Source organism: Paraburkholderia sp. J10-1, assembly GCF_905220165.1.
GTDB lineage: Bacteria > Pseudomonadota > Gammaproteobacteria > Burkholderiales > Burkholderiaceae > Paraburkholderia.
In genome coordinates this window covers 1-112,991 of record NZ_CAJMYW010000016.1, presented here as the reverse complement: position 1 = coordinate 112,991, position 112,991 = coordinate 1, and the positions used below count along the sequence as shown (strand labels likewise).

The window sequence follows — 112,991 nt, the reverse complement described above, 5'->3', positions numbered from 1 at the left end:
GTGCGGCCGGGCTGCTCGAAATGCGTCAGGCCGGGGCGTACACGCTCGCGCAGGACGAGGCGAGCTGCATCGTGTTCGGCATGCCGCGCGAAGCCATTGCAATGGGCGGCGCCGACGAAATCGCCTCGCTTGCAGATATGAGCCGGCGCGTGATGACCCGCCTCGCCTCGATGGGCGACCGGGTCCAGCGCGTCTGATGAACAACCAATATCGAGAGATCGTGTTGGCCGCAAACGCTTGCACGATCGCTCGCGATTAATTTATCTGGATAGGCAGTGCGCTTCTCTGGATAATTGCCCGGGTTTTCGCCTGGAGGAATGGAACGTGATGGATAAGGGAATGAAGATTCTGGTGGTGGACGACTTTCCGACGATGCGCCGGATTGTCCGCAACCTGCTGAAGGAACTGGGCTACTCGAACGTCGACGAAGCCGAAGATGGCGCAGCGGGCCTCGCACGCCTGCGCGGCGGCAACTACGAGTTCGTGATCTCCGACTGGAACATGCCGAACCTCGACGGTCTCGCCATGCTCAAGGAGATCCGCGCCGACGCGAACCTGACGCATCTGCCGGTGCTGATGGTGACGGCGGAGTCGAAGAAGGAAAACATCATCGCAGCGGCGCAAGCAGGCGCGAGCGGCTACGTGGTGAAGCCGTTCACGGCCGCCACGCTCGACGAGAAGCTCAACAAGATTCTCGAGAAGCTGGCCAAGACGGGGAGCTGACGTGAACGAGCCCATCAGTGCGCAACCCGATGAGTGGCCGGAAGGCGAGGGCGCCGAGCCGCTCCCGCAGCCTCCCGAGTTCGACTTCGCGCCGCCCGCCGCGGGCGAGGCGAGCGAGCTGGCGACGGACCGCATCCTCGCGCGCATCGGCCACCTGACTCGCAGCCTGCGCGACTCGATGCGCGAACTCGGCCTCGACAAGCACGTGGAGCGCGCCGCCGAGGCGGTGCCCGACGCGCGCGACCGGCTGCGTTATGTCGCGAACATGACCGAGCAGGCCGCCGAGCGCGTGCTGACCGCAATCGATATCGCCAAGCCGCTGCAGGAAACGCTCGAGCACGACGCGAAGGAGCTGACGAGCCGCTGGGCGACGTGGTACGACGCGCCGATCGGCCGCGAGGAAGTGCGCCAGCTGATGGACGACACGCGCGCCTTTGTGGACGGCGTGCCGCAAGCCACCGCGGCGACCAACCAGCAGCTGCTCGAGATCATGCTCGCTCAGGACTTCCAGGACCTGACGGGTCAGGTGATCAAGAAGATCATGGACGTGGTCTATCTGATCGAGCAGCAGTTGCTCACCGTGCTGGTCGAGAACATCGCGCCGGAGCGGCGCGAGCAGTTCGCGGCGACGGCGGCGGCGCTTGCCGAGACCCAGAGCAGCACGGGCAGCCCCGAAGGCCTGCTCAACGGCCCGCAGATCAATCCGGAAGGCAAGACCGACGTGGTGCAGGACCAGGCGCAGGTCGACGATCTGCTCGCTAGCCTCGGCTTCTGACCTGGCGCGGTTGGCCGACCGGCAGCTAGCCGTTCGGTTAGCTGCCGCACGGCGTCCAAGGCGGGCATACTAGTGCTCATGCCTTCGTGCCCGGCCGCGACGAGCGTCGCGGTGGTGGAACGAAGCTGAGCCAGCCGTTGCCCGTCCTGCTGCCCCTCGCCGCGACGTTCCCGCGCGGCCCGACAGCGCATGGTGCAACGCGCCATCGCCGGAGGGAGGGGACGCCTTGTATCCATACACATCGTTCTGTGGCAAGGCGGCGCGTCGGTTCGCGCGCCGCGCCGCAACCCGCTGCGCGCCAGGTGTGGCGCTTCCCGCTTCACTGCTTTGCGCACTGCTCGCGGCGCCCCCGGCGCAAGCCGCGCTCGGCGGCGCACCCATGCCCACACCGGCGGGCGCGAGCGTGAGCACCCTGAGCGCCGCCTCGGCGGCCGCCGCGACCGGCAACGCGTCCGCCGTTGCGCGCGCAGCGGTGCAAGCGGCGACTTCCGGCGCCTCCGCGACCTCCACCTACACCGTCCAGCAGACCACGCTCGCCAACGGCACCGTCGTGCGCGAGTATCTCACGCCGGCCGGCACGGTATTCGGCGTTGCCTGGGACGGTCCGCAGATGCCCAATCTCGCCACGCTGCTAGGCAGCTACTTTCCCCAATACACGGCCGGGGTGAAGGCGAGCCACGCCGCCGGTCTCGTGCGCGGGCCGGGCGTGGTCGAAAACTCGAACGTCATCGTGCATTCGGGCGGCCACATGGGCGCCTTCTCCGGGCAGGCATGGCTGCCGCAGGCACTGCCTGCAGGCGTCAGCGGCTCCGATATCCAGTGACGAGCGGAGGCCGAACGTGCTGACTTCAGTGCTGACTTCACGCGATTCGCGCAGCGTGTGGCTGCGCCCTTTCCAGTTCCTTTCGACCGTCGCGCTCGTGGCTTTCGTTTCGCTTGTCGCCGCCTGCGGAGGCGGGGGCGGCAGCAATAGCAGCAGTTCGAGCGGCAGTAGTGGCGGCAGCGGCAGTGGCGGCTCCGCGGTGCCCAGTCCCACGCAGCAGCCCACTGCGTCCACCGCCGCGAACACGGTGGCCGTCACCGTGAACAGCGGACTGACCGGCACGCTGCCCAACATCCCCACCGTTAGCGTGACGATTTGCAAGGCCGGCACGAGCACCTGCGAGACCGTCGACAACGTTCAGGTGGATACGGCGTCGTTCGGCCTGCGTCTGCTCGCGTCGGCGCTGCCGAACGTGCTGAACTCGCTGCCCACCACCACGGTCAGCGGCGGCACGCTCGCCGAGTGCACGGCCTTTGCGGACGGCTTTACGTGGGGCACCGTGCGTTCCGCCGACGTCAAGCTCGCCCAGGAGACGGCGTCCAACATTCCGATCCAGGTGATCGGCGACCTGGCCTCGAACACGGTGCCGCAGGCCTGCGCGGGCATCGGCAACGCGCAGAACACGGTGCAGGAACTGGGCGCGAACGGCATTCTCGGTATCGGCGTGGCGCCTTATGACACCTTCGGCAACTACTACGCTTGTCCAAACAACACGAACTGCGTCGCGGCCACGGTCGCGCAAACGCAGCTCGTGGCCAATCCCGTGCCCAAGTTCGGCACGGACGGCAACGGCGTGATTCTGGAGATGGCGCCCGTGTCTGACAGCGGAGCGCCCAGCGCGACGGGCACGCTCGTGTTCGGCATCGGCACGCAGTCGAACAACGCGATGACCGCCTCGCAAAGCTTCGTCACGGACTCATCGGGCAGGCTCAGCTCGACCTTCAACGGGCGCACGCTTCAGACCTTCCTCGACTCGGGTTCGAACGCGATCTTCTTCGCCGACAGCAGCCTGCCGCAGTGCGGCGGCAATCTCGGCACGTTCTACTGCCCCTCGTCCACGCAGTCCTTCAGCGCGGCGCTCGTTTCCAATAACGGCGCGACGTCCGGCACCGCGGCCTTCAATGTCGCGAATGCCAACAGCCTGCTCGGCAGCGGCGCGAACTATGCGGCCAATAACCTGGCCGGGCAGTTCGGGTCGTCGGCAGCCCTCGACCTCGGGTTGTCGTTTTTCTACGGCCGCTATGTCTACTACGGCATGGACATGACCGCTTCCGGCGGCAAGGCGCCGTTTGTGGCGTACTGAAGCGGTGCACTGAAGCGGTGCACTGAAGCGGCGCACTGAGCGCGCCTGGCGGCGCGCGAGCGCGTTGCGCGTCGCGCGCTGCCGTTCGCCGATGATGGCGCCCCGTTTCCATCGGCCGAAATACCCTGATTTACCCGGCTTACTCCGTCAATCGCCGCTTGCCTTGCGCGGCAATAATCGCTGTCACTGAAAAAGGGCGCGCGCGAGCCGCGCAGCCGCGACGAGCGGCGCGCGCCCACGACCGGAGCATGCGTGGCTGAGGACAGCGACCTCGATAAAACCGAATCCGCCACTCCCAAGCGCCTCGAAAAGGCGCGGGAGGAGGGGCAGGTTCCGCGTTCCCGGGAGCTATCCACGTTCGCGTTGCTCTCGGCGGGCTTCTTTGGCGCGTGGATGCTTTCGGGAACGATCGGCTCCCATCTGCAAGCCATGTTGCGCTCGGCGTTCACGTTCAACCATGCCGACGCGTTCGAAACGCGGCGCATGCTCATTGGCGCGGGGCTTTCCGCGCGCGAGGGGTTCCTCGCGGTCATCCCGGTGCTCGCGCTCACGGGCGTGGCGGCGCTCGTCGCGCCCATGGCGCTCGGCGGCTGGCTGATCTCGACGAAGCTGCTCGAACCGAAATTCGAGCGTCTGAACCCGATCACAGGCATTAGCCGCCTCTTTTCCGTCAACGGGCTGATCCAGCTTGGCATGTCGACCGTGAAGACGGCCGTGGTCGGGGTGATCGGCGGCTCTGCGCTGTGGAACCATCGCGACGAAATCCTCGGCCTCGCGATGCAGCCTGCGCCGCGCGCTTTCGTCGACGGCATGCATCTGATCGCGGTGTGCTGCGGCATGACGGTCGCGGGCATGTTCTTTGTCGCGGCAATCGATGCGCCCTACCAGGTCTGGTCGTACTACCGCCGGCTGCGTATGACCAAGGAAGAGGTCAAGCGCGAGCACCGCGAGAACGAAGGCGATCCGCACGTGAAGGGTCGCATTCGCCAGCAGCAGCGCGCCGCCGCTCGCCGCCGCATGATGACCCAGGTGCCCAAGGCCGACGTGGTCGTGACCAACCCGACGCACTTCGCCGTCGCGCTCAAGTACGCCGATGGCGAGATGCGCGCGCCAAAGGTCGTCGCGAAGGGCGTGAACCTCGTGGCCGCGCGCATCCGCGAGATCGCCACCGAGAACAACGTGCCGCTGCTCGAAGCGCCGCCGCTTGCCCGCGCGCTCTACTACAACGTCGACCTCAATCGCGAAATCCCGGGGCCGCTCTATGGCGCGGTTGCGCAGGTGCTCGCGTGGGTCTATCAGCTCAAGCGCTTTCGCGAACATGGCGGCGACGTGCCGATGGAGCCGACCGACCTCGACGTGCCGCCCGATATGGACAAGGGCGCAGTGAGCGACGCCGACGAAGCGAGCGAAGCCGACGAAGCCCTCACGCCAGATGAGCGCACGGCCGCCGAGGCCGCGAATCGCACCAACGCAAATACCGCATCGAACAACGCCGGACGCGCCGACACGAACCCGGCGCGCGACGGCACTGAAGGAGCAACAGAATGAACGCCCGCACCGGTTTTCTCGCGCGGCGCCCGGAGATGCTGCAAGGCACGAATCTGCGCGCGCTGGCGGGACCGATCCTGATCTGCATGATCCTCGGCATGATGATCCTGCCGTTGCCGCCGTTCCTGCTGGATCTGCTGTTCACCTTCAACATCGCGCTCTCGGTGATGGTGCTGCTCGTCAGCATGTACACCATGAAGCCGCTCGACTTCGCGGCCTTCCCGAGCGTGCTGCTGTTCTCCACGCTGCTGCGGCTTTCGCTGAACGTGGCCTCCACGCGTATCGTGCTGCTCGAAGGCCACACCGGCCCGGGGGCAGCTGGCCAGGTGATCGAATCGTTCGGCCACTTCCTCGTGGGCGGCAACTTCGCCGTGGGTATCGTGGTGTTCGTGATCCTCATGGTCATCAACTTCATGGTGATCACGAAGGGCGCGGGCCGTATCGCCGAAGTCTCTGCGCGCTTCACGCTCGACGCGATGCCCGGCAAGCAGATGGCGATCGACGCCGACCTGAATGCGGGTCTCATCAACGAAGATGCGGCGAGAAAGCGCCGTACCGAGATCGCCCAGGAGGCGGAGTTCTACGGGTCGATGGACGGCGCGAGCAAATTCGTGCGCGGCGACGCCATTGCCGGCCTGCTCATCATGGTCATCAACATCGCCGGCGGCCTGATCGTAGGCGTGGTGCAGCACGGCATGCCGTTCAGCTCGGCGGCCGAGACCTACACGCTGCTCACCATCGGTGACGGCCTTGTCGCGCAGATCCCGTCGCTCATCATTTCGACGGCGGCCGGTGTGATCGTTTCCCGCGTGGGCACCAACGAGGACATTGGCACGCAGCTGACCGGCCAGCTCTTTACGAATCCGCGCGTGCTTTTGATCACGGGCTCGATCATCTGCATGATGGGTCTGATTCCGGGCATGCCGCACTTTGCGTTTCTGCTGCTCGGCGGCGGCGCGATCCAGCTTGGCCGCACGATGAAGAAGAACGCCGAGGCGAAGAAGGCGAGCGCCGTGGTCGCGGATACCGCGCCCGCTGCGCTCGCGCCGGCCGAGAACACCGAGGCGACCTGGGACGACGTGGCGCTTATCGACACGCTCGGCCTCGAAGTGGGCTACCGCATCATTCCGCTCGTCGACAAGAACACCGACGGCGAGCTGCTCAAGCGCATCAAGAGCATTCGGAAGAAGTTCGCGCAGGAAATCGGCTTTTTGCCGCCTGTCATCCATATTCGCGACAACCTGGAACTGCGCCCGAACGCCTACCGCATTGCGTTGAAGGGCGTGGAAGTCGGCACGGGCGAGGCCTATCCGGGCCAGTGGCTCGCGATCAACCCGGGCCAGGTGAGCGCGGTGCTGCCGGGCACGCCGACCACGGACCCGGCGTTCGGCCTGCCCGCCGTGTGGATCGATTCGAACGTGCGCGAGCAGGCGCAGGTGTTCGGTTACACGGTGGTCGATTCGAGCACGGTGGTGGCGACGCACCTGAATCACCTCGTCGTCATGCACGCGGCCGAGCTGCTCGGCCGCCGCGAGGTCCAGGCGCTGCTCGAGCGCGTGCAGAAGGACACGCCTTCGCTCGTGGACGATCTCGTGCCGAAGGTGCTGCCGGTCACGACGCTGCAGAAGGTGCTGCAGAACCTGCTGGAAGAAGGCGTGCCGATTCGCGACATGCGCACGATCATGGAATCGCTCGCGGAGCACACGCCTCGCATTACCGACGCGCACGATCTGACAGCGGCGGTGCGCATTTCGCTTGGCCGCGCGATCACGCAGCAATGGTTCCCCGGCAACGCCGACATGCAGGTCATGGGTCTCGATGCGAACCTCGAGCGCGTGCTTTCGCAAACGCTCACCTCGGGCCCGAACCCCGGCCTCGAACCGGGTCTCGCGCATACGCTGCTCACGCAGACGGAGCAGGCGATGGCGCGTCAGCAAGCGCTGGGCCTCTCGCCCGTGATGCTCGTGCAGCACGCGTTGCGCCCCATGCTCTCGCGCTTCCTGCGCCGCAGCTTGCCGCAACTGAAGGTGCTGTCGTATGCCGAAGTGCCGGATACGCGCAACGTGAAGGTGGTGAATGTGATCGGGGCGCATTGATCGCGCCGGGCGCGTTGCCCACCGGATCGAGGAAAAGCCCGCTTTGGCGGGCTTTTTCGTTAGTCGAGCCGCGTGCGGGCGTGGCGTAAAGCCAGCCTGGAGGCCTCCACACGCCACTTCTCCCACTCGCGCACCTCTCGCGCCGATTCCGCGAATTACCCGCATTTCTCCGCCCTGATCCATCGATCATGGGGGCCCCACCTTCGAAATAATTCCAACATCGGAAAAGGCTTTGCGAGCGACGCACGGCCGGCAGCAATCCAGCGCCATTCCAGCAACAGACGACCGGCGGCGGCATCAGCCGCTTACCTCATCAGGGGCTCAGCTTGAACATTCGCAAATTCATCGGTGGCACCAGCCGCGACGCGTTACGGCTCGTACGCGAAGCGTTGGGTGCGGACGCCGTCGTTCTGTCGAACCGCACGCTCGACGACGGCAGCGTTGAAATCGTCGCGCTCGCGGACCGCGATCTCGCGGCGATCGCGCCGGCCGATGCTGCCGCGGCCCAAGCGCTGGTTGGCTTGAGCGGCCAGGGTGGTCAAGGCGGCGCGTTCGCGCAGCCCTCCGCCATGACGCAAATGCCGCGCTCACCGCGCGCTGCGCCCGGCGCACCGGCTGCGCTCGCCGCCCCGATCGGCGCGGCGAACCCCTACGCGAGCGGCATGCCGGACGTGTTCTCATCGGTGTTCGGCGCGAGCCCGGAAGTGGGCGCCGAAAACGGCGGCGCGAATGCCGACGCCGATACGCCGGATGGCGATCACGCCGCCGACACCGCTGTCTCGCTCGGCCAGGCAACGGGCCAGGCACCGGCGGCAGCGTCCGCCGCAGGTGGGTCGCTTTCGCCTTCGTCGCGCGCCGCGGCAGGCCAGCAGGCCGCGCAATCGGCGATGCCGCCGACGCTGCATGCCGCGCTGCAGGCAACGCAATCGCAGCAAACGGTGCCGCACGCGCACTCGCCGCTGCAAATGGCGCTGCAGGCCGCGACCGAGTCGCTTGCCACATCCGCCTTTGCGCCATCGTTTGCGTCCATGACGCCGGCCGCGAACGCCAACGCCCCGGCCGCCGCCCGCGAAGCCGCGGCGCGCCTCGAGCAGGCCGCCGCCGCGAGCGCGAGCGATGCGCCGCGCACGATGGCCGAGTCGAACCCCTGGCTCATCGATCACGCTCGCCGTATCGCAAACCAGCAGAACGCTCCGCGCGTGCCGGGCATGACGCCCGCGGCCGCAGCCGCACGCGGTCTTGGCAATGTCGCCGATCCGGTGCTGCCGCCCGATGTGGACGCCAGCACGCCCGACTGGGCGCTCGAGGCCGCGCACGTCGCCGCGCGCCGCGCAGCACAGCGCCTCGGCCACGGCCCGGAAGCCGCGGGTCCCGCGCCCGGCAGCCGCAACGCGCAGGGCGCCGACGCGGCACAGACCGTGAGCGAAGCGATCCGCGCGCGCATCGAGCAAGTCGTCAACGAAACCGTGATGAACGAACTCGCCTCCATGCGCGGCATGATGGAAGAGCAGTTCGCGGGCCTCCTGTGGGGCGAACGCCAGCGCCGCAGCCCGGTGCAAGGCGCGCTCACCAAGCAGCTGTTCGCCGCGGGCTTTTCGGCGCAGCTCGTGAAGATGATGATCGACCGCCTGCCCGAAGTCGAAACCGAAGAAGCCGGCATGGAATGGCTCCAGTCGGTGCTCGAATCGAACCTGCCGGTGCTCGAAGACGAAGAGGCGCTCATGGAGCGCGGCGGCGTGTTCGCGCTGATGGGCCCGACCGGCGTAGGCAAGACCACGACCACGGCGAAGCTCGCCGCGCGCTGCGTGATGCGCTTCGGCGCGAGCAAGGTCGCGCTCCTCACCACCGACAGCTACCGTATCGGCGGCCACGAGCAACTGCGCATCTTCGGCAAGATCCTCGGCGTTTCGGTGCACGCGGTGCGCGACGGCGCGGACCTCCAGCTCGCCCTCACCGAGCTCAAGAACAAGCACATCGTGCTGATCGACACGATCGGCATGAGCCAGCGCGACCGCGCCGTGGCCGACCAGATCGCCATGCTGTGCGGCGCCGGCCGCCCGGTGCAGCGCCTGCTGCTGCTCTCGGCGACCAACCACGGCGACACGCTCAACGAAGTCGTGCAGGCCTACCAGAGCGGCCCGGAAAACGCGCCGCTCACGGGCTGCATCCTCACCAAGCTCGACGAGGCGACCAACCTCGGCAGCGCGCTCGACACGGTGCTGCGCTACAAGCTGCCGGTGCATTACGTCTCGACGGGCCAGAAGGTCCCCGAGAACCTTTACGTGGCGACGCGCCGCTTCCTGATCCGCAGCGCGTTCTGCATACCGCGAGAGAGCTCGCCGTTCGTGCCGCACGAAGACGATATCCCGGCGCTGCTGTCGGCACTCTCGACGCGTTCGAATTCGCAGGCTCCCGAGGTCAGGTTTGGATAAGTTCGTAATCGATCAGGCTGAAGGGCTGCGGCGGCTCCTCGCGCGCGAAGGCTCGCGCGTGGTCGCGGTCACAGGCGGCGCGGGTTCGCCCGGCCGCACGACCGCCGTGGTCAATCTCGCGGCGGCGCTCACCGCGCAGGGTAAGGACGTGCTCGTGATCGACGAGTGCCTCGGACCCCGCTCGGTCTGCTCGCTGGTGGGCAATGTGCGCGGCGCAGGCAACTTCGCCGCCGTGATGCGCGGCGAGCGCACGCTCGACGAAGCCGTGGGGCGTCACGCACTCGGCTTCGGCGTGCTGGCCGCCTCGCGCGACAACCGCGCGCAGTACACGTCCGCGCAACTGCAAAAAGTCATTTCGGGCCCCGCGGACATCGTGTTGATCGACGCGCAGCTCGATGCCGAAGGCGCGCTCTCGCCGCTCGCCATGCACGCGCATGACGTGCTGATCGTCATGCGCATCGGTGCGCAGTCGATCACGGATGCGTATGCGTGCATGAAGCGGCTGCACTTCGCGCATGCGATCGCACAGTTCCGCGTGCTTGCGAATCATGTCGCGAATGCGAGCGACGCGCACACCGCAATCGAAAACCTCGCCGGGGTGGCGAGCCGCTACCTGAGCGTGTCGCTCGAAAGCGCCGGATGCGTCGCCGCCGATCAGCACATGGCGCAGGCGCTCAAGCTCGCGCGCTGCATCGTCGATGCGTTTCCTTCGACGAACGCCGCGCGCGACTTCCGGCACGTGGCCGCCGAACTGCCGCACTGGCCCATGCGACCCGCGGTTTCGGCGTGCTCGCCGGCCACGGCGCGCGCCAGCGCCGCATTCGTCCCCGCGGACGAAGCACACGAAGCGGCGGGCGACGCACCCGCCGACGACCTGGACGGCGTGCCGCGAGACGGCGTCCAGCTACACGCTACGCATGCAACAAACGCCGCACACAGCGCGCTCGCCGCGAACGCCGATTCGTTCGTAGCCAGCGTGACGGGTGTGCATCCCGCACCCAACGCAACATCCGCGTCCGCACCGGCCCATGTGGGCTGGCGGACCGATACGCCCGCGCAGCGCACGTCGCCGCAGCACGTCTGACGTGCTCACGACGACGCCAATCAGGGACATGAGAAGTGGAGAGCACGATGTATAACGCTCAAGGAAAAATTTCGCAGGCCGACGTGCTTGCGAAGTACGCGCCGCTCGTCAGACGGCTCGGCTTGCAGCTCGTGGCCAAGATGCCGGCGAGCGTGGACCTCGACGACCTGATCCAGGCCGGCATGATCGGCCTGCTCGACGCGGCCAACCGCTACAAGGAAGATCAGGGCGCGCAGTTCGAGACCTACGCGAGCCAGCGCATTCGCGGCGCGATGCTCGACGAGCTGCGCAGCAACGACTGGCTGCCGCGCAGCCTGCGCCGCACCTCGCGCGAAGTCGAAAGCGCGGTGCACCAGGTGGAGCAGCGGCTCGGGCGCTCGGCGAGCGAAACGGAGATCGCCGAGCATCTGAGCATGCCGCTCGACGAATACCAGAGCATGCTGCAGGACCTGCATGGCAGCCAGCTCATCTATTACGAAGACTTCGACCGCTCCGCCGAGGACGAACCGTTCCTCGACCGCTATTGCGTCGATCACTCGGACCCGCTTTCGGCGCTGCTCGACGACAGCCTGCGCGGCGCGCTCGTCGAAGCGATCGAGCGGCTGCCCGAGCGCGAGAAGCTGCTCATGTCGCTCTACTACGAGCGCGGCATGAACCTGCGCGAAATCGGCGCGGTGATGGAGGTGAGCGAGTCGCGCGTGTGCCAGCTGCACAGCCAGGCGGTGGCGCGCCTGCGCACTCGGCTGCGCGAGATGGCGTGGGCCGGCCAGGAGAATTGAGGCGGTAGACGCCGCGCCTTCGCTGGCGTGGGCTGGGTTGCGGTGAAAGAGCCGGGGTGCGGGAGCGCTCCGGCTTTTTTGTTTGGCGGGCAGTTCGAATTGCGTGGTGCCAATTTGTCACCACGCGTGATATAGTGGCTCCACTCCGTCAATGGAGAGCGACGCGAACGTGAACCGCGGGCCGCGCATCCGCCAAACGATGTAGGCGTGTGCCAGGCCCGAAAAAAGGATGAACAATGGCTATCAACAACGGTATGGAAAACTCCAGCCGCGGGCGAATCACTGCCCGGTTGAGCGCGGAGAAACAGGAAATCCTGCAGCTTGCTGCAGACCTTTCGGGCAGCACCCTCAACCAGTTTATTGTGCAGGCCGCGCTTCGGGCCGCGGAGCAGGTTATCGAGCAGGAAGAGGTCATTCGTTCCATTCGCCTGACGATGGACGAATCGAAGCGCTTCTTCGCTTTGCTGGACGAGCCGCCGAAGCCCAATGAAGCGCTGCAGCGCGCGATGGCTCGTTTCAGGAAGAACAAGAGTGCAAACGCAGATTCGTCAGCTGAGGGAGAGCGATGACCGCAGCAGCTTCGACTGTGGCGTCGACTCGATGAGCGAATGGATTCGCCACGTAGCGAGTCAGCACCAAAAGAAGAATCTATCTCGCACTTACGTTGCAGCGGTGTCGTCCGCGCCGCGCACGATTGCGGGCTACTACGCCCTTGCGGCGACAGCGGTAGAAACGCAGGGAATGCCGGCCGCACGGCTGCCGAGGAGCGTGTCCGCAGTCCTGCTCGCCCGGCTGGCGGTAGACAGGCGGCACCAGGGCCTGGGCCTTGGCGAATATCTGCTGATGCACGCACTGGATGTTGTTCTGACGACGGCGGAGTCGGTGGGCGTGCAGTGTGTTCTCGTCGATGCGCTCGATGAGAACGCAGCGGGCTTCTATCGGAAATACGGATTTGAGCCGTTCACCGATGCGCCGCGCAGACTCTTCCTGCCGGTCGCGACGATCAAGCAGGCATGAAAATCTGAAGGCGATCCGTTGCCCCAAACAAAAAAGCCGAAGCGGCAACGCTTCGGCTTTTGTCTTTGGCGAATCCCTGGTGAGCGCCGCTTACAGCCCGAACGCCGGCAGCCGCCCATCGGGGCCGTACAGCATCGCGCCGTTGCCCGTTTCGCCGCGCAGGATCGCGAGCGCGCGGCGGTTATGTTCCATGCGCGTGCGGATCATCATGCCGATCGTGAGATTCTTGCGGCGCGCGCGTTCGGTCGAACCCTTGAGCAACTCCCACTGGCTCGCGAGACGCGTGTCGCCGTCGCAGGCCATTTCGATGCCTTTGCGGCCGCCGGGGAGGCCGAGGCCTGCCAGCTGCGCGTCGCGCGCCTTTTCGAGGCCTGCGAGACGCTGCGTGAGCGTCGTCTTCTGCTCGACGATTTGCGGGAGCGCCTCCATGCCGTCGGCCGACACGAGCGCCTTTTCTTCATAGGCGAGCAGCGACGCGAACGCCTCAACCGTGGCGTGTTCGTCGATCAGTGTGGCCAACAGGGCATCTTTCATTGCAAGGCACCAAAAAAGCGAAGTGTGCGCGGCGCTCGTGCGTCGAACGTCAGTTAGCCGACGTCGGCTTAACGAGGTCGCGGGCGGTCTGAATCACGCCGTCGGCAATCTTGCCGGAATCGATCTGCAGCGTGCCGTTGCGGATCGCGTCCTTGATCGACTGCACGTGTGCCGTGTCGATGTCGGCGGAGCCGCTCGCGGCGAGCGAGCGCATCGTCGACGACAGCGACGAGAGGTTCACGTTCGCGCCCGCAGCGCTCGTGCTGCTTGCCGCGCCGGAGGTGGCCGCGCTGTCGGTGCTGGCGGCGCTTACGCCGCTCGAATCGGCTTGCGAGCGCGCAAGGCCATCCTGCAGCGGGCGCGGATCATTGCGGGTGGAGGAGTCAACTTTCACGATGGGCTTTCCTGATCGATTTGACCTTGATAACGGCATAGGTCGGGCCGAACTTTAGCCGAAAATCCCACCGTTACATGCTGTTACGTGTGCTGGCGCACAAAGCCGGAAACCGCCGGATCGGGCCGCCGGTTGGGGCTGAAACCGCCTCGATCCGGCCCTTACCAGATCTTGCTGAGCCTAGATTTGCACCTGCACGGTGCCGGCGTCCTTGACCACGCCCGAGATGATCTGGCCGCCGCTCGTGCGCACGCGCACCTGCTGGCCGGGTTCGGCGTTGTTCAGCGCGCTGCCTTCGGCGGAGATCGTGAAGTTGCTGCCCACGGCGATCACCTTGACGGTTTGTCCGATCACGACCGAAGCCGCGCTGCGCAGCATGTCGGTGCGCAGCGGCAGGCCCGCGGCAATACGCGCGAGCGCGACGGCGCCCGTTGCCTGGTTGGGATCGGTGATGATGGTTTGCGGCAGGTTCGCGAGGTCGCCCGCGCGCGGCATGAAGTCCGCGGCCGAGAGGGCCTCGCCCGCGCCGATCTGGCGCGAGGCCACGTAGTAAGTCACGTCCACGGCAATGCGCGCGCTCAAATAGAGCGTCCACGGCTTCGCGCCGATGCAGCGCACGCCCACGGTCGTGTGGCCATACGTGCGCGCGCCCGGCGGCATGAACGGTTCGAGCGAGGTGCAGGCCGCGAGGCCGCGCGGGAACACCGGCGCGACCGTAATGTTCACGTGGCCCGGCAGGCCCGCCGACTGCTGCTGCAGGAAGGTGAGCGCGACGGCGCGAATCGATTCGCCGTCCTGCTGACCGGGCGGTACGGTCTGCACGCTCGTGGCGACGGCGCTGGTATTCGGATTGGGCGGCGCGCTGGCGCTTGCATTGGCAACCGGCTTCGCGCCAGCATCGACGACTACGGCGGCGACACGGTTAGCGGTGCCTGGCAAGCTCACGCGCTGGAGCGTGCCTGCGTTGTTCGGGTTGGCCGGCGGCACGCGCACGGGCTGAGCGCTCGCACCCGGCGAGGGTATCGTGACGATGCGCGGCGCGTTGCCTTGGGGCGCGCGTTCGCCGGGACCCGGAATCGTGATCATGCCGTTCGAGTCGACGCCCGCGCGCGCGTCCTCGGGTACGCCGCGCGAATTCAGATCGGCGTAACTGGCCGCGCGCAGCGGCGCGGCGTCACTGGCGGGTGCATTGGTGGCGGCATTCGTGGCGGCATTCGTGGCGGTATTGCCGGCCGTAGCCGCCGCAGGCTTCTTCGCGTTGCTGGCGAGCAGCGCGTTCATCTGCGCGGCGTCGGCGCCCGCGCGGTCGCCGTTGCCCGCAATAAAGATCTGGCCGCCCGCGCCCTCGGGCTGCGGTGCGGTTTGCGCCGCCGTTTGCGCCGCAGTTTGCGCATGAGCGAGCGCGCCACCCAGGGCGCAGCCAAGCACGCACGTCCAGGACACGCTCCACGACAGCGCGCGCGCACGCCGCTTCAGGCCCGCGTCGGGCCTGCGCAAAGAGGCAGTTTGCGGCATCGTCGTTCTCCATCGAATGCATTGACACGCTTCGCATTCTAGGCGGCCGCCCCCGCGCGCTTGCGTCGAATAGAGGGGCGCTTTACCGGCTATTCGTCCGATTGGTTCTTGCCACCCCCGCCTAATATTCCACTCCATGCGCAAAGGCCTTCGGGTCACGCGCCTAACGTTTGCGCCGGTTTCTTCGCCGATGGCGAGCCTGCCGCGCTCACGCCGAATCCTTTTTCGCTTCACGGAGAACGCCCGATGCTGGACAAACTCGATGCCGAATTCGCCTTTGGGCGCGAAGCGCTCGATGTGCGCGCCACGCGGCAGGCATTGATCTCTTCGAACATCGCGAACGCCGACACGCCGGGCTACCAGGCGCGCGACGTGGACTTCTCGGCTTCGCTTGCGGGCGCGCTGCGCCAGCAAGGCGCCGGCGGCACGGCGGGCATGGCGGCCACCTCGGGCGGCAACGTCCAGCCGCTCGCCATGGCGCAGCCCGCGGGCGTGACGAGCGGCATGCAGATGGCGTCCACGGAGTCGGGCCACATGGCCGGCGACGCGAAGCTGATCCCGACCGGCGGCCCGGCCGACACCTACAAGAGCCAGCTCATGTTCCGCACGCCGGTGCAGCCCGCGCTCGACGGCAACACGGTCGATCTCGACACCGAACGCGTGCAGTTCGCCGACAACGCGCTGCACTTCGAGTCGGGCATGACGGTGGTCTCGCAGCAGATCAAGACGATGTTGTCCGCGATCACCTCGGGCTCGAGCTGATCGGCGCGCGAGCGAAGCGGCAATACGTACGCAACAACGAAGCCATGAACGACCAACGCGCGCGCGACGCGCACCTGATGTGAGGTCAACGAAACCATGCCATCCCTGATGAACATTTTCAGCGTTGCGGGCTCCGCCATGACGGCGGAATCGCAGCGTCTGAACGTGACGGCGTCCAATCTCGCCAACGCCGACAGCACGACCGGCCCCGACGGCCAGCCGTACAAGGCGAAGCAGGTCGTGTTCGCGGTCAACCCGCTCGGCGGCGCGCGCACGGCCTCGGGCCAGCAGGTGGGCGGCGTCAGGGTGACCGGCGTGGTGGACGACCCCACGCCCATGAAGCAGACCTACGACCCCGACAGCCCTTCCGCCAACGCGGACGGCTACGTGACGATGCCCAACGTCGATCCGGTGCAGGAGATGGTGAACATGATCTCGGCGTCGCGCTCGTACCAGGCCAACGTCGAAACGCTGAACACCGCCAAGCAGTTGATGCTCAAGACGCTCACCATCGGTACGTAAAGCGGGTACTTGAAGCGGCGAACTGAAGCACAGCACGCACGACACAGTAATACAGAGACCAGCGGGCGCGAAACGAAGCCGCGCCCGCCACCACCACACGCCAAGCACGAAGCGCAATCGAGGGAGAACGCGTTGAGTTCCAGCAACACAACCATCGGCGGCAGCACCGCCACCGTGTCGCAGCAACTGCTCGACACCATGAACGGCACGAGCTCGTCGAGTTCGGCGTCGTCGAGCGGCACGAGCGCGAGCGACCTGCAGACCACCTTCCTGCAACTGCTCGTCGCGCAGCTGCAGAACCAGGATCCGACCGATCCGATGGACAGCTCGCAGATGACCTCGCAGCTCGCCCAGATCAACACGGTGTCGGGCATCCAGCAGCTCAACACGTCGCTGTCGTCGCTTTCCACGCAGCTTTCGGCGGGCCAGAACGCGCAGGCTGCGCTGCTCATTGGCTCGACCGTGCTCGCAGCGGGCAGCAGCGCCACGGTGTCGAGCGGCACGGCGCCGCAGCTTGGCGTGACGCTGCCTTCGGCGGTGTCGGACGTGAAGCTCACGATCACGAACTCGGCAGGCCAGGTCGTCAACACGCTCGACCTCGGCGCGCAGTCGGCCGGCACCGTGCCGGTCACCTGGAACGGCAAGGACACCTCGGGCAACACGGTCGCCGACGGCACCTACACGATCAGCGCCACGGCGACGACCAACGGCCAGTCCGCCACGGCCACCGCGCTCGTCGCGAGCCAGGTGCAGGGCGTGGTCCAGCAGTCGGACGGCACGGCGAGCCTCTCGCTCGCCAACGGCAAGACGGTCCCGCTTTCGAGCGTGGGCGCCATTCTCTGAACTCGATAATCAACGCGATAAGCGCGGAGTAGACAAACATGGGCTACCAGCAAGGATTGAGCGGCCTCGCCGCGTCGTCGAACGACCTCGACGTGATTGGCAACAACATCGCCAACGCGAACACGACCGGGTTCAAGGAAAGCACGGCGCAGTTCGCCGATGTCTACGCGAACACCATCGCCACTTCGGTCGGCAACCAGATCGGTCTGGGCGCCGCGCTCTCGACGGTGCAGCAGGACTTCTCGCAGGGCACGATCAACACGACGGGCCAGGCGCTCGACGTCGCGATCAATGGCAACGGCTTCTTCCAGATGTCGAACAACGGCACGATCACGTACTCGCGTAACGGCGTGTTCCAGCTCGACAAGAACGGCTATATCACCGACGCGCAGGGCAACGACCTGATGGGCTATGCCGCCAGTTCGACCGGCGTCATCAACACGGCGCAGACCGTGCCGCTCCAGGTGCCGACGACCAATATCGCGCCGGTCGCGACACAGAACGTCACGGCGCAACTGAACCTGAACGCGCAGGCGACTGCCCCGACGGACGCGACGTTCTCCCCGACCGACTCGAACAGCTACAACTACTCGACCTCGATCACGGGCTATGACTCGCTCGGCGGCGCGCAGACGATCAACCTGTACTTCGTGCAGAGCGCCACCGGCTCGGCCGAGGTGTACGCGGTCAACAACGGCACGACGACCGATCTCGGCCAGATGAGCTTCAACGCCTCGGGCGCGCTCTCGGGCACGACCGATCCGGCAGGGGTGGCGACGGCCGCGACCGGCCAGTTCCAGCTCACCATTAACCCGACCGACGGCGCCTCGTCCCAGACCGTCAATATCAACTTCACGGGCACGACCCAGTACGGCAGCGCCTCGGGTGTGAACAATCTCGCCCAGGACGGCTACGCGAGCGGCACGCTCTCGAACTTTTCGATCGGCGCGGACGGCACGATTACCGGCAACTACTCGAACGGCCAGACCATGTCGCTCGGCCAGATCGTGCTCGCCAACTTCAACAACCCGAACGGCCTCCTGAACCTGGGCGGCAACCAGTTCCAGGTGACGGCCGCCTCGGGCGTGGCGCAGGTCTCGACGCCGGGCAGCACGAACCACGGCACGCTCACGGGCGGCGCGCTCGAAGGGTCGAACGTCGACCTGACGAACCAGCTCGTCGACCTGATCACGGCACAGCGCAACTACCAGGCGAACGCGCAGACCATCAAGACGCAGCAGACCGTCGACCAGACGCTGCTGCAGATGTAACGCGCCTAACCACGTACCGGGCACATCATGGACCGACTGATCTATACCGCGATGACGGGCGCGAGCCAGGCGCTCGAGCAGCAGGCCGTCGTCGCGAACAACCTCGCGAACGTCTCGACCACGGGCTTTCGCGCGCAGCTCGCCAACTTTCGCGCCGTGCCGATGTCGTTCGGCGACGGCTCGACGGTGAACGACCAGACCACGCGCACCTTCGTGCTGTCGGCGACGCCTGGCTCGGACATGACGCCCGGTGCGATCTCGCACACCGGCAACCCGCTCGACATCGCCATCCAGGGCCAGGGTTTCATGGCCGTGCAAACCGCGGACGGCAACGAGGCCTACACGCGTGCGGGCAACCTGCACGTCGATGAGAACGGCCAGCTCGTCACCGCCGCCAACCAGCAGGTGATCGGCGGCGGCGGCCCGATCGCGGTGCCGCCGGGCTCGGCGATCACGATCGGCAAGGACGGCACGGTTTCGGCCATCGCGCCGGGCAGCCCCGCCAACGCGATCGCGATGATCGACCAGATCAAGTTCGTCAACCCGCCGGCCGGTGCGCTCACGCGCGGCGACGACGGCCTGTTCCACACGGCGGACGGCAATCCCGCCGACGCGGACCAGACCGTCCAGGTCGCGACCGAGTCGGTCGAGGGCAGCAACGTGAACCCGGTGGCGGCGATGGTCTCGATGATCACCAACGCGCGCCAGTTCCAGATGCAGACCAAGCTGCTCCAGAACGCCGACCAGAACGAGCAGAGCGCGAACCAGCTGCTCAACTTCAGCTAAGCCATTTCAAGTTAAATGAAGGCCGCTTCGCGCCGCACGACGCGCGCGAGGCCGGACCGGGAGAAAGACACCGTGAACCGATCGCTTTACATCGCCGCCACCGGCATGCAGGCCCAGCAGTCGCAGATGGACGTGATCTCGAACAACCTCGCGAACGTGAGCACCAATGGTTTCAAGGGCTCGCGCGCGGTGTTCGAGGACCTCATGTACCAGACGCTGCGCCAGCCGGGTGCGAACTCCACCCAGCAAACCGAACTGCCTTCCGGCAGCCAGGTGGGCACGGGCGTGCAGCAGGTGGCGACCGAGCGTCTCTACACGCAGGGCAACCTGCAGCAGACCGGCAACTCGAAGGACGTGGCGGTCAACGGCGCGGGCTTTTTCCAGGTGCAGATGCCCGACGGCACGACGGCCTATACGCGCGACGGCTCGTTCCAGACCAACTCGCAAGGCCAGCTCGTGACGGCGAGCGGCTACCAGGTGATCCCGGCGATCACGGTGCCAGCCAACGCCACCTCGCTCACCATCGGCAGCGACGGCGTGGTGACGGTCACGACGCCGGGCACGGCCAACAACACGACCATCGGCACGCTTCAGCTCGCCATGTTCATCAACCCGGCCGGTCTCCAGTCGAACGGGCAGAACCTGATGTCGGAAACGGCGTCGTCGGGCGCGCCCACGGTTTCCACGCCGGGCCAGAACGGTTCGGGCACGCTCAACCAGGGCTACGTGGAATCGTCGAACGTGAACGTGGTGCAAGAGCTCGTGAACATGATCGAGACGCAGCGCGCCTACGAAATCAACAGCAAGGCGGTCACCACTTCTGACCAGATGCTGCAAACCCTCAGCCAGATGCAGGTCTGAGGCTGAGTCCCTGGTCAATCAAGTCGGTGAAGAATATGTCGCAGTCCGTTCGAAACCATCCTCGCATCCGCGCACGGCGGCCGGGCCATGCCCGAGCGCTCGTGGCGGGTGTGGCGCTCGCGATGCTGGCGGGCTGCGCCTACATTCCCAACCGGCAGCCTATCGTGCAGCAGCCGATGACGGCCGTGCCGCCCCCGCCGCCCACGAACAATTCGCCGGGCGCCATCTACAACCCGGGCTACGCGGGTCGGCCGCTTTTCGAGGACCAGCGTCCGCGCAATACCGGCGACATCCTCACGATCGTCATTTCCGAAAACATCAACGCGACCAAGTCATCGGGCGCGAACACCAAGCGCGGCACCAGCACGAGCGTAGCGGGCACCGCGAACTTCCTGCCGGGCTTCTTCAACCGCGCGAACCTGAATACGACGGGCGCGAACCAGTTCGACGCCACGGGCGGCGCGAACGCCTCGAACACGTTCACGGGCGTCATCACCGTGACCGTCACGAACGTGCTGCCCAACGGCAATCTCGTCGTGTCCGGCGAGAAGCAGATGCTCATCAACCAGGGCAATGAATACGTGCGCTTTTCCGGCGTCGTCAATCCGAACACCGTTGCCGGAGACAACTCCGTGCTCTCGACCGACGTCGCCGACGCGAAGATCGAATACTCCGCGAAAGGCGTGATCGACGAAGCAGAGACGATGGGCTGGCTGCAACGCTTCTTCCTGAACATCGCGCCATGGTAAAGATCCGCTTCCATCGTTCGCGCCGTTCGCGCATGAAGGACGTGCTCGCCGCCCTGGGCGTGGCGTTCGGTTTCGTCGTTGCGTGCGGCGCGCTCGTCGCCTATGCGACGCCCGCGCGCGCCGAGCGCGTGAAAGACCTCGCGACCTTCCAGGGCGTGCGCGACAACCCGCTCATCGGCTACGGCCTCGTGGTGGGTCTCGACGGCACCGGCGACCAGACGACCCAGGCGCCGTTCACCACGCAAACGCTCGCGAACATGCTCGCGAACCTCGGCATCTCGATCAACAACACGTCGAGCTCGTCGGGTTCCTCCTCGACGCTCAACAACATGCAGCTGAAGAACGTCGCCGCGGTGATGGTGACGGCCGTGCTGCCGCCGTTCGCGCGGCCGGGCGAACAAATCGACATCACGGTGTCCTCGCTCGCCAACGCGAAGAGCATTCGCGGCGGCACGCTGCTGCTCACGCCGCTCAAAGGCGCCGACGGGCAGGTCTATGCGCTCGCGCAGGGCAACGTGGCCGTGGGCGGCGCGGGTGCCTCGGCCAACGGCAGCAAGGTGCAGGTGAACCAGCTCGCCGCGGGCCGCATCTCGGGCGGCGCGATCATCGAGCGCTCGGTGATTTCGCCGGTCTCGCAGCAGGGCGGCCTCCTCACGCTGACCGTCAATGACATGGACTACGACACGACGCAGCGCATCGTTTCGGCCGTCAACAACATGTTCGGCCCGGGCACGGCCTCGCCGCTCGACGGCCGCACGATCCAGGTGCACGGCCCGGCCGATCCGGCCTCGCAGGTGGGTTTCATCGCGCAGATCCAGGACCTCAACGTGAACCCGGCCACGCCGGCTGCGAAGGTGATCCTGAACGCGCGCACCGGCTCGATCGTCATGAACCAGATGGTCACGCTCGAGAGCTGCGCGGTCGCGCACGGCAATCTCTCGGTCGTCGTGAACACGCAAACGGCGGTGAGCCAGCCCGGCGCGTTCTCCAATGGCCAGACGGTGGCGACACGCCAGTCGCAGATCCAGTTGAAGCAGGACAACGGATCGCTCAAGCTCGTCACGGCGGGCGCAAATCTCGCCGAGGTCGTGAAGGCGCTCAACGCGCTCGGCGCGACGCCGGCGGACCTGATGTCGATCCTGCAGGCGATGAAGGCAGCAGGCGCACTGCGCGCCGACCTCGAGATCATCTAAGGGGTGTAACTTGGATAATACGAACAACATCGGCGGCGGCAGCCTCGACCTCACCAACCGCTTTGCACTCGACGTGCAGGGCTTCGACTCGATGCGCGCCGCGGCGAACGCTTCGCCCCAGCAGGGCGCGAAGATGGCCGCGAAGCAGTTCGACGCGGTCTTCACGCAGATGATGCTCAAGAGCATGCGCGACGCGACGCCCGACGACAGCCCGCTCGAATCAAACGACAGCAAGCAGTTCACCTCGATGCTCGACCAGCAGCTCGCGCAGCAGATGTCGAACAAGGGCATTGGCGTGGCGAATGCGATGCTCAAGCAACTCATGCGCAGCATGGGCGGCGCAGGCGGCGCCGATGGCGCAGGCGGGGCAGGCGGCGCGGGCGGCATGGCGGGCGCGATCTCCGGGCTTTCGGGCAAGGACGCGAACGAGGGCAACCTCGCGATGCTCAATGCGCTCGGCCGCGCCTACGGCAACGCGGCGGCCAACGGCGCGCTCGCCAACGGTTCGGGCTACAGCGGCAACAGTGCGCTCACGCCGCCCGTCAAGGGCAACGGCGACGCCTCGGTGGACGCGTTCGTCGACAAGCTCGCCAACGCCGCGCAGCAGGCCAGCTCGACCACGGGCATCCCTGCGCGCTTCATTCTCGGCCAGGCCGCGCTCGAATCGGGCTGGGGCAAGCGCGAGATCAAGAACGCCGACGGCTCGACGAGCCACAACGTCTTCGGCATCAAGGCGAGCAAGGACTGGACCGGCAAGACCGTCTCGACGGTCACGACCGAGTACGTGAACGGCCAGCCGCATCGCGTGGTGGAGAAGTTCCGCGCCTACGACTCGTACGAAGAGGCGATGACCGACTACGCGTCGCTGCTCAAGAGCAATCCGCGCTACGCGTCGGTGATCAACGGCTCGAAGAGCGCCGAGGGCTTCGCGCACGGCATGCAGCGCGCGGGTTACGCCACCGACCCGCACTACGCGAAAAAGCTGCTGACCATCATGCAGCGGATGGCCTGACGGCCGGCTAGACGGCGGGCAACGCCGCTGGCGTCGCGGTTCGCGTCACATGGGCCGCCGCAAACGTTGCCTCGGCGCAGTTGCCGGAAGAAGCTGCACACGCGTGTTTCATGCAGGGATAAAGCCCACTTTTTTTAGGCCGAATCCCTAAATTTTTCGTAATGCCTGCCGCTAATGCAGGCGAGATGGAAAAGCAATCGGGCAGTCAGACCGCCCGAACGGCGCGCGCGGAAAGGGTCCGCAGGCGCGCTGGCACGTTCACGAATTTCCGGCAGGCCCATGAATACCGTTCAGTCGAATCCACAGGAAGCAGGCGGGGACGCGGAAGGCGCTCACGATTTTGGGCGCCGCAACCCGCTCGAGATCGGCGTCCAGCTACGCAATCTCGTCAATCGCGGCGACTTCCTGACGCTCCAGTATCGCGGCGGACAGCTCGTCACGCGCATTCTGGCCGTCAACGGACGCGAGCGCACTTTCGTGTTCGACTGGGGCGCGCTGCCCGAGCAGAACACGGGCGTGCTCGCCGCGCCCGAGTCCCACTTCCACGCTTCGCCCGACGGCGTGCGCGTGGAGTTCAAGACGGCCACGCCGCGGCGCACCGAGTTCGAAGGGCGCCCCGCGTTCGAAGCCGACTTCCCCGAAGTGCTGTTCTACGTGCAGCGGCGCGAGTATTTCCGCGTCGACACGCCCGTGCTCGAGCCGTGCATCTGCCGCGGCGAACTGCCGAGCGGCGGCCCGCGCTTCGCCTACGAGGTGCATGACCTCTCGCTTGGCGGCCTCGGGCTGCGCACGACCGACGCGCGTGTGGCGGATCTCTCCATGGGCCTCGTGCTGCCCGACGTCGAGCTCGACTTGCGCGCGCACGGCAAGCTGCGCGTAGATCTCGGGCTCGTCGTGCTGCGCTTCATCGACCTGCCCAACGGCGATCGCCGCTATCACATGGGCTTTCGCTTCGACGCGCTGCCCGGCTCCGCCGAGAACACGCTGCAGCGCTATATCACGCAGCTCGAGATGAAGCGCCGCGCGCTCGCTCGCGCCTGATCCGTACCGCCTCACCCGCACGATCCGCATCATCCGGCCGGCGCAATGCAGATTGCGCCGGTTCGCTGCGCCACGGGACAGGCGCGCATGTGCACACGCACGCGCGCTAACGTTTTCGGGCTCATCAGGCGCTCAATTTTTGAAGGGCGCTGCCGTTATACCGTGAGTACATCACGCGGTTTGCCAGGGGGGCGGGCCGTTTTCGAGGATCACGCATGTCCAACATTTTCTCGATCGGTCTGAGCGGCCTGCAGGCAGCGCAGATTGGCATCTCGACCACCGGCGAGAACATCAGCAACTCGACGACCGCGGGCTACACCGTCGAGACGCCGGTGTACCAGGAATCGGCGGGTCAGTACACGTCGAGCGGCTATATCGGCAGCGGCGTCACGACCGCGACCGTGCAGCGCGCCTACAGCCAGTACCTCACGACGGCGCTCAACAACGCGCAGTCGACCAGCAGCGCGTACTCGGCGTCGTACACCCTCGCCACGCAGCTCTCGAATCTCGTGGGCAGCCCGACCTCGGGTATCGCGACCGCGATCACGAACTTCTTCACGGGCCTGCAGAACGTTTCGAATTCGCCTTCTGACACCGCGGCGCGCCAGACCGTGCTTTCCGACGCGCAAACGCTCGCTACCCAGATCAACGCCGCGAGCTCGCAGTACGACTCCATGCGCCAGAGCGTGAACACGCAGCTCACGAGCGCTGTATCGCAAATCAACACCTACACGCAGCAGATCGCGAACCTCAACGCGCAGATCACGTCCGCGAGCGCAGGCGGCCAGCAGCCGAACCAGCTGCTCGATCAGCGCGATCAAGCCGTCGCGAATCTTTCGCAGCTGGTCGGCGTGCAGGTCGTTCAGAGCAACGGCAGCTACAGCGTGTTCCTTGGCAACGGCCAGCCGCTCGTGGTGAGCAGCAATAGCTACAACCTCACGACGCAGCCTTCGAGCACGAATCCGCAGGAACTCACGGTGGCGTGGCAGGGCCTGAACGGCGCGAGCGCCGCCTCGCAAGGCACGCCGCAGGTGCTCACCTCGGCCGCGCTGCAAGGCGGCACCGTGGGCGGCCTGGTGTCGTTCGTCTCGACCACACTCGATCCGGCGGAGTCGCAGCTCGGCGCGATCGTCACGAGCTTCGCCGCGCAGGTGAACTCGCAGAACGCACTCGGCCTCACGCTCTCGGGCGGCGCGGGCGGCAATCTGTTCACGGTGGGCAACCCGCTCGTCACGGCCAGCTCGACGAACCCCGACACGCAGACCACGGTCAGCGCGACGCTCACGAACAGCACGTCGCCGCTCACCGACAACTACCAGCTGAGCTACGACGGCACGAACTGGAACCTCACCGACACGGCGACGAACACGCTGGTCGATAGCCAGCCGAACGGCACGGCGCCGATCACGATCGGCGGCTTCTCGATCACGCCTTCGGGCACGGTGAGCGCAGGCGACTCGTTCATGATCCAGCCGACGGCCGGCGCGCTCGCGAGTTTCTCCGTCGCCACCAGCGACCCCGCGTCGATCGCGGCGGCGACGCCGGTGGTCGTTTCGGCGGCCACGACGAATGCAGGCACGGCCAACGTCACGCAAGGCGCGGTGGGCACGGGCTATTCGACGACGAATCTGCCGGTCACGCTCTCGTACGATTCGACCACGGGCACGCTGACGGGCCTTCCAGACGGCACGACCGTGTCGATCACGGCAGGCGGCACGACGAGTTCCGTGACGATCAACAGCACCGCGACGCCGCCCGTGACCGGCGTGCCGTACGACCCGACCACGGGTGCGACGTACACCATCACGAATCTCACCGATTCGACCGGCGCCAACGGCACCGCCACCAACATCAGCTTCACGATGACGGGCACGCCCTCGAACAGCGATTCGTTCACGGTGGCGGGCAACGCGAGCGGCACGCAGGACGGCCGCAACGCGCTCGCGATCGCGAACCTCACGTCGAGCACGGCGTTCAGCGGATCGACCACGCTGACCACGGCGTACGCGAACTACGTCAACACGATCGGCAACGCCGCTAGCCAGCTGCAGGCGTCGAACACGTCGCAGCAGTCGCTCGTGACGCAGCTCACGTCGCAGCAGCAGTCGGTGCAGGGCGTGAACCTCGACGAGGAAGCCGCAAACCTGCTGCAGTACCAACAGCTCTATCAGGCCAACAGCAAGGTGATCCAGACGGCGGCGTCGCTGTTCCAGACCCTGATCGGCATTTTCCAGTGAGGCGCTAATCCATGCGTATCGCGACTTCCCAGATTTTCGCCTCCAGCGTGTCGACGATGGAGAACCAGCAGTCCCAGCTCCTCCAGGTGCAGCAGCAGATTTCGACTGGCGTGGCCATTTCGAACCCGGCCGACAATCCGCTCGGCGCGGCGCAGGCCGTGACGCTTTCCGCCACGAGCGCGACGCTCACGCAGTACTCGGCGAACCAGACGACGGCGCTGACCGCGCTGCAGCTCGAGGACACGACGCTCACGAGCGTGACGAACACGATGCAGAGCATCCATTCGCTCATCATCGAGGCCCAGAACGGCTCGCTCACCGACCAGGCGCGCCAGGCGATCGCCCAGCAGATGCAGGGCGACCGCGACCAGCTGCTCACGCTCGCCAACACCACGGACGGCGCGGGCAACTACATCTTCTCCGGCTTCCAGAGCACCTCGCAGGTGTTCTCGAACAAGTCGGGCGGCGGCGTGACCTACAACGGCGACGCGGGCCAGCGTGTGATGCAGGTGGCCGGCACGCGCAACATCGCCGTGGGCGACACGGGCACGACGGTGTTCCAGAGCGTGCAAGCCGTGGGTTCGGCCAATATTGCCTCGGGCAGTTCGTCGAACACGGGTACGGGCGTGATCAGCGGCGTGACGGTGACGGATCCGACGCAGGCGACCAACAACGACAACTACTCCATCGCGTTCGCCACCGACCCGACGACCGGCGCGCTCACCTACACGGTGACCGACAACAGCGCGAGCCCGGCGACGACGACGGCGGCGGCCAACTACACGGAAGGCAGCGCCGTTTCGCTCGGCTCGGGCATGAGCGTGACGTTCTCGGGTACGCCCGCCGCAGGCGACTCGTTCTCGGTCACGCCCGCCACGTCGTCGCAGAACACGGACGTGTTCGCGAGCATCGACAGCATCATCGCCGCGCTGAACACGCCCACGAGCGGCTCCCAGGCTGCGGTCGCGAACCTCAACAACGCGCTGAACACCGGGCTCTCGCAGATCGGCAACTCGCTCTCGAACGTGATCACGGTGCAGGCTTCGGTGGGCGGCCGCGAGCAGGAAGTGAAGGCACTGCAAACGGTCACCTCGACCAACTCGCTGCAGATCACCTCGAACCTCTCCGACCTCACGAGCACCGACACGGTGGCCGCGATCAGCCAGTTCGAGCAGCTCTCGAACGCGCTCACGGCTTCGCAGAAGAGCTTTGCCGCCACGCAGAATCTCTCACTGTTCCAGTACATCAATCCTTGAACGCGCGGCATTGAGCGGTCGAAAAAAAAGCGGACTTCGGTCCGCTTTTTTATTGCCTTGCCCGCGTTAGCGAATCGGCTTCAACCAGGCGGCTTCAACCCGGCAGCCACGCGGCCCATCTGGTCGATGCCGCTGTCGAACAGGCGCGCGAAGTAGGGAATCAGGTTGGGCATCATGAGCTGAACGAGCAGCATGCCCACGAGCATCGTGAGCGCGAAGCCGATCTGGAAGATCCCGATCTGCGGCGCCGCGCGGTTGAGAATGCCGAGCGAAAGATTGGTGATGAGCAGCGCGACCACCACCGGCAGCGACAGCAGCAGGCCCGAAGTCAGTATCGTCGCGCCATAGTTGGCCATGAGGTTCCAGCCCGAGGCGCCCAGCACGCTCGCCGTGACCGGCAGCGTCTGGAACGTGGCGACGAGCGCCGCGAGCATCTGCAGATGGCCGTCGAACACGAGGAAAGTGAGCATCGCCATCATGTTCAGCCACGAGGAGAGCGCCGGCGTGCTGGTGTTGGCCTGCGGGTCGAAGAAGCTCGCGAAGCCCAGGCCCATGCCGAGGCTCATCATGTCGCCCGCCGCGGTCACGACCGCGAACACGAGCTGCATCGTGAAACCAAGCGCGATGCCGATCAGGAACTGGTTGACGAGGATCCACACGCCCTCGGCGGAAAACACCGTGACCTGCGGCATGGCGCCGAGCGTGGGCGCGACGATCAGCGTGACGAACCCCGCGAGGCCGATCTTCACGCGCGTGGGTACCGAGCGGTTGCCCAACACGGGCGCGACCGCCACGAGCGCCAGAATGCGCGTGAACGGCCAGAGAAATGCCGTGAGCCAGGCGTTGAGCTGCGCGTAGGTGACGGTGAACATGGAGCGTGCCGGAAAGCCGCGTGGCGGCGGCGCTAGCCCGCCGCGACCGAGACGATGCTCGTGAACATGCGATGCATGTAATCGATCATCGTCGAGAGCATCCACGGGCCTGCGATCACGAGCGTGACGCCAATGGCAATCAGCTTGGGGATGAACGAGAGCGTGGTTTCGTTGATCTGCGTGGCGGCCTGGAAGAGGCTCACCACGAGACCCACGGCGAGCGACACGAGCAGCAGCGGGGCGGCTAGCAGGAGCGTGACGTACATTGCCTCGTGGGCAATCGTCATGACCATTTCGGGTGTCATCGTGGGCTCCTTAGCTGAAGCTCTGCGCGAGCGAGCCGATCAGCAGTTGCCAGCCATCCACCAGCACGAACAGCATGAGCTTGAAGGGCAGTGAAATCGTCGCGGGCGAGACCATCATCATACCCATCGACATCAGCACGCTCGCCACCACCAGGTCGATGATGAGAAACGGAATATAGATGGTGAAGCCGATCTGGAAGCCGGTTTTCAGCTCGCTCGTGATGAACGAGGGCACGAGCAGGGTGAGCGGTACATCTTCGGGGCCCTGCATGGGCGCCGCGTGCGAGATGCGCGCAAAGAGCGCGAGGTCGGACTCGCGGGTCTGCCGCAGCATGAACGTCTTGAACGGCGCCACACCGCGCGCCACGGCGTCGTCCATCGAGATCGTGCCGGCCGAGAACGGCTTGTAGCCGTCGTTGTAGGCCTTGTCGAGCACGGGCGACATCACGAACAGCGTGAGAAAGAGTGCGAGGCCCACGAGCACCTGGTTGGGCGGCGTGGTCGTCGTGCCGAGCGCCTGGCGCAGCAGCGAAAACACGATGATGATGCGCGTGAAGCTCGTCATCATCAGCACCATCGCCGGCAGGAACGACAGCATCGTGAGCAGCAGCATCGTCTGCACGCTCAGCGAGTAGGTCGTGCCGCCGTTCGGGCCCGGGCTCGTGTTGAAGGCGGGCAGACCTTGCGGACCGGCCACGCTTTGGGCGTGCGCGAGGTGCGGCAGCGCGAGGGCGACGGCGCCCGCGCCGAGCATCAGCGCAAACGGGAGCGCCGTTCTGGCGATCTTGGCGAGGGTAACCGCGCGTGCGTGGGCTTCGCCGCCCGCGTTCGGCGCATGAAGGGAACTGCCGTGCATTTACTGCGCTCCGCCGTCGTGACGCATGAAACGCGCGCTGATGCGTTTATTCGCTTCGCTCTTCAGCGCGTCACGAAAGCGCTGTGCGAAAGTGCCCGAGAGGGCGGGGGCGTTGGGAGCCGCCGCCGCGACGCCTGCGGGAAGCTCGCCCGCGGGCAGCGTGTGAAGCAGGCGCACGTTGCCGGGCGCAGCGCCCAGCACGAGCCAGGTGTCGCCGATCTCGACCACGGCCACGCGCTCCTTGCCGCCGAGCGATGCGCCGCCCACGGTCTTCACGAGCGCGTTCTTCGGGCCGCCTTGCAGGCCGAGACGCCGTGCGAGCCAGGCGCAGCCGAACACCACGCCGATCACGAGCGCGAGACCCAGCACCGTCTGCACGACCGCGCCGAAACCGAGCGCGGGAACCGCGCTGCCAGCGATCACGGCGGAGGCGCCCGACGTACCCGCGGCACCGGCGGCCGCGCGCGTGGCTTCGTTGACCGCCTGAAGGTCGGCGGCCCGCGCGCTCATGACCGCGAAAACGGCGACGCCGGCGAGCGAGAGGTGCACGGCGAGGCGCCACGAGAAGCGCAGCGCCTGCGCGCCGCGGGACTTGCCCGCGCGTCGTGCGTTGGCGCGAGAGACAACGCCCGTCGCGACGCCGGGAACAGCCTCGCGTTTCATCGGTTCAGCTTCCGGATCCGCTCGGACGGCGTGATGATGTCGGTGAGACGAATACCGAACTTGTCGTTCACGACCACCACTTCGCCCTGGGCGATGAGGCAGCCGTTCACGAGCACGTCCATCGGCTCGCCGGCCATGCCGTCCAGTTCCACGACCGAGCCCTGCGCGAGTTGCAGCAGGTTGCGGATGGCGATCTTGGTGCGGCCGAGTTCCACGGTCATCTGGACGGGAATGTCCAGAATCATGTCGATGTCGTTGGCCGTCTTGGTCGAATCGACCTTCGAGAGCGGCTGGAACACGGCCGCGGGCTGCGCGGCCGGTGCGTCGTTGCTGTTCTGCTCGGCAAGCGCGCTCGCCCAGTCGTCCAGCGACGACTCGCCGCCTGCATCCTGCGCCGCGGCCTCCGCAAAGCCCGGGTCGAGCACCGGCTCGTCTGCGCTCGTGGCGTTTACGTCACTCATATCCACCTTCCTTCATCGTGTCGGCTGCGCTGATCATCTTCTGGACCCGCAACGCGTATTGACCATTGAAAATTCCGTAGCCGCACTCCATCACGGGCACACCGTCCACCTTGGCGGTGATGTGTTCCGCGACGTTCATGGGCAGCACGTCGCCCTTCTTCATGTTCAGGATCTGCTCGAACGTCACGGGCACCTGCGCGAGGTCGGCCGTGAGCTCGACTTCGGCGGCCTGCACCTGCTGCGAGAGCACGCGCACCCAGCGGCGGTCCACGTCGAGCACTTCGCCTTGCAGCGGCGAGGCGAGCACGTCGCGGATCGGCTCGATCATCGAGTAGGGCATGCAGATGTGCAGCGTGCCGCCCGTCGGACCGAACTCGATCGAGAACTGCGTGACGATCACGATCTCGTTGGGCGTGGCAACGTTTGCGAACTGCGTATGCATTTCGGAGCGCACGTATTCGAACTGCAGCGGCCGCACGCTCTTCCACGCGGTCGTGTAATGCTCGAACACGAGATTGAGCAGCTTGCCGATGATGCGTTGTTCGGTTTGCGTGAAGTCGCGGCCTTCCACGCGCGTGTGAAAGCGCCCGTCGCCGCCGAACAGGTTGTCCACGACGAAAAACACGAGGTTCGGGTCGAACACGAACAGCGACGTGCCGCGCAGCGGCTTTACGTGCACGAGGTTCAGGTTCGTCGGGATCGGCAGGTTGCGGGTGAACTCGCTGTACTTCTGCACGCGCACCGGACCCACCGAGATTTCGGCGGTGCGGCGCATGAAATTGAAAATGCCGACGCGCAACAGGCGCGCAAAGCGCTCGTTGATGATTTCGAGGCCGGGCATCCGGCCGCGGACGATACGTTCCTGCGTCGCGATGTTGTAGGGACGTACGCCCTGCTTCTCGGAGCCGTTCGAATCGGAATCGACTTCGCCGGTGACGCCTTTGAGGAGGGCATCGACCTCCTCCTGGGACATGAACTCGTCGTGACCCATCGTCATGATGACTGGCCCTCCATCGCGGGAATCATTTCAGTCACGCTCACTGGACGACGAATTCGGTGAACAGCACGTCGTCGACGTGCATCGGCTTTTCGTTCGCGCCCGAAGGCTGCGAGATCAGCACGGCGAGCTCGGTGGCGAGCGCGCGCTTGCCGTCGAGCGGCGCGAGGTCGGACGGATGCTTGTTCGAGAGCGCGAGCAACAGGCGGCTGCGGATCTCGGGCATGCGCGCGACGAGCGCGTCCTGGGTGGCCTGGCTGTCGAGCTTGAGCGTGAGGCCGATGCGCAGGTAGTGCGATTCGCCGTCGTCGGTCTGCAGGTTCACGGTCATCGGCTCGAGCGCGTAGTAGACGGGCACGGCCGGGGGCGCTGCCGCCGGTGCGGCCGGCGCGCTCGCCGCGTGGCGCGACATGAAGAACCACGTCGCGCCGCCCGCCACTGCGGCGGCGAGGATCGCAATGAGCGCGATGAGGAGAATGCGCTTCATCGGTCCGGGTTTCGCGCCTTGGGGCGCGGCTTGCTGGGATGCGGTCGTGGTCGCCATGTCGAAGAGTCAGCCTGGGATGCTTGCAAGGGTCCGGGGCGCCGACCTGATGGTCAGTCCGGGCATGCTGCATTGTTCCGGCTTTTGCCTTTCAGCGATGGGAGGAATAGACGGGGGAATTCCGGCTATCTCGTGGTTTTGTTGCGCGCCGCGGCAAGCCGGGCGCGTCATGCGAGCGTGGGGCAGACGTAAAGCAGCCGCGTACGCGGCTGCATTGTCCGAAGGTGCCGGGCAGGTCCGGCCGGGCAGGTCCGGCCGGGGAGGTCGGGAGGTGGGGATGGCGCTTGAGGCGCGTCAGGCGAATGTGTCGATCAGGCCGACGGAGCGCTGCGTGACGCTCGCGGCGGTGCTGAGCGCGTCGTCCACGGTGTCCGCCGCGCTCAGCGTGCTGCCGGAACCCGAGCCCGAACCGGAACCGCTGGAGCGGCCCGAACCGCTGCCGTCCTGCTGCGCCTGCTGGTTCATCTGCCGCGAGAAGCCGTCGCTCACGCTCGCGCTGCCAAGGCCGATGCCGTTCTGCTCCATGGCCTCGCGCAGCTTCGGCAGAGCCGCCTCGACGGCCTCGCGCACCTGCTGGTGCTGCGAGACGAAAAGCGCGTGCGCGTGGCTTTCCGTGACCTGCAGAACAACCTGGAGCGGTCCGAGATCCTTTGGATTGAGCGTGAGTTCCGCCGACTGCTGGTGCGCGTTCGAGAGGAACACCACCTTCTGGCTGAGCGCGTCTTCCCAGTCGTTCGTGCCGACCTGCGGCGCGATCGAAGCGGAGGCGGCGGCCGCGGCCGCCGGATTCGCGCTGGCGCTGGCGGCCTGAGCCGCCTGGGCCTGGGCGGCCGACGCGGCGGCGACCGCTGCGGCCTGGGTGGCGGCGAGCGCATCGGTCGTGGCCGTGCTCGCCGTGACGTCGGTCTGCGTGGCGGCGCCTGCCTGCTGCTGCGCCGCTGCCGTGAGCGCGTCGGTTGCGGCCTTCGCGGCGTCGGTGGCGGTCGTCGTGACGCCCTTGGCCGCGTCGGCACTTGCGCCGCTGCTCGTTGCCGTGCCGAATGCCTTGCTTTGGGCGTTCGCGCTCAAATGCGAGGCGAAGCTGCTGGCGATGCCCGAGCCGGAGCCCGTGCTGGCCGTGGCTGCGCTGTTTGCCGCCGTGCCTGCCGTGTTCACCGCCCGCGTGGCGAGCGCGCCCGCGCCGCCGCGCAACTGCGCGAGCGCGGCTTGCAGCGCGTCGTGCACCGACGTAACGCCGGCACTAGTCGTGTTGCCCGTGTCCGTGCCGTCGCCCGCCGCGCCGGCGGCGGCTGTGGCGGCTGTGGCGGCTGCCGCAGCGGCCGCGGACGCGACGCCTGCGAGCGTGCTGTCGCTGCTCGCCTGGCTGCCTGACTGGCTGCTGTCGTCGTTCGCGTCGGTGCTCGTGCCGTTCTGGGCCTGCTGCGCCTGCAAGGCTTGCTGAGCCTGCGCCGCGGCGGCTTGGGCGCCTGCGTCCGCGGCCTGCTTTTGCTGGGAGCGCGCGGCGGCGCGGCGATCAGCGCTCGAGGTGGACTGCGAGCCCTGGCTCGAGTTCGAGTTCGACGTCTGCGAGGTGCTGCTGCTACTGCTGCTTTGCGACGAGGCATTGCTGCTCGACGCATTCGAGTTCGACTGCGCGGCGGCATTCGACTGCGCGCTTTGCGCCGCCTGGGCGTTCTGGCTGGCCTGCGCGCTTTGTGCGTTCATCTGCTGTTGCAGCGTCTGCGCGAAGCCCTGGCTGGCGGCGTCGGCCTGGCTGATGGCGTTCGACGCCGTATTCGACGCCGCGTTCGATGCGGAATTGCCCGTCACTGCGTCGGCGGCGGCGCCGAACATCGAGGAGAGGGAAGAGAGGAGCGACATGCTGGCGGCCTCGAAAACGTATTACGGGTGTTGCGACGTTCGCGTGCGCAGCACGCGTGCGGCGTGCTCGTCGGCGTCGCGCTGTTCGCGGCGGGCGTCCTTGCGGGCCTGCACATCGTCGTGGCGGGTTTGCAGGACCTCGTAGGAGCCGAGCTTCTGCTTGCTGCGCTGCCATTCGGGCTTGGCGGCCTCCACGCGCGCGGTGGCCTGCTCGAGCATGCGCCGCTGCTGTTCGATCGCCGCGTCGAGCGTGTCGATGAAGGCCTGGAAGTTGCGCACGTTGCCCGCGGCCATGCCGCTGCGCGCCGATTCGGTGAAGCGCGCGTGATACTCGTCGCGGTAGGTGATGAGCGCTTCGAGCTGCTTTTCGACCTCGCCGCGCTCGCGCTGGACGCGGCCGAGCTTTTGCGTGGCGGCGTCGACGTCGTCCTGGGCGAGGCCGATCAAGGTTTGCAGCGCGGTCTGTTTCGTCATGTCCTGGCTCCGATCAGCTGGCCGAGCATCTCGACGCTCTGATCATAGTTCGCGGTTTCGCGAAAACCCTGCTGAAGAAAGGCCTCGATGCGCGGATACAGTGCGATTGCGCGGTCGAGCACGGCGTCGCGCCCGCTCACGTACGCACCCACGTTGATGAGGTCGCGGTTGCGCTGATAGCGCGAAAGCATCTGCTTGAGCGCGCGCGTCTGGTTCAGATGCTGGTCGTCGATCAGCGCGGTCATTGCGCGGCTGATCGAGGCCTCGATGTCGATGGCCGGATAGTGCCCCGCTTCGGCGAGCGCACGCGAGAGCACGATATGGCCGTCGAGAATCGCGCGCGCCGAGTCGGCGATCGGGTCCTGCTGATCGTCGCCTTCGGTGAGCACGGTGTAGAACGCCGTGATCGAGCCGCCGCCCTCAGGGCCGTTGCCAGTGCGCTCGACGAGCGCCGGCAGCTTCGCGAACACCGAAGGCGGATAGCCCTTGGTCGCGGGCGGCTCGCCGATGGCGAGCGCAATCTCGCGCTGCGCCATCGCATAGCGCGTGAGCGAGTCCATGAGCAGCAGCACGTGCTTGCCCTGGTCGCGGAAATATTCGGCGAGCGACGTGGTGTACGCGGCAGCCTGCATACGCAGCAGCGGCGACACATCGGCGGGCGCCGCCACGACGACCGAGCGTGCGAGGCCGTCCTCGCCGAGAATCTGCTCGATGAATTCCTTCACTTCGCGGCCCCGCTCGCCGATCAGGCCGATCACGATGACTTCCGCACTGGTCGCGCGCGCCATCGTGCCGAGCAGCACCGATTTACCCACGCCCGAGCCCGCGAACAGGCCCATGCGCTGGCCGCGCCCGACCGTGAGCAGCGAGTTGATCGCGCGCACGCCCACGTCGAGCACCTTGTGGATCGGCTCGCGGTTCAGCGGATTGATGACGGGCGCGGTGAGCGGCGCGTCGGCTTCGGTGTTCAGGGGACCCAGGCCGTCGAGCGGGCGGCCCGAGGCGTCGACCACGCGGCCGAGCATGCCCCAGCCCACCGGCAGGCGCTTGGCGCCCGCCTTCGGGTCGGCGATCGGCGCGGTTTCGAGCGGCCAGACGCGCGCGCCGGGCAACAGGCCCGCGACTTCGGTCGTCGGCATCAGAAAAAGTTTGTCGCCGCCGAAGCCGACCACTTCCGCCTCGGCCATCGGCAGCGAGCTGCCCGGCGGCAGTTCGATCATCACCTCGGCGCCCACGGCGAGGCGCAGCCCCACCGCTTCGAGCACGAGGCCCGCCGCGCGCGTGAGACGCCCGCAGCCGCGCAGCGGCAGGGCAAGCGCGTTGCGCTCGCGAAAGCTGCGCAGTTGCGCGTTCCACGTCGTGAGGAACGGGTTGGCCGGGTCGTAGTTCGCCGGCGGCACGTAGGGCGCGGGCGGCGCCTTCGCCTCAACCGGCGTGCCGGTCGCGCCGTCATCCATCAGGCCTGGCGGCGCTTCGAGGCTGTCCGCGGCCAGCGCGGCGTCGATCGCGTCGATGGCGCCCAGCTCCCGCGCCTTGCGCGTGCCCGGAATGTCGAGGTCGCCGACCAGCAACGCGCCAAGCTGCGCGGGGTCGCTCGCGAGCGGGCCGAACGACGCGAGCGCGAGTTCCTGCTCGAGCGGCGTGAGGCCGCCCGTGTGGATGGCCTGATGGCTCGGCGGTTGCGGGTGGTTCACCATGGCCGCGCCTTGCCGAGCGCGGCCGTCACGCGCTCCCAGCGCGTGCGGATGCTGGCGTCGGTTTCGCCCGTCGCGGCCTGTGCGCGGCAGCCGCCGCGCTCGATCGTGGGGTCGGTGCGCACGCTCCAGCCGCGCGTTTGAAGGTCGTCCAGCAGGTAGGCCTCGACGATCGGCAGATCGGCGGGGCTCACCACGAGTTGCGGGGAGCCGGAAAGCTGTGGCTCGGCCACGAGCACTTCGCGCGCGACCGCGACAAGCGCCGTCGGGTCGTGCTGAACGTGCTGGCGCACGACCTGCTGCGCAATGTCGAGCGCGAGTTCGACGAGCGTCTCGGCCACACCGGCCTGTGCCGTTTCGAGCGCGTCGCTAAAGCGCCGCGCCAGCAGCGCGAGCTGCATGGCCTGCGCACGCGCTTCGGCCTGGCCTTGCTCGAAACCCTGCTGGCGGCCTTGCTCGTGCCCGGCCTGATAGCCGAGCGCCTGACCCGCCACGTGGCCCGATTTGAGCCCTTCCTGGTGCGCCGCGTCGCGCAGCGCGTGCAGCTGCGCTTCGAACGCGGCCGTTTCGTCGGGCGTGGGCGGCGGCGGCGGGGGAGGCGGCGGGTCGAACGAGGCCATCTCCCAGCGCTGGTACGCTGAGCGATGCCTGTTCGCGGAGCTGCTGTCAGACATAAGCGTCTTCTGCCTTGCCGCCTAGAACGATCTGGCCGCTCTCGGCGAGGTTGCGCACGATCTGCAGGATGCGGCGCTGCTGCGCCTCGACTTCCGACACGCGCACCGGACCGCGCGCGTCGAGGTCTTCGGCGAGCAGTTCGGCCGCGCGCTGCGACATGTTCGCGAGGAACTTCTGGCGCAGCGCGGGCGGCGCGCCCTTGAGCGAAATGATGAGCGACTCCGACTCGACTTCCTTGAGCAGCAGCTGGATCGCGCGGTCTTCGAGGTCGAGCAGGTTCTCGAACACGAACATCTGATCGATGATCTTCTGAGCGAGTTCCGCGTCGTACTGGCGGACGTTCTCGATCACCCCTTCTTCGTGCTGGCTCGTCATGAAGTTGAGGATTTCGGCCGCCGTGCGGATGCCGCCCATCGGGCTGCGCTTGAGGTTGTCGCTGCCCGAGAGCAGGTTCGTGAGCACGTCGTCGAGTTCGCGCAGCGCCTGCGGCTGGATGCCGTCGAGCGTCGCGATACGCAGCAGCACGTCGTTGCGCAGACGCTCAGTGAAGCACGAAGCGATTTCCGAGGCCTGGTCGCGGTCGAGGTGCACGAGGATCGTCGCGATGATCTGCGGGTGCTCGTTCTTGATGAGTTCGGCCACCGACCCCGAATCCATCCACTTGAGGCCTTCAATGCCGCTCGTGTCGCCGCCTTGCAGAATGCGGTCGATGATCGCGCCGGCCTTGTCCTCGCCCAGTGCCTTGTTGAGCACGTTGCGGATGTAGTCGTTCGAGTCGAGCGAGAAGCCGGTGTGCTGCTCGGCTTCCTTGACGAAGTCCTGCAGCACGACCTCGATCTCTTCGCGCTTGACGTTCTTGAGCGCCGCCATCGCGGCGCCGATTTTCTGCACTTCGCGCGGACCGAGGAACTTGAAGACCTCGGAGGCCTCCTGTTCGCCGATCGACATGAGCAGCAGCGCGCTCTTGGTTGCGCCTTCAGCGTTCATCGTTCACCCAGCTCTTCACGACGGTTGCGACGATCTTCGGATCCTGGCGCGCGATGTTGCGCGCGTATTCCAGGTTGCGTTCAAACTTGTTCTTCTCGTTTTCGAAGGCGAGCAGGGCGGCTTCGTTTTCCGCGTTGTCTTCGCCTTCCGCGCCGGCGCCGCCGATGCGCACGGCTTCGGGGAGCCCGTCGAGCAGCAGCGGCTCGCCGTCGGCCATGCCGGGCAGCGCGGGCGCAACCGGCTCGGGCGGCGGGAACGCGCGGCGCAGCGCCGGCTTCACCATCACGAAGTAGAGGAACAGAGCCACCGCGCCAATGCCGAGCCACGTCGCGATCTGCTTGGCGAGTGCGAGGATGTCCGGCTGACGCCACCACGGCAGGTTCGCGTTCGGGTCGACGTCGGTCTGGAACGCGGCGTTCACCACGTTCACCGAGTCGCCGCGCTTGGCGTCGTAGCCCATGGCGTCCTTCACGAGCTGCTCGACCTGCGCGAGCTTCTGCGCGTCGAGCGGCTGCATGGTGGCGTGGCCCTTGGCGTCCACCTTCTGCTGATAGTTCACGATCACGGCGACCGACAGGCGCTTCACGTCGCCAGCCGCCTGCTGATAGTGGCGCACGGTCTTGTCGAGCTCGTAGTTCGTCGTGGTGTCGCGATGATCGGAAACCGGCACCGCGGCCGACGCGCCGTTCGCACCCGCCGGCGCGTTGACCGGCGCGGAGGCCGGCTGCGGCGGCTGGTTCGTGAGCGCGCCGGGCACGCCGCCCGCGCCGCTTTGCTGCATTTCCGTCGAAATGTTCTGCTGCTGGCTGCGGATGGCGGCGGCTTGCGGGTTGGCGTTCGGACCGTAGGCTTCGGAGGTCTGCTCGAGCTTCGAGAAGTCGAGGTCGGCGCTCACCTGCGAGCGCGCGTTGCCGGCGCCGAAGAGGGGCGCGAGGATCGCGTCGATACGCGACTGGGTGTCGTGTTCGACCTGGCGCACGTACTTGAGCTGCGAGGCGTCGAGGCCCACGCCCGTGGCGCTCTGGGTGAGGAGGTTGCCGTCCTGGTCGACCACCGTCACGTTGCGCACCGGCAGGTCCGGCACGGCCGAAGCGACCATGTGCGTGATCGCGGCGACCTGGCCGTCGTCGAGAATGCGGCCCGGATACAGGTTCACGAGCACCGAGGCCGAGGGCGCTTCGCGCTCGCGCACGAACACCGAAGGCTTCGGAATGGCCAGATGCACGCGGGCCGTCTTCACGCTCGCGATCGACTGAATCGTTTGCTCGAGCTCGCCTTCGAGCGCGCGCTGGTAGTTGATCTGCTCGGCGAACTGGCTGATGCCGAACTTCTGGTTGTCCATCAGCTCGAAGCCGACCGAGCCGTTCTTGGGCAGGCCCTGGGAGGCGAGGCGCAGGCGCATTTCGTTGACCTGCTCGGAAGGCACGAGAATCGCGCCGCCGACGTCCGAGAGCTTGTAGGGAACGTTTGCGGCCTGGAGCGCCGTAATGATGGCGCCGCCGTCACGGTCCGACAGGTTGCTGTACAGCACCTTGTAGTCGGGCGCGCGCGACCACAGCACGAGGCCGGCGACCACGGCAACGAGCACCGCCACGGCGAAAATGAGCGGCGCGCGCGGGTTGCCGCGCACGTTGCGCAGCGACGAGAGCGAACCGAGGCGTTGCGCGAAACCGCCGCCGAGGTCTTCCGCGCCGCCCAGGCCTGCGCCTGCGCCAGCGCCGGCCGCGGCGCCCGCGCCAGAGGTGGCGAGGCCCATGCGGGCGTCGGGGTTGATCAAAGAATTGGCAGTCGAATCCATGCGACGGGTATCTCCGGAGGCTTCCAGGTCTCGCCTTGCATGGCGGAGACTTTCACGAGACGCATTATCCGGGGCCGCTGGCAAGCCGATTGCGCGAATAGAGCCGGGTTTTCCCCCTAGTTTCGGGGCTGCCGAATCGCACCCGCTGCTATGCTCTCCTCCAGATTCGGCGTCCTGTCAGGTCGCCGTGCTGGCCGGGCCCGCTGAATTGCCGCGGGAATGCCGAAATTCCGGCCTTGGGGCTCGTCCCCGGAACACCCCGCATGTCCCCCGCATGTCCCCTTTTCGTGGAGCAAACATGACCGTGCCAGTATCCCCGCTCACGTCCGCCCTGGCCCAGATGCAGTCGATGGCGACCCAGGCGGCCGGCGGCCCCACCGCAGCCGACGAAAAGTCCGCCGCGGCCACGGCCGGCGGGTTCGCGGCGGCGCTCAAGTCGTCGCTCGACCAGATCAGCGACGCCCAGCAGAAGGCCGTTGGCGAGTCGCAGGCGTTCGAACTCGGCGCGAACAACGTGTCGCTCAACGATGTGATGGTCGACATGCAGAAAGCCAACATCGGCTTCCAGTTCGGATTGCAGGTGCGCAACAAGCTCGTGGCCGCCTACACCGACATCATGCAGATCCAGGTGTGAAGGCCTTCGCCTCGTCAATGCGCTAAAGCTTCCTCCCCTACGTTCCGATAACCCGGCTAGAAGAGTCCGTCGCTCGTGCTTCGCGCAAGCGCCGGACGACCGCACTCAAGCCAAACGTATCAAGGAGAAGCGCCGATGTTTTCCCCTGCCCAATCTGGAGCTAACGCCTATGCACGCGTGGGCGTCGAAACGGGGGTCATGGGTGCGAGCCCGCACAAGCTGATCGTGCTCCTGTATCAGGGAGCGCGGCAAGCCATCGCGCAGGCACGTATGCATTTGCAGGCCGGCAACGTCGGCCCGCGTTGCGAGGCGATCGCCAAGGCGATCCGGATTGTCGAGAGCGGACTTCAGCTCGCGTTGAACGTCGAGGCGGGCGGCGAGATCGCTCAACGCCTGAATTCGCTGTACAGCTACATGACGCGGCGCCTGCTGGAAGCCAATATTAAACAGAGCGAGACCATGCTGGTCGAGGTCGACGGACTGCTGGCTACGCTCGAAGAAGCCTGGTTGGGGATAGCGCCGGAAGTGGCGAGGATGGCCGAACAGTCATCTGCGTCATCGCCCGGCTCATTGATGAGATGACTTCAAAAGCAGACTACTTCGCCCGCTACGAAGCGATAGCGGCCGTGTCGGAGCAGATGCTCCACGCGGCGCGCGATGCGCACTGGAACGATTTGATCGGCTTGCAGGAGGAGTACCGGGTCCTCGTCGATGCCTTGAAGGACGCCGAAGCCGCGGTACGGCTCACGGTTTCCGAGCGGGCGCGCAAGTACGAGCTGATCCGCCAGATCCTCGCCGACGACGCCGCCATTCGCGATCTCGCCAGCCCTTGCATGGCGCGGCTTTCGGCGCTCTTTTACGGCACCGCGCAGCCCGCGCGGGTCTTGCAGGAAATCTACGGCGCCCGTTAGCGCGGCGCGTGGCGCCTCGGGAGGCCACGGCGCGCAACGCCCCATGAACCGGCAGGTCAGCGCTGTGCGCAGATCCGGAACACCATGAACGGAATCGACACCGGAGCCGCCGCGCTCCTCGCGAGCCGCATCGCGGCGCTCACGCCGGTCGGCCCGCAGGGCGCCTCCGGCGCGGCGCAAACGGGCGTCTCCGCGCTCGCAACGGGCACTGCCGCGCTCGCCGACACCGCAACCAGCACAAACAGTACGCAGGACTCCACGCAGACCGTGCTTTCGGCGGTTGCGCTGGCGCTCGACGCCATCATCCGCTCGGGCGGCGAAGCGACGCCCGCCGTGGTGGGCAGCGCCCCCCTCTGGGCCAACCCCGAAGCCGATGCGGCGCCCGGCGGCGCCGGCGCTTTGCCGCTGCCAGGACTCGCCGGCCAGGAGGCACAGGCGGCGCAGGCCGTGGAAGCCGCGCTGCTCGCGGAGGTGGCGCTCGCGGCCCAGGGGCTGGCCGGCGGCGCACTGACCGGGGCGGCCGACGCCGGGACGGCGGCCTTCACGCAGGCGGCGTCCTCGCAAGATCCGCAAGCCGGGCAAACCACCCAGACCGCACAAACTGCGCAAACCGCAGCCGCCGCACAAGCCGGCCCGGTCGCCGCGCTCGCCGCGTCGCTCGCGCAAACGGTGAGCTCGAGCGGACTCTTCTACGAAGCCCACCTCGCGCAATGGCTGCGCGGCCAGCTCTCGCCCGCCGAACTCGCCGACGAGCCGCAGAACCGTCTGCTCGGCGCCCACGCGCAACTGCCGCTCGACTGGAGCCACGACGCAGACGACATCGACGACGTGCAATGGACCGAAACGTTCGCGGACGCGCCGGGAGGCGCACGCGGGGACGCGGGCAATGCTGCGAACGCGGGAAGCCAGATCAATGCCGCACTGGCGCGGGCATTCCCCGGGCTGGCGGAGCCGCACGGCGAGACGGCCTCGGCCACGGCACAGACCCAGGCACGCGCGGCGCTCGCCGACACCTTGCTGCCCGCCATGCACGAGGCCGCGGCGCAGGCCGCCGGCCCGTCGGTCCATCCGGCTGTGATTCCGCTCGTTCGCCAGCAGCTCGATCTGCTCGCGACCGGCGAGTTTCGCTGGAATGGCGAGGCCTGGCCGGGCGTGCGGGTGGACTGGAGCATCCAGCAAGACGATTACGATGCCCGCGACTCGCACTCGGGCGCAGCCGGTGTCGACGCCGACGACATTCCATGGCGCACGCGCCTCACGCTTGCGCTGCCGAAGCTCGGCACCGTCGACGCGGAACTCACGCTCACGGGCTCGACGCTCGCCGTGCGGGTGCAGGCGAGCGCGGGCGGCGCCGCGCGCCTGACTGCGGAGAGCGAGTGGCTGCGCGGGCGGCTCGAAGCGCTCGGGCTCACGCTCGCCGGGCTATCGATTCGCGAGATCGGCAGCGGCGCGGCGGCAAATCCGGCCGAGGCGGCGAGAGCCGCGAGCGCTGCGAACGCCTACGCCGCGCAAAACACATCCGCCGCGGCCAGCGCGCAGGCGGGCGCCGCAGCGGATGCGTCCGCCGCGCGAACGAGCGCCGACACTAGCGATCACCCGAACCACGACCAGAACTGGGAGCTGTGATGAGCCGCACGCACCGCAGGAGCGCCGCCGCGCTCGCCTACGACGCTCCCGAAGGCGACGGCGCGCCGCGCGTGGTCGCGAAGGGCTACGGCCTCGTCGCGGAGATGATCGTGCAGCGCGCGAAGGAAGCGGGCCTCTATGTGCACGAAGCGCCGGAGATGGTCTCGCTGCTCATGCGCGTGGACCTCGACGCGAAGATCCCGCCGCAGCTGTACCAGGCGGTGGCCGAATTGCTAGCCTGGCTGCACCGCCTCGAAGCGGAAAACGACGCGAAAGCCAAAGCGGCCGCGCAAGCGCAAACTGGCACGTCGGCCGCAGCAGCAGCCGGCAGTCCCCTGCACGACATCAGCGACGTTCGCCGGGTCGGCGGCCCGCGCGGCGGGCCGCCCGCGCTGCCGTTCAACCCTTCAACATCATCTTGATCAGCAACGCGAAGCGCTTGCCGTAGGGCGGCGCGATGAGCCCGCGCGCGTTCAGCCGTGCCTGGGTGAAGACGGGCTTCATCTTCGAGAACGTGACGAAGCCCTCGTAGCCGTGATACGCGCCCATGCCGCTCGCGCCAACGCCGCCGAACGGCAGTCCTTCGGCGGCGATGTGCATGAGCGTCTCGTTCACCGACATCCCGCCCGCGACCGTTTCGCGCGTCACGCGTTCGACCGTGCGCGCGTCGTCGGCATACAGGTAGAGCGAGAGTGGGCGAGGGCGCGCGTTCACGTAGCGCAACGCCTCGTCGAGCGTGTCGTAGGGCACGAGCGGCAGGAGCGGCCCGAAGATTTCCTCCTGCATGAGCGCCGTGTGCGCGCCGGCGTTCGTCACGATGACGGGCGCGAAGCGCCGCGTGGCGGCGTCGTGCGTGCCGAGCGCGTGCAGTTGCGCGCCGCTCGCCTGCGCTTCGTCGGCGAGACGTTGCAGGCGCTCGAAGTGGCGCGCCGAGATGATCGACGTGTAATCGCGGTTGTTCGCGAAGTCCGGATAGAGCTGGGCGAAGCGCGTGCGCGCGCGGGCGATGAACGCCTCCTCCTGGCCGCGCGGCAGCAGCACGTAGTCGGGCGCGATGCAGGTTTGCCCCGCGTTCAGCGTCTTGCCGAGCAGCAGGCTGTCCACGGCGTAGTTCAGGCGCGCCTCAACGCCTATGATCACGGGCGACTTGCCGCCCAGTTCGAGCGTGACCGGCGTGAGGTTCGCGGCTGCGGCGCGCATGACCTCGTGCCCCACGCGCGTTGAACCGGTGAAGAGCAGATGGTCGAACGGCAGGGCGCTGAAGGCGGCGCCAACCGTTGCGTCGCCGTTCACGACCGCCACGTGGTCGCGCGCGAACGTCTTGCCGATCAGTGCCTCGAAGAGCGCGGACGTGCGCGGCGTAAGCTCCGACATCTTGATCATCGCGCGGTTGCCTGCCGCGAGCGCGCACACGAGCGGGCTCGCGGCGAGCAGCAGCGGGTAGTTCCACGGCACGACGATGCCCGCCACGCCAAGCGGCTGCGGCACCACCTTCGCGCGGCCCGGCAGCAGCCATTTGCCCACCGGCCGGCGCCGCGGCTTCATCCACCGCGCGCCGTGCCCGAGCGCCGCATCGATCTCCTGTTTGAGCACGACGAATTCCGCGAGCGCGACTTCCGCCTTCGAGCGCTGGCCGAAGTCGGCGTTCATCGCGTCGGCGAGCGCGTCGCGGTGCGAGAACAGCACATCGCGCAGCGCCTTCAGATGGCGCGCGCGTGCTTCCCAGGACGGGAACGGGTCGCGCAGGAAGGCTTCGCGCTGCGCGGCGAGCAGCGTGTCGAGCGCGGCGCGCGGATCGTCGGGCGCGCCGTACGCGTGGCGGGCGAAGTCTTCGGGCAGGTCCTGCTTCATGGTCGGTCCTCGTGGGGTTCGCGCACGCTGTGCCGCGTGCGCGAACAGGAAAATCGGGTCATGCAGTCGGGTCACATGCGGAGTCAAACCGAACGCGACGGAAACGCCCGCTCAATGATCGCGGCGTGATCGAAGCGCGCGGGCAGCGTGCCGAATACGCGGTCGCAGTCGGCGTCGTGCTCGTCGAGGCGCGTGGCGATGAACGCCTGCGCCATTTCCGGCGGCCCGTCGCGCAGCAGCATGGCCTGCGCGATCAGCACGATTTGCTGCGCGATGCGCCGCGCGCTCGCCTCGCGCGTGCCGGGCGCCCCGTTGAGCAGCACCGAGAGGCGGTCGAGCGCGGCGTTCAGCACCGGGTGAGTCTGGGCGTCGCGGCGCCACGCGAGAAAGAGTGCCTGGGCCGCGTCGGCTTCGCGCTCCAGCGCGCGCAGCACGTCGAGGCACATCACGTTGCCCGAGCCTTCCCAGATCGAATTGACGGGCGCTTCACGGTAAAAGCGCGCCATCGGCCCTTCCTCGACGTAGCCGTTGCCGCCCCATACCTCCATGGCCTCGCCGGTGAACGCGAGCGCGCGCTTGCAAACCCAGAACTTCGCCGCCGGCGTGACGATGCGTCGCCAGGCGCGCGCTTCGAGCGACCTGTCGTCCGTGTCGCCGGGTTTCGCGTCGGCGCTGTCTTCGAACGCGCGCGCAAGGCGCATAAAAAGCGCCGTCGCCGCTTCCGATTCGAGCGCGAGATCGGCGAGCACGTTTTGCATGAGCGGCTGCTCGGCGAGCACGCGGCCGAACGCGCTGCGGTGGCGCGCGTGGTGAATCGCCTGCACGAGCGCCGCACGCATGAGCGCCGCGCTGCCGATCACGCAGTCGAGCCGCGTGTAGTTCGCCATCTCGATGATGGTCGGCACGCCGCGGCCTTCGTCGCCGATCATGACGCCGTATGCGTCGAAGAATTCCACTTCGCTGCTCGCATTCGAGCGGTTGCCGAGCTTGTTCTTCAGGCGCTGCACGTTCACCGCGTTTTTCGTGCCGTCCGGCCGGTAGCGCGGCACGAAGAAGCATGAAAGTCCGTCGTGCTCCGTGGTGCGCGCGAGCACGAGATGCGCGTCGCACTGCGGCGCCGAGAAAAACCACTTGTGGCCGGTGAGCAGATACGCCGCGCCGCGTCCCGTTTCGACGCCCGCTGGCCGCGCCTCGGTGCGGTTGCTGCGCACGTCGGAGCCGCCTTGCTTCTCCGTCATGCCCATGCCGATCATCATCGAGCGCTTTTGCGCGAGCGGCAGGTCGCGCGCGTCGTGCTCGCGGGTGTAGAGCGGCGCGCGCAGCGTGTCGAACAGCGCCGGCTCGCGCTGCAGCACGGCAATGCTCGCGAACGTCATGGTGAGCGGGCACAGCGACCCCGATTCGAGCTGCGCATGCAGGAAGTAGCCTGCGCAGCGCGCGGCCATCGCGCCGGGCTGCGGGTCCGAGTACGGCAGCGCGTGCAGCCCTTGCTCGCGCAGCAGCGCCAGCAGTTCGTGCCAGGCGGGGTGGAATTCGATCGCGTCGATCCGTTCGCCACGCGGGCTGTGCGTGTGCAGTTCGGGCTCGTGGCGGTTGGCGAGGTCGGCGAGCGCGAGCGTTTCGGCTTTGCCGAGCGTTTCGCCGTGGCGCGTGAGCGTTTCGCGGTGCCAGTCCCCGCCCGCGCGCGCGAGGGCCTCGCCGAGCGCGGCGTCGGTGGTGAAGAGGTTGTAGTCGGCGAGCGGCGGCGCCTGATTCGTGACTTCGTGGGTCGTGCCGGGGCGATGCGTGGCTTCCGTCGGGTTCATCTGCCTGTCTCCGATGCAAGGCTGCTGCTGCGGGCGCGGCGTGCTTCACGCGCGGCCGTTCGTGTTGTGTTCGCTGTCGTCGTGACGGGGAGGCGTGCGCAGCGGCCGCTCCATGTGAAGCGTCCGTGAGGTGAGTGATTCTTGTGCGCTCCAGCGCTCCCTGTGCTGCTTATGCTGTCCGGACGCTTTCGGGTTCCAGCGCTGGCGGCTGAACCGCCTTCCATCATAGGCGGCGATTAGCCGTCAGGTTTAGAGGGGATGCTCTGACATAAAAGCTGACCTCGGAATCAGACGCTTCCTACAATGCGCCATTGAATCCGAAAACGAACGAGCGTGCAAATAGCACGCCACCTTACTCCGGACGCGGATGCTTTGCATGGGGCCGCAGTAAGCGCTAAAGCGCTGCGGCCGACCGCTTTGCATGGGGCCGCAGTAAGCGCTAAAGCGCTAACTGCGGCCGACAGAGGGAGACGATGGAATACGACTACATCATCGTAGGCGGCGGCTCGGGCGGCGCGTCGCTGGCGGGGCGCCTGGCCGATCGTTGTCCGCAGGCGAGCATCGCGCTCGTCGAAGCCGGGCCACACACGGCGCGCAATCCGTTCGTCAACATGCCGCTTGGCGTTGCCGCGCTCGTGCCGTTTCGCACGAAAAACAACTACGCCTATGAAACCGTGCCGCAGCCGGGGCTCGCCGGGCGGCGCGGTTACCAGCCACGCGGCCGCGGCTTCGGCGGCTCGAGCGCCATCAACGCGATGATCTACACGCGTGGCCATCCGCTCGACTACGACGAATGGGCGCAGCTCGGCTGCACGGACTGGGCGTGGCGCGACGTGCTGCCGTACTTTTTGCGCGCCGAGGACAACGAGCGCGGCGCGAGCGCCTGGCATGGCGCGGGCGGGCCGCTAAGCGTGACCGACTTGCGCGAGCGCAATCCGGTGGCCGTGCGCTTCGTCGAGGCCGCGCGCGAGGCGGGCTTCCGGCTCAACGACGACTTCAATGGCGAGGAGCAGGAGGGCGTCGGCTTCTATCAGGTGACGCAGCGCGGCGGCGAACGCTGCACGGTGGCGCGCGCGTATTTGTATGCGCGCGAGCGGCCGAACCTGCACTTGATCGCCAACGCGACAGTCCTGCGCGTGACCTTCGACGGCGCGCGCGCAAGCGGCGTGGAGCTTGCGCGCGGCGGCGTGACCAAAACACTGCAGGCGCGCGCCGAGGTGATCCTGGCGGCGGGTGCGTTCAACTCGCCGCAAGTGCTCATGTGCTCGGGCATCGGCCCCGCCGACGATCTGCGCGCACTTGGCATTGCAGTGCGCCACGACGCGCCCGAAGTCGGCCGCAATCTGATCGACCATATCGATTTCACCTTCAACAAGCGCGTGCATTCGAGCGAGACCGTGGGCTACTCGCTGCGCGGCGCGGCGCGCATGACCGCGGGCTTCGTGCGTTATCTGCGCGGGCGGCGCGGCATGCTCACGACCAATGTGGCGGAGGCGGGCGGCTTTCTGAAGAGCCGCCCCGAACTCGACCGGCCCGACCTGCAGCTGCACTTTTGCACGGCGCTCGTCGACGATCACAGTCGCCGTTTGCATTGGGGCCACGGCTATTCGCTGCACGTGTGCGTGCTGCGCCCGGCGAGCCGCGGCACGGTCACGCTCGCGAGCGCCGACGCGCGCGTGGCGCCGGTGATCGATCCGCGCTTTCTCTCCGATACGCGCGACCTTGACGCGCTCGTGCAGGGCGCGCGTCTTGCGCGGCGCATACTCGACGCGCCCGCGCTCGCGCAGTTGGGTGGCCGCGAACTCTACACACATGGCGAGCAGAGCGACGCGCAACTGCGCGACACGATCGCCCGCCACGCCGATACGATCTATCACCCCGTTGCGACCTGCCGCATGGGCGGCGACGCGCGCTCCGTCGTCGATCCGCAATTGCGCGTGCGCGGCGTGGAGGGTCTGCGCATTGCCGACGCCTCGGTCATGCCGACACTCATCGGCGGCAACACGAATGCGCCGAGCGTGATGATCGGCGAGCGTGCGGCCGACTTCATCGCACAAGCAAGATACGCGCGCGATACGGTGCCTCAGCGCATCGACGCCTGACGCCCGATTTCGCTTTTTCCTACTTCATTGCATGGGCTCATCGCAGGCTTGCCAGCGAGGCGCATCGTCGTCCCGTTGCAACCGCAACATCGCGCAATGTCGCGACTAGTCCAGATTTTCGGGGCTTTTCGTCAAACAATGTGCGGTTTGCCGTTCGCGTGCTTTTTCGAGATTTCGCACTCCCTATAATCGCGCTCGCATTTGGGCGTGTCAGGTGGCGCGTCCGCGAACTGGAGGGTCCGCCTCGATGAGCATCAATGTTTTTCAACTGCTGGAAACCGTGCTGAGCGACAACGTCGTCAAGACGATGGGAACGCGCTACGGGCTCACGCCCGACTTCACGCGCAAGGTCGCGGGCGCCGCCGCACCGGCCATCATGGCCGCCATCATGCATCGCGGCGCGACGCCCGAAGGCGCGCGTAGCCTCTTTTCCACGATCATGTCGTCCGACGCGAACCCGCTGATCGGCAAGCAGCTGCCCGAGTTGCTCGCGAGCACGGCGGGCCTGGGCCAGCTCGAAGCCACCGGCCGCGAACTGGTGCAGAAGGCGACCGGCGCGAATGTCGGCGCGCTCGCCGACGCGGTCGCCGCGCAAACCGGCGCGCCGCAGTCCACGGCCTTCTCGCTCGCCGGCGTGGTTGGCGCCGCCGTCATGGGCATTCTCAAGCAACACTTCACCGCTTCCCAGGGCTTCGTCGGACAACTGCCGACGCTGCTGGGCCATCAGCTCCCGTCAGTCAACGCGAGCCTGACCGACCATCTGGCGAGCGCTGTCGGACTTGGCAGCGCCGCTGCGTTTGCGGGCTCGATTATGAGCCGCCTGAAGGATGTCTCCGCGCATCTCGATCATCCGCAGCCCGTGGTGCGTCCGGTGCCGGCCTCGGTGCCGCCGCAGACCGTGGCCCACTCCACGCCGCCCATCGCCGAAGAGAAGCGCCGCCATCACTGGCTCTGGTGGCTGCTCGCCGCGCTCGCGCTGATCGTCGCGTTCTTTGCGCTGCGTTCGTGCCAGCGCGATGAAGCGGCGACGCAGGACGCCGCGCAGCCCGCATCGGCCAGCACGATGGCGCCGGGTGCGGTCGCCGCATCGGATGCGGCGTCGCAGGCGGATAGCGCTTCGGCGCCTGCCGCCGGCTCGGACGCGGCCGCTTCTGCCACGGTCGCTTCCGGCCCAATCGCGGCCGCAAGCGATGCCGCTGCGGCGCCGACCCAGGACGCGCATCTGTCGTTCACGGTCGACAAGTCCGGCGTGCCGACGATCACGGCGACGGTGGGCACCGAAGCCGAGAAGACGCAACTCATCGACGCTCTCACGAAGCAGTTCGGCGCAGGCAAGTTCACGGCCAACGTGAACGTCGACGCCGCGACGAAGCCCGCCGAGTGGCTCGCGCACCTCGACGGCCTGCTGCCGCTCATGGCGCTGCCCGGCGCGGAAGTGAAGATCGACGGCACGCACGTCGAGCTGAGCGGCGCGGCCGCCGACGCGAAGGCCGGCTGGCTCGACAAGCTCAAGGCGCTGTTCGGCTCGGGCTTCGATATCGGCGTGTTCAACGTGCAGAAGGCCGTGGCCGATGCGACGCAGTCGTTCCGCGACGCCGTGAAGGGCCTGTTTGGCACGGACAGCTCGTGCGCAGGCGCCGATGTGGCGAAGGTGCTCAACCTGCAGGTCGTGAACTTCAAGACGGGCAGCTCGATCGTGCCGGCTTCCGCAGCCGACGATCTGCGTCAGTCGGCGCGCGCGCTGATCGCGTGCTCGAAGCGCGGCCAGCCGGTCGCGCTCGAAGTGGCGGGCTACTCGGACAACCTGGGCGACAAGGCCGCGAATCTCGCGCTTTCGAAGCAGCGCGCGCTCGCGGTGCGTACCTACCTCGCGTCGCAGGGCGTGTCGCTGAGCAAGCTCACGGCACAGGGCTATGGCGACGCGAATCCGGTGGCTAGCAACGACACCGAAAGCGGCCGCTTCCACAACCGCCGCATCGAGTTCGTCGCGAAGTAATCCGAAGTACGGATTACGCGACGTGCGAGAAGCCGTCCGGCGCAAGCCGGGCGGTTTTTTTCATTGCACACCGCTTCAGCCGGGCTTGCCCGGCTGCTTCTCCATTCCAGGCGGATGCACGAAGTCATCGAGAAACGTGAACGGCTTGCCGTACTCCGCGCGCGCAACGTCTAGCCAGGCGCGCGCCGCGTGCGAGAGATAACCGCTGCGCTTCCAGCCGATCGCCATGTCCCAGGTGATTTGCGGCTCGCTCACGGGCAGGCAGGTGAAGCGCTCGGCGTCGAGCCGGCGCACGTAGGGCGCGGGCAGTAGCGCAATGCCCACGCCTGCGAGCACGAGCGCCGCCATCAGGTCCCAGTGGCCGCTGCGCCCCACCACCTGCGGCACGAAGCCGGCCGTGCGGCACGCGTTCAGCACGACGTCGTTGAGCGCGAGGCTTTCGCCGTAGAACACAAACGGTTCGCCGGCCAGTTCCGCGAGCGGCACGGCCAGCTTGTTGTCCCAGCGCGAGCCGCGCCGTGCGACGAGCCACAGCAGCTCGTGCGAGATCGGCAGGACGTCGATGAGCGCGGGATCGACGGGCAGCAGCACGCCGCCCAGCTCCAGCTCGCCCGAGATCAGCGCGGCTTCGATGGCGCGCGAGCCCTGCTCGAACAGCTTCAGCTCGATCTTCGGATAGCGCTGGCGAAATGTGGCGATGGCGGGCGTGAAGAGCGAGCCGCCCATCGGCGGAATGCCGATGGTGAGTTCGCCGCGCCCGAGCGTGCCGAGATCGGCGAGTTCGGCCTGTAGCTGCGCCTGGGCGGCGAGCACGTCCTGGCCGCGCTGGTAGACGATGCGCCCGGCGTCGGTGAGCACCATCTGGCGCGCGTCGCGCAGCAGGAGCTGCGTGCCGGTCTCGTCTTCGAGCGCCTTCACCATCTTGCTGATGGTCGGCTGCGTGACGTGCAGTTTTTCGGCCGCGGCGGTGAAGCTCTGTTGCCGCACCACCTCGATGAAATAGCGAAGCGCGCGCAGTTCCACGATCGGGACTCCACAAATGTGCAGGAAGCACGCCCAGCGGGGTGCTGAGTTGGTGCATTCCAATATGGAATGTAGCAGATGATTCTAAGTCATTATGTTTATGCTGCGCTGCACCCTATACTGACTTCCATTCCAGTGTCACTTAGGGTTTGCCATGACTACCTCGAACACGACCGCGAAAGTTTCCGAAAGCGCCGCGCGCAACGTGGGCGGCGTGGCGAGCCTCGGCCGCCGTATCGGCCGCATTGCCGTGCAGTCGGCGCTGCTCGCGGGCGTCTGGTATGCCGCCGACTTGCTCACGCGTGTCACGCACCTGCCGGTGCCGGGCGGCGTGGTCGGCCTCGTGCTGCTGCTGGCGCTGCTCTTTTGCGGCGGCGTCACGCCGCGCTGGGTGAAGGCCGGCGCCGACTGGCTGCTCTCCGACATGCTGCTGTTCTTCATCCCGGCCGCCGTGGCGGCCGTGAAATACGGCGGCCTGTTTCGCGCCGACGGCTGGCGCCTCGCGCTCGTCGTGGTTGGCGGCACGCTGATGGTGATGGTGGCCGTGGCGTTCGCGGTCGAACAGGCCGCAAAGCTCGAGCGGCGTCTCGCGCTGCGCCGCGTGCGCGATTCGCGCCATCTGGCGCGGGCTTGAGGCCGCAACGTACTGAATAGAGAGAGGGTGATTCCGTCATGAACACGTTTTATGCGTCCCTGTTCGCCGACGACGCAGCGCGGCTCATCGCCGCCGGCTGTTTCATCCTCACCGTTGCGCTCTATTTCGTCTCGAAGGCGCTCTATGCGCGCTTTCGCTCGCCGTGGCTCACGCCGCTCGTCGCGGTGCCCGCGGTGCTCGCCGTGTTCGTGCTCGTGCTCCATATTCCGTACCCCGTCTACTTCCAGGACACGCGCTGGCTCATGTGGCTGCTCGGCCCGGCCACGGTGGCCTTCGCGGTGCCGATCTACGAATACCGCGATCTGCTCAAGCGTCACTGGATTTCGCTCACGGTGGGCGTGACGGTCGGCATCATCGTGGCGGTGGGCGGCTCGCTCGCGCTGGCCAAGCTCCTGCATCTCTCGCCCGATCTGCAGCGCAGCCTGATGACGCGCTCGATCTCCACGCCGTTCGCGCTCGCGGTGTCGGACAAGATCCACGCGCCGCGCGACCTCACCGCGCTCTTCGTGATCGCCACGGGCGTGTGCGGCATGCTGTTCGGCGAGCTGGTGCTCGGCCTCGTGCCGTTGCGCACGCGGCTCGCGCGCGGCGCGCTCTTTGGCGCGGCTGCGCACGGCGTCGGCACGGCGAAGGCGCGCGAGCTGGGCAGCGAAGAGGGCGTGGTGGCGAGCCTCACGATGATGATCGCGGGCGTGGTGATGGTGCTGCTCGCGCCGGCGCTGGGTTTCCTGCCTGTTTAATTCGCGGCGCGATTGTTCAGCGCGGGCTCGCCCGTTGCGCGGGCGGACTTTATCAGGATGGGCCTTTTCTGGACGCGGGTAGGATTCGCCGTCTCGTCGTGTAGGCCGCTCTCGGATGTGGCTTACGCTCGTTGTCGGTCACCCTCATCCTGTTCCATGCAACCGATCACCATCATCGTCGCGTGCTACAACGGCGCGGCCACGCTTGCCCGCGCGCTCGACAGCTGTCTCGCGCAACCTGAAGCCGAGCGTATTCTCGTCGTCGACGACGGCTCGACCGACGCCTCCGCCAACATCGCGCGCATCTACGCGATGCGCGAACCCCGCGTGCGGCTCGTGCAGATGCCCGACCCGGGCGGTGCGGCACGCGCACGCAACTGGGGCGCGCTGCAGGCGGCCACGCCATACCTCGCGTTCCTCGACGCAGGCGACGAGTATTTGCCCCACGCGCTCGCCGCCGCGCACTCGCATCTGGAGCAGCATCCGCACGAAGCAGCGATTCGGCTTGACGTCGACTATGCGGGCTTTCCGGACCGGCTCGCCGCGCACCCCGATTTCGCCAGGCACGCCGAAGCGATCAGCAATACGGCGCCGAGCAGTCTCGTGATCCGCCGTGGCGCGTTTCTCGCGCTGGGCGGCTTCCCCATGGACGAAACCTTTCGCCGCCACGGCGGCGAAGATGGTGCGCTCGCGTGGGCGCTGAGCGAGGCCTTCGGGCAGCGCCGCCTGATCGACGCGAAGCGGGTGCGTCTGCACTATCGCGCAGGTATGGCCGCGGAACGCTATTTGAGCCTTCAGCTGGGCTTGAGCGAGGTGCAGGCGGCCCTGCACGGCGAAACGCTGCGCGCATCGGAAGCCTTTCTCGCCACGGCAATGGCTAGCGTGCGGCAGACATGCGGACTCGCGTTGCGGGGCCAGGGCCATTGAGGCGCGCGCGGCGCCCGGTCGGTCGCGCCACCGCCATCCAACTGGCCGTCTCAATTTGCTACAATCACGCCTCGTCTTCGAGGAGCGTTGCGACGGGTTTTCTCTAACCCGCCAGGCTCGAAGGCGCTCAATACGGTCGATTCGAGGGCACGATGCCGCGAAGTCACCGCACTGAAAACGGCGCTCACGTCTTTAATTTCTAGTCACTTTTAGAAAGGAGGGCGTGATGAACGCCGCAGTTCCGCAAGATCAAGCCAAAGATTTCATCGTCGCCGACATGTCGCTCGCCGCATGGGGCCGCAAGGAACTCAACATCGCCGAGACCGAAATGCCGGGCCTCGTGCAAACCCGCGAAGAATACAAGGCGCAGCAGCCGCTCAAGGGCGCGCGTATCGCCGGTTCGCTCCACATGACCATCCAGACGGGCGTGCTGATCGAAACGCTCACGGCGCTCGGCGCCGACGTGCGCTGGGCCTCGTGCAACATCTTCTCGACGCAGGACCACGCTGCCGCCGCCATCGCTGCGGGCGGCACGCCGGTGTTCGCGTTCAAGGGCGAATCGCTCGACGAATACTGGGAATTCTCGCACCGCATTTTCGAATGGCCGAACGGCGAATTCGCCAACATGATTCTCGACGACGGCGGCGACGCAACGCTCTTGCTGATCCTCGGCTCGAAGGCTGAAAAGGACCGCTCGGTCATCGCCAAGCCGACGAACGAAGAAGAAGTCGCGCTGTACAAGTCGATCGCCGCGCACCTCGACGTCGACCCGACGTGGTACTCGAAGCGCCTCGCGCATATCAAGGGCGTGACCGAAGAAACCACGACGGGCGTGCACCGCCTGTACCAGATGGAGAAGGAAGGCCGTCTGCCGTTCCCGGCCATCAACGTCAACGACTCGGTCACGAAGTCGAAGTTCGACAACCTGTACGGCTGCCGCGAGTCGCTCGTGGACGGCATCAAGCGCGCGACCGACGTGATGATCGCGGGCAAGATCGCCGTTGTGGCCGGTTACGGCGACGTGGGCAAGGGCTGCGCGCAATCGCTGCGTGGTCTCGGCGCGACCGTGTGGGTTACGGAAATCGATCCGATCTGCGCGCTGCAAGCCGCGATGGAAGGCTACCGCGTCGTGACGATGGAATACGCCGCCGACAAGGCCGACATCTTCGTGACGGCAACCGGCAACTACCATGTGATCAACCACGACCACATGAAGGCGATGCGCCACAACGCGATCGTCTGCAACATCGGCCACTTCGACTCGGAAATCGACGTCGCTTCGACGCGCCAGTACACGTGGGAAAACATCAAGCCGCAAGTCGACCACATCATTTTCCCGGACGGCAAGCGCGTGATCCTGCTGGCCGAAGGCCGCCTCGTGAACCTCGGCTGCGCCACGGGCCACCCGTCGTTCGTGATGTCGAACTCGTTCACGAACCAGACGCTCGCGCAGATCGAACTGTTCGTCGAAGGCGGCAAGTACGAGAACAAGGTGTACGTGCTGCCGAAGCACCTGGACGAAAAGGTCGCGCGCCTGCACCTCGCGCGCATCGGCGCGAACCTCTCCGTACTGTCCGACGAGCAGGCTTCGTACATCGGCGTTGAGAAGAACGGTCCGTTCAAGCCGAACCACTATCGCTACTAAGGCGATACAACGCGATACAAAGTGGGCTGGGGTTTTAAGCCCGCTTTAAGCGGTCAAGCGGATGCTGACCCCAATCCCCGCGCGTGCTGCGCGCGAGGACCGCGGGCGGCATCCGCCGCCGGCACCTGGCGATACAAAAGCAACGACGCAAAAGGAGTCCTTATGACCGTGCTGCTGACCTGGCTGATCAACGCGCTCGCGCTCCTGATCATCACCTGGCTCGTTCCGTCGATCCATATTCGCAGTTTCGGCACCGCGCTCATCGTCGCGATCGTGCTCGGCCTCATCAACGCCGTGCTGCGCCCGCTGCTGATCGTGCTCACGCTGCCCGTGACCATCCTCACGCTCGGTCTGTTCATCCTCGTGGTGAATGCGCTGTGCTTCTGGCTGGCGGCGTCGCTCCTCAAGGGCTTCGAGGTGTCGGGCTTCTGGTCGGCATTTTTCGGCTCGATCCTGTACAGCATCGTCTCGTGGCTGCTTTCGGCGCTGATTTTCGGCAACCGCAGCCTCGGCTGATGCGGGCCCGGGCCGCTCACGTACGCGGCCTGGCCTCACTGGCCTCATCAACATGAAACCGATCGAACTCTCATTCGAATTCTTCCCGCCGAAGACGCCGGACGGCGTGGAAAAGCTGCGCGCCACGCGCGCCCAGCTCGCCACGCTCAAGCCGAAGTTCGTCTCGGTGACGTTCGGCGCGGGCGGCTCGACGCAACAGGGCACGCTCGACACCGTCGTCGATATCGCGAAGGAAGGCATTGAAGCGGCGCCGCACCTCTCGTGCATCGGCTCCTCGAAAGAAAGCCTGCGCGCGATTCTCGGCGAGTACCGCTCGCACGGCATCCGCCACATCGTCGCGCTGCGCGGCGACCTGCCCTCGGGCATGGGGGCGGTGGGCGAGCTGCGCTACGCGTCGGAGCTCGTCGCCTTCATCCGCGAGGAAACCGGCGACGCGTTCCATATTGAAGTCGCCGCGTATCCCGAATACCACCCGCAGGCGCGCTCGCCGCGCCACGACCTCGAAGCGTTCGCGCAAAAGGTGAAGGCGGGCGCCAATTCGGCGATCACGCAGTACTTCTTCAACGCGGACGCGTATTTCCGCTTTGTCGAGGACGCGAAGAAGCTGGGCGTGGATATTCCCATCGTGCCGGGCATCATGCCGATCACGAACTACTCGCAGCTCATGCGCTTTTCGGAGATGTGCGGCGCCGAAGTGCCGCGCTGGGTCGCGAAGCGTCTGGAAAGCTTCGGCGACGATCGCGAGTCGATTCGCGCGTTCGGGCTCGACGTGGTGACGGACCTGTGTCGCCGCCTCATGGAGGCGGGCGTGCCGGGTATCCACTTCTATACGCTCAACGCGGCGCAGGCCACGAAAACGATCTGCGAGCGGCTGGGGTTCTAAGGCGCTCACTGGCGACGAGCCAGGCGTCAACAAACCGCGCGGTTCCCGGACTCCCGGGCCGCGCGGTTTTTTTTTGAGGGTAGGACGGTGCGGTTGACGTGCGTCAGGAACGCATGGCCGCCCTCGAGCGCGCGTCAAAGCGGCGCGCGATTATCGTTATCCGGCGCAATAAAAGAGGGGCAAAGGTACGCTGCACCGCACCATGCGGCAACAAGCGATCCTGTCAACCCGGCGTTTTCCACAGGCGACGGGACTTTTGGCTTGCTTGTGACTGCGGCACCTGCTCAAGTAAGATCGCGCTACGCTGGCGCAAGCCGGCACTGAACTGGAGGAAACATGAAAGAAAACAAACTGTTGCGTGCTGCCCGATTGACGTCTCTCGTGGCGCTCGCAGCGGCATCGATTGCTGGAGCCCCGCTCGCGCACGCCGCGCAAAGCATTCCGAACAAGACGCTCGTCTACTGCTCGGAAGGCAGCCCCGCTGGCTTCGATCCGGCGCAATACACGACCGGCACCGACTTCACCGCGAACACGTTCACCGTCTACAACCGTCTCGTCGAATTCGAACGCGGCGGCACGAAGGTCGAACCGGGCCTCGCAGAATCGTGGGACGTTTCCCCGGACGGCAAGACCTACACGTTCCATCTGCGTCATGGCGTGAAGTTCCAGACCACGTCGTTCTTCAAGCCCTCGCGCGAATTCAACGCCGACGACGTCGTGTTCACGTTCGACCGGATGCTCAACCCGAACAACGCGTTCCGCAAGGCGTACCCGGTCTCGTTCCCGTACTTCACGGACATGGGCCTCGACAAGCTGATCGCGAAGGTCGAGAAGGTCGACCCGTACACGGTCAAGTTCACGCTGAACGAGCCGAACGCGCCGTTCATCCAGAACATGGCGATGGAATTCGCCTCGATCCTTTCGGCGGAATACACGGATCAGCTGATGAAGGCCGGCAAGGCTGCCGACCTGAACCAGAATCCGGTCGGCACGGGTCCGTTCATCTTCAAGAGCTACACGAAGGACGCGACGATCCGTTTCGACGGCAATCCTGACTACTGGAAGCCGGGCGCCGTGAAGCTCTCCAAGCTGATCTTCTCGATCACGCCGGACGCGAGCGTGCGCGTGCAGAAGATCAAGCGCGACGAATGCCAGGTGATGAGCTATCCGCGTCCCGCCGACATCGCGCCGCTGAAGGCCGAGGCGAACATCGCGATGCCATCGCAGCCGGGCTTCAACCTGGGCTACCTGTCGTACAACGTCACGCACAAGCCGCTCGACAACGCGGACGTGCGCCACGCGCTCGACATGGCGATCAACAAGAAGGCGATCATCGACTCGGTGTACCAGGGCGCGGGCCAGCTCGCAACCAACCCGATGCCGCCGACCCAATGGTCCTACGTCAAGAACCTGCCGGCCAACGCGTACGACCCGGAAAAGGCCAAGGCGCTGCTCGCCAAGGCTGGCCAGTCGAACGGTTTCGAGATCACGCTGTGGGCCATGCCCGTGCAGCGCGCCTACAACCCGAACGCGCGTCTGATGGCCGAAATGATCCAGGCCGACTGGGCCAAGATCGGCGTGAAGGCGAAGATCGTCACGTATGAGTGGGGCGAGTACATCAAGCGCGCGCACGCGGGCGAGGACGACTCGATGCTGATCGGCTGGACGGGCGACAACGGCGACCCCGACAACTGGCTCGGCACGCTGCTCGGCTGCGAGGCCGTGAACGGCAACAACTTCGGCAAGTGGTGCTACAAGCCGTTCGACGAACTGGTCCAGAAGGGCCGCCAGACGTCGGATGTTGCGCAGCGCACCAAGTTCTACCAGGACGCGCAGCACATCTTCGCGCAGCAACTGCCGTTCTCGCCGATCGCTCACTCGACCGTCTATCAGCCGGTCAGCAAGAAGGTGATCGACATGCGCATCGAACCGCTCGGCTACGCGCGCTTCGACGGCGTGGGCATGCAGTAATGTTTATCGGGTAGTTTTCGCCCAGCTTTCACCTGATCGGAAAGCGGGCGAAATATGGTCCGGCGACCGGGGTCACGAGCCCCTGTCGCCGGTTGCGTTTCATTTCAAGCTTTTGGGGGAACACCACATGTTCCGCTTCGTATTGCGCCGCATCGGCATGGTCATACCCACGTTCATCGGTATCACCATTCTGGCGTTCGCACTCATCCACCTGATTCCGGGCGACCCCATCGAAGTGATGATGGGCGAGCGCGGCGTCGATCCGCAAATGCACGCCGAGGCGATGCACCGCCTGGGGCTCGACGAGCCCCTGCCGATGCAGTACTTCCACTACGTCTGGCACGCCATCCACGGCAACCTCGGGACCTCGATCATCACCAATACGAGCGTGATGGGCGAGTTTCTCGCGCGCTTTCCCGCCACCGTCGAGCTGTCGATCTGCGCGCTCATTTTCGCGCTCGCAGTCGGCTTGCCCGCTGGCGTGTTCGCGGCACTGCGGCGCGGCACCGTCGTCGATCACGGCGTCATGGGCACCGCGCTCACCGGCTACTCCATGCCGATTTTCTGGTGGGGGCTCATCCTCATCATGGTGTTCTCGTCGAAGCTCGGCTGGACGCCTGTGTCGGGCCGCATCGCCGTGGAATTCGACATTCCGCACGTGACCGGCTTCATGCTGATCGACTCGCTCCTGCCCGGCACCGACGAAGGCGCGTTCAAGTCGGTCGTGAGCCACCTGATCCTGCCGGCCATCGTGCTCGGCACGATTCCGCTCGCCGTGGTCGCGCGCATGACGCGCTCGTCGATGCTCGAAGTGCTGCGCGAGGATTACATCCGCACCGCGCGCGCCAAGGGTCTTTCGCCCGTGCGCGTGATCGTCGTGCATGCGCTGCGCAACGCGCTCATCCCCGTGGTGACCGTGATCGGCCTGCAGGTCGGCACGCTGCTCGCGGGCGCGGTGCTCACCGAAACGTTGTTCTCCTGGCCGGGCATCGGCAAATGGCTGATCGACGCGATCAGCCGGCGCGACTACCCGGTGGTGCAAGGCGGCATTCTCATGATCGCGACGCTCGTGATCGTCGTGAACCTGTTCGTCGATCTGCTGTACGGCGTGCTCAACCCACGCATTCGACATACGAGGTAAGCGAGCCATGAAAATGCGAACCCCACAACACACCATTGAACACCAGGAGGCATGATGGCTGACATTCAGAACACCGTGCCTCGCGCCGTCACGCCGCCTTCGGGCCGCGCGCTCGTGCTGCGCGAATTCTGGGCGAACTTCTCGCGCAACAAGGGCGCGGTGGGCGCCGGCGTGATCGTGCTGCTGCTGATCTTCGTCGCGATCTTCGCGCCGCTCATCGCGCCGCACAGCCCCATCGAGCAATATCGCGACTTCGTGAAGATTCCGCCCGCCTGGCTCGACGGCGGCAACTGGAAGTTCATTCTCGGCACCGACGAAGCGGGCCGCGACATCCTCTCGCGTCTCATGTACGGCGCGCGGCTCTCGCTGTGGATCGGCTGCGTTTCGGTCGTGCTCGCGCTGATTCCGGGCATCGTGCTTGGCCTCGTGGCCGCGTTCTTCGAGAAGTGGGCCGATACGCCGATCATGCGTCTCATGGACGTGCTGCTGGCGCTGCCCTCGCTGCTGCTCGCGGTCGCGGTGGTCGCGATCATCGGCCCGGGGCTCACGAACACCATGCTCGCCATCGCGATCGTGGCGCTGCCCGGTTACGTGCGTCTCACGCGCGGTTCCGCTTTGGGCGAACTGCACAAGGAGTACGTGACCGCTTCGCGCGTGGCCGGTGCCGGCACGATGCGCCTGATGTTCTCGCAGGTGCTGCCCAACTGTACGGCACCGCTCATCGTGCAGGCGACGCTCGGCTTTAGCTCGGCGATTCTCGACGCCGCCGCGCTCGGCTTCCTCGGCCTCGGCGTGCAGCCGCCGCGGGCGGAGTGGGGCGCGATGCTCGCCTCGGCGCGCGACTATATCGACAGCGCATGGTGGATCGTCACGATGCCTGGCCTTTCCATCCTGATCTCGGTGCTCGCGATCAACCTGCTCGGCGACGGGCTGCGCGACGCACTCGATCCCAAGCTGAAGCGGATGGCCTGACATGAACAACGAACTTCTCACCATCCGCAACCTGGCCGTGAACTTCAACGGCCTGCCCGCCGTGGACCGCGTGAATCTTTCCGTGGCGCCGGGCGAAGTGCTCGGCATCGTCGGCGAATCGGGCTCGGGCAAGAGCGTGACGATGATGGCGCTCATGGGCCTGATCGACGCGCCGGGCAAGGTCACGGCCGACTCGATCACGTTCAATGGCCGCGATCTCCTCAACGCAACGGGCAAGGAGCGACGCCGCATCGTGGGCAAGGACATCGCCATGGTGTTCCAGGACGCGCTCACGAGCCTGAACCCGAGCTACACCGTCGGCTATCAGATCAAGGAAGTGCTCAAGCTGCACGAAGGCCTGCGCGGCTCGGCGCTGCATGCGCGCGCGCTCGAACTGCTCGACCAGGTGGGCATTCCCGACGCGAAGAACCGCATCGACAACTTCCCGCACCAGATGTCGGGCGGCATGAACCAGCGCGTGATGATCGCGATGGCCGTGGCCTGCAACCCGAAGCTGCTGATCGCCGACGAGCCCACCACGGCGCTCGACGTGACGATCCAGGCGCAGATCATGGAACTGCTCGTGCGCCTGCAGAAGGAGCGCGGCATGGCGCTCGTGCTGATCTCGCACGATCTGGCCGTGGTTTCGGAAGTCGCGCAGCGCGTGGCCGTGATGTACGCGGGCGAGATCATCGAAACGAACCGTGTGCCGGACATCTTTTCGCGTCCGCATCATCCGTACACGGAAGCGCTGCTCGCGGCGATTCCCGAGCACAACAAGGGGGCGATGCGGCTTGCCGCGCTGCCCGGCATGGTGCCCGGCCGCGACGACCGGCCAAGCGGCTGTCTGTTCGCGCCGCGCTGCAAATACGTGGTGGACGACTGCATGAAGGCACGGCCCGCGCTCAACGCGGTGACCGATGAGAGCGGCTATGCGCAAGTGCGCTGCATCAGGCCGCTGAACGCGGCGGTGACGCAATCCAACGGAGGCGCGCGATGAACGCAGTCCAGCAACACGCGGCTCATGAGGATGACAAGGTTCTCGTCGCGGAAGATCTCAAGAAGCACTACAGCGTCAAGCGCGGCATGTTCGGCACCGGTACGGTGAAGGCGCTCAACGGCGTGTCGTTCTCGCTCACGCGCGGACGCACGCTCGCCGTGGTGGGGGAGTCGGGGTGCGGCAAATCGACGCTCGCGCGCCAGCTCACGATGATCGAGCCGCCCACCTCGGGCAAGCTCACCATCGACGGCGAAGACGTTGCGCACGCAAACGCAGCGAAGATCGCCGCGCTGCGCCGGCGCGTGCAAATGGTGTTCCAGAACCCGTTCGCCTCGCTCAACCCGCGCAAGACCGTGGAGCAGACGCTCGGCGAGCCGCTCGCCATCAACACGCGGCTCACGGCGACTGAGCGCGCGGACCGCATTGCGCACATGATGCGCATCGTCGGCCTGCGGCCCGAGCACGCCAAGCGCTATCCGCATATGTTCTCGGGCGGCCAGCGCCAGCGTGTGGCGATCGCGCGCGCGATGATTCTCGACCCGCAGATCGTCGTGGCCGACGAGCCGGTTTCCGCGCTCGACGTCTCGATCCAGGCGCAGATTCTCAATCTGTTCATGGACTTGCAGGAACAGTTCCGCACGAGCTACGTGTTCATTTCGCACAACCTGGCCGTGGTCGAGCACATTGCCGACGACGTGATGGTGATGTATCTGGGCGGCGTGGCGGAACTGGGCGACAAGGACACGGTGATCTCGCGGCCGCGCCATCCGTACACGCGCTCGCTGCTCTCGGCCACACCCGCGATTTTCGAAGCGGACCGCCGCGTGAAGATCAAGCTCGAGGGCGAATTGCCTTCGCCGCTGAACCCGCCCTCTGGTTGCACGTTCCACCAACGTTGTCCATACGCGATCGACAGGTGTCGTAAGGAAGTTCCTGTACTTCGCGAAGTGGACGGCCGTCAGGTATCCTGCCATCGTGCAGAGGAGGTGGGGGAAGAGGATGGGCGGCCTATGCCGGCCTGAAGCGACGGCGGCGCGTCGTTTTATCGTTGCGCGCCGCCAGTTGATGGGCGGCCGTCGCGCCGCCCTTTTCACTGATTTTCCCACCGTTTTCTCCGCCGCTTTTTCAATCGTTCCGGCCGCCGCTTTTGCCGTGGTTGCCGGGCTGTCTACGGCTGGTGGCGTGACATTCGGTGTGGCTTCGGGTTTGGCATTCGGTGTGGCATTGGCGGTAGCGCTGTGCGCGGCGCTCAAGACCGCGTCGAGCAGGGCGCTACGCGCGGTGGTCTCGCTCTCGCTCTCGCTCGCGCTCGGCGTGCTCGCGGGTGCGCCGGACGCGGCATTCGCCGGTGGCGCCGTCGCCAATACGCCCGGTGTGCGGCCGGCCGTCCCCGTGCCGCCAGGTGCTGCGCGCGGCTCGAGCGGTGGCATTCCCGGCTTTCACGCCGCGCCCGCCGTGCCGAGCTACGCCTCCGGCACGACGGCTGGCGGCCCGGTGCGCACGCAGCCAGCGCGCATGCCGTTCTACGTCGCCACGCGCGGCAATCTCACGATCTATCTGCTCGGCACGCTCCATGTGGGCGACCCCGCCGACTATCCGCCTGGCCAGCCGTTTCGCCCGCCGATTCTCGCGGCGCTCGCCGCGTCGCCCATTCTCGCGCTCGAGCTTTCCCCCGACGATCTGCTCGTTTCCCAGGACGATGTCTCGAAATACGGGGTGTGCAAACGGCCCTGCCTGCCGGGCCTCTTGCCCGATCCGCTCTGGCAGAAGCTCGAGGCGCGCATGCGCGGCAATCCCGAGGCGCTTGCCGAAATCCGCAAGATGCGGCCGTGGCTCGCCTCGCTGCTCGTGGAAACCTACGATTCGCTGAGCGCCGGCCTGCAGACCGAATACGGCACCGAGGCGCAACTGCAGAACGTGTTCCTGCGCTGGAAGGGCCGCCGCATCGTGGGGCTGGAGACGCTTGCCGAGCAGATGCGCGCCTTCACGAACCTGAGCCTTGCGCAGCAGCGCGAGATGCTCGCGCAGGATCTCGCCCAAACGCCGGCGCAAAACGTGTCCGACGTGCAAACGCTCCTGCACCTGTGGCGCGTGGGCGACGCCGATGCGATCGCCGCCTGGGAGGCGGCGCGTACCGAAAAACTCTCGCACGACGCGCGGGTGGCGGCGTCGGTCGATAACCGCATCGTCTACGAGCGCAACCGGCGCTTCGTTTCGCGCATGCAGCAGTATGTGGCGCCCAACAAGCCGCTCTTCGTGGCCGTCGGCGCCTTGCACCTGGGCGGCCCGAAAGGCGTGCTCCAGTTGCTGCGCCAGCGTGGGTTCAACGTCGACCCGGGTTGAGCGCCGGCCTCGGCGCCGCTCGCCGCGTCTTTGCGTTCGATCAAAAGTGAGCGCATTTAGTCAACGTTCGATATCGGCCGCCAGAGCGCGCGCCTAGCATGCGGGTTTTGTGCTGCTGAGGTCGCTGCCATGTTCTCTTCGTCCGCCGCTCAGGCGAACGCGCCCTGCGTGAGCGTCGTCACGCCCACCTGGAACCGTGAAGCGTTCTTGCCGCTCGCGTACCGCTCGTTCGCGTCGCAGCGCGCGCCCGGGCTCGAATGGATCGTGATCGACGACAGCGACACGCCCAGCGCCTTCATGGCGAGCCTGAACGACGAGCGCGTGGTGTATCGCCACCTGCGCACGCGTTTGACGGTTGGCGAGAAGCGCAATCTCGCGGCCGAGCTAGCGCGCGGCGAGGTCATCGCGCATTTCGACGACGACGAAGTCTACGCGCCCGACTACCTGAGCACGATGCTCGGGCACATGCGCTTGCACGACGTGCAGTTCGTGAAGCTCGGTGCGTTCTTCCTCTACAGCCGCGTGTATGGCCAGTTCGCGTACTGGGACCTGATGCGCAAGAGCGGCCTGCATTTTTGCTGGAGCGCTCAGCCCATGACGGTGCTCAATTTCCCGCGGGACAACCCGGCCTTCGCCGACAACCATCTGGGCTACGGCTTCAGCTACGTCTATACGAAGCAGTTGTGGGCGGCACAGCCGTTCGAGCCGCGTTCGTTCAACGAAGACGGACGCTTCATCACGGCCGCGCGCTCGCGCGGCGCGCGCATTGCGCTTGTCGCCGACGACGCGGGCCTGTGCCTGCACGTGCTCCATGCTCACAACACGGCGAAATGCTTTCCGCAGTATGTGCTGCCCGAGGTGCTCGTCGCGCGGCATTTTCCGCACTTTTGCGAAGCGCTCGACGCCGCTTCGCTGCGCGCGGCCTGAGCGCTAAACGCTGGCGCAAAAAAGCCGGCTTTCGCCGGCTTTTCGCCCCCAGGCGCCTTCGTTCCGTCAAAACCCGAATACATTCAGCAGCACGATATTGGCCGCGAGAATGCCAAGCGCCGTGGGCACCTGCACGCGTATCACCGCGTTCTTGTCGGGCAGTTCCAGCAGCGCCGCGGGCACCATGTTGAAGTTCGCGGCCATCGGCGTCATGAGCGTGCCGCAGTAGCCCGAGAACATGCCGATGGCGGCCATCATCGCAGGGTTGACGTGGAACATGCCCACCAGCACCGGCACGCCCACGCCGCCCGTCATCACCGGAAACGCGGCGAAGCCGTTGCCCATGATGATCGTGAAGAGCGCCATGCCCACGCAATAGACCACGACCGCGACGAAGCGCACGTCCATGTTGATGTACGACGTCGTCACGTGCGCGACGGCCTTGCCCACGCCCGCGTCCGAGAACACGAGACCGAGCATGCCGAGCATCTGCGGCAGGACGGCGGCCCACGAGAGCGCGTCGACGAGGCGGCGCGTTTCCTTCATCGACTGGCCAACGCTGTCACGCGTGATGATGCAGGCAATCGCGAGCGCGATCACGCAGCCGATGCCGAAACCGATCAACGTGACGTTCTTCGGGTCGATGAGCGGCTTGCCGCCGAATACGAGATGGCTGGCCGCGAGCGTGAGCACGACGGTGATCACGGGGATGGTGAGCGCGGGCACGAAGAGCTTGTTGCCCAGCCGTTTGGCGCTGGCGAGACGGGTTTCGAGCGCGAGCACCTTGGGTTTGGCGGCGGTCACGCCGCCGAGACCCGCGATCAGCGCCATGGCGATCACGAGCACGCCCACGATTTCGACGGGCAGCATGTCGCCGACGAGAAAAATGAGCGCGTAGAGCAGCCAGAAGCCGCCTGCCGTGAAGCGGCGCGGATGCTCGCGGTCCATCACGATCATGCCGCCCACGATGAGCAGCACGATGCCGAGCAGCCAGAAGAGCCAGTTGAGGGTGAGCGTCATGCTTGGTCTCCCTGGCTCTGGTCGGCTGCCGGTGCCGTTGCACCGGCCGGCTTCGCGCCGCCCAGCTCGCGCTCGAGCTTGCGGTCGAGCAGCCAGAGCCGCGTGCCGTGAATCAGAAACGCGCAGATCGCCGTGGGAATGCCCCAGAGCGCCACGTGGATCGGCTCGACCGAAACGCCCGCTTCCTTGAGCAGCGTGACCATCAGCACGATCGCCCCGAACGCGACAAAGATGTCCTCGCCGAAGAAGAGGCCCACGTTGTCGGTCGCGGCCGAGTACGCGCGCAGCTTGTAGCGCACGGCGTCGGAGAGCTTGCCGAAGCGGTTTTCCGTGGCGCCTTCGGCCATCGGCGCGATGAGCGGCCGCACCATTTGCGGATGACCGCCCAGGCCCGTCAGGCCGACCGCCGCGGTGAGTTCGCGCACGAGCAGATAGACGATGAGCAGACGGCCGGCTGTGGCCGCCTTGATGCTGCCGATCCAGATCTGCGCGCGCTCGCGCAGGCCGTGGCGCTCAAGCAGCCCGATCACCGCAAGCGGCAGCAGGATGATGAGCGGGATATTGCGGGTCTTGATGAAGCCGGTGCCGATGGCGGCGAGAATCTTACCGGGAGGAAAGCCCCCGGCGAAACCGGTGACGATGGCCGCCGCGGCGACGATCAGCATCGGATTGAAGCGTAACAAGAAGCCGGCGATGATGACGGCCACCCCGATCAGCGGCCATAAGTTGACGGTGCTCTGCATGTGGATCTCCAAACGTATTGGCTTGTCGTTGATTGCCGCGGGTAGCGGCGTTGACTGCGCGGCTCTGATGGCCGTTCGTACAACTACGAACCTGCTGGGTACAACTACGTCTGCAGCTTGCGCTGCCGGGGATTGCCTTGCGAAAACCTTGGGTATTGCCGTGCACGTAGCGCGCGGCGATTGCCGCGCGCATTGCCGCATTGAAGCTAGGGCGTCAGACCTCGCCTGCGCCCGCCGCGCGCACGCCAATGCCCGCCTCGTCGAGCGCCGTGCGGATGCGCCGCGCGAACGCGAGCGCGTGCGGGCCGTCGCCGTGCAGGCAGATGGTCTGCGCGTTGAGCGGCACCCAGGCGCCGTTCACGGCCTGCACGCGCTGCTCACGGATCATCGCGAGCGTGCGCGTGAGTACGGTGTCTTCGTCGTCGAGCAGCGCGCCCGGCTCGCTGCGCGGCACGAGCGAGCCGTCCGCGCGGTAGCCGCGGTCGGCGAACACTTCCTCGATCGCCACGAGCCCCGCCTCGCGCGCCGCAGTCACGAGCCCGCTGCCCGCGAGCGCGAACACCGTCACCGACGGATCGAAATCATGCACGGCGGAGACGATCGCCTCGGCGATTTGCGGGTCGCGCGCGGCCTGGTTGTACAGCGCGCCGTGCGGCTTCACGTGAGCGATGCGGCCGCCTTCGGCCTGGGCGATCGCGGAAAGCGCGCCTAGCTGGTAGAGCACGCCCGCGTAGATCTCCTCGCGCGGCAGGTTCATCTCCTTGCGGCCGAAGTTCTCGGGGTCGTTGAAGCTCGGATGCGCGCCGATCGACACGCCTTTTTCCACGGCCCAGCGCACGCATTCGCGCATGGCATTGGCGCCGCCTGCGTGCCAGCCGCACGCGATGTTGGCCGAACTCACGAGGTCGAGCAGCGCCTCGTCGGAGCCGCAGCCTTCGCCGAGATCGGCGTTCAGATCGATGGTGGTCATGATGTGTTCCTCTTACTGCTCGTCTTACCGATGGTGCTTGAAAATCACGCGCTCGCGGCCGCGCTTGAAACTACATTCGCGCGGCGGCTCGCATAGCGCTCGTCGTGCATGGCGATCGCGGCGTCGATCTGCCGCAAATAAGCCCGTTCTTCTTCCAGTGCCGCGCGCGCGGCGACCGGCGTCGCTTCCACGAAACGCACGCCGCCGGTGAGCCGCACCTGGGCGAGCTTCCACCAGTCGGCGCGAATCACGGAGCCGATTTTCGGGTAGCCGCCCGTGGTCTGCGCGTCGGCCATCAGCACGATGGGCTGGCCGTTCGGCGGCACCTGAATCGTGCCGGGCAGCACCGCGTGCGAGAGCAGGTCCGCGCTGTTCGTGCGCGCGAGCGGTGTGCCCGTGAGCCGAAAGCCCATGCGGTTGCTGTTGGGGGTGAGCTGCCACTCGTCGGACCAGAACGCGCGTTGCGCTTCGCCCGTGAAGCTGTCGTACTCGGGGCCGCGCAGCACGCGCACAGGCACGGCCCACGCCATGCCGTCCGGATGGCGGCCGCGCCGGTGATGCGGCTCGTCGGCCAGCGCGAAGCTGCACCATACGGGCGCCTTGACGCCGAAGGCCGGCGCGCCCGGGTCCAGCGCGGCGCGCTCGCGGCCCGGCGCGAACGAGGCGCCGGTGGCGAGACGGTCGCCATCTTTGAGCGCGCGGCCCGCGAGGCCGCCGAAGCCCGCCGCAAGGTCGGTGCTGCGCGAGCCGAGCATGGGCAGCACGTCGATGCCGCCCGCCACGCAGACATAGGCGCGCATGCCGCGCTTCGCGCCGTTCAGCACCAGTTCCTCGCCCGCGGCCACGGGCAGGCTCCACCACGACCAGACCGGGCGGCCGCCGAGCGTGGCGCCGAAGTCGGTACCCGTAATGGCGACGCGCGTGGCGCGCGCGAAGCGCAGCGCGACGGGGCCGAAGGTGATTTCGATGCCGGCCGCGTCGGGCCGGTTGCCGACGAGACGGTTGCCCACTTCGAGCGCGAGCGTATCGAGCGCGCCGCCGCTGGCGACGCCCAGATGCCGGTAGCCGGGGCGGCCGAGATCCTGGACCGTGGTGAGCAGGCCCGCGCGCAAGACTTCGATCATGCGTGGAGCTCCGCAATGGTGAAACGCACGCGGTCGCCGGGCATGAGCAGCGTGGGCGGATTGTGCGCAGGGTCGAACAGCTTCGCGGCGGTGCGGCCGATCAGTTGCCAGCCGCCGGGCGACGCAGCCGGATAAATGCCCGTCTGCTCGCCGCCGATGCCTACCGACCCGGCGGGGACGGCCAGGCGCGGCTCGCGGCGGCGCGGCGTGTGCAGCTGGGGTTCGAGTCCGCCGAGATACGCGAAGCCGGGTTGAAAGCCGAGGAAAAACACCGTGTAGACGCCCGCGGCGTGGCGCGCGGCGACGTCGGCGGCAGCGAGCGAGCAGTGTTGCGCGACCGCTTCGAGATCAGGGCCATCGTCGCCGCCATAAACCACGGGTATCTCGACCTCGCGGCCGGCAACGCTCGCGTCTTCGGCGTCGCGCCAGGCTTCCCGGAGCGCGCCGGCGAGCGCCACGGCGTCGGCCGAGAGCGGATCGAAGGTGATCGTCAGATTGTTCATGCCGGGCACCACTTCGCGCACCGGCGCCCAGCCGCGCGCGAGCGCGGCGACGGCCCAGACGCGGCGCTGGACCTCGAGCGTGGCGGGCGGCGGCGCTTCGCAGACAAGCGCTTCGTCACCGAGAGGAAAAATGCGAGGGTCAGAATTCGGCATGTTGGATCGATCAGGGACGGGTTCGACCGGTCGAAAGTTTGCGCAGGCAGACACCCGGCACCATTCCTTCCTAGCGTACATTGTCGATAAATTATCTACAATTTATCAATAAGCGTTTTCGCCAGGCGCACCGAAAACGCGCTGCAATTACACTCACGCCACGCCGCTTTGCCTCTTCGACCACCGACTACCGGGTTACCTGCCATGTCGCGCCAGCCGACCAAGATCGTTTCGTCCGAACATCTCGTCTCCGAGTCGAGCGCCGAGCTTTCCGAGTTCGAGTACGCGCTCATCATGGCGAGCAATGCGTTCAACCGCTGGATGGTGCGCTGCATGTCGGCGGCGGGCGTGAAGGACATGACGCCGATCGAAGTGTCGCTGCTCCATCACGTCGGCCATCGCGAGCGGCGCAAGAAGCTCGCGGATATCTGCTTCGTGCTCAACATCGAGGACACGCACGTGGCCACGTATGCGTTGAAGAAGCTCGTCTCCAGAGGGTATGTAAAAAGCGAAAAGACCGGCAAGGAAGTCTTCTTCTCGGTCACGCCGGAAGGGCAGGCGCTGTGCCTGCGCTATCGCGACGTGCGCGAAAGCTGCCTCATCGCCACGCTCAAGGAAAGCGGCCTCACGAACCAGCAGATTGGCGACGCCGCGCAGCTCATGCGCAATGCGTCGGGGCTCTACGACACGGCCGCGCGCGCGGCGGCTTCGCTTTGAGTCGCGCCTGAGTGACCAGGGCCGCGTTCAGCGCTCGCGCGAACGTTGGCAACGATGCGTGGCGGCTTCGGTCACCACGGCGTCGAGCGGCAGATCGTGCGCCTCGCGCGCGAGCACACCGTCATCAATGCGGCACACTTCGTACGCAATGCCCACCGTGACGGGCAACGCCTCGCCGGGCCAGGCAGCCAGCGTGCGGTCGTAGTAGCCCCCGCCGTAGCCAAGGCGATAGCCGTCGCGATCGAAACCCACGCACGGCACGAGGAGGAGATCGGGCACGATCACTTCCTGCGACTGCGGCTCGGGTATGCCGTGATGGCCTTCGCGCATGGGGGCGTGCGGTGTCCAGGCGTGGAACACGAGCGGCGTGTGGCGCTCGGCAATGGCGGGCAGGGCGGCGCGGCGTGACGCATCGGCGGCGAGCCAGGCGGTGATCCAGGTGCGCGCATCGAACTCGCCGCGCAAGGGCCAATAGAACCCGATCGAACGCGGCGAAAACTGCGCGACGAGTGCATCGAGATGAGCCGTCAGCGCCGCCCCGATTGCCATGTCGGAAGCCGCCTCAATTCGCCGAGGAAGCAGCCTTGCACGCCAGTCCTTTTTGGATTCCGTGTGAGGGTTGCGTGCTATGCTTGGGTTCACCTCGCGCTCCAGAAATAACGATGTCCAAACGCCTTGTCCGAGTATATCGCGTGGTCGGTCTCGCACTGACTGCCGCGGCACTCGTAGCATGCAGCACGGCGGACGCCGTGCGCCCCGTCGCGCTGCCCGTAGGCGCAGTCCTCTCGAACGACGATCAGACTTTCATCCAGCTTCGCGAAGCCGCGCGCAATAACGATCCCGCGCGCGCCGCGCAACTCGCGGCGATGATCCCCGATTACCCGGCGCCGTCGTATCTCGAATACTTCCAGCTCAAGCCGCAACTGTTCGATTCGCAAGGCCACGCGCGCGTGGACGCGCCCGATGCGCCGGTGCTGTCGTTCCTGCAGCGCTACGACGGCCAGGCGATCGCCGACCGTCTGCGCAACGACTATCTGCTCGTGCTGGGCGCGCGCCACGACTGGGCGAACTTCGACCAGCAATACCCGCGCTTCGTGCTCAACGACGACACGCAGGTGAAGTGCTACGCGCTCGAGTCGCGCGCGGCGCGCGGCGAGAACGTCGCGAACGATGCGCGCGGGCTGCTGACCGAGCCGCGCTATTACGGCGACGGCTGCGTCGATCTCATCACCGCGCTTGCGATCAAAGGCCAGTTCTCGAGCGACGACGTGTGGCAGCAGATCCGCCTCGCCTACGAGCAGAACCAGACCGCGGCCGGCGCAAAACTGCTCGACGGCCTGTCGCAGCGTCCCGACCCGACGGCGTTCAGCCAGGCGGTGAGCACACCGCCGCTCACGCTTGCGCAAGGCGTCACCGGCGATCCGCAATCGCATCAGCTCGCACTGCTCGCCGTCACGGTGATGGCGCGCAACGATCCGGCCATGGCCGCCGCGACCTACGCCGCCGTTGCGCCGCAGCTCACCTCGCCGGAGCGCGCGATCGGCTGGGGCACGATCGGTTATCAGGGCGCGCAAAAGCGTTTGCCCGCCGCGATCGACTGGTATCGCCTCTCGGCCAACGCACCGCTTTCGTACCCGGCTTACGAATGGCGTACGCGCGCAGCGCTGCTGGGCGGCGACTGGACGATGGTGCGCTGGTCGATCGAGCAGATGCCGCCCGCGCTGCGCGCGCAACCGTCGTGGGTCTACTGGCACGCGCGCGCGCTGAAGCAGGCGGGCGAAACGGGGCGGGCGAACCAGGAGTTCGCGTCGATCTCGCAGGGCTATCACTTCTACGGCCAGCTCGCGACCGAAGAACTCGGCCAGAAGATCACGATTCCGCCCAAGACCACGGTGAGCGACGCCGAAATCGCCCAGGCCGCGCAAACGCCGGGCTTCGCGCTCGCACAGCGCTTCTACGCGCTGAATCTGCGGCTCGAAGGCAATCGCGAATGGAACTGGCCGCTGCGCGGCATGAGCGATCGCCAGCTGCTCGCCGTCGCCGAGTACGCAAAACGCATCCAGTTGCTCGACCGCACCGTCAACACGGCCGACCGCACGCAAACGGAACACGACTTCTCGCTGCGCTACATCGCGCCGTTCCGCGACGTCGTGGAGCGCGACGCGCAAACCAACGGCCTCGACGTCGAATGGGCCTACGGTCTCATCCGCCAGGAATCGCGTTTCATTCTCAACGCGAAGTCGGGCGTGGGCGCGAGCGGCCTCATGCAGATCATGCCGGCCACGGCGCAGATGGTGGCGAAGAAGATCGGCATTGGCCCGCTGTCGCGCGACCAGCTCAACGATCTCGACACCAATATCCTGCTCGGAACGAACTATTTGTCGATGATCTACAATCAGTTCGATGGCTCCGCCGTGCTCGCCACCGCGGGCTACAACGCCGGGCCGGGGCGCCCGCGCGCATGGCGCCAGACTTTGCAGGGCGGCGTCGAAGGCGCCATCTTCGCGGAAACCATTCCGTTCCAGGAAACCCGCGATTACGTGAAAAACGTGTTGTCGAACACGGTCTACTATGCGGCGCTGTTCGAGGGCCGTCCGCAATCGCTGAAGGCGCGTCTCGGCTATATCACGCCGTAAGCGCCGGGCCGTCAGGCCGCGCCACTTCCCGTCATACGGATCGCGCGCGGCATGACGGCACGCTGCGCGCCCCGCCTTCCGGCCGGCGCGCTGCGGGACGAACCGGACCTCGTACGCGGCGGCGCCGTCTGCCCGAGGAGGTCGAAGATGCGACATCAAGCCATTGCGGTCATCGGCGGTTCGGGATTCATCGGCAGCCATCTCGTCAACGCGCTCGTCGAGGCGGGCAAGGACGTGCGCGTCGCCACCCGCCGCCGCTACAACGCCCGCCATCTCACCCTGCTGCCCATCGACGTGGTCGAGACCGATGTGTCGGATCCGGTTGCGCTCGCGGCCTTCGTCGAAAACGCGGACGCGGTCATCAATCTCGTCGGCACGCTCAATGGCGGCCGCGGCGATCCCTACGGGCCGGGCTTCGCGAAGCTGCATGTGGACTTGCCCACGAAAATCGTCGCCGCCTGCGAAGGCAAGGGCGTGCATCGCCTCATCCACATCAGCGCGCTTGGCGCCGACACGCGTGGGCCCAGCATGTATCTGCGCTCGAAGGGCGACGGCGAGAAAGCCGTGCACGCGGCCACGGCGCTTGCCACGACGATCTTCCGGCCTTCGGTCGTGTTCGGTCCGGAAGACACGTTCCTCAACCGCTTCGCGCTGCTGCAGCGGCTCTTTCCCATGATTCCGCTCGCCATGCCCGACGCGAAGTTCCAGCCCGTGTTCGTGGGCGATGTGTCAAAAGCGATCGTCAACGTGCTCGATCTCGACGCCGCGAGCGGGCACACTTACGAACTCGGCGGCCCGACGGTCTACACGCTCGAGCAGTTGGTCCAGTATTGCGGCGAAGCGGTGGGCCGCCACGCACGCATCGTGCGGCTGCCCGACGCCTTCGGGCGCCTGCAGGCGCTGTCGTTCGAGATGGCGCCCGGCGTGCCGGTGCTCACGCGCGATAATCTCGATTCGATGAAGGTGGACAGCGTGCTTACCGGCCCGCTCGCACCCGAGCTCGATATCGAGCCGGCGAGCATCGAGACGATCGCGCCGCTCTATCTCGCCGACGCCTCGCTGCGCTCGCGGCTGAACATCTTTCGCGCCAGCGCCGGTCGATAACCAGTAAGCGGGCTGCCAGCCCGCGCTCTTTCAACTCACTACGGTCATGTGAACAATGAAGCTCGTAATCGGAGACAAGAACTATTCGTCGTGGTCGATGCGCCCGTGGGTGCTGCTCAAGCACTTCGGCATTGCGTTCGAGGAAGTGCTGATCGAGCTCGACGAGCCGGGCACCAAGTCCTCGATCCTCGCGTTTTCGGCCTCGGGCAAGGTGCCCTGCCTCGTCTCCGACGACGGCTTTTCCGTGTGGGATTCCCTCGCGATTGCCGAGACGCTCGCCGAGCGCTTCCCGCAGCTCGCGCTGTGGCCGCGCGACGCGAACGCGCGGGCCCGCGCGCGCAGCGTGAGTGCGGAGATGCATTCGGGCTTCGGCGAAGTGCGCAACCACATGCCGATGAACATCCGCAAGATCAAGCCCGGCGCCGGTGCCACGCCGGGCGCGCTCGCCGATGTCGCGCGTATCGACGCGCTCTGGCGCGAGTGTCTGGCCGCGAGCGGCGGGCCGTTCCTGTTCGGCGATTTCACCATTGCCGACGCGATGTACGCGCCGGTCGTCATGCGCTTCAACAGCTACCAGCCGAAGCTCTCGCCCGAAGCAGCCGCTTACGCCCAGCGCGTGAGCGCACTGCCTGCGGTGGCCGAATGGGTGGAAGCCGCGCGCCGCGAAACACACATCGTCGCCGACGACGAACGCGACGACGAATGAAGATCTATGTCGTAGGCGGAGCGATTCGCGACGAGAGGCTCGGGCTGCCCGTGCGCGACCGCGACTATGTCGTGGTGGGCGCGACGCCCGAGCAGATGGCCGCGCAGGGTTATCGCCCGGTGGGCAAGGACTTTCCGGTCTTTCTGCATCCCGACACGCACGAGGAGTACGCGCTTGCGCGCACCGAGCGCAAGACGGCGGCGGGCTATCACGGCTTCCAGTTCTTCTACGCGCCCGACGTGACGCTCGAGGAAGACCTCGCGCGGCGCGACCTCACGATCAACGCCATGGCGCAGGAAGTGCAGCCGGGCGGCATGCTCACGGGAGAGGTGGTCGATCCGTTCGGCGGCGCGCGCGATCTCGAAGCGCGCGTGTTTCGCCACGTGAGCGACGCGTTTCTCGAAGACCCCGTGCGCATACTTCGTATCGCGCGTTTTGCCGCGCGTTTCGCCGATTTCACCGTCGCGCCCGAAACGCTCGAACTCATGCGCGAGATGGTCGCTTCGGGCGAAGTCGACGCGCTCGTACCCGAGCGCGTATGGCAGGAAATTGCCCGCGGTCTCATGGAGGCGAAGCCTTCGCGGATGTTCGAAGTGCTGCGCGATTGCGGCGCGCTTGCGCGCGTGCTGCCCGAACTCGACGCGCTATGGGGCGTGCCGCAGCGCGCCGACTATCACCCCGAAATCGATACGGGCGTGCACGTGATGATGGTGATCGACCATGCGGCCGCGCAGGGCTACACGCTGCCGGTGCGCTTCGCGGCGCTCACGCACGATCTCGGCAAAGGCACGACGCCCGAGGACGTGCTGCCGCGTCACATTGGCCATGAAGGGCGCAGCGTCGATCTGCTCAAGCCGCTTTGCGACCGTCTGCGCGTGCCGAACGATTGCCGCGACCTCGCCGTGCTGGTCGCGCGTGAGCATGGCAACGTGCATCGCGTGATGGACATGGGGGCGGCGGCGCTCGTGCGCATGCTCGAGCGATGCGACGCGCTGCGCAAACCGGCGCGGTTTGCCGAGGCGCTGCAGTCCTGCGAGTCGGATTTGCGCGGGCGGCTGAACTGGGAGAACGCGCCTTATCCGCAGGCCGAACGCTTGCGCGTGGCACTCGTGGCCGCGCGCGGCGTGGATGCGGGGGCAATTGCGCGCTCGATCGAGCGTGGCGGCGCCGAGAGAATAAAAGAAGCGGTGCACGAAGCGCGCGTGGCGGCAGTGGAAGGCGCGCTCGCTTCGGCTTGAGCGCGTTGCGCGCGCTCGCTCAGAGCACGCGCACGAGAAACGAGAGCGCCATCGAAAGCACGAGCGTCGACATGAACGGCAGCGGATACTCGCGGCCGAAAATGCGCAGCGTGATGTCGCCGGGCAGCCGCCCGATGCCGAGCTTTTTGAGCCACGGCTGCGCGCTGGAGAGAATCGCGACAGCGATGAAGGTGGTGAGGAACCAGCGGATCATGGTCGCGTGACGTGAGCGTCAGAGTGTGTGGCTGCGGTCGCCGCGCGCGAACGCCGCGATGGTCTCGTCGATGCCGCGCGAAAACGCGATCACCTTGAATAGCTCACCCATCTCCGCTTCGGAAACGAGTTTCTGCACCGCGTTCGCGGCAGGCAGGAAGCGCTGCGGGTCGCGCGGATCGATTTCGCCGAGCACTTCGGTTATGCCCGCGTTCATCAGAAAGCGCGCCTGCGTGGTGTAGCCAAGCAGGTCCGCGCCCGCTTCGACACCGGCTTCGGCAATGCCCGAGAATTCCACGTGCGCGGTGATGTCCTGCAAGCCCGGATAGAGGAACGGGTCGCCGTGCGCCCGGTGCCGGTAGTGGCACATCAACGTGCCTTGCGCGCGCTGCGCATGGTAGTACTCGTGGCGCGGAAATCCATAGTCGATGAAGAACGCCGCGCCACGCTTGAGCATCGTGCAAACCGTGCGCGTGAACGCGAGCGCGGCTTCGTGCGTTTCGCTCACGTAGTCTTCGCTGCCGTCCACACCGGCGAGCGCGCTGTGTGCCCAGCCCGCGTCGCGTCCCGAATTCGCAGGCTGATCGGCGAAGGCGAGGGCGCCTTGCGCGTTCACGCTCACGCCGCGCTCATGCCACACGGCGTCCTTGCGCGCGAACAGGCGCACCGGCATGGCGTCGAGCACCTCGTTGCCGATCACGACGCCTTCGAACTGCGCAGGCAGCGCGTCGAGCCACGTCACGCGATCGAGGAGCGCCGGCGCGAGCTGCGCAATGGTCTCGCGCTGGCGCTCACGCAGCTCGCCCGACAGATCGACGATGGCGTAGGCGTCGAACGGCACGCCTGCGGCGTCGAGTGCGAGCATCACACCCGCGGCGAGGCGGCCCGTGCCCGCACCGAATTCCATCAGGCGATGCGTGCCGCTGGCGGCGAGCGCTTCGCCCACGGCGCGCGCGAGCGTCGCGGCAAAAAGCGGCGAAAGTTCAGGGGCGGTCACGAAGTCGCTGCCGTCGTCGGCGAAGAGGCCAAACTTGCGTGCTCCGCCGCTGTAGTAGCCGAGCCCCGGCGTATAGAGCACGCGCTCCATGTAGCGGTCGAACGGGAGCCACCCGCCCGCCGCCGCGATCTCGGCGCGCAGCGTGGCCGCGAGCGCCTCGGACTGCGCGAGCGCGATCGGCTCGGGAACAGGTAAACTATCGGGTTCGTGAGCTTTCGGATTCATCCCCGCATTGTAAATGAGCGCAACTCCCGGCATCCGCCCGGCTGACGCCGACCTGAGCACATCCGGCGAAGGATCGCGCCCCGATTCCAATGCCCAGGCGCCCGTTGTGCTGGTGACGGGCGGCGCACGCCGCATTGGCCGCGAGCTGTCGCTCGGCTTTGCGGCGCGCGGCTGGGACGTCGCGGTGCACTACGGCGAGTCGCGCGAGGCCGCCGACGAAGTCGTCGCGCAAATCGCTGCGCTGGGCCGCAGGGCCGTGGCGCTGCACGCCGACCTCGGCAACGAAGCGCAGGTGGCGCGGCTCGTCCCGGACTGCGCCGCGGCGCTCGGCCGTCCTGCGTGCGTGCTTAACAATGCGTCGCGCTTCGACGAAGACACCGCGCGGGATGTGGGCTACACGAAGCTGCTGCAGCTCATGGCGATCAACGTGGGGGCGCCGCTCGTGCTGGCGCGCATGCTGTACGAGGCAACGCCCGAGGCAGCGGTGGACGACGAGACGCTGCGCACGTGTGTGATCAACGTGCTCGACCAGAAGCTGTACAACATGAATCCCGACTATCTGTCGTACACGCTGACGAAGGCCGCGTTGCAGAATGCCACCGTCGCGCTCGCTCAGGCGCTCGCGCCGAAGGTGCGCGTAGTGGGGCTCGCGCCCGGCCTCACGCTGCAGTCGGGCGACCAGACGCCGGAGAGCTTCGCGGCCGCGCACCAGGTCACGCCGCTCAAGCGCGCGTCGCGGCCAGCGGATCTCGTGGAAGCCGCGCTGTATCTCGCACGGGCTTCGGGCGTGACGGGCACGACGCTCGTCGTGGACGGCGGCCAGCACCTCGTGCCGCTGCCGCGCGACGTAATGTTTTTGACGGGCAACTAAAGCCCAAACGTGGGTTGCATCAAGATTTGCAACTAAATGCATAGCCCGCTGCGCGCACGACTGCGAGCCCGCGGTGCTAACGAAGACAAAGGAACGCAAGCCGCCGCGCACGAGCGGCTTTGCAGACCGGCTGAACGACCCGCCGGGCGCGCCGCGCCGGCATACGTGCGAACGAACGCACGCTTTTATCGACTGGAACCTGTATGTCCACCGTTTTGCTTCACCCCCGGCTGGCCGATTGCCGCCGGCTTTTCCTGCGCGACTACGAAGTGCACATCAACATCGGCGTGCATGACTTCGAAAAACGCGGCGAACAGCGCGTCGTCATCAATGTCGATCTGTTCGTGCCGCTCGCTACGAGCACGCCGCACGAGGACAAGCTGCGCGAAGTCGTCGACTACGACTTCATGCGCTCGACCGTTGCCGAACGCGTGGGCAAGGGCCATATCCATCTGCAGGAGACGCTTTGCGACGATCTCGCCGCAGCGCTGCTCTCGCACGAACGCGTGCGCGCGGTGCGCGTCTCGACCGAGAAGCCCGACGTTTATCCGGACTGCGACGCGGTGGGCGTCGAGGTCTTTCGCATCAAAGAGGACTGATTCATGAACGCCCCCGAAACGCTCCCCGTTGGCGAGGAAGCCGCGACCGAAGGCACCGGCCGCCAGGCGCTCACGCGCCGCGAGCAGAAGGAAGCCTACGAGAACAACAAGCTGTTCAAGCGCATCGTGCGTCAGGTCGGCCAGGCGATTGGCGACTACAACATGATCGAGAACGGCGACAAGGTCATGGTCTGCCTCTCGGGCGGCAAGGACAGCTACGCGATGCTCGACGTGCTGCTGCGCCTGCGCGAGCGCGCGCCGATCGACTTCGACATCGTCGCGGTGAACCTCGACCAGAAACAGCCGGGCTTTCCGGAGCACGTGCTCCCCGAGTACCTCGACAAGGTGGGCGTGCCGTACCACATCGAGAACCAGGACACGTACAGCATCGTCAAGCGTCTCGTGCCCGAGGGCAAGACCACGTGCTCGCTGTGCTCGCGCCTGCGCCGCGGCATTCTGTACCGCGTGGCGGGCGAACTGGGCGCGACCAAGATCGCGCTCGGCCATCATCGCGACGACATCCTTCAAACGCTGCTGCTGAACCTGTTCTACGGCGGCAAGCTCAAGGGCATGCCGCCCAAGCTGCAGTCGGACGACGGCAAGAACGTCGTGATCCGCCCGCTCGCGTACGTGAAGGAAACCGATCTCGAGAAGTACGCAGTGCTGCGCGAATTCCCGATCATTCCGTGCAACCTGTGCGGCAGCCAGCCGAACCTGAAGCGCGCGGAGATGAAGGCGTTGATCCGCGAGTGGGACAAGCGTTTCCCGGGCCGCGTGGAAAACATGTTCAACGCGCTCGGCAACGTCGTGCCCTCGCACCTCATGGACGCGAACCTGTTCAACTTCGCGGACCTGCGCGCAACGGGCGTGGCCGATCCGGCCGGCGATATCGCGTTCGACGAGGAGCCGTGCTCGACCGACGCGGCGCCTGCCGAAGGCACGGCCATCAAGTTCACGCCGTTCGACGATCTTTGAGCCTTCCCTGTGGTTTTGCCTTAAACGCTCCGACCCCAAGTCGGGGCGTTTTTCATTTCGGGCCGATGTCCTGAAAAGCAGTTGTAAAACAGTGTTTATCGGGGCACGAGAGCCCGCCTGGCCGGCGTGTCGGGGATATCCCGCATGCTAAAATCAGCCGCTTCATTCCTTATTCAGTCACTGATGCAATGAACATCGTGATCCTCGCGGCAGGCATGGGCAAACGCATGCACTCCGCGCTGCCGAAAGTGCTCCATCCGCTCGCCGGCAAGCCGCTCCTCTCGCACGTTATCGATACTGCCCGCACGCTGTCGCCCACCCGACTCGTCGTCGTGGTCGGCCATGGCGGCGAAGCCGTGCGCGAAGCCGTTGGCGCGCCCGACGTCCAGTTCGCGCTGCAGGCGCAGCAGCTCGGCACGGGCCACGCGCTCGCGCAGGCGCTGCCGCTGCTCGACGCGAACGTGCCCACGCTTGTGCTCTACGGCGACGTGCCGCTCACGCGCGCTTCCACGCTCGAGCGTCTGGTCGATACCGCGGGTGAGAACGGCTACGGCATCTTGACCGTCACGCTCGACGACCCGACCGGCTACGGCCGCATCGTGCGCGACGCGGCGGGCCAGGTCGAGCGCATCGTCGAGCAGAAAGACGCGAACGAAGCCCAGCGCAAGATCGCCGAGATCAACACCGGCATCGTCGTGACGCCTACTGCGCCCCTCGCGGGCTGGCTTGCGGCGCTCAGGAACGACAACGCGCAGGGCGAGTATTACCTCACCGATGTCGTGGAAGCCGCGATCGCCGCCGGTCATCCGGCCGTGACCGCACAGCCCGACGACGAATGGGAAACGCTCGGCGTGAACAGCAAGCAGCAGCTTGCCGAACTCGAGCGCGTGCATCAGCGCACGGTGGCCGAGGCGCTGCTCGTGGCGGGTGTCACGCTCGCGGACCCTGCGCGCATCGACGTGCGCGGCTCGCTTAAATGCGGGCGCGACGTGTTCATCGACGTGAACTGCGTGTTCGAAGGCGAGGTGACGCTGGCGGACAACGTGAGCGTGGGCCCGAACTGCGTGATTCGCAGCGCGTCGATCGGCGCGGGCACGCGCGTGGACGCCTACACGCACATCGAAAACGCAGCGGTTGGCGCGAACGCGGTGCTAGGTCCCTATGCGCGGCTGCGCCCCGGTGCGAAGCTCGCCGACGACGTGCACGTGGGCAACTTCGTCGAAGTGAAGAACGCGAACATCGGCGTGGGCTCGAAGGCGAATCACCTGAGCTACGTCGGCGACGCCGACGTGGGCGCGGGCGTGAACATCGGCGCGGGCACCATCACCTGCAACTACGACGGCGCGAACAAGCACCGCACGATCATCGAGGACAACGTGTTCGTGGGTTCGGATACGCAGCTCGTCGCGCCCGTGCGCGTGGGCCGCGGCGTGACCATCGCAGCGGGCACGACGGTGTGGAAGGACGTGCCTGAAGCCACGCTCGTGCTCAACGAGAAAACGCAGATCGCGAAAACCGGCTACGTTCGGCCGGTCAAGAAAAAGAACTGAACGGTTGAAACCCGGCGCCGCTCGCGTGAAAACGCGCGGCGCCCACGCCTCTCATTGCAAAGGATCGAATCCATGTGCGGCATCGTCGGCGCGGTTGCGCAACGTAATATCGTTCCCGTCCTGATCGAAGGACTGCGGCGCCTCGAATATCGCGGCTACGACTCGTGCGGCGTGGCCGTCGTGACGGCCGACGGCCCGCAGCGCGTGCGCAGCGTCGCCCGCGTGGCCGAACTCGACGAGCAGGTTAGCGAGGCTCACTTCGAAGGCGTGACCGGCATCGCGCATACGCGCTGGGCGACGCACGGCGCGCCCACGGTGAACAACGCGCACCCGATCTTCTCGCGCGACACGCTCGCGATCGTGCACAACGGCATCATCGAGAACTACGAGTCGCTGCGCGACATGCTGCGCGCGAAGGGCTACGAATTCGTTTCGCAAACCGACACCGAAGTCATCGCCCATCTGATCCACAGCCTGTATCAAGGCGACCTGTTCGCCGCCGTGCGCGCGGCCGTGCAGCAGCTCGCGGGCGCGTATGCGATCGGCGTGGTGCACAAGAGCCAGCCGCATACGGTGGTTGGCGCGCGCGCCGGTTCGCCGCTCGTGGTGGGCTATGGCAAGGGTGAGAACTTCATCGCGTCGGACGGCCTCGCCATTGCGGGCAGCGCCGAGCACATCAGTTATCTGGAAGAAGGCGATGTGTGCGAGATCACGCTGGAAGGCGTACGCATTGCCGATCGCGCGGGCAACATCGTGACGCGCGAAGTGCGCGACGTGCAGGCCTACGGCGCATACGGCGGCGCGGTCGATCTCGGCCCGTATCGCCACTACATGCAGAAGGAAATCTTCGAGCAGCCGCGCGCGATCTCGGACACGATTCCCGCCACCGACGCGTTCACGCCCGATCTGTTCGGCGACAACGCGCTCGAAGTGTTCAAGGGCATCGACAGCATCCTGATTCTCGCGTGCGGCACGAGCTATTACGCGGGCCTCACGGCGAAGTACTGGCTCGAGTCGGTGGCGAAGATCCGCACCGATGTCGAGATCGCGAGCGAATACCGCTATCGCGAGTCGGTGCCGAATCCGCGCGCGCTCGTCGTGACGATCTCGCAGTCGGGCGAAACCGCCGACACGCTCGCCGCGCTCAAGCACGCGCAGTCGCTCGGCATGGAGCACACGCTCGCGGTGTGCAACGTGGCGACGAGCGCGATGGTGCGCCTCACTGAACTCAAGTTCCTCACGCACGCGGGGCGCGAGATTGGCGTGGCGTCGACGAAGGCCTTCACCACGCAGCTCGTTGGCCTCTTTATTCTCGCGGTCACGCTCGGCAAGTTGCGCGGTCACGTGAATGCCGAGCAGGAAGCCGCGCATCTGAAACTGCTGCGCCACCTGCCGGCCGCGCTCAACGGCGTGCTCGCGCTGGAGCCGCAGATCATCGCGTGGTCGGAAGAGTTCGCGCGCAAGGAAAACGCGCTGTTTCTCGGGCGCGGGCTGCACTACCCGATCGCGCTCGAAGGCGCGCTCAAGCTCAAGGAAATCTCGTACATCCACGCCGAGGCGTATCCGGCAGGCGAGCTCAAGCACGGACCGCTGGCGCTCGTGACCGAGGCGATGCCCGTGGTGACGGTGGCGCCCAACGACGCGCTGCTCGAAAAGCTCAAGTCGAACATGCAGGAAGTGCGCGCGCGCGGCGGCCAGCTTTATGTGTTCGCCGATGCCGACACGCACATCACGAGCGAAGACGGCATTCACGTGATTCGCATGCCGGAGCACTACGGGCTGCTTTCGCCGATCCTGCACGTCGTGCCGCTGCAACTGCTCGCGTATCACACGGCGTGCGTGCGCGGCACCGATGTGGACAAGCCGCGTAACCTCGCGAAGTCGGTGACGGTGGAGTGAGGTTTATCGCGCGCTGATTGTGCTTGTTTGTGCTTGTTGAAAAAGGGATGCCACAACGGCATCCCTTTTTTGTTTCGTCGATCGCAGCAGGAGCCGTTGAGAGGCCGCACAGGCGGCTGCCGTGGTTCGCCGCGCCCGCCAGGATGCTCTGACGCCCTGGGACGCCTCAGCGGCAGCGTAGTGCGCTCGTTGAGACCGTGAGTGCAATCGCCATTGCGTCCCTCAGCCGAAACGCTGCTGTAAGGTCATAATGTCGCCGTTCGATCAAGGAGGCGAAAGTGGCAAACGTGGCGCAACCCCGGCAACCCGGGCAGTCCGGCAGACTCCCCCGCCTGTTCGTGTTTTCCGGCGCAGGGCTCTCGGCGGAGAGCGGCATTTCGACGTTCCGCACCGGCGACGGCATCTGGTCCCACGCGAGCATCGACGAGGTTTGCAACTACCTCACGTGGCGCCGCAACCGACCCGCGGTTTTCCGTTTCTACAACCAACGCATTGCCGAATGCAGCGACGCGCGTCCGAACGCCGCCCACGAGTTGCTCGCGAAGTGGCAGGACAGCTGGGGCACGGAGCGCGTGCATCTCGTCACGCAGAACATCGACGACATGCTCGAGCAGGCCGGCGCGCGTCAGGTCACGCATCTGCACGGCGACATGATTTCGCTTCTGTGCACCGACTGCGACTATCGCTTCCCGACCTCCGGCCGGGCGCTCGATCCCCAGGCCGCCTGTCCGTCGTGCGGGCAGGTGGAGGGCGTGAAGCCGGGCGTGGTGTTCTTCAACGAGGCCGCGCCCGAGTACGAGACGCTCTGGCGCATTCAGCGCGACATGACACCTGACGATCTTTTCATCGCCGTAGGGACGGCGTTCGAGGTGATCCCGCCCGAGCGGCTTCTGCCGCCGGAGCGTTGCGGGCATTACGCGCGCAACTTCCTCGTCGATCCTGCGCCGCGCCGCACGGAATGCTTCGGCGTTGTCGAAGCCAAGCCCGCGACCATCGGTTTGGTCCATCTCGAGCCGACAATCGAGCAAATGATGGCGTGCGGCTAACGCCCACGTTGTACTCACGCGATGCATTCAGCAAGGGCGTGCCTCCTCGGGAGGCACGCCCTTTTTCATGTGCGCATGCGTGCGACACTCGCTTGTTCCCTTTTCATCTCCTGGTGCCATGAACATTACGAAGCAGATCGCCGGCTATCTGATGTCGCGCTCGCTCGTGCTCGTGAGCGTCGAGACCTGCACGGCGGGTGCGATCGGCTCGATGATGGCCGACCAGCGCGGGACTTCAGGTTGTCTCGATCTCGGTTACGTGGCGCATTCAGCAGCGGCGCTTGCGGCGCTGCCCGGCGTGAATACGCAGACGATCGCGCGTCACGGACTCGTTAGCGAGGCGGTCGCGCGCGAAACGGCCGAGGGCGCGCTTGCGCGCAGCGCAGGACGCGCGAGCGTTGCGTTGGCGAGCGTCGGCTGGCTTGCCAATGAAGACCACGAGCCAGGTGTGGCCGTGACGCATTGCCTCGCATGGGCGTGCAGCGAAGGCGGCCGCGTGCATAGCGCGGGCGAGACAGTGCGTCTTTCCGGTAGACGCAGCGAGATCCGCAGATCGATCGCGCGGATCGCCTTGCTCGGCTTGCCGCGATTCGTCGATGGTGTTTTCGCGCGCGAATAAACGCGAAGCGCAATGACCTGCGCGAATGCGCAGCACGCGAGCGCAGCGAGCGTCGCGGCTTTCCCCATAGTCTTTTCAGTATTTATATTTATAAGTAGTAGCAGTTAACAAGTCCTGGCATTAACTGTGGACAACCGGGAAATTACCTGTTGGCTCATACCGATGCGAAACGGATAGCCATGCGGACAAAACATGTACGCGTTGCGAGCTCCTGGGATAACTTTTCAGGCCGCAACGCCAGGTGCGTAGTTATCAAGAAGTGGTCCACAGGTCGTTCGCCAGGTCGTCCCCAGGTTGTCCAGAGGTGGACGTGGATAACCTGGCCCGGCGCGGCGCAATCACGCGTTATCCACACGAAAAAAAAATGGCGCCGCCTGTTAGCGACGCCATTCGTCAAAAAGAACTGTAGAGCGCGATATCAACGCCGCAAAACTATGGCGCGTTTTACGCTGTTTCGACAGGCTTCACTGTTGTGCGCTGCCGGGCGCGCTGGCGCGCTTGCCAGGCTGGCAGCAGCTGGCAGGCGAGCAAGCCGGCGAGCATGAGCGCGCAGCCGGCGAGTGCGCGCGGCGTGAGCGTTTCGCCGAGTGCGGCCCAGCCCGCGAGCGCGGCGAATACGCCTTCCATGCTGAAGATCACGGCGGCGTGCGCGGGCGCGGCGTCACGCTGCGCGACGACCTGCAGCGTATAACCGATGCCCACCGAAAGCGCGCCGCCATAGAGGATAGTGGGCGCGGCGCGCACGATGTCGGCCGCGCGCAGCGGTTCGCACACGAGTCCGATCGCGAGACACACCACGCCGCAGGCGACGAACTGAACGATCGAGAGCGCGAGCGGGTCGTGCCGCGGCGCGTAGTGGCCCACGAGCATGACCTGGATCGAGATCACGAGTGCGCAGCCGAGCTGGAACCAGTCGCCATACATCACCGAAAAATGCTCGTTGATGCTGAGGAAGTAGAGCCCAACCGCAGCGAGCGCAGCGCCGACCCATGTGCCGATGCCCGTGCGATGACGCAGCAGCACGCCAAGTATCGGCACGATCACGACATAGAGCGAACTGATGAAGCCGGCGTTGGCGATTTTCGTGTAGCCGAGCCCGATCTGCTGAAGCGAAATAGCGACGGCCAGCACGAGGCCGAGCACGGTGCCCGAGCGCACCAGCGCACCGTTGAAGAGCGCCGGGGCCGGCGCGTTGCCGCGGCCAGCAGCCTGGCGGCCACCGGCGCGGCCGCGTGCCAGCAAGAAGCAGGAGACGACGCCGGCGCCAAGCAGGAAGCGCAGGCCGGTAAACAGGAACGGGCCGATGGCGTCGAGGCTCAGTCGCTGGGCGACGAAGGCCGAGCCCCAGATGAGGGCGGCGATCAGCATGAGCAGATTGGCGCGCAGGTGGCGGCGGGTAGCGGATTGCAAGCGGAGATCTCTTTTCGCGGGGAACGGGCGCGACAGCGTTTTCGACGGTTGGCGCCAATGGCGCGCGGTGTCCTGTTGCGCAAGGGGCGGATTGCCCATTTTTTCGCGATTGCATCTGAGTCGGGCGGTAATCTGGCCCGAATTCGTGCGGGGCAGGCCGATTCAGCGTATTACGTGAAAAGACAACGAACTTCCGGAAAACGAACGCGTAAATGGCGATCGTATCCGAATTGAAAGGGAATTGTCTCCCGGAAAATACACCCGGGCATTAGCGGATGACAAACGCCCTACGCTGCGTAATACTGCTTCGCGCGAAACGCCCGCCCAGATCGGCAAGCGGATCGTTTCGCGTTTTCCAGCTGTTCTAATTCACAACGTGCCGGTCATTATTTGTCAGGTTTGGGGAACAACAGATGAAAAAGATTCTCGCCTCGCTCATCGCAGCATCGTTCGCACTGGTTACGGCTCACGCATTCGCACAAGACGCTTCGGCTCCGGCTGCAACCGCACCGGCAGCTAGCGCACCGGCCAAGGCCAAGAAGCAGCACAAGCAACTGAAGCACCACGGCAAGCGCGCCGCTGTGTCGGAAGGCGCATCGGCTGCGGGTACGGCAGACAAGGGCCAAGCTAACTAAAGCGCCTTTCAGCCATAAAAAAGCCAGAGCATTTGCTCTGGCTTTTTTTTTGCGCGCTCGCCGCAGGGGGGCGTTCAGGACGCTTCGCTTGCGAGCCCGGCTTCCAGCAATTCGGTGAGCAGGCCGTTCACGCCGCCGGGGTGGCCCTCGGCGCGAGCCTTCAGCTTCTCGACGAGATCGGCGTTGAGCTTACACGCAAACGGCACGAGCCCCTGCGCCTGGTCCAGCTTGCGCTGTTCGCGGCGGTCCAGCGCCGGCTGCGCCGAACCCTTGCCAAAGCGGTCGGGTCCGTTCTTGTGCGTTGCTTGCATCAGTTTCAGCGCCTTGTTCTTCTCAAGGTCGGTTTTCTTCATGGCCATATGTCGTGCTCCGGTGTTGGGCGGTGGCGCGCATTGTACGCAAACGCCTGCGTGAGTCCATTGCGGTTACGTGCCTCTTGAGCGCCTTTGGGCCGCATCGAGTACCCGTGAATACCACTACGCGCTGCCGCCGCGATCCGGCCCTTCATGGCCGTTGTGCCGATTGTGCCCGTCGTGCCCGTCGTGTGCCGCGTGCGCGTCGTCCGCGGGGCGCGTGAGGCCGTCGATCAGCGTGCGCATGCGCTGCCAGTGCGAGCCTTCCCAGAACACCCGCTGGCATACGTCGCAGGTCACAAAGCGCGTTTGCCGGTCGTAGACGCCCGCGGGCACGCGCTCGCGCACCGCGGCGCGCTCGATGGGCCGCAGCGGCGCGTTGCACAGGAGGCAGAGCCGGAACGGCCGCGCGCTCGCCGCGAGGTCGAGCCGCTCGAAAATCTCGTGGACCTGGGCGCGCGGCTTGAGCGCACGCACGTAGCAGCCGTGCGTGATGCTGCGCCGCTTGAGCAGTTCGCGGTCGCGCGTGAGCACGATGCGATGCTCGGCGGCGGCGAGCGCCTCGATCTCGTCGTCGGGGAAGTGGTTGTCGTAGAGCGTATCGAAACCCGCTAGCCGCAGGAGTTGCGCGAGGCCGCCAAGATGGGCGTCGGCGACAAAGCGCAGCTCGCGCAGCGGCGCGTCGCGCACGCGCAGCAGCGGGCGGATGTCGAGCGCTTCGAACTTCGGGTAGACGGCCACGCGGTCGCCATCTGCGAGCGGATGATCGAATCCCACCGATTCGCCATTCACGAGAATCAATTCGACTTCGGTATGCGGCACGCCGAGCGCTTCGATCATGTGTTTCGCCGTGGCATTGCGCGCGCAGGCGCAACTAAACGCACGCCGGCGCAGCGGCCGCGCAAGAAAGTCGTTCAGCTCCTCATAAAAGCGAAAGGTGGCGGTGACCATGCAAAGCAGTATCGCACCGCCTGCCGGAGCGCGTGCGTGCGTTCGCGCGGCGTGAGTAGCCGCCTGCAGCGCGGCCCGTGTTGTGCTGTACTGCACCTTTGCGCGGGTTTCCCCTTGTTTTTCATGGAAGGAGCAGGCGATGGACATCGGTTTTATCGGTCTTGGCGAAATGGGCGGCGCGATAGTCGGCAATCTGCTGAAGGCGGGCCACACGGTGCGCGTGTGGAATCGCACGGCTGCGAAGGCGCAGGCGCTTGCCGACGCGGGCGCGCGCATCGTCGCCACGCCGGGCGAGGCCTTCGCGGGTGACGCCGTGCTCTCGATGCTCGCCGACGACGCCGCGCTGCGCGAGGTCATCGACTCGGCGCTGCTCGATCACGCACAGCCCGGCCTCGTGCACGTGAACATGGCGACCATTTCCGTCGAACTGGCCGAAACGCTGGCGCATGCCCATGCCGGGCGCGGTTTGCACTACGTGGCGGCGCCGGTGCTCGGGCGCCCGGACGCCGCGCAGGCGGCGAAACTCACGATCATGGCGGCTGGGGCGCCCGAGGCGATCGACCGCGTACAGCCGCTGTTCGACGTGATCGGTCAGAAAACATGGCGCGTGGGCGCCGTCCCTCAGCAGGCGAACGTGATGAAGCTCGCCGCGAACTTCATGCTCGCTGCGGCGGTCGAGTCGCTCGGCGAGGCGGCGGCGCTGCTCGACGGCTACGGCGTCGCGATGCGCGACTTCCTCGACGTCGTGACAGGCGGCCCGTTTCCGGGCCCGGTGTATGCGGGCTACGGCGGCATGATCGCGCAGCGGCGCTACGAGCCCGCGCTCTTCAAGGCGCGCCTTGGCCTGAAGGACGTGCGGCTCGCACTGGCCGCCGCGGACGCCGCCGCGACGCCGATGCCGCTCGCGAGCGTGCTGCGCGACAGCCTGCTCGAAGCCGTGGCGCACGGCGACGGCGAGCGCGATTTCGCCGTGCTCGGCAAGGTGGCTGCGCGGCGCGCGGGCCGTGGTTGACGAGACTGCGTGAATATCGGGGTGCAATGAGGTCCGGCGAACGTTCGCGGGCGTTTTACGATCAAAATCTTCAGACGACCGCGCGGTGACGCACAAAGTCCTGTCGGCCGGCTGAGCACAATGTGGCGCATCTTGACGGACGGCGGCCGGGTTTGCGGCGCCGCCCGCGAAGTGGGGCGGGGAACCGATGACGACGACAGGGCGCGCACCGGATCGAACGGGAGATCCGGCTGCGAGGCCAATTTCAGGGTAGGAGAACGGCGGATGGAGACGCGCATCCTGATCGCCGACAACGACGAGAAGTCGCTGGACGGGCTCAGCACCTTGCTGACCGATCTTGGCTACGACGTATCTGCGGCTCGCACGCTCGACGAAGCGTTCGATCTTGCGGCGCGCGGTGCGCCCAATGTGGCGATCGTGGCGCTTTCGCTCGTGCAGGACGAGCCCGGAACGATCGTGCGGCAATTGCGCGCGGTTAGCGGCGAGCGCGCGCCGCTGCTGATCGCGCTCGCGGGCTGGGGCGAGTCGCGCCACCGCGACGAGGCGCTCGCAGCAGGCTTCGATGTGCACCTCGTGCGGCCTGTGGGGCTCGATCAGTTGATGTTCATCCTGTCCATGACAGGACAATGACGAATATGTTGTTGTGACGCAACATTCAGGGTGCGCACTACTTTACATGTTGCATTGCATCACGCTAGTCGATATACTGCTTCTTGTCTCCTCCATGTCTCCTCTGATATGGATTCAGCCCGCCAAACATTGGCGGGCTTTTTTTCGTCTGCAGGTTTTGCATCGACGCAAAACATGGGACGTAAAAAAACCGGCTCACTGAGCCGGTTTTTTGTTTGCGCTGGAAACCGCGCGTGCTTCAGGCATGCAGGCCGGTATTCTCGGCCGCGCCAACCGCGAGATTCATGCACTGGATCGCCGCGCCCGATGCGCCCTTGCCGAGGTTGTCGAGGCGCGCAACGGTCACGAACTGCTCGTCGTTGCCGAATACGAACAGGTCCACGCGGTTCGTGTCGTTGTTCGCCTGAACGTCGAACATGCCGGCGTCGAGGTTTTCGTCGGCGTTGAAGGGCGCCACGCGCACGAATGGCTCACCCGCATAGTACTCGGCGAAGAGCGCCTGCACGTCCTGGGGCTTTGCGCCGCGCGTGAGCTGCTTCGGCGAAAAATAGGTCGTGACCGCAAGGCCCTTGTAGAACGGCCCCACGATCGGCGTGAACACCGGCGCCGACTTCAGGCCGCCGTGCACCGACATTTCCGGCAGATGCTTGTGCGTGAGGCCGAGCGCGTAGGGGCGCGGGCTCGCGAGCTTTGCGTTGCCGCCCGCTTCGTACTCCGCAATCATTTTCTTGCCGCCGCCGCTGTAGCCGGTGAGCGAGTAGCTGTGCGCGGCGAATTCCGGCGCGACGAGGCCGGCTTCGACGAGCGGGCGCATGGCCAGGATGAACGCCGAAGCGTGGCAGCCCGGCACCGCGATGCGCTTCGATTGGCGCACCTTGTCGCGCTGGGCTTTCGTCAGCTCGGGCAGGCCGTACGCCCAGTCGGCCTGGGTGCGAAACGCCGTGCTCGCGTCGATGAGGACGGTGCGGTCGTTTTCGACGAGCGAGGCCGACTCGCGCGAGGCGACGTCGGGCAGGCACAGGAACGTCACGTCCGAAGCGTTGATGAGACGGCGGCGTTCCTCGACGTCCTTACGCTTCGCGTCGTCGATACGCAGGATCTCGACGTCGGTGCGCGGCGACAGGTATTCAAAAATCTTCAGGCCGGTCGTGCCTTCCTGTCCGTCGACAAAAACTTTCGTGCTCATCTCAGTCTCTCTGAACGCGGGGAATTGCGGGGCGCCATCACCCAGGGCGGCGCTGGAACGGTATTTTAAGACGTCATGCCGCCACACGTGTGACGGCGCCTGGAAAAAAATCGGGGCTTACCCGGGGCTCACCCGGCGTGGGCCCATAAGGCAGAGGTTCAGGCGTTCGCCGCGCGGCCGGCCAGCCAGCGCCCGGTCACAGCGGCAACACGCACGCCGAAGGCGCGCGCCGTTTCGAGGTCGCCTGCGGGCGGCGCTTCGTCCGGCGAGGCGTCGGCCGGCGACTGCGCGAGCAGCCCGGTGAAGCCGCCCACGAAGTTCACGTCGTTGCGCGTGGCGGCCTTCGTGTTGGCGGGCATCATGCCGGTACCGGTCCAGACCATGCCATGCTGCATCGCCAGCGTGACGAAATACTGGATGGTCGAAAACTTGTCGCCATTCATGGTCGCCGAATTGGTGAAGCCCGCAGCGATCTTGTCCTTCCACTTTTGCGTGAACCACGCCTTCGAACTCGCGTCTGCAAACTTCTTGAAGTCGGCGGACGGTCCGCCCATGTAGGTGGGCGCGCCGAACACGATAGCGTCGGCGGCGTCGAGCGCCGCCCAGCCCGCATCGTCGATCTCGTTCACGGCGATCATCGTTGCGTCGGCACCTGCGCCTTGCAGCCCCACCAGTACGTTTTCCGCGAGTTTCTTCGTGTGGCCGTAGCCGCTGTGATACGCAATGACGATCCGGGACATGGGCAACTCCATTCAAGGGGGGGGGGACGATGCGCAGCGCTCCAACCCGCGCGTCGCTGAAACGGAACGCATCATCTTAAACAGTTCCGTGCTGCAGCATCCGTCGCATGGCGCATCGGCTGCGAGCCGCACACAGCCGCTCCCGGTCAGCGGCCGTACGTCACCGTGATTTGCGCGCTTGCGAGCGTCGAGCCGCGAATCTCGCGATCGAATAGCGCCGCGGGGCGGCCTTGCGCGAGCGGGAGCGTATCGATGTTCAGTGCGTAGACGGTGACGACATAGCGATGGGGGTTGCCCGGCGGCGGGCACGGTCCCCCATAGCCGTCGACGTTGAAGTCGTTGCGGGCTTCGATCGCGCCGAGCTTGTGCAGCGCGCCCGAAGCACTGGCGTTCTCCGGCAGGCTCGTCACGTTTGAGGGGATATTCGCGACGGCCCAGTGCCACCAGCCGCGCCCTGGTGCGTCGCGATCGAAGATCGTAATGGCGAAACTGCGCGTAGTTGCAGGAGCATTGCGCCAGGTCAAGCTTGGCGATTGGTTCGGCCCCTTGCAGCCTGCATCGTTGAAAATCTGGCGTGGTCCGATTTTTCCGCCGTCACTGAAGTCGGCGCTCGATATGATGAAACTTTCGCCTGCGTAGGCTAGGTTGGCGATCGTAACGGCGCTCGCCATGGCGAGCCACTTGAATACGCCTGAGCGGCGCGCGCAACCTGGCTCAAAGTCATAGGGAGTACGCATCAGCGAGTTCTCCTGTATGTTTGTGAAATTCGGGCCACGTAGTCCTGAAGGAAAGGTTTGATTTGTTCCCTAGTCCGAATTTGATTCAATATAGCGGTATAAACGAGCGAGCTTTCGCCTGCGCGCGTACAGAATGAGCGGGAGGATTCCGCTATAGTCATATATTCTCCTGCTTGGGCACGTGAAGCCGTCGGGCGCCAGCAACAAGAAGCGAACTATGGGATGGCCTCGCGCCGGAGAGAGAAGCAGGTTTGCCTACAGGGAGGGGTAATGCAGCAACCAATCAGGGTCGTAGTCGCCGACGATCATCCGGTGATCTTGTTTGGTGCGGAACATGCACTGCTCAATTTTCCAGGGATCCAGGTCGTTGGCCGCGCTCGCCAGTCCACGGAACTCGTCAAGGCGCTACAAACGGTTCCCTGCGACGTGCTGGTCACCGACCTTGCCATGCCGGGCGGTCAGTACGGCGACGGCTTGCCGCTCATCGGCTACCTGCGGCGCAACTTCCCGAATGTTCCCATCGTTGTCCTGACGATGCTCGAAAATGCCGCGCTGCTCAAACGCCTGGGCGAGCTAGGCGTGATCGCGGTGGTGCACAAGTCCGACGACCTAAGCCACATTGGCCTCGCGGTCCAGCATGTGAGTCGCAATCTCGAATATATGAGCCCGCAGGTAAAGGTTGCGCTCGATCAATTGCGCATCAATAGCGGCGGGAAAACCGATGAAGTGATTCTCTCAAAGCGAGAACTCGAAGTCGTACGACTCTTTGTTTCGGGTATGACGATTAAGGAAATATCCGAGAAACTGAGCCGAAGCATTAAGACCATCAGTACTCAAAAAAATACGGCGATGCGCAAGCTCGGACTCGATCGAGATTCCGAACTTTTCCAGTACGCGCAGAGCAATGGTTTGCTGAATCTCTCATCGCACGCGCCCGATGTGCCTGACGAGGGCGGTGAGGCACACGCGGCGCATTGAACCCGCAGCGCGGCCCCGGCCAGAAAAAAAGGCCATCTGCCCCATGAGGCAGATGGCCTTTTTGCTATGCGCTCGAACTTGCGCGGCGAGTGCGCTTACTGCGGTGCCGACGTTGCGCCGCCGTGCGCCGCCGACCACTCAGCCGGTGCGTGCAGGAATTTCTCGACTTCGTCGAGCGTCTTCGTTTCGAAGTAGCCCGATTGCTTGGCGACGCGCAGCACGTCCCACCACGTAGCGAGTGCGTGCAGGTCGACGTCGATGTCCTTCAGGACCGAGACGCTTTCCTTGAAGATGTTGTAGTGAAACAGCACGAAGCAGTGGTTCACCTGCGCGCCGGCCGTGCGCAGCGCGTTGATGAAGTTGATCTTGCTGCGGCTGTCGGTGGTCAGGTCTTCGACGAGCAGCACGCGCTGGCCTTCGGTGAGCAGACCTTCGATCTGCGCATTGCGGCCGAAACCCTTCGGCTTCTTGCGCACGTACTGCATGGGCACCATCAGGCGGTCGGAGAGCCATGCCGCGAACGGGATGCCCGCGGTTTCGCCGCCGGCCACGGCGTCGATCTGCTCGTAGCCGACGTCGCGCAGGATCGTGGCTTCGGCCATTTCCATCAGGCCGCGGCGCACGCGCGGGTACGAGATCAGCTTGCGGCAGTCGATATAGACCGGGCTCGCCCAGCCGGAGGTGAAGATGAAGGGCTTTTCGGCGTTGAAGTGCACGGCCTTCACTTCGAGCAGCATTTTCGCGGTTGCGTCCGAGATCGTCTGGCGATCGTAGCCTGTCATGGGCGAATCCTTGGATATGAGTGCGGGAGGAGGGTGGGCGCGTGGCCCGGTGGCGCTGGCACGGCAGGCTCGAAGCGTGGCTTCGGCGCCTGCGGTGCGCGGCCCGGAGGCGTGGATCGTCTGACAACATCGGTCAGGACGACTCGCCCGGTCCGGACGGCTTCTCTTGCGCGCGTAGGCCGGTATTTTACCCGACTTGACGATCGCCGACGAGTTGCGATGGCAACTGCCGACAGTGATGTGGGGCGCGAACACCAGCGGCGCCGCGATGTTCGCGCCTTGCAGCGCGGTTGTGACGGCCCGGCCACGCCTTTACACTCACGCCGGTTTGCGTTCCCCGTCAGCGCACGTTTCTCAGGATTGCCCACATGACCGCCGTTTCTCCGCCCGGAGCCTCTGCCAACCCGGCCGCCACCCCGCGCGGCCACGCCTTGCGTGCGCTCGTCGCTTCGGTGCTCGGCTACGCCATGGACGGCTTCGATCTGCTGATGCTCGGCTTCATGCTGCCAGCAATCAGCGCCGATCTGCATCTTTCAGGCGCGCAGGCGGGCGCGCTCGTCACGTGGACGCTCGTCGGCGCGGTGGTGGGCGGCATCGTCTTCGGGCTTTTGAGCGACCGCTACGGGCGCGTGCGCGTGCTCACGTGGACCATCCTGCTGTTCGCCGTCTTCACCGGCATGTGCGCGCTGGCGCGCGGCTACGGCGACCTGCTCGTCTACCGGACGATCGCGGGCATCGGGCTGGGCGGCGAATTCGGCATTGGCATGGCGCTCGTTGCCGAGGCGTGGCCCGCACACTTGCGCGCGCGGGCGTCGTCGTATGTCGGGCTCGGCTGGCAAGTGGGCGTGCTGGCCGCAGCGCTGCTCACGCCGCTGCTGCTCCCGCTGATCGGCTGGCGCGGCATGTTCGCCATCGGGCTGCTTCCGGCGGTCGTGTCGTTCGTGGTGCGCCGACGCGTGGAGGAGCCCGAGCTTTTCGTCGCGCATGCGCAGCGCGTGGCTGTCGCGGCGAAGGCCGAGCGCCCGCGCGCGCTGCGCATGCTCGTGGCCGATGCGCGCACTGCGCGCGCGAGCCTGGGCGTCGCCGTGCTGTGCTCGGTGCAGAACTTCGGCTACTACGGTCTGATGATCTGGCTGCCCGCCTACCTTTCGAAGTCCTTCGGCTATTCGCTCACGAAGTCGGGGCTCTGGACCGCGGCGACGGTTGCCGGCATGGCGCTCGGCATCTGGCTTTTCGGCATCGCAGCCGACCGGTTCGGCCGCCGGCCCGCCTTCCTGTTCTATCAAGCCGGCGCCGTGATCATGGTGTTCGTCTACGCGCAGCTTTCCACGCCGTTTGCGCTGCTGATCGGCGGCGCGGCGATGGGCGTGTTCGTCAACGGCATGATCGGCGGCTATGGCGCGCTCATTTCCGAGCTGTACCCGACCGCCGCGCGCGCCACCGCGCAGAACGTGCTGTTCAACATCGGCCGCGCCGTGGGCGGCTTCGGGCCGCTCGCCGTGGGCGCGCTGGCCGCGCGCTATTCCTTCACGGCGGCGCTCGGCATGCTCGCCGCCATCTACGGGCTCGATATCCTCGCGACCCTCTTCCTGATCCCCGAACGGCGCGGCGCGGCGCTCGACTAAGCACGGCGCATCGATCAGACGAAAGCGCTGCGCGCGGCCGCAGTATCGGCCCTGCGAATTCCCGGTATCAGTCTTTGACCCACGTGGACGCGAACGACGCCAGGTGTACACTAATCGGCCCTGCTGGAACGCTCGTGCCGCGCGAACCGGCGGGCCTACGACCATAAAAGATTCTCTCTCTCACGTCTCTCATGTCCAGGCAGGCCTGAAAATGGATGAACAACTGAAGCAAAGCGCGCTCGCGTATCACCAGAATCCGAAGCCCGGCAAGATCTCGGTCACGCCGACCAAACCGCTCTCCAATCAGCTCGATCTTTCGCTTGCGTACTCGCCGGGCGTCGCGGCGGCTTGCGAGGCGATCCACGCCGACCCGCTCGATGCGCAGAAGTACACCTCGCGCGCCAACCTCGTCGGCGTCGTGACGAACGGCACGGCCGTGCTCGGCCTTGGCAACATCGGCCCGCTCGCGGCCAAGCCGGTCATGGAAGGCAAGGGCTGCCTCTTCAAGAAGTTCGCAGGCATCGACGTCTTCGACATCGAACTCGACGAACTGGACCCGGACAAGCTGGTCGACGCCATCGCGATGCTCGAGCCCACGCTCGGCGGCATCAACCTCGAAGACATCAAGGCGCCCGAGTGCTTCTACATCGAGCAGAAGCTGCGCGAGCGCATGAAGATTCCCGTCTTCCACGACGACCAGCACGGCACGGCCATCATTGCATCCGCTGCGATCCTCAATGGCCTGAAGGTCGTGGGCAAGGAACTCGGCAGCGTGAAGCTCGTGTGCTCGGGTGCGGGCGCGGCGGCCATCGCGTGCCTGGACCTGCTCGTGAAGCTGGGTCTGAAGAAAGAGAACATCCTCGTCACCGACTCGAAGGGCGTGATCTACGAAGGTCGCGGCAACCTCGATCCGTCGAAGGCGCGCTATGCGGCCAACACCGAAGCGCGCACGCTCGGCGACGCGATCAAGGCGGCAGACGTGTTCCTCGGCTGCTCGAGCGCCGGCGTGCTCAAGCCCGAGATGGTCAAGGAAATGGGCGACAAGCCGCTGATCCTCGCACTCGCGAACCCGGAGCCGGAAATCCGCCCGGAAGAAGCGAAGAAGGTGCGCCCGGACGCGATCATCGCCACGGGCCGTTCGGACTATCCGAACCAGGTCAACAACGTGCTGTGCTTCCCGTTCATCTTCCGCGGCGCGCTGGACGTGGGCGCGACCACCATCACGGAAGAGATGAAGCTCGCGTGCGTGCGCGCGATCGCGGAACTCGCTGAAGAAACCGATCAGGGCGACGAAGTCGCGAAGGCCTACGAAGGCCACACGCTCGAATTCGGCCCGGAATACCTGATTCCGAAGCCGTTCGACCCGCGCCTCATCATCAAGATCGCGCCGGCCGTGGCGCAGGCCGCGATGGATTCGGGCGTGGCCACGCGCCCGATCCAGGACATGGATGCCTACCGCGAGCAGCTTGGTGCGACGGTCTACCGCTCGGGCATGGTGATGCGTCCGGTGTTCGCGGCGGCGAAGGCCAACTGCGCGCGCATTGTGTTTGCCGAAGGCGAAGACGAACGCGTGCTGCGCGCCGCGCAGTTCGTGCTCAACGAGAAGATCGCCAGGCCGATCATCGTGGGCCGTCCGTCGGTCGTGGAAATGCGCCTGAAGAAGATGGGCTCGAAGCTGCGCCCGGGCACCGACTTCGAGATCGTCGATCCGGAAGACGATCCGCGCTTCCAGAAAAGCTGGCAGGCGTACCACGAACTCGGCGCGCGCCAGGGCATCACGCCTGACGTGGCGAAGGCTTCGGTGCGCAAGTTCAACACGCTGATCGGCGCGATTCTCGTGCATCTGGGCGACGCCGACGGCATGATCTGCGGCCTGCTCAACAGCTTCGACTATCACCTGAAGTTCGTCGATCAGGTGTTCGGCAAGGCCAAGGAAGCGCAGAACTACGCGGCGATGAACCTGCTGATGCTGCCGGGGCGCAATATCTTCATCAGCGACACCTACGTGAACGAAGTGCCGAGCGCCGAGCAACTCGCCGACATGACGATCCTCGCCTCGCGCGAAATCGAGAAGTTCGGCATTACGCCGAAGGTGGCGCTGCTTTCGTCGTCGAACTTCGGCAGCGTGCGTTCGTCGACGTCCCAGCGCATGCAGGCCGCGCGCGAGCTGATCGCCGCACGCGATCCACAGCTCGAAGTGGACGGCGAAATGCACGGCGACGCGGCGCTCTCCGAGCTGATCCGCAAGCAGTCGTTCCCGGGCACCACGCTCACGGGCGAAGCGAACCTGCTGATCATGCCGAACGTGGAAGCGGCCAACATCGCGTACAACCTGCTGAAGGTGATTGGCGGCGAAGGCGTGACGGTGGGCCCGTTCCTGCTGGGCGCTTCGAAGCCGGTGCACATCCTCACGCCGGCGGCGACCGTGCGACGCATCATCAACATGACGGCGGTAGCTTCGGCTAACGCGAACGTAGCGAAGGCGGCGGCGAAGTAAGCGCGCTTTCGGCAATCGCCTGATGTGAAAAGGGCGCTCCGCGGGGTGAATTGACCCCACGGAGCGCCCTTTGTTTTACGGCTTCAAGAAAGCATCAAGCCGCGTGCCGAGCCGCGCCGTTTTCCGGTGAACGCCACTTCGCAAGCAGCGTGGCCCACTTCGCGCGCGTAGCCTTGAGGTTGTTTTCCTTCACGTGGCCATAACCGCGAATTGCGTCGGGCAGATTCGCGAGCTCCACTGCGAGCGGCAGATTCGCCTCGCTCAATCCACCGGTCACCTCGCGCATCAGCGCCTCGTACTCGCCGATCAGCGCGCGTTCGTGACGTCGTTCCTCGGTGCGGCCGAAAGGATCGAGCGCCGTGCCACGCAGGAACTTGAGCTTCGCGAGCAAGCGCATGGCGCTCAGCATGCGCGGACCGTACTGCTTCTTCAGCAGATGGCCCTTGTCGTCGTGCTTCGCGAACGAGGGCGGTGCGAGATGGAAGTTCACCTTCCAGTCGCCTTCGAAGCTCGCCTTGATCTTCTCGATGAACGCCGGGTCTGCATAAAGGCGCGCCACTTCGTACTCGTCCTTGTACGCCATCAGCTTGTGCAGGTTCTTGGCCACGGCCTCGGTGAGCGTGAACTGGCCGTCAGGGCGGTCGAGCTTGCCTTCGGCCGCGCGAACTTCCGCGACCAGCGCGCGATAGCGTGCGGCATACGCCTCGTTCTGATACGCGGCGAGATACTGCGCGCGCTTGTCGATGAGCGCGTCGAGCGCTTTCGGCGTATGCAGCGAGACAATCTTCGCGCCGGCAGCATCGGCGCTCTGCTCGGGCAGCGGCTTCTTGACGAGCTGATCCACCGCCGCGCGATCGTACGCCACGCGCCGGCCCCATTCGAACGCCGCGAGGTTCTTCTCGACCTGCACCGCGTTCAACTCGATCGCGCGCACGAGCGACTCGTGCGTGAGCGGCAGCCAGCCCTTTTGCCACGCGTAGCCGAGCACGAACGGGTTCGTGTAGATCGCGTCGCCGAGCAGCGCGAGCGCGTAGTGGTTCGCATCGACGGTCGCGACGTTGTCCGTGCCCGCTGCGGCTCGCACATCGGCTTCGGTGTTGGAGCCCGGGAACTGCCACTGCGGATTCTTGATGAATTCGGCGGTCGGCGTGGGCGCGCTGTTGAGCACGACGTGCGTCATGCCTTCCTGCATGCGCGAAACGCAGTCGTCGCCCGCCGTCACGATGGCGTCGCAGCCGATCACGAGGTTCGCTTCGCCCATGGCGATACGCGTGGCGTGGATGTCGCCGGGCTGGTTGGCGATCTGCACATGGCTCATCACCGCGCCGCCCTTTTGCGCGAGGCCGGTCACGTCGAGCACGGTCACGCCCTTGGCTTCGAGGTGCGCGGCCATGCCGAGCAGCGCGCCGATCGTCACCACGCCAGTGCCGCCCACACCCGTCACGAGCACGCCGTAGGGGCGGCCGATCGCGGGCACGTCGGGCGTTGGCACACCCGGCATCGCGTCGTTCGCCACGCTGCTCGTCTTCGGCTTGCGCAACTGGCCGCCTTCTACCGTCACGAAGCTCGGGCAAAAGCCCTTCAGACACGAGAAGTCCTTGTTGCAGGTGGACTGGTTGATCTGACGCTTCGTGCCGTATTCGGTGTCGAGCGGCTCGACACTCAGGCAGTTCGACTGCACCGAGCAGTCGCCGCAGCCTTCGCACACGGCCTCGTTGATGACCACGCGCTTTGCCGGGTCCGGATACGTGCCGCGCTTGCGGCGGCGGCGCTTTTCGGTGGCGCAGGTCTGGTCGTAGATCAGGATCGTCGTGCCGGGAATCTCTCGCAACTCGCGCTGGATCGCATCGAGCTGATCGCGATGGTGAATCGTTACGCCCGGCGCGAGCTTCGTAGCGGGTTCACCTTCGTACTTCTCGGGTTCGTCGGTGACGATCGCGATCTTCGCCGCGCCCTCGGCGGCGACCTGATGCGTGATCTGCGGCACGGTGAGCGTGCCGTCCACGGGCTGTCCGCCCGTCATCGCCACCGCGTCGTTGTAGAGAATCTTGTAGGTGATGTTCGCCTTCGACGCGATCGCCGCGCGAATCGCGAGCAGCCCTGAGTGGAAGTAGGTGCCGTCGCCCAGGTTGGCGAACACGTGCTTGTCGTTCGTGAACGGCGCCTGGCCGACCCACGCCACGCCTTCGCCACCCATCTGGCTGAAGGTGCTCGTATTGCGGTCCATCCACACGGTCATGTAGTGGCAGCCGATGCCGGCCATCGCGCGCGAGCCCTCGGGCACGTTCGTCGATGTGTTGTGCGGGCAGCCGGAACAGAACCACGGCTTGCGCTCGGCTTGCACACGCGGTTTCGCGAGCGCCTTTTCCTTCGCTTCGATCACCGTCATGCGCGCCGCGATACGCGCGCGTACGTCGGAGGGCAACTCGAACTTTTCGAGCCGCGTGGAGATCGCTTTCGCGATGATCGCCGGCGACAGCTCGTAGTGCGCGGGCAGGAGCCAGTTGCCCATCGGCACTGACCATTCGCCGCCGGCACCGTCCTTCTCGTCGAACTTGCCGTACACGCGCGGGCGCTGCGCATCGGGCCAGTTGTACAACTCTTCCTTGATCGCGTATTCGAGAATCTGACGCTTTTCCTCGACCACGAGAATTTCTTCGAGGCCGCGCGCGAAGGCGTGCGCGCCCTGCGCTTCGAGCGGCCACACACAGCCCACCTTGTAGAGCCGGATGCCGATGCGCGAGCAGGTTTCGTCGTCGAGACCGAGGTCGGTGAGCGCCTGGCGCACGTCGAGATACGCCTTGCCGCCGGTGATGATGCCAAAGCGCGCATGCGGCGAATCGATCTCGATGCGGTCGAGCTTGTTGGCGCGCACGTAGGCGAGCCCTGCGTACCACTTGTAGTCGAGCAGACGCGCTTCCTGCACGAGCGGCGGATCGGGCCAGCGGATGTTCAGGCCGCCTTCGGGCATCGCGAAGTCTTCGGGCAGGATGATGTTCGTGCGGTGCGGGTCGATCTCGACCGAAGCCGACGATTCGACCACGTCGGTCACGCATTTCATCGCGACCCAGAGGCCCGAATAGCGGCTCATCGCCCAGCCGTGCAGGCCGAAATCGAGATATTCCTGCACGTTCGACGGGAACAGCACCGGCAGGCCGCAGGCCTTGAAGAGGTGCTCCGACTGGTGCGCAAGCGTGGACGACTTGGCCGCGTGGTCGTCGCCGGCGAGCACGAGCACGCCGCCGTGAGGCGAGGAGCCTGCCGAGTTGCCGTGCTTGAACACGTCGCCGCTGCGGTCGACGCCGGGGCCCTTGCCGTACCACATCGAAAACACGCCATCGTATTTCGCGGACGGGTAGAGGTTCACCTGCTGCGAGCCCCAAACGGCGGTCGCGGCGAGGTCTTCGTTCACACCTGGCTGAAATACGATTTGATGCGCGGCGAGATGCTGCTTCGCCTTCCAGAGGGACTGATCGAGACCGCCGAGCGGCGAGCCACGATAGCCCGAGATGAACCCCGCGGTATTGAGACCGGCGGCCTTGTCGCGCTCCTGCTGCAGCATCGGCAGGCGGACCAGCGCCTGGATGCCGCTCATGTACGCGCGGCCGCGTTCGAGGGTGTATTTATCGTCGAGCGTGACGGAAGCGAGTGCGGCTTCGAGCGAAGCGCGCTGACCTGCGTCTAGCGGGGCATTCATTATGTGTCTTCCTCCATCCAACCAATCCGTTGTGGGATCGCCAGAACTTCAGGGCCTCGGCATCTTGTGAATGCGTTGGCCGGGGTCGCCATATTGGCTTCTTTCTTTCGATAGTAGCACTCGGATAAACCCGCCGCTTCGAGGCCAGGAGCGCTGCGCCGCACTGCGCTGCATGTTTCGGACCCGTCGCGCCGTAGCGCCCAAGCGGCCCGAAACCTGTGTGTAATAAAGGATGTATCGAATTCCTCTGAGGAGTAACAACGTGTAAAACTTGCACTGCCTGGGAACCGGTCTTGAATATCCTGTCTAACTCCCTCACCTGTGCGAACCGCGCAGCTTCCCTGGCTGTTAACAGTTTTTGAAAAGGGGCACTACTGCGACAGGCAGTCTAAAAAAGGAGTCCAGCATGAATAATCGACATATCCAGACCTTCCTGACGGTCTCGGCCGCGTTCTTTGCCATGAGCGCGCCACTGCATTCCAACGCCAGCACGAGGAGCGGCGAGAGTGCGACGACCCGATGCGCCCAGTACACGCTGAGCATCAAGGCTGATACGAACGCCATGCCGGCCGCGAAGGCCGAACGCAAATCCTGATGCCGCGCTGATCCGCGCAGCATTTCATTCATCTGAATGCGTCGCCGGGGTGTGCGGCGGCGGATTCGAAAGTCAAAAAGGGCGAAGATCGCGTGATCTTCGCCCTTTTTATTTGCCTTTAGTCTGACGCGTCAGGCTTTGTCCTGCACCACGCCGCGGCGGATCTGGTCGAGTTCGATCGACTCGAACAGCGCCTTGAAGTTGCCCTCGCCGAAGCCCTGGTTGCCCTTGCGCTGGATGATCTCGAAGAAGATCGGACCGATCTGGTTTTCCGTGAAGATCTGCAGCAGCAGATCTTCGGGCATGCCGTCGATCAGGATCTTGCGCTTCTTCAGTTCCTCCAGCGGCTCGGTGTGGCCGGGAACGCGGCGGTTCACGAGTTCGTAGTACGTGTCGATCGTGTCGAGCAGTGCGATCTCTTTGGCGCGCAGGCCATCCACAGTGCGGTAGATGTCGTTCGTGCCGAGCGCGATGTGCTGGATGCCTTCGCCGTGATAGGCGTCGAGGTATTCCTGGATCTGGCCGGCCGTCTCGCCGCCTTCCTCGTTGATCGGAATGCGGATCTTGCCGCAGGGCGAGGTCATCGCCTTCGACTTCACGCCCGTGACCTTGCCTTCGATGTCGAAGTAACGGATTTCACGGAAGTTGAAGAGCCGTTCGTAGAACTCGGCCCATTCGGCCATGCGGCCGCGGTGGACGTTGTGCGTGAGGTGATCGATATAGGTGAGGCCATGGCCGACGGGGTTCTGATCTGCGCCGGCAATCGGCTCGAAGTCGACGTCATAGATGCTGATATCGCCAATGCTGCCCGGCGCCGCGCCGTTCTTGCCGCGCCAGCGGTCGACGAAATAGATCAGCGAGTCGCCAATGCCCTTGATCGCCGGAATGTTCAGCTCCATCGGGCCCGTCTTGTTGTCGAAGCCCCACGCGCCGAGTTCGAGCGCGTGCTTGTAGGCTTTGGCGGCGTCCTGCACGCGAAATGCGATCGCGCAGATCGATGGACCGTGCAGGCGCGCAAAGCGCTGGGCGAACGAATCGGGTTCGCCGTTGACGATGAAGTTGATGTCGCCCTGGCGGTAGAGCGTTACGTCCTTATGGCGATGGCGCGCGATGGCGGTGAAGCCCATGCGTTCGAACAGTTTGCCGAGCGCCTTGGGGTCCGGCGCGGTGTATTCGATGAACTCGAAGCCGTCGGTGCCGACGGGGTTCTCCCAGTTGGGGACCTGCATGGTTGTCTCCTGGCGGATGTCGATCAGATTTCGTGCAACACAGTGTAGTCCGCCGTATTGGGCGAAAACTTGCGAGTTAAGTCGTGTCGCCAACGATTTGCGCTATAAACTGCCTTGGATAGATGATCGGAAGGCAGAAAATGGCAAGCATTGAATTAGACGCAATCGACAGACGCATTCTGGCAATCCTTCAGGAGAATGGCCGTCTCTCGAACCAGGAGATCGCGGAGCGCGTGAACCTCTCGCCGAGTCCATGCTTGCGGCGCATCCGGCGGCTGGAAGAAAGCGGCGTGATTCGCAGCTACGTGGCGCTGCTCGATGCGCAGAAGCTGGGGCTCGATCTGCTTGCCTACGTGAACGTGCGGCTGGAAAAGCGCGGGCCGACGGCGGCAGGGCGCGAGGGCGTGACGCACGCCGAGCTTTTTCGTGCGGCGGTGCAGACGTGGCCCGAGGTGGTGGCCTGCCACGCCATGACGGGCGACATGGATTTCCTGCTGCGCGTGCAGGTGGAGGATATGGCGCACTTCTCGCGCTTCGTGCAGGACCAGTTGCTGCACCATCCTTCGGTGATCGACGTGAAGTCCAGCTTTTCGCTCGATACGTTCAAGGAAACGACGGCTTTGCCGATCCGCTGACTGCCCGGCGTCGTGCAGCAGACGCAAAAAAAGCGGCCGAAGCCGCTTTTCTCAGTGCATCAGTCTGTCCCGAAGGGCAGGAGTCATGCCGCGACAGCGTGCGGCAGGATCGTTTCCATCAGCTTGCTGGCCTGGCGAGCCTGACGCTTGAGGGCGTAGTCGAACACGGCGGCTTGTTCCTGGAGCATTTCGGCAATGATGCTGCTCTGGTCGGCCGGCTCGAGCGAGAGATACGCGTCGGCTTCGCCATAGGCGTACTCGATCTTCATGCCCGACTTCTTCGCGATGTGCATCATCGTCGAGTTGCGCGACAGGCAGTGCATGTAAAGCGTGGTGACGTGCGTGTTGCGGCTGCGGATGGCGGCGCGCTCGAACAGCTTCGAGCCGATGCCCTGGCCGCGCGCGCTTTCCAGCACCGACACGCCGAACTCAGCCGTGCGGCCGTTGCCGTCTGCCGGCAAGTAGGCCAGATGGCCGACGCCCACGAGCTGCAATTGGTGGTTGAACACGCCGAACACGGTGTCGCGCGTAAAGTCCATCGAGCGCACGTACTTTTCGATCACATGGTCCGGAGCGGCCTGGCCGAAGCGCAGCAGGCGGTCATCGCTATCGAGCGTGAGAAAGTGCGCGAGCAGGCGTTCGCGGTCTGCCGAGGTGAGCACTCGCACCATGACGGGCGCATGACCGGACGTCAGCGGACGAGCGGACGAAATGATCGGCACGTTGGCTTGGGTCGAAAGCGGGTTCATGGTGGGTTCTCCTTAAAATGCATGCCGCATGGTGCAGCGCAATGCGCATTCTAGCGGAAACCCTGGGTGCGCTCTAGGGAAAACCCGAAGTGTAAATTTGAGTGTTGCGCCTAATTAATAATGATATAGGCGCAAGCGATTGATTATAAACGGATAATTTTTCTGATCGATTGACGCGTCAACTGTTGTCATGGTGCATCATGTCGCATCGCAACAATCTGGCCCGAAAATTTTGGCTCCGCTGGCACCGATCAGGTACCGCTCAAGCACCCTTCAGCCCGTGATCGACCATGGCGATCACCTGCTCGGCGAAGTCCCGATAGCCCATGCGGCCACCCGGCTTGAGCCACGTGAACGTCCAGTTGATCATGCCGAACACCATCATCGTCAGCGCGGTCTGGTTTTCGTTCGTGACCCGGCCGGGGTACGCACGCGCGAGTTGGCGCGTAAAGGCGGCGACCACATCGCGCTGGCGGTTCAGGATGATTTCGCGCTGGGCGTCCACGAGGTATTTGACGTCGTTCAGGAGCGCCACGTGGCGGCTGTGCGAGGTTTCGTATTCCGCGAGGAACGCGCGAATCAGCTCGGCGAAGCTTTCGCGCTCGTCGTGACCGCGCCGCTGGCTCGCGCCTTCCACCTCCGCGATGATCAGCATGAGCCGCTTGGTGTAGCGATCGAGCAGATCGAAGAGGATCGCTTCCTTGCTCTCGTAATAGTGATAGAGCCTGGCCTTCGAGGTGCCGCTGGCCGCGGCGAGGTCCGACATCGAGGTGCTCGGGTAGCTCGTCTGCGCGAATTTGGCGGCAGCGAGTTCGAGGATCTGGTCGCGTTGGGTTTCGTGGTCGGGCGCTCGGGTGCGTGCCATGGGAATTCAGCGGGGGAGGGAAAGATGCGCGGCGGTTTGCGGAAGCGGCGGACGCGCGGCGCGTGCAGCCGCGGCAAGCGGCGCGCAGGCGGCGCACATATCGTCGCGCAGACGCAGTTCTTCTGCCGCGCACAGCTCGCGCAGGCGCCACAGCACGACCGGCTCGCCAACCGTGAAGCCCGCCCCGCCGCGCGTGAGTTCGGCGCCGAGCACGTCGCTGGCGAGCCACGATGCGCCCGCCGGACGGTCCTCATGGGCGTCGAGCACGTCGAGGATCATGGCGTCGAGGTCGCTCCACGTGCCGCTAGTAAACGTGTTGTCGCGCCAGCGGCGCGTCTCGCCGTTGGCGAACTTGGCTTCCTGCCACTCCAGCGCGAGGCGGGTGATGCGCAGCACCGAGATCGGCGCGGCATCGGGCAAGCGCGCCTCGATGCGGGCAGCGGCGCTCTGGCCCGAAATTTCGTCGACGGTGAGGCGCACTTCGTTCAGCCGCTGCGGGACATCGCGCAGGCGGTAGCAGACCCGGCGAAGTGCGAGCTGGTGGGCGGCGTCGTGCGTGTGCCAGATCACCACGTGGGAGTCGTCGGCTTCGAGAGCGGTCAGCGCCGCACAGTCGTCGTGCGCCAGGGCTGGCGGGACATCGCCAAGACGCTCCCAGAAGGCGGCGCGTAGCGCCACGCCGGGGCCGCCCGCCACGTCGATGTCGCGCAACGGACCGACTGTCAGGTCGTCGCGCAGGGCGATCACGCGGTCCGCATGGCCTGCCGCTTCGAGAGCCTGACGCAGCGCCGCCGCGGCCGGATCGCCGTAAATGAGGTGAATCGTGGTCATCGACAACTCGTTGCGTTCACGACGAACGCCCAGTAAGCCCGAAAGCGCGCAAATAACAAAAGGAGCCGCCCGCGGGTGTTGCAGCGCTGCGCTGCAACACCCGCGGGCGGCCCCTAGTGTAAGCGGATCGCCTGAAGGCCGAAAGCGTGCTGTTGCTCTAACGCCTTAACGTTCGTCGAAACTCACGACCACACGCTCGCTCACCGGATGGCACTGGCAGGTGAGCACGAAGCCGTCCTTCACCTCCTGCTCCTCGAGCGTGTAGTTCTTGTCCATCTTCACCTCGCCTTCGAGCACCTTGGCGCGGCAGGTGCAGCAAACGCCGCCCTTGCACGCGTAGGGCAGCGCCAGACCCGCCTTCAGGCCGACGTCGAGCAGGCTCACGCCCTCGTACGGCAGACGCATCTTGCGCTTCTTGCCGTCGATGACGATTTCGAGGTCGGCTGCCGGCGTGTTTTCGGTGATCTCGACGTTCGGCACGCCCGCCTGCGGCAGCGGCGAGCCGAAGCGCTCCACATGTACCTTTTGCTGCGGCACGCCCGCGTCCTTGAACGCGGCCTCGGCGGCGTCCATCATCGGGCCGGGCCCGCAGATGAACGCTTCGTCGATCTCGTCAGCCGGCAGAAGGGTTTCGAGGAACGCTGCGCACTTGGCTTGATCGAGCACGCCGTTGAACAGCTCGACGTCCTGCAGGTCGTCCGAGAGCACGTGATAGAGGCGGAAGCGGCTCATGAAGCGGTTCTTCAGGTCCTCCAGCTCTTCGGCGAACATGATCGCGTCGACGCTGCGGTTGCCGTACACGAGCGTGAACGCGCTGCGCGGCTCGGTTTCGAGCGTCGTCTTGATGATCGCGAGCACGGGCGTGATGCCCGAACCGCCCGAAAACGCCACGTAATGCTTGCCGTGCTCGGCGTTCAGGTGCGTGAAGAAGCGGCCATCGGGCGTCATCACGTCGATCTCGTGGCCCGGCGCGAGCTGATCGAACGCGAAGTTCGAGAAACGCCCGCCACGCACGCGCTTGATGCCGATGCGCAGCTCGCCGTCGCGGTCATAGTCGGTCACGCCGACGCAGATCGAGTACGAGCGGCGCGTCTCTTCGCCGTCGATGTGGGTCTTGAGCGTGACGAACTGACCCTGAGTGAAGCGATACGCGTCGCGCAGCTCGGGCGGGACTTCGAAAGCGACGGAGACCGCGTCCGCGGTTTCGGGCCGCACTTCGCGGATGCGCAGCGAATGGAATTGCGGAGTGGCCATATCAGTACGGTTTGAAGTAGTCGAAGGGTTCGCGGCAGTCGATGCAGCGGTAGAGCGCCTTGCACGCGGTCGAGCCGAACTGCGCGAGGCGTTCGGTGCGCTTCGAGCCGCAGTGCGGGCAGGCAGGCGCGGGCAGTTTTCTCGGCACGAAGGTGATCGGCTGTTCGGCCGATCGTGGCTCCGAGCCGCAGTTACCCGTAGGTGGCGCGATGCCATAGGCGCGCAGCTTCTCGCGCGCTTCGTCGGTGATCCAGTCGGTGGTCCACGCGGGCGTCAGGGTCGTCGCGATGCGGTACGGCGCGAGTGCGGCGGCGTCGAGCGCGTGCGCGACGTCCTCCGCGATCTGCGACATCGCCGGGCAGCCGGAGTAGGTGGGCGTGATGACCACTTCGATCTGGCCGTCGTCGGCGCGGCGCACGTCGCGCAGGATGCCCAGTTCGCGGATCGACACGACCGGAATCTCCGGATCGGGCACCGATTCCAGCACTTCCCAGGCGCGTTCGAGCGCGTGATCTGCCGTTGCTTGCATCGTGACTTCCTCTGTTCCTGCGGGGGTGCTTACCAGCGCGCGTCCGGGTGCTGGCGCGCGAGGCTCTGCATCTCGGCCAGCACGAAACCCATGTGCTCCGAGTGCTCGCCGTGCTTGCCGGTCGTGATGTGCTTCACGGGCGCGGGCATGGCGAGCGTGGCTTCCTCGAGCGCAGCTTCGACATCGGCGCGCCACGCCGCTTCGAGCTGGGCCGCGAGCGGCGCGATGCCGGCTTCGGCCACCGCCGTTTCCACGGCGTCGGTACTGAAGAACTCGCGCGTGTAGGGCATGAGCCAGTCGAGCGCAGCCTGGGCGCGGCGGTGCGATTCGTCGGTGCCGTCGCCGAAACGGATCAGCCACTCACGTGCGTGGTGCACGTGGTAGCGCGTTTCCTTGATCGAGCGCTCGGCGATCGCGGCCAGCTGCGGGTCGGCGGAGCGCAGCAGCGCGGTCCACAGATGCGCCATCAGCGAGGCGTAGAGGAAGTTGCGCACGATCGTGACGGCGTAGTCGTTGGCCGAATGCGTCGTGCCGGCGAGCGGGCCGAAGTGCGGCAGCTCCGCGAGCGTGTAGTTCGCGAACTCGCGCTCCGCGCGGAAGTAGGCGTAGTCGTCTTCCGTACGGTCGCGGCCGGTGAGCGCCTTTTCGAGCGTGGCGGCGTGCGTGTAGAGCAGGCGCGCCTGACCGATCAGGTCGAGGCTCATGTTGGCGAGCGCGATGTCTTCTTCGAGGATCGGGCCGTGGCCGCACCATTCCGTATTGCGCTGACCGAGGATCAGCGCCGTATCGGCGAGGCGCAGCACGTACGCGAGTTGTTCAGGCGTGGGCGTCGTCATGTTGCGCTCTTACATGTGGTTGACTTCGTCGGGCAGCGTGTAGAACGTCGGGTGGCGATAGATCTTGTCGCCGGCCGGCTCGAAGAGCTCAGCCTTCTCGTTCGGATCCGACGCCGTAATCGCCGACGACGGCACTACCCAGATGCTCACGCCTTCCTGACGGCGCGTGTAGACGTCGCGCGCCATGCGCAGCGCCATCGAGGCGTCGGAGGCGTGCAGGCTGCCACAGTGCTTGTGGTCGAGGCCCTGCTTGCTACGCACGAACACTTCCCAGATCGGCCATTCCTTGTTCATCGTGGATCTCCTTCTTTCCTGTATGAGTTACGCGGCGTGTTTTTCGGCGCGCTGACGCTGCTTTTCGGCATGGGCGAGGGCAGCTTCACGCACCCACGCGCCTTCGTTGTGCGCCTTCACGCGCGTGCCGAGGCGCTCGCGGTTGCACGGGCCGTCGCCGTTCACGACGCGCCAGAATTCTTCCCAGTCGATCGTGCCGTAGTCGTAGTGGCCGCGCGCTTCGTTCCATTTCAGATCGGGGTCGGGCAGCGTGACGCCCAGCACCTTGGCCTGCTCGACCGTTGCGTCGACGAACTTCTGGCGCAGGTCGTCGTTCGAGATGCGCTTGATCCCCCATTTGGCCGACTGGTTGCTGTGGACCGAATCGGCGTCGCTCGGGCCGAACATCATCAGCACCGGCCACCACCAGCGGTTCACGGCCTGCTGCACGAGTTCGCGCTGTGCTTCGGTGCCGCTCATCATGGCGAGCAGGGCGTCGAAGCCCTGGCGCTGGTGGAACGACTCTTCCTTGCAGATTCGGATCATGGCGCGCGCGTACGGGCCGTACGTGCAGCGGCACAGCGGGATCTGGTTCATGATCGCGGCGCCGTCAACGAGCCAGCCGATCACGCCAACGTCCGCCCAGGTGGGCGTCGGGTAATTGAAGATGCTCGAATACTTGGCCTTGCCGGCGTGCAGCGCGTCGACCAACTGGTCGCGCGAAACGCCGAGCGTTTCCGCCGCGCTATAGAGATAGAGGCCGTGGCCCGCTTCGTCCTGCACCTTGGCGAGCAGGATCGCCTTGCGCTTGAGGCTGGGCGCGCGCGAAATCCAGTTGCCTTCCGGCAGCATGCCGACGACTTCCGAATGCGCATGCTGCGAGATCTGGCGCACGAGCGTCTTGCGGTAGGCTTCGGGCATCCAGTCCTGCGGCTCGACCTTGCCGTCGGCGGCCATGATCGCGTCGAACTGCGCCTGCTCCGGCGAGGCTGCGTCCGCATCGAGCGGAGCAACGTTACCGGGGATGTCGAGGGATTGCGTGTACATGGAGACGCTCTCGTCGAAGTTGGGTATGTCGCGCAGTATAAACCAACCGACCGGTCGGTAAATGAATTTTTTGAGATGGCTCAAAAAGATTGTGCTCACCGTTGAGTTTTAGCGGGGCGGCAGCGGGACTGCCTGGGTTTTGTGCGGGTGGGCGGCATGAGCGTGTGCCTAATGCGCTGGACTGTCAGGCGGATGGAAGGCTGTGCACCGGGCCATGGGGCACAATGCCCCTTTGCCTGCGCACTCGTTTACGGATGAAGATTTCTTTTGCTCCCCTCGCGGCTGCGGCCGCCGTGTTCATTTCACTTGGCGCCGCGTCGCCCGCGTTCGCCGATCAAGCTTCGGGCTCCTGGGTCACGAGCTGGGCGACGGCGCTGCAGTCGATCCCGGAGCGCGGTGCGCTCCCGGCGCTGTACCGTGCGCCCGAAGTGGCCGGGCGGACCGTCCGGCAGATCGTGTATCCGACACTCGGTGGCACGGTTGCCCGGGTGCACGTCAGCAACCTCTATGGGCGCACGCCGCTCGTGATCGAGGCGATGGCGATTGCTCCGTCTGCGGGCGGTGCGGCGGCGAGCGAAACGGGTATGGCGCGTGTCACCTTCGGCGGGCGGCCGGCGGTGACGGTGCCTCCCGGCGCCGCGCTCGATAGCGATCCGGTGCAGATCGATTTAAAGGCGCACGCGCCTTATGCCATTAGTTCCTATATGGGACCTGAGCAGAAAATAGTCGCGTGGCACCGCGTGGCGAGCCAGGTGAACTACGTCTCGCGTCCGGGCAATCATGTCGCCGAGCCGTCGATCGGCGCGTTCACCGAGCGCTTTACGCAGTACGCGTGGGTGACGGGGCTCGCGGTCGAGGCGCCGGGGGCGGCGACCGTCGCGGCGATCGGCGATTCCATTACCGATGGCATGCGTTCCTCCCTGAATCAGAACCGTCGCTGGCCGGACGCATTGGCACGCCGCATTTCCGAGTCGCACCGCACGGATCTCGCCGTGATCGATCTCGGGATCAGCGGTAACCGGCTCCTGAGCGATTCACCTTGCTACGGCGAGGCGCTCGAGCGGCGCTTCGGGCGTGATGCGCTTGGCCATCCGGGAGTGAAAACGGTGGTGCTGCTCATCGGCATCAACGACATCAACTTCCAGGCGATGCCGGCCCGATCGGGCCTCGACTGCGACTTTCCTCATACGCATGTGGACGCGAACGACCTGATCGCGGGTTATCGCCGCGTGATCGCGCAGGCGCATGGGCGCGGCGTGCGGATCTTTGGCGCGACGCTCACGCCGGCTTCGCTGCCGCCCGAGCGCGAGGCGATCCGTACAGCGGTGAACCAATGGATCCGGACGAGCGGCGCATTCGATGGCGTAGTCGATTTCGATGCGGCACTGCGCGACCCGGCGGATCCGGCGCGACTGCGTTACGGATATGACAGCGGCGACCACATCCACCCAAGCGACGCGGGCTACGCGGCGATGGCGAATGCGGTGCCGCTGGAGGTCCTTGCCCGGAAGTAAGGAATATTTGCGCCACCCCCTTGCGCGGCGCCGGCGGGGGCGCTAAGATTCGCCCCCTTCGCAGTTCGATGTCAGTGACGTCA

108 protein-coding genes, 1 pseudogene and 1 riboswitch (1 of these 110 running past the window's edge) are annotated in these 112,991 nt (G+C 66.0%); of the genes and pseudogenes, 65 read left to right on the top strand and 44 right to left on the bottom strand.

Features of this window, described 5'->3' with window-relative positions:
• The 12 genes and pseudogenes from U5A65_RS33310 to U5A65_RS33255 form a co-directional block, all read left to right on the top strand.
• Positions 1-197: the 3' portion of a chemotaxis response regulator protein-glutamate methylesterase gene (locus U5A65_RS33310; RefSeq protein ID WP_321915354.1), read on the top strand. Its footprint begins 910 nt before the window's first position; 197 of the gene's 1,107 nt are visible here — the last part of the coding sequence; the start codon falls outside the window, past its left edge; it ends in the stop codon at positions 195-197.
• Positions 198-327: 130 nt separating this feature from the next.
• On the top strand, positions 328-723 hold the full coding sequence (gene cheY / locus U5A65_RS33305) for a chemotaxis response regulator CheY (protein WP_321915353.1): 396 nt from the start codon (positions 328-330) through the stop codon (positions 721-723).
• A gap of 1 nt (position 724) precedes the next feature.
• Positions 725-1,498: a protein phosphatase CheZ gene (cheZ, locus tag U5A65_RS33300; RefSeq protein WP_321915352.1), complete on the top strand. Its 774-nt coding sequence runs from the start codon at positions 725-727 to the stop codon at positions 1,496-1,498.
• Between the two features lie 304 nt (positions 1,499-1,802).
• Entirely contained in the window at positions 1,803-2,321 is a 519-nt protein-coding gene (locus tag U5A65_RS33295; RefSeq protein ID WP_321915385.1) for a DUF2844 domain-containing protein, read from the top strand.
• 16 nt (positions 2,322-2,337) lie between these two features.
• On the top strand, positions 2,338-3,624 hold the full coding sequence (locus tag U5A65_RS33290; protein WP_415766061.1) for a DUF3443 domain-containing protein: 1,287 nt from the start codon (positions 2,338-2,340) through the stop codon (positions 3,622-3,624).
• A gap of 252 nt (positions 3,625-3,876) precedes the next feature.
• A complete protein-coding gene (flhB, locus tag U5A65_RS33285) occupies positions 3,877-5,172 on the top strand; it encodes a flagellar biosynthesis protein FlhB (RefSeq protein WP_321915351.1) in 1,296 nt (431 codons plus the stop codon).
• On the top strand, positions 5,169-7,268 hold the full coding sequence (gene flhA, locus U5A65_RS33280; RefSeq protein WP_321915350.1) for a flagellar biosynthesis protein FlhA: 2,100 nt from the start codon (positions 5,169-5,171) through the stop codon (positions 7,266-7,268). The genes flhB and flhA overlap by 4 nt, the downstream gene beginning before the upstream one ends.
• A gap of 326 nt (positions 7,269-7,594) precedes the next feature.
• Positions 7,595-9,700: a flagellar biosynthesis protein FlhF gene (gene flhF, locus U5A65_RS33275; RefSeq protein WP_321937062.1), complete on the top strand. Its 2,106-nt coding sequence runs from the start codon at positions 7,595-7,597 to the stop codon at positions 9,698-9,700.
• Positions 9,693-10,475 (top strand): annotated as a pseudogene (locus tag U5A65_RS33270) (MinD/ParA family protein); the annotation flags it as partial. The gene flhF and the pseudogene U5A65_RS33270, both read left to right, overlap by 8 nt.
• 356 nt (positions 10,476-10,831) lie before the next feature.
• Positions 10,832-11,563, top strand: a complete 732-nt coding sequence (locus U5A65_RS33265; protein WP_158759173.1) for an RNA polymerase sigma factor FliA — start codon at positions 10,832-10,834, stop codon at positions 11,561-11,563.
• Positions 11,564-11,799: 236 nt separating this feature from the next.
• Positions 11,800-12,132, top strand: coding sequence for a DUF1778 domain-containing protein (locus tag U5A65_RS33260; protein ID WP_158758885.1), 333 nt, complete (start codon positions 11,800-11,802; stop codon positions 12,130-12,132).
• Positions 12,095-12,580, top strand: coding sequence for a GNAT family N-acetyltransferase (locus U5A65_RS33255; protein WP_321948966.1), 486 nt, complete (start codon positions 12,095-12,097; stop codon positions 12,578-12,580). Before U5A65_RS33260 ends, U5A65_RS33255 begins: the two co-directional genes overlap by 38 nt.
• A 90-nt stretch (positions 12,581-12,670) precedes the next feature.
• On the opposite strand, the gene U5A65_RS33250 is transcribed toward U5A65_RS33255, so the two are convergent.
• The 3 genes from U5A65_RS33250 to flgA form a co-directional block, all read right to left on the bottom strand.
• On the bottom strand, positions 12,671-13,114 hold the full coding sequence (locus tag U5A65_RS33250) for a flagellar protein FlgN (protein WP_321915347.1): 444 nt from the start codon (positions 13,112-13,114) through the stop codon (positions 12,671-12,673).
• A gap of 49 nt (positions 13,115-13,163) precedes the next feature.
• Positions 13,164-13,508 (bottom strand): flagellar biosynthesis anti-sigma factor FlgM, encoded by a 345-nt coding sequence (gene flgM, locus U5A65_RS33245; RefSeq protein ID WP_321915346.1) that lies wholly within the window; start codon positions 13,506-13,508, stop codon positions 13,164-13,166.
• A 180-nt stretch (positions 13,509-13,688) separates the two neighbouring features.
• The gene (gene flgA, locus U5A65_RS33240; RefSeq protein ID WP_321948965.1) at positions 13,689-15,023 is read right to left on the bottom strand and encodes a flagellar basal body P-ring formation chaperone FlgA; all 1,335 of its coding nucleotides are present in this window, start codon (positions 15,021-15,023) and stop codon (positions 13,689-13,691) included.
• 246 nt (positions 15,024-15,269) lie between these two features.
• Here flgA and U5A65_RS33235 point away from each other — a divergent pair, with 246 nt between their 5' ends.
• The 12 genes from U5A65_RS33235 (at position 15,270) to flgL (ending at position 27,556) form a co-directional block, all read left to right on the top strand.
• Positions 15,270-15,785 carry a flagellar basal body protein gene (locus tag U5A65_RS33235; protein ID WP_321915344.1) on the top strand — a complete coding sequence of 172 codons (516 nt, stop codon included), beginning with the start codon at positions 15,270-15,272 and terminating at the stop codon, positions 15,783-15,785.
• Between the two features lie 96 nt (positions 15,786-15,881).
• Positions 15,882-16,307: a flagellar basal body rod protein FlgC gene (gene flgC / locus U5A65_RS33230; protein ID WP_321915343.1), complete on the top strand. Its 426-nt coding sequence runs from the start codon at positions 15,882-15,884 to the stop codon at positions 16,305-16,307.
• 198 nt (positions 16,308-16,505) lie between these two features.
• On the top strand, positions 16,506-17,150 hold the full coding sequence (locus U5A65_RS33225) for a flagellar hook assembly protein FlgD (protein ID WP_321948977.1): 645 nt from the start codon (positions 16,506-16,508) through the stop codon (positions 17,148-17,150).
• Positions 17,151-17,188: 38 nt separating this feature from the next.
• Positions 17,189-18,421 carry a flagellar hook protein FlgE gene (gene flgE, locus U5A65_RS33220; protein WP_321915342.1) on the top strand — a complete coding sequence of 411 codons (1,233 nt, stop codon included), beginning with the start codon at positions 17,189-17,191 and terminating at the stop codon, positions 18,419-18,421.
• 27 nt (positions 18,422-18,448) lie between these two features.
• Positions 18,449-19,207, top strand: a complete 759-nt coding sequence (gene flgF, locus U5A65_RS33215; RefSeq protein ID WP_321915341.1) for a flagellar basal-body rod protein FlgF — start codon at positions 18,449-18,451, stop codon at positions 19,205-19,207.
• A gap of 72 nt (positions 19,208-19,279) precedes the next feature.
• The gene (gene flgG, locus U5A65_RS33210) at positions 19,280-20,068 is read left to right on the top strand and encodes a flagellar basal-body rod protein FlgG (protein WP_321915340.1); all 789 of its coding nucleotides are present in this window, start codon (positions 19,280-19,282) and stop codon (positions 20,066-20,068) included.
• 35 nt (positions 20,069-20,103) lie between these two features.
• Positions 20,104-20,817 (top strand): flagellar basal body L-ring protein FlgH, encoded by a 714-nt coding sequence (locus U5A65_RS33205; RefSeq protein ID WP_321915339.1) that lies wholly within the window; start codon positions 20,104-20,106, stop codon positions 20,815-20,817.
• A 32-nt stretch (positions 20,818-20,849) separates the two neighbouring features.
• Complete coding sequence (locus tag U5A65_RS33200; protein ID WP_321915382.1) at positions 20,850-22,010, top strand: flagellar basal body P-ring protein FlgI; 1,161 nt, start codon at positions 20,850-20,852, stop codon at positions 22,008-22,010.
• 10 nt (positions 22,011-22,020) lie between these two features.
• Complete coding sequence (flgJ, locus tag U5A65_RS33195) at positions 22,021-23,022, top strand: flagellar assembly peptidoglycan hydrolase FlgJ (RefSeq protein WP_321937068.1); 1,002 nt, start codon at positions 22,021-22,023, stop codon at positions 23,020-23,022.
• Positions 23,023-23,301: 279 nt separating this feature from the next.
• Positions 23,302-24,063: a flagellar brake protein gene (locus U5A65_RS33190; RefSeq protein WP_321915337.1), complete on the top strand. Its 762-nt coding sequence runs from the start codon at positions 23,302-23,304 to the stop codon at positions 24,061-24,063.
• 215 nt (positions 24,064-24,278) lie between these two features.
• Entirely contained in the window at positions 24,279-26,300 is a 2,022-nt protein-coding gene (flgK, locus tag U5A65_RS33185) for a flagellar hook-associated protein FlgK (RefSeq protein WP_321948964.1), read from the top strand.
• An 11-nt stretch (positions 26,301-26,311) separates the two neighbouring features.
• Positions 26,312-27,556 carry a flagellar hook-associated protein FlgL gene (gene flgL / locus U5A65_RS33180; protein ID WP_321915335.1) on the top strand — a complete coding sequence of 415 codons (1,245 nt, stop codon included), beginning with the start codon at positions 26,312-26,314 and terminating at the stop codon, positions 27,554-27,556.
• An 80-nt stretch (positions 27,557-27,636) separates the two neighbouring features.
• Here the strand turns inward: flgL and fliR are convergent, their stop codons facing one another.
• From fliR to fliF, 13 genes are all read right to left on the bottom strand, one after another.
• Positions 27,637-28,428, bottom strand: coding sequence for a flagellar biosynthetic protein FliR (gene fliR, locus U5A65_RS33175; RefSeq protein ID WP_321915334.1), 792 nt, complete (start codon positions 28,426-28,428; stop codon positions 27,637-27,639).
• Between the two features lie 32 nt (positions 28,429-28,460).
• Positions 28,461-28,733 carry a flagellar biosynthesis protein FliQ gene (fliQ, locus tag U5A65_RS33170; protein WP_321915333.1) on the bottom strand — a complete coding sequence of 91 codons (273 nt, stop codon included), beginning with the start codon at positions 28,731-28,733 and terminating at the stop codon, positions 28,461-28,463.
• 10 nt (positions 28,734-28,743) lie between these two features.
• Positions 28,744-29,487, bottom strand: a complete 744-nt coding sequence (fliP, locus tag U5A65_RS33165) for a flagellar type III secretion system pore protein FliP (RefSeq protein WP_321915381.1) — start codon at positions 29,485-29,487, stop codon at positions 28,744-28,746.
• Between the two features lie 102 nt (positions 29,488-29,589).
• Positions 29,590-30,252: a flagellar biosynthetic protein FliO gene (gene fliO, locus U5A65_RS33160; RefSeq protein WP_321948963.1), complete on the bottom strand. Its 663-nt coding sequence runs from the start codon at positions 30,250-30,252 to the stop codon at positions 29,590-29,592.
• Entirely contained in the window at positions 30,249-30,713 is a 465-nt protein-coding gene (gene fliN / locus U5A65_RS33155) for a flagellar motor switch protein FliN (RefSeq protein WP_321915331.1), read from the bottom strand. The genes fliO and fliN overlap by 4 nt, the downstream gene beginning before the upstream one ends.
• Positions 30,706-31,704, bottom strand: a complete 999-nt coding sequence (gene fliM / locus U5A65_RS33150) for a flagellar motor switch protein FliM (RefSeq protein ID WP_321915380.1) — start codon at positions 31,702-31,704, stop codon at positions 30,706-30,708. The genes fliN and fliM overlap by 8 nt, the downstream gene beginning before the upstream one ends.
• 46 nt (positions 31,705-31,750) lie before the next feature.
• Entirely contained in the window at positions 31,751-32,254 is a 504-nt protein-coding gene (gene fliL, locus U5A65_RS33145) for a flagellar basal body-associated protein FliL (RefSeq protein WP_321915330.1), read from the bottom strand.
• Positions 32,255-32,548: 294 nt separating this feature from the next.
• On the bottom strand, positions 32,549-34,114 hold the full coding sequence (locus U5A65_RS33140; RefSeq protein WP_321948962.1) for a flagellar hook-length control protein FliK: 1,566 nt from the start codon (positions 34,112-34,114) through the stop codon (positions 32,549-32,551).
• A 21-nt stretch (positions 34,115-34,135) separates the two neighbouring features.
• A complete protein-coding gene (gene fliJ, locus U5A65_RS33135) occupies positions 34,136-34,588 on the bottom strand; it encodes a flagellar export protein FliJ (RefSeq protein WP_321915328.1) in 453 nt (150 codons plus the stop codon).
• Positions 34,585-36,285 carry a flagellar protein export ATPase FliI gene (gene fliI / locus U5A65_RS33130; RefSeq protein WP_321937074.1) on the bottom strand — a complete coding sequence of 567 codons (1,701 nt, stop codon included), beginning with the start codon at positions 36,283-36,285 and terminating at the stop codon, positions 34,585-34,587. Before fliI ends, fliJ begins: the two co-directional genes overlap by 4 nt.
• A complete protein-coding gene (fliH, locus tag U5A65_RS33125) occupies positions 36,279-36,956 on the bottom strand; it encodes a flagellar assembly protein FliH (RefSeq protein ID WP_321915326.1) in 678 nt (225 codons plus the stop codon). The genes fliI and fliH overlap by 7 nt, the downstream gene beginning before the upstream one ends.
• Positions 36,949-37,944 (bottom strand): flagellar motor switch protein FliG, encoded by a 996-nt coding sequence (fliG, locus tag U5A65_RS33120; protein WP_321915325.1) that lies wholly within the window; start codon positions 37,942-37,944, stop codon positions 36,949-36,951. The genes fliH and fliG overlap by 8 nt, the downstream gene beginning before the upstream one ends.
• Entirely contained in the window at positions 37,934-39,742 is a 1,809-nt protein-coding gene (gene fliF / locus U5A65_RS33115; RefSeq protein WP_321915324.1) for a flagellar basal-body MS-ring/collar protein FliF, read from the bottom strand. Before fliF ends, fliG begins: the two co-directional genes overlap by 11 nt.
• 298 nt (positions 39,743-40,040) lie before the next feature.
• On the opposite strand from fliF, the gene fliE reads away from it, so the two are divergent.
• The 5 genes from fliE (at position 40,041) to U5A65_RS33090 (ending at position 43,335) form a co-directional block, all read left to right on the top strand.
• A complete protein-coding gene (gene fliE, locus U5A65_RS33110; RefSeq protein ID WP_321915323.1) occupies positions 40,041-40,376 on the top strand; it encodes a flagellar hook-basal body complex protein FliE in 336 nt (111 codons plus the stop codon).
• A 135-nt stretch (positions 40,377-40,511) separates the two neighbouring features.
• Positions 40,512-40,958 carry a flagellar export chaperone FliS gene (gene fliS, locus U5A65_RS33105; protein WP_321915322.1) on the top strand — a complete coding sequence of 149 codons (447 nt, stop codon included), beginning with the start codon at positions 40,512-40,514 and terminating at the stop codon, positions 40,956-40,958.
• Positions 40,955-41,287: a flagellar protein FliT gene (locus tag U5A65_RS33100; RefSeq protein ID WP_321915321.1), complete on the top strand. Its 333-nt coding sequence runs from the start codon at positions 40,955-40,957 to the stop codon at positions 41,285-41,287. Before fliS ends, U5A65_RS33100 begins: the two co-directional genes overlap by 4 nt.
• 84 nt (positions 41,288-41,371) lie before the next feature.
• Positions 41,372-42,913 carry a flagellar hook-length control protein FliK gene (locus U5A65_RS33095; protein WP_321948961.1) on the top strand — a complete coding sequence of 514 codons (1,542 nt, stop codon included), beginning with the start codon at positions 41,372-41,374 and terminating at the stop codon, positions 42,911-42,913.
• Positions 42,913-43,335 (top strand): EscU/YscU/HrcU family type III secretion system export apparatus switch protein, encoded by a 423-nt coding sequence (locus U5A65_RS33090; protein ID WP_321948960.1) that lies wholly within the window; start codon positions 42,913-42,915, stop codon positions 43,333-43,335. Before U5A65_RS33095 ends, U5A65_RS33090 begins: the two co-directional genes overlap by 1 nt.
• On the opposite strand, the gene U5A65_RS33085 is transcribed toward U5A65_RS33090, so the two are convergent.
• Entirely contained in the window at positions 43,313-44,764 is a 1,452-nt protein-coding gene (locus U5A65_RS33085; RefSeq protein WP_321948959.1) for a coniferyl aldehyde dehydrogenase, read from the bottom strand. The genes U5A65_RS33090 and U5A65_RS33085 overlap by 23 nt on opposite strands.
• 83 nt (positions 44,765-44,847) lie before the next feature.
• Positions 44,848-46,569, bottom strand: coding sequence for an isovaleryl-CoA dehydrogenase (locus tag U5A65_RS33080; RefSeq protein WP_321948958.1), 1,722 nt, complete (start codon positions 46,567-46,569; stop codon positions 44,848-44,850).
• 473 nt (positions 46,570-47,042) lie between these two features.
• On the opposite strand from U5A65_RS33080, the gene U5A65_RS33075 reads away from it, so the two are divergent.
• A complete protein-coding gene (locus tag U5A65_RS33075; protein WP_321948957.1) occupies positions 47,043-48,671 on the top strand; it encodes a GMC family oxidoreductase in 1,629 nt (542 codons plus the stop codon).
• Between the two features lie 247 nt (positions 48,672-48,918).
• Entirely contained in the window at positions 48,919-50,667 is a 1,749-nt protein-coding gene (locus U5A65_RS33070; protein WP_321937086.1) for an OmpA family protein, read from the top strand.
• A 75-nt stretch (positions 50,668-50,742) separates the two neighbouring features.
• Here the strand turns inward: U5A65_RS33070 and U5A65_RS33065 are convergent, their stop codons facing one another.
• Positions 50,743-51,690, bottom strand: coding sequence for a LysR family transcriptional regulator (locus tag U5A65_RS33065; RefSeq protein WP_321915314.1), 948 nt, complete (start codon positions 51,688-51,690; stop codon positions 50,743-50,745).
• Between the two features lie 154 nt (positions 51,691-51,844).
• On the opposite strand from U5A65_RS33065, the gene U5A65_RS33060 reads away from it, so the two are divergent.
• From U5A65_RS33060 to U5A65_RS33000, 13 genes are all read left to right on the top strand, one after another.
• The gene (locus tag U5A65_RS33060; RefSeq protein ID WP_321915313.1) at positions 51,845-52,324 is read left to right on the top strand and encodes a CidA/LrgA family protein; all 480 of its coding nucleotides are present in this window, start codon (positions 51,845-51,847) and stop codon (positions 52,322-52,324) included.
• A gap of 38 nt (positions 52,325-52,362) precedes the next feature.
• Positions 52,363-53,085 (top strand): LrgB family protein, encoded by a 723-nt coding sequence (locus U5A65_RS33055; protein ID WP_321937088.1) that lies wholly within the window; start codon positions 52,363-52,365, stop codon positions 53,083-53,085.
• Positions 53,086-53,241: 156 nt separating this feature from the next.
• The gene (locus U5A65_RS33050) at positions 53,242-54,012 is read left to right on the top strand and encodes a glycosyltransferase family A protein (protein WP_321948956.1); all 771 of its coding nucleotides are present in this window, start codon (positions 53,242-53,244) and stop codon (positions 54,010-54,012) included.
• A 73-nt stretch (positions 54,013-54,085) separates the two neighbouring features.
• Positions 54,086-54,205, top strand: a riboswitch (S-adenosyl-L-homocysteine riboswitch).
• 33 nt (positions 54,206-54,238) lie between these two features.
• The gene (ahcY, locus tag U5A65_RS33045; protein ID WP_321948955.1) at positions 54,239-55,657 is read left to right on the top strand and encodes an adenosylhomocysteinase; all 1,419 of its coding nucleotides are present in this window, start codon (positions 54,239-54,241) and stop codon (positions 55,655-55,657) included.
• Positions 55,658-55,819: 162 nt separating this feature from the next.
• Positions 55,820-56,173, top strand: coding sequence for a phage holin family protein (locus tag U5A65_RS33040; RefSeq protein WP_028203399.1), 354 nt, complete (start codon positions 55,820-55,822; stop codon positions 56,171-56,173).
• 52 nt (positions 56,174-56,225) lie between these two features.
• A complete protein-coding gene (gene metF, locus U5A65_RS33035) occupies positions 56,226-57,056 on the top strand; it encodes a methylenetetrahydrofolate reductase [NAD(P)H] (RefSeq protein ID WP_321915309.1) in 831 nt (276 codons plus the stop codon).
• 336 nt (positions 57,057-57,392) lie between these two features.
• Entirely contained in the window at positions 57,393-59,027 is a 1,635-nt protein-coding gene (locus tag U5A65_RS33030; RefSeq protein ID WP_321915308.1) for an ABC transporter substrate-binding protein, read from the top strand.
• Positions 59,028-59,154: 127 nt separating this feature from the next.
• Entirely contained in the window at positions 59,155-60,168 is a 1,014-nt protein-coding gene (locus tag U5A65_RS33025; protein ID WP_321915307.1) for an ABC transporter permease subunit, read from the top strand.
• Positions 60,169-60,222: 54 nt separating this feature from the next.
• Positions 60,223-61,140, top strand: a complete 918-nt coding sequence (locus tag U5A65_RS33020; protein ID WP_321915306.1) for an ABC transporter permease subunit — start codon at positions 60,223-60,225, stop codon at positions 61,138-61,140.
• A gap of 1 nt (position 61,141) precedes the next feature.
• Complete coding sequence (locus U5A65_RS33015) at positions 61,142-62,140, top strand: ABC transporter ATP-binding protein (protein ID WP_321915305.1); 999 nt, start codon at positions 61,142-61,144, stop codon at positions 62,138-62,140.
• Positions 62,137-63,162: a peptide ABC transporter ATP-binding protein gene (locus U5A65_RS33010; protein ID WP_321915304.1), complete on the top strand. Its 1,026-nt coding sequence runs from the start codon at positions 62,137-62,139 to the stop codon at positions 63,160-63,162. Before U5A65_RS33015 ends, U5A65_RS33010 begins: the two co-directional genes overlap by 4 nt.
• A 160-nt stretch (positions 63,163-63,322) precedes the next feature.
• On the top strand, positions 63,323-64,483 hold the full coding sequence (locus U5A65_RS33005) for a TraB/GumN family protein (RefSeq protein ID WP_321948954.1): 1,161 nt from the start codon (positions 63,323-63,325) through the stop codon (positions 64,481-64,483).
• Positions 64,484-64,612: 129 nt separating this feature from the next.
• Positions 64,613-65,410: a glycosyltransferase family 2 protein gene (locus U5A65_RS33000; protein WP_321937093.1), complete on the top strand. Its 798-nt coding sequence runs from the start codon at positions 64,613-64,615 to the stop codon at positions 65,408-65,410.
• Positions 65,411-65,476: 66 nt separating this feature from the next.
• Here the strand turns inward: U5A65_RS33000 and U5A65_RS32995 are convergent, their stop codons facing one another.
• The 5 genes from U5A65_RS32995 to pxpB form a co-directional block, all read right to left on the bottom strand.
• A complete protein-coding gene (locus tag U5A65_RS32995) occupies positions 65,477-66,430 on the bottom strand; it encodes a DUF979 domain-containing protein (RefSeq protein ID WP_321915301.1) in 954 nt (317 codons plus the stop codon).
• Positions 66,427-67,173, bottom strand: coding sequence for a DUF969 domain-containing protein (locus tag U5A65_RS32990; protein WP_321948953.1), 747 nt, complete (start codon positions 67,171-67,173; stop codon positions 66,427-66,429). Before U5A65_RS32990 ends, U5A65_RS32995 begins: the two co-directional genes overlap by 4 nt.
• A gap of 214 nt (positions 67,174-67,387) precedes the next feature.
• Complete coding sequence (pxpA, locus tag U5A65_RS32985) at positions 67,388-68,143, bottom strand: 5-oxoprolinase subunit PxpA (RefSeq protein ID WP_321937095.1); 756 nt, start codon at positions 68,141-68,143, stop codon at positions 67,388-67,390.
• A gap of 44 nt (positions 68,144-68,187) precedes the next feature.
• The gene (locus U5A65_RS32980) at positions 68,188-69,267 is read right to left on the bottom strand and encodes a biotin-dependent carboxyltransferase family protein (RefSeq protein ID WP_321915298.1); all 1,080 of its coding nucleotides are present in this window, start codon (positions 69,265-69,267) and stop codon (positions 68,188-68,190) included.
• Positions 69,264-69,923 carry a 5-oxoprolinase subunit PxpB gene (gene pxpB / locus U5A65_RS32975; protein WP_321915297.1) on the bottom strand — a complete coding sequence of 220 codons (660 nt, stop codon included), beginning with the start codon at positions 69,921-69,923 and terminating at the stop codon, positions 69,264-69,266. Before pxpB ends, U5A65_RS32980 begins: the two co-directional genes overlap by 4 nt.
• Positions 69,924-70,127: 204 nt before the next feature.
• On the opposite strand from pxpB, the gene U5A65_RS32970 reads away from it, so the two are divergent.
• A complete protein-coding gene (locus U5A65_RS32970) occupies positions 70,128-70,640 on the top strand; it encodes a winged helix DNA-binding protein (RefSeq protein ID WP_028212076.1) in 513 nt (170 codons plus the stop codon).
• A gap of 27 nt (positions 70,641-70,667) precedes the next feature.
• Here the strand turns inward: U5A65_RS32970 and U5A65_RS32965 are convergent, their stop codons facing one another.
• Positions 70,668-71,294, bottom strand: coding sequence for a 5-formyltetrahydrofolate cyclo-ligase (locus tag U5A65_RS32965; protein ID WP_321948976.1), 627 nt, complete (start codon positions 71,292-71,294; stop codon positions 70,668-70,670).
• Between the two features lie 8 nt (positions 71,295-71,302).
• Here U5A65_RS32965 and U5A65_RS32960 point away from each other — a divergent pair, with 8 nt between their 5' ends.
• The 4 genes from U5A65_RS32960 (at position 71,303) to U5A65_RS32945 (ending at position 76,324) form a co-directional block, all read left to right on the top strand.
• On the top strand, positions 71,303-73,276 hold the full coding sequence (locus tag U5A65_RS32960) for a lytic transglycosylase domain-containing protein (protein WP_321937098.1): 1,974 nt from the start codon (positions 71,303-71,305) through the stop codon (positions 73,274-73,276).
• A gap of 147 nt (positions 73,277-73,423) precedes the next feature.
• On the top strand, positions 73,424-74,380 hold the full coding sequence (locus U5A65_RS32955; RefSeq protein WP_321937099.1) for a complex I NDUFA9 subunit family protein: 957 nt from the start codon (positions 73,424-73,426) through the stop codon (positions 74,378-74,380).
• Between the two features lie 55 nt (positions 74,381-74,435).
• Positions 74,436-75,086: a glutathione S-transferase family protein gene (locus U5A65_RS32950; RefSeq protein ID WP_321937101.1), complete on the top strand. Its 651-nt coding sequence runs from the start codon at positions 74,436-74,438 to the stop codon at positions 75,084-75,086.
• The gene (locus U5A65_RS32945; protein ID WP_321948952.1) at positions 75,083-76,324 is read left to right on the top strand and encodes a multifunctional CCA addition/repair protein; all 1,242 of its coding nucleotides are present in this window, start codon (positions 75,083-75,085) and stop codon (positions 76,322-76,324) included. Before U5A65_RS32950 ends, U5A65_RS32945 begins: the two co-directional genes overlap by 4 nt.
• A gap of 19 nt (positions 76,325-76,343) precedes the next feature.
• Here U5A65_RS32945 and U5A65_RS32940 read toward each other — a convergent pair whose 3' ends face one another.
• Positions 76,344-76,538, bottom strand: coding sequence for a DUF2905 domain-containing protein (locus tag U5A65_RS32940; protein ID WP_321915292.1), 195 nt, complete (start codon positions 76,536-76,538; stop codon positions 76,344-76,346).
• A gap of 18 nt (positions 76,539-76,556) precedes the next feature.
• Complete coding sequence (locus U5A65_RS32935) at positions 76,557-77,759, bottom strand: class I SAM-dependent methyltransferase (RefSeq protein WP_321915291.1); 1,203 nt, start codon at positions 77,757-77,759, stop codon at positions 76,557-76,559.
• Between the two features lie 13 nt (positions 77,760-77,772).
• Between U5A65_RS32935 and U5A65_RS32930 the strand changes: the two genes are divergently transcribed.
• The 7 genes from U5A65_RS32930 to U5A65_RS32900 all read left to right on the top strand — a co-directional run bounded on the left by U5A65_RS32930 (position 77,773) and on the right by U5A65_RS32900 (position 85,318).
• On the top strand, positions 77,773-78,630 hold the full coding sequence (locus U5A65_RS32930) for an SDR family oxidoreductase (protein WP_321915290.1): 858 nt from the start codon (positions 77,773-77,775) through the stop codon (positions 78,628-78,630).
• Positions 78,631-78,833: 203 nt separating this feature from the next.
• Positions 78,834-79,229: a dihydroneopterin aldolase gene (locus tag U5A65_RS32925; protein ID WP_321915289.1), complete on the top strand. Its 396-nt coding sequence runs from the start codon at positions 78,834-78,836 to the stop codon at positions 79,227-79,229.
• Between the two features lie 3 nt (positions 79,230-79,232).
• Positions 79,233-80,204 carry a tRNA 2-thiocytidine(32) synthetase TtcA gene (gene ttcA / locus U5A65_RS32920; protein ID WP_321915288.1) on the top strand — a complete coding sequence of 324 codons (972 nt, stop codon included), beginning with the start codon at positions 79,233-79,235 and terminating at the stop codon, positions 80,202-80,204.
• A 188-nt stretch (positions 80,205-80,392) separates the two neighbouring features.
• Entirely contained in the window at positions 80,393-81,754 is a 1,362-nt protein-coding gene (gene glmU, locus U5A65_RS32915; protein WP_321948951.1) for a bifunctional UDP-N-acetylglucosamine diphosphorylase/glucosamine-1-phosphate N-acetyltransferase GlmU, read from the top strand.
• Positions 81,755-81,826: 72 nt separating this feature from the next.
• Positions 81,827-83,653, top strand: a complete 1,827-nt coding sequence (gene glmS, locus U5A65_RS32910; RefSeq protein WP_321948950.1) for a glutamine--fructose-6-phosphate transaminase (isomerizing) — start codon at positions 81,827-81,829, stop codon at positions 83,651-83,653.
• 278 nt (positions 83,654-83,931) lie between these two features.
• On the top strand, positions 83,932-84,699 hold the full coding sequence (locus tag U5A65_RS32905; RefSeq protein ID WP_321915285.1) for an SIR2 family NAD-dependent protein deacylase: 768 nt from the start codon (positions 83,932-83,934) through the stop codon (positions 84,697-84,699).
• Positions 84,700-84,817: 118 nt separating this feature from the next.
• Positions 84,818-85,318: a CinA family protein gene (locus U5A65_RS32900; RefSeq protein ID WP_321915284.1), complete on the top strand. Its 501-nt coding sequence runs from the start codon at positions 84,818-84,820 to the stop codon at positions 85,316-85,318.
• A gap of 444 nt (positions 85,319-85,762) precedes the next feature.
• Here U5A65_RS32900 and U5A65_RS32895 read toward each other — a convergent pair whose 3' ends face one another.
• Positions 85,763-86,686: a DMT family transporter gene (locus U5A65_RS32895; RefSeq protein ID WP_415766070.1), complete on the bottom strand. Its 924-nt coding sequence runs from the start codon at positions 86,684-86,686 to the stop codon at positions 85,763-85,765.
• A gap of 455 nt (positions 86,687-87,141) precedes the next feature.
• Between U5A65_RS32895 and U5A65_RS32890 the strand changes: the two genes are divergently transcribed.
• Entirely contained in the window at positions 87,142-87,363 is a 222-nt protein-coding gene (locus U5A65_RS32890; protein ID WP_321915282.1) for a hypothetical protein, read from the top strand.
• A 74-nt stretch (positions 87,364-87,437) separates the two neighbouring features.
• Here the strand turns inward: U5A65_RS32890 and U5A65_RS32885 are convergent, their stop codons facing one another.
• Positions 87,438-87,722 (bottom strand): hypothetical protein, encoded by a 285-nt coding sequence (locus U5A65_RS32885; protein WP_321915281.1) that lies wholly within the window; start codon positions 87,720-87,722, stop codon positions 87,438-87,440.
• A 117-nt stretch (positions 87,723-87,839) separates the two neighbouring features.
• Positions 87,840-88,667, bottom strand: coding sequence for a Mut7-C RNAse domain-containing protein (locus tag U5A65_RS32880; RefSeq protein WP_321915280.1), 828 nt, complete (start codon positions 88,665-88,667; stop codon positions 87,840-87,842).
• 139 nt (positions 88,668-88,806) lie between these two features.
• On the opposite strand from U5A65_RS32880, the gene U5A65_RS32875 reads away from it, so the two are divergent.
• Together U5A65_RS32875 and U5A65_RS32870 are read left to right on the top strand one after the other, a co-directional pair.
• Positions 88,807-89,679 carry an NAD(P)-dependent oxidoreductase gene (locus U5A65_RS32875; protein ID WP_321948949.1) on the top strand — a complete coding sequence of 291 codons (873 nt, stop codon included), beginning with the start codon at positions 88,807-88,809 and terminating at the stop codon, positions 89,677-89,679.
• A gap of 264 nt (positions 89,680-89,943) precedes the next feature.
• Positions 89,944-90,309 (top strand): response regulator, encoded by a 366-nt coding sequence (locus tag U5A65_RS32870; protein ID WP_321915278.1) that lies wholly within the window; start codon positions 89,944-89,946, stop codon positions 90,307-90,309.
• Between the two features lie 238 nt (positions 90,310-90,547).
• On the opposite strand, the gene argC is transcribed toward U5A65_RS32870, so the two are convergent.
• The 3 genes from argC to U5A65_RS32855 form a co-directional block, all read right to left on the bottom strand.
• The gene (argC, locus tag U5A65_RS32865) at positions 90,548-91,495 is read right to left on the bottom strand and encodes an N-acetyl-gamma-glutamyl-phosphate reductase (protein WP_321948948.1); all 948 of its coding nucleotides are present in this window, start codon (positions 91,493-91,495) and stop codon (positions 90,548-90,550) included.
• Positions 91,496-91,653: 158 nt separating this feature from the next.
• Positions 91,654-92,235, bottom strand: coding sequence for a flavodoxin family protein (locus U5A65_RS32860; RefSeq protein ID WP_321915276.1), 582 nt, complete (start codon positions 92,233-92,235; stop codon positions 91,654-91,656).
• Between the two features lie 146 nt (positions 92,236-92,381).
• Positions 92,382-92,906: a YbhB/YbcL family Raf kinase inhibitor-like protein gene (locus tag U5A65_RS32855; RefSeq protein ID WP_321915378.1), complete on the bottom strand. Its 525-nt coding sequence runs from the start codon at positions 92,904-92,906 to the stop codon at positions 92,382-92,384.
• Positions 92,907-93,242: 336 nt separating this feature from the next.
• Here U5A65_RS32855 and U5A65_RS32850 point away from each other — a divergent pair, with 336 nt between their 5' ends.
• Positions 93,243-93,950: a response regulator transcription factor gene (locus U5A65_RS32850; RefSeq protein WP_321915275.1), complete on the top strand. Its 708-nt coding sequence runs from the start codon at positions 93,243-93,245 to the stop codon at positions 93,948-93,950.
• 95 nt (positions 93,951-94,045) lie between these two features.
• On the opposite strand, the gene U5A65_RS32845 is transcribed toward U5A65_RS32850, so the two are convergent.
• On the bottom strand, positions 94,046-94,732 hold the full coding sequence (locus tag U5A65_RS32845; RefSeq protein WP_254318767.1) for an orotate phosphoribosyltransferase: 687 nt from the start codon (positions 94,730-94,732) through the stop codon (positions 94,046-94,048).
• Positions 94,733-95,100: 368 nt separating this feature from the next.
• Between U5A65_RS32845 and U5A65_RS32840 the strand changes: the two genes are divergently transcribed.
• Together U5A65_RS32840 and U5A65_RS32835 are read left to right on the top strand one after the other, a co-directional pair.
• Positions 95,101-96,357, top strand: coding sequence for an MFS transporter (locus U5A65_RS32840; RefSeq protein ID WP_321915273.1), 1,257 nt, complete (start codon positions 95,101-95,103; stop codon positions 96,355-96,357).
• Between the two features lie 211 nt (positions 96,358-96,568).
• Positions 96,569-98,854 carry an NADP-dependent malic enzyme gene (locus U5A65_RS32835; protein ID WP_321915270.1) on the top strand — a complete coding sequence of 762 codons (2,286 nt, stop codon included), beginning with the start codon at positions 96,569-96,571 and terminating at the stop codon, positions 98,852-98,854.
• A gap of 94 nt (positions 98,855-98,948) precedes the next feature.
• Here U5A65_RS32835 and U5A65_RS32830 read toward each other — a convergent pair whose 3' ends face one another.
• Entirely contained in the window at positions 98,949-102,551 is a 3,603-nt protein-coding gene (locus tag U5A65_RS32830; protein WP_321948947.1) for an indolepyruvate ferredoxin oxidoreductase family protein, read from the bottom strand.
• A gap of 406 nt (positions 102,552-102,957) precedes the next feature.
• Between U5A65_RS32830 and U5A65_RS32825 the strand changes: the two genes are divergently transcribed.
• Positions 102,958-103,146, top strand: coding sequence for a hypothetical protein (locus tag U5A65_RS32825; protein ID WP_321915268.1), 189 nt, complete (start codon positions 102,958-102,960; stop codon positions 103,144-103,146).
• 131 nt (positions 103,147-103,277) lie between these two features.
• On the opposite strand, the gene hppD is transcribed toward U5A65_RS32825, so the two are convergent.
• Complete coding sequence (gene hppD, locus U5A65_RS32820; RefSeq protein ID WP_321915266.1) at positions 103,278-104,375, bottom strand: 4-hydroxyphenylpyruvate dioxygenase; 1,098 nt, start codon at positions 104,373-104,375, stop codon at positions 103,278-103,280.
• A gap of 140 nt (positions 104,376-104,515) precedes the next feature.
• On the opposite strand from hppD, the gene U5A65_RS32815 reads away from it, so the two are divergent.
• Positions 104,516-105,010 carry an Lrp/AsnC family transcriptional regulator gene (locus U5A65_RS32815; protein WP_028203439.1) on the top strand — a complete coding sequence of 165 codons (495 nt, stop codon included), beginning with the start codon at positions 104,516-104,518 and terminating at the stop codon, positions 105,008-105,010.
• Between the two features lie 83 nt (positions 105,011-105,093).
• Here U5A65_RS32815 and U5A65_RS32810 read toward each other — a convergent pair whose 3' ends face one another.
• The 8 genes from U5A65_RS32810 to paaA all read right to left on the bottom strand — a co-directional run bounded on the left by U5A65_RS32810 (position 105,094) and on the right by paaA (position 111,394).
• Positions 105,094-105,759, bottom strand: coding sequence for a GNAT family N-acetyltransferase (locus U5A65_RS32810; protein ID WP_321915265.1), 666 nt, complete (start codon positions 105,757-105,759; stop codon positions 105,094-105,096).
• 262 nt (positions 105,760-106,021) lie between these two features.
• Positions 106,022-106,624: a TetR/AcrR family transcriptional regulator gene (locus tag U5A65_RS32805; RefSeq protein WP_321937119.1), complete on the bottom strand. Its 603-nt coding sequence runs from the start codon at positions 106,622-106,624 to the stop codon at positions 106,022-106,024.
• A 6-nt stretch (positions 106,625-106,630) separates the two neighbouring features.
• Positions 106,631-107,455: a DUF1835 domain-containing protein gene (locus U5A65_RS32800; RefSeq protein ID WP_321948946.1), complete on the bottom strand. Its 825-nt coding sequence runs from the start codon at positions 107,453-107,455 to the stop codon at positions 106,631-106,633.
• 165 nt (positions 107,456-107,620) lie between these two features.
• The gene (paaE, locus tag U5A65_RS32795; RefSeq protein WP_321915262.1) at positions 107,621-108,709 is read right to left on the bottom strand and encodes a 1,2-phenylacetyl-CoA epoxidase subunit PaaE; all 1,089 of its coding nucleotides are present in this window, start codon (positions 108,707-108,709) and stop codon (positions 107,621-107,623) included.
• 1 nt (position 108,710) lies between these two features.
• A complete protein-coding gene (gene paaD, locus U5A65_RS32790; RefSeq protein ID WP_321937120.1) occupies positions 108,711-109,238 on the bottom strand; it encodes a 1,2-phenylacetyl-CoA epoxidase subunit PaaD in 528 nt (175 codons plus the stop codon).
• 29 nt (positions 109,239-109,267) lie between these two features.
• Positions 109,268-110,074, bottom strand: a complete 807-nt coding sequence (gene paaC / locus U5A65_RS32785) for a 1,2-phenylacetyl-CoA epoxidase subunit PaaC (RefSeq protein ID WP_321948945.1) — start codon at positions 110,072-110,074, stop codon at positions 109,268-109,270.
• A 9-nt stretch (positions 110,075-110,083) separates the two neighbouring features.
• The gene (gene paaB, locus U5A65_RS32780) at positions 110,084-110,368 is read right to left on the bottom strand and encodes a 1,2-phenylacetyl-CoA epoxidase subunit PaaB (RefSeq protein ID WP_028203445.1); all 285 of its coding nucleotides are present in this window, start codon (positions 110,366-110,368) and stop codon (positions 110,084-110,086) included.
• Positions 110,369-110,395: 27 nt separating this feature from the next.
• Positions 110,396-111,394, bottom strand: a complete 999-nt coding sequence (paaA, locus tag U5A65_RS32775; RefSeq protein WP_321915259.1) for a 1,2-phenylacetyl-CoA epoxidase subunit PaaA — start codon at positions 111,392-111,394, stop codon at positions 110,396-110,398.
• Between the two features lie 254 nt (positions 111,395-111,648).
• Here paaA and U5A65_RS32770 point away from each other — a divergent pair, with 254 nt between their 5' ends.
• Positions 111,649-112,908 carry an SGNH/GDSL hydrolase family protein gene (locus U5A65_RS32770; RefSeq protein WP_321948944.1) on the top strand — a complete coding sequence of 420 codons (1,260 nt, stop codon included), beginning with the start codon at positions 111,649-111,651 and terminating at the stop codon, positions 112,906-112,908.
• The last annotated feature ends 83 nt before the right edge of the window (positions 112,909-112,991 follow it).

Excerpts from the sequence above, each read along its gene's own strand:
- cheY (WP_321915353.1), top strand. The coding sequence starts at position 328 with ATGGATAAGGGAATGAAGATTCTGGTGGTGGACGACTTTCCGACGATG.
- flhA (WP_321915350.1), top strand. The coding sequence starts at position 5,169 with ATGAACGCCCGCACCGGTTTTCTCGCGCGGCGCCCGGAGATGCTGCAA.
- U5A65_RS33265 (WP_158759173.1), top strand. The coding sequence starts at position 10,832 with ATGTATAACGCTCAAGGAAAAATTTCGCAGGCCGACGTGCTTGCGAAG.
- U5A65_RS33260 (WP_158758885.1), top strand. The coding sequence starts at position 11,800 with ATGGCTATCAACAACGGTATGGAAAACTCCAGCCGCGGGCGAATCACT.
- U5A65_RS33250 (WP_321915347.1), bottom strand. The coding sequence starts at position 13,114 with ATGAAAGATGCCCTGTTGGCCACACTGATCGACGAACACGCCACGGTT.
- flgA (WP_321948965.1), bottom strand. The coding sequence starts at position 15,023 with ATGCCGCAAACTGCCTCTTTGCGCAGGCCCGACGCGGGCCTGAAGCGG.
- U5A65_RS33235 (WP_321915344.1), top strand. The coding sequence starts at position 15,270 with ATGCTGGACAAACTCGATGCCGAATTCGCCTTTGGGCGCGAAGCGCTC.
- flgC (WP_321915343.1), top strand. The coding sequence starts at position 15,882 with ATGCCATCCCTGATGAACATTTTCAGCGTTGCGGGCTCCGCCATGACG.
- U5A65_RS33225 (WP_321948977.1), top strand. The coding sequence starts at position 16,506 with ATGAACGGCACGAGCTCGTCGAGTTCGGCGTCGTCGAGCGGCACGAGC.
- flgE (WP_321915342.1), top strand. The coding sequence starts at position 17,189 with ATGGGCTACCAGCAAGGATTGAGCGGCCTCGCCGCGTCGTCGAACGAC.
- flgF (WP_321915341.1), top strand. The coding sequence starts at position 18,449 with ATGGACCGACTGATCTATACCGCGATGACGGGCGCGAGCCAGGCGCTC.
- U5A65_RS33205 (WP_321915339.1), top strand. The coding sequence starts at position 20,104 with ATGTCGCAGTCCGTTCGAAACCATCCTCGCATCCGCGCACGGCGGCCG.
- U5A65_RS33200 (WP_321915382.1), top strand. The coding sequence starts at position 20,850 with ATGAAGGACGTGCTCGCCGCCCTGGGCGTGGCGTTCGGTTTCGTCGTT.
- U5A65_RS33190 (WP_321915337.1), top strand. The coding sequence starts at position 23,302 with ATGAATACCGTTCAGTCGAATCCACAGGAAGCAGGCGGGGACGCGGAA.
- flgK (WP_321948964.1), top strand. The coding sequence starts at position 24,279 with ATGTCCAACATTTTCTCGATCGGTCTGAGCGGCCTGCAGGCAGCGCAG.
- flgL (WP_321915335.1), top strand. The coding sequence starts at position 26,312 with ATGCGTATCGCGACTTCCCAGATTTTCGCCTCCAGCGTGTCGACGATG.
- fliR (WP_321915334.1), bottom strand. The coding sequence starts at position 28,428 with ATGTTCACCGTCACCTACGCGCAGCTCAACGCCTGGCTCACGGCATTT.
- fliQ (WP_321915333.1), bottom strand. The coding sequence starts at position 28,733 with ATGACACCCGAAATGGTCATGACGATTGCCCACGAGGCAATGTACGTC.
- fliP (WP_321915381.1), bottom strand. The coding sequence starts at position 29,487 with ATGCTCGGCGCGGGCGCCGTCGCCCTCGCGCTGCCGCACCTCGCGCAC.
- fliO (WP_321948963.1), bottom strand. The coding sequence starts at position 30,252 with ATGAAACGCGAGGCTGTTCCCGGCGTCGCGACGGGCGTTGTCTCTCGC.
- fliN (WP_321915331.1), bottom strand. The coding sequence starts at position 30,713 with ATGAGTGACGTAAACGCCACGAGCGCAGACGAGCCGGTGCTCGACCCG.
- fliM (WP_321915380.1), bottom strand. The coding sequence starts at position 31,704 with ATGGGTCACGACGAGTTCATGTCCCAGGAGGAGGTCGATGCCCTCCTC.
- fliL (WP_321915330.1), bottom strand. The coding sequence starts at position 32,254 with ATGGCGACCACGACCGCATCCCAGCAAGCCGCGCCCCAAGGCGCGAAA.
- U5A65_RS33140 (WP_321948962.1), bottom strand. The coding sequence starts at position 34,114 with ATGTCGCTCCTCTCTTCCCTCTCCTCGATGTTCGGCGCCGCCGCCGAC.
- fliJ (WP_321915328.1), bottom strand. The coding sequence starts at position 34,588 with ATGACGAAACAGACCGCGCTGCAAACCTTGATCGGCCTCGCCCAGGAC.
- fliI (WP_321937074.1), bottom strand. The coding sequence starts at position 36,285 with ATGGTGAACCACCCGCAACCGCCGAGCCATCAGGCCATCCACACGGGC.
- fliH (WP_321915326.1), bottom strand. The coding sequence starts at position 36,956 with ATGTCTGACAGCAGCTCCGCGAACAGGCATCGCTCAGCGTACCAGCGC.
- fliG (WP_321915325.1), bottom strand. The coding sequence starts at position 37,944 with ATGAACGCTGAAGGCGCAACCAAGAGCGCGCTGCTGCTCATGTCGATC.
- fliF (WP_321915324.1), bottom strand. The coding sequence starts at position 39,742 with ATGGATTCGACTGCCAATTCTTTGATCAACCCCGACGCCCGCATGGGC.
- fliE (WP_321915323.1), top strand. The coding sequence starts at position 40,041 with ATGACCGTGCCAGTATCCCCGCTCACGTCCGCCCTGGCCCAGATGCAG.
- fliS (WP_321915322.1), top strand. The coding sequence starts at position 40,512 with ATGTTTTCCCCTGCCCAATCTGGAGCTAACGCCTATGCACGCGTGGGC.
- U5A65_RS33100 (WP_321915321.1), top strand. The coding sequence starts at position 40,955 with ATGACTTCAAAAGCAGACTACTTCGCCCGCTACGAAGCGATAGCGGCC.
- U5A65_RS33095 (WP_321948961.1), top strand. The coding sequence starts at position 41,372 with ATGAACGGAATCGACACCGGAGCCGCCGCGCTCCTCGCGAGCCGCATC.
- U5A65_RS33090 (WP_321948960.1), top strand. The coding sequence starts at position 42,913 with ATGAGCCGCACGCACCGCAGGAGCGCCGCCGCGCTCGCCTACGACGCT.
- U5A65_RS33085 (WP_321948959.1), bottom strand. The coding sequence starts at position 44,764 with ATGAAGCAGGACCTGCCCGAAGACTTCGCCCGCCACGCGTACGGCGCG.
- U5A65_RS33080 (WP_321948958.1), bottom strand. The coding sequence starts at position 46,569 with ATGAACCCGACGGAAGCCACGCATCGCCCCGGCACGACCCACGAAGTC.
- U5A65_RS33075 (WP_321948957.1), top strand. The coding sequence starts at position 47,043 with ATGGAATACGACTACATCATCGTAGGCGGCGGCTCGGGCGGCGCGTCG.
- U5A65_RS33070 (WP_321937086.1), top strand. The coding sequence starts at position 48,919 with ATGAGCATCAATGTTTTTCAACTGCTGGAAACCGTGCTGAGCGACAAC.
- U5A65_RS33060 (WP_321915313.1), top strand. The coding sequence starts at position 51,845 with ATGACTACCTCGAACACGACCGCGAAAGTTTCCGAAAGCGCCGCGCGC.
- U5A65_RS33055 (WP_321937088.1), top strand. The coding sequence starts at position 52,363 with ATGAACACGTTTTATGCGTCCCTGTTCGCCGACGACGCAGCGCGGCTC.
- U5A65_RS33050 (WP_321948956.1), top strand. The coding sequence starts at position 53,242 with ATGCAACCGATCACCATCATCGTCGCGTGCTACAACGGCGCGGCCACG.
- ahcY (WP_321948955.1), top strand. The coding sequence starts at position 54,239 with ATGAACGCCGCAGTTCCGCAAGATCAAGCCAAAGATTTCATCGTCGCC.
- U5A65_RS33040 (WP_028203399.1), top strand. The coding sequence starts at position 55,820 with ATGACCGTGCTGCTGACCTGGCTGATCAACGCGCTCGCGCTCCTGATC.
- metF (WP_321915309.1), top strand. The coding sequence starts at position 56,226 with ATGAAACCGATCGAACTCTCATTCGAATTCTTCCCGCCGAAGACGCCG.
- U5A65_RS33030 (WP_321915308.1), top strand. The coding sequence starts at position 57,393 with ATGAAAGAAAACAAACTGTTGCGTGCTGCCCGATTGACGTCTCTCGTG.
- U5A65_RS33025 (WP_321915307.1), top strand. The coding sequence starts at position 59,155 with ATGTTCCGCTTCGTATTGCGCCGCATCGGCATGGTCATACCCACGTTC.
- U5A65_RS33020 (WP_321915306.1), top strand. The coding sequence starts at position 60,223 with ATGGCTGACATTCAGAACACCGTGCCTCGCGCCGTCACGCCGCCTTCG.
- U5A65_RS33015 (WP_321915305.1), top strand. The coding sequence starts at position 61,142 with ATGAACAACGAACTTCTCACCATCCGCAACCTGGCCGTGAACTTCAAC.
- U5A65_RS33010 (WP_321915304.1), top strand. The coding sequence starts at position 62,137 with ATGAACGCAGTCCAGCAACACGCGGCTCATGAGGATGACAAGGTTCTC.
- U5A65_RS33000 (WP_321937093.1), top strand. The coding sequence starts at position 64,613 with ATGTTCTCTTCGTCCGCCGCTCAGGCGAACGCGCCCTGCGTGAGCGTC.
- U5A65_RS32995 (WP_321915301.1), bottom strand. The coding sequence starts at position 66,430 with ATGACGCTCACCCTCAACTGGCTCTTCTGGCTGCTCGGCATCGTGCTG.
- U5A65_RS32990 (WP_321948953.1), bottom strand. The coding sequence starts at position 67,173 with ATGCAGAGCACCGTCAACTTATGGCCGCTGATCGGGGTGGCCGTCATC.
- pxpA (WP_321937095.1), bottom strand. The coding sequence starts at position 68,143 with ATGACCACCATCGATCTGAACGCCGATCTCGGCGAAGGCTGCGGCTCC.
- U5A65_RS32980 (WP_321915298.1), bottom strand. The coding sequence starts at position 69,267 with ATGATCGAAGTCTTGCGCGCGGGCCTGCTCACCACGGTCCAGGATCTC.
- pxpB (WP_321915297.1), bottom strand. The coding sequence starts at position 69,923 with ATGCCGAATTCTGACCCTCGCATTTTTCCTCTCGGTGACGAAGCGCTT.
- U5A65_RS32970 (WP_028212076.1), top strand. The coding sequence starts at position 70,128 with ATGTCGCGCCAGCCGACCAAGATCGTTTCGTCCGAACATCTCGTCTCC.
- U5A65_RS32960 (WP_321937098.1), top strand. The coding sequence starts at position 71,303 with ATGTCCAAACGCCTTGTCCGAGTATATCGCGTGGTCGGTCTCGCACTG.
- U5A65_RS32955 (WP_321937099.1), top strand. The coding sequence starts at position 73,424 with ATGCGACATCAAGCCATTGCGGTCATCGGCGGTTCGGGATTCATCGGC.
- U5A65_RS32950 (WP_321937101.1), top strand. The coding sequence starts at position 74,436 with ATGAAGCTCGTAATCGGAGACAAGAACTATTCGTCGTGGTCGATGCGC.
- U5A65_RS32945 (WP_321948952.1), top strand. The coding sequence starts at position 75,083 with ATGAAGATCTATGTCGTAGGCGGAGCGATTCGCGACGAGAGGCTCGGG.
- U5A65_RS32940 (WP_321915292.1), bottom strand. The coding sequence starts at position 76,538 with ATGATCCGCTGGTTCCTCACCACCTTCATCGCTGTCGCGATTCTCTCC.
- U5A65_RS32935 (WP_321915291.1), bottom strand. The coding sequence starts at position 77,759 with ATGAATCCGAAAGCTCACGAACCCGATAGTTTACCTGTTCCCGAGCCG.
- U5A65_RS32930 (WP_321915290.1), top strand. The coding sequence starts at position 77,773 with ATGAGCGCAACTCCCGGCATCCGCCCGGCTGACGCCGACCTGAGCACA.
- U5A65_RS32925 (WP_321915289.1), top strand. The coding sequence starts at position 78,834 with ATGTCCACCGTTTTGCTTCACCCCCGGCTGGCCGATTGCCGCCGGCTT.
- ttcA (WP_321915288.1), top strand. The coding sequence starts at position 79,233 with ATGAACGCCCCCGAAACGCTCCCCGTTGGCGAGGAAGCCGCGACCGAA.
- glmU (WP_321948951.1), top strand. The coding sequence starts at position 80,393 with ATGAACATCGTGATCCTCGCGGCAGGCATGGGCAAACGCATGCACTCC.
- glmS (WP_321948950.1), top strand. The coding sequence starts at position 81,827 with ATGTGCGGCATCGTCGGCGCGGTTGCGCAACGTAATATCGTTCCCGTC.
- U5A65_RS32900 (WP_321915284.1), top strand. The coding sequence starts at position 84,818 with ATGAACATTACGAAGCAGATCGCCGGCTATCTGATGTCGCGCTCGCTC.
- U5A65_RS32895 (WP_415766070.1), bottom strand. The coding sequence starts at position 86,686 with ATGCTGATCGCCGCCCTCATCTGGGGCTCGGCCTTCGTCGCCCAGCGA.
- U5A65_RS32890 (WP_321915282.1), top strand. The coding sequence starts at position 87,142 with ATGAAAAAGATTCTCGCCTCGCTCATCGCAGCATCGTTCGCACTGGTT.
- U5A65_RS32885 (WP_321915281.1), bottom strand. The coding sequence starts at position 87,722 with ATGGCCATGAAGAAAACCGACCTTGAGAAGAACAAGGCGCTGAAACTG.
- U5A65_RS32880 (WP_321915280.1), bottom strand. The coding sequence starts at position 88,667 with ATGGTCACCGCCACCTTTCGCTTTTATGAGGAGCTGAACGACTTTCTT.
- U5A65_RS32875 (WP_321948949.1), top strand. The coding sequence starts at position 88,807 with ATGGACATCGGTTTTATCGGTCTTGGCGAAATGGGCGGCGCGATAGTC.
- U5A65_RS32870 (WP_321915278.1), top strand. The coding sequence starts at position 89,944 with ATGGAGACGCGCATCCTGATCGCCGACAACGACGAGAAGTCGCTGGAC.
- argC (WP_321948948.1), bottom strand. The coding sequence starts at position 91,495 with ATGAGCACGAAAGTTTTTGTCGACGGACAGGAAGGCACGACCGGCCTG.
- U5A65_RS32860 (WP_321915276.1), bottom strand. The coding sequence starts at position 92,235 with ATGTCCCGGATCGTCATTGCGTATCACAGCGGCTACGGCCACACGAAG.
- U5A65_RS32855 (WP_321915378.1), bottom strand. The coding sequence starts at position 92,906 with ATGGCGAGCGCCGTTACGATCGCCAACCTAGCCTACGCAGGCGAAAGT.
- U5A65_RS32850 (WP_321915275.1), top strand. The coding sequence starts at position 93,243 with ATGCAGCAACCAATCAGGGTCGTAGTCGCCGACGATCATCCGGTGATC.
- U5A65_RS32845 (WP_254318767.1), bottom strand. The coding sequence starts at position 94,732 with ATGACAGGCTACGATCGCCAGACGATCTCGGACGCAACCGCGAAAATG.
- U5A65_RS32840 (WP_321915273.1), top strand. The coding sequence starts at position 95,101 with ATGACCGCCGTTTCTCCGCCCGGAGCCTCTGCCAACCCGGCCGCCACC.
- U5A65_RS32835 (WP_321915270.1), top strand. The coding sequence starts at position 96,569 with ATGGATGAACAACTGAAGCAAAGCGCGCTCGCGTATCACCAGAATCCG.
- U5A65_RS32830 (WP_321948947.1), bottom strand. The coding sequence starts at position 102,551 with ATGAATGCCCCGCTAGACGCAGGTCAGCGCGCTTCGCTCGAAGCCGCA.
- U5A65_RS32825 (WP_321915268.1), top strand. The coding sequence starts at position 102,958 with ATGAATAATCGACATATCCAGACCTTCCTGACGGTCTCGGCCGCGTTC.
- hppD (WP_321915266.1), bottom strand. The coding sequence starts at position 104,375 with ATGCAGGTCCCCAACTGGGAGAACCCCGTCGGCACCGACGGCTTCGAG.
- U5A65_RS32815 (WP_028203439.1), top strand. The coding sequence starts at position 104,516 with ATGGCAAGCATTGAATTAGACGCAATCGACAGACGCATTCTGGCAATC.
- U5A65_RS32810 (WP_321915265.1), bottom strand. The coding sequence starts at position 105,759 with ATGAACCCGCTTTCGACCCAAGCCAACGTGCCGATCATTTCGTCCGCT.
- U5A65_RS32805 (WP_321937119.1), bottom strand. The coding sequence starts at position 106,624 with ATGGCACGCACCCGAGCGCCCGACCACGAAACCCAACGCGACCAGATC.
- U5A65_RS32800 (WP_321948946.1), bottom strand. The coding sequence starts at position 107,455 with ATGACCACGATTCACCTCATTTACGGCGATCCGGCCGCGGCGGCGCTG.
- paaE (WP_321915262.1), bottom strand. The coding sequence starts at position 108,709 with ATGGCCACTCCGCAATTCCATTCGCTGCGCATCCGCGAAGTGCGGCCC.
- paaD (WP_321937120.1), bottom strand. The coding sequence starts at position 109,238 with ATGCAAGCAACGGCAGATCACGCGCTCGAACGCGCCTGGGAAGTGCTG.
- paaC (WP_321948945.1), bottom strand. The coding sequence starts at position 110,074 with ATGACGACGCCCACGCCTGAACAACTCGCGTACGTGCTGCGCCTCGCC.
- paaB (WP_028203445.1), bottom strand. The coding sequence starts at position 110,368 with ATGAACAAGGAATGGCCGATCTGGGAAGTGTTCGTGCGTAGCAAGCAG.
- paaA (WP_321915259.1), bottom strand. The coding sequence starts at position 111,394 with ATGTACACGCAATCCCTCGACATCCCCGGTAACGTTGCTCCGCTCGAT.
- U5A65_RS32770 (WP_321948944.1), top strand. The coding sequence starts at position 111,649 with ATGAAGATTTCTTTTGCTCCCCTCGCGGCTGCGGCCGCCGTGTTCATT.